Genomic DNA, 115343 nt, shown 5'->3' with positions numbered 1-115343 from the left:
GGACTTTGTAGAGTATAGTTTTGGTGATAAAAACGGTTCAACTGCTTATGTGAAAGATGAAGCGGATAATGGTAATCGTCCTGGTATATACCCTGAATTCAAAGAATCTTGGCTTAACCCTAAGGATATTGAAATACGTGTGTACAACATTTTAGATGATTGGGGTTGGAATATTATAACAAAACCTGCAGATGCAAACGAACCTTTTTATGTAAATGGCAAAATAAATGTAGGTAAGACAAATGGAAAGGTTATCCTTCAAACATTCTCTTTTGATGCTCTAAATCGTGCATATAATGTGTTTAAGGGACAAATTCCTATGTGTTTCTTGCTTTGGACGAGTAACCCTCCTTATGCAACAGATTTAGCCGTAACAACACCAACCGGTTATGCTAGTTTTATCAAATATGCTCAGGATCATGGTGCTCATATAATAGGTCCATCTATAGCAGGTGCTCCTAATAATTATCCAGAGCTTAATAACCCTTGGCAAGCTTATTTAATACGTAGAGCTGGTATGTTAAATCATCCATATTCGTTTGACTCAGATGCTCAAATGAAGAAATACATGGGATATTTTGTTAATTTCTGGGGTCAAAATCCAACAGAATTTGATGATTTGCTAAATGTAGTTGTTCAACCTACACAATATACAGAGTTTAAAAAGCCTAGCTCACACCCTGTATATATGGATGGATTTTTTACAAATCGCTCTGAGATTTCTTTAAAGTATATGATTCAGAATGGATTCCGCTGTAATGCCAAACTTGCAAATCCTTTCTATCCAGGCAAATTTTATGACAATTCTCAAGCACCTTCAGATGTACCTAATGCAGATAAAGTTCTTCAAGAGTTAGGGTATTAATTAGAAAAAGTTTATAATAAAAATATCATATTCAAACCTATATTTTAATATGAAAAAATATATAATAATCCCAATATTTGCACTATGTGCAATTAATATAGCTGCTCAAGATTTTGACACAAAACCTTCTGTTACAGTTAATAATGAGAAAGATAAAATGCAATTTACAGTAGGTGCTCGTTTTATGGCAGATGCAGCTTACTATAATACAGATTTTACACCTATGAGAAGCGGAGCTGCTATAAGTGATGCACGAATAAGAACTTCATTTAAATATAAAGATTGGAATTTTTATGCAGACTTTGGTTTTGGTGGAGGTAAATTTAGTCAGAAAAACATTTTCCTTCAGTATACAAGGCACGATAAAAATGGTGCAACTCATGCTATAAGAGGAGGTTATTACGTAGACCCAGCAAGTTCTATGGCTCGTACTACTTCATTAGGCAGCTATCATTTTATTTCTCGTGCAGGCGCAGCAGATGCTTTGGGTGAAGGACGTGAACTTGGTATTACTTATAAATACAATAGTAAAAAGTTCATGGCGCACCAAGGTGTTTTTACAGAAAATCAATATAACACTCAAGAAGCAGGTTTTAATGGTATAGTTGTAGCAGGACGTTATATATATCGTCCTATCGCAACAGAAGATAAAACACTTGCAATAGGAGCAAATGTGCGTTATCAGCATGTAGGTGGTGGCGTTGTAGAGAAAAATGTATTGAAAAAGACAATACGATTGAAGCAATCAATGCAAACTATCGTAGATCATAATGATAATTTTGTATCATGTAGTTTACCTTGGGCAGAAAATGTAATAGATGCAGGAGCAGAAGCATTATATCATAATGATAAGTTGTTTGTACGAGGTGAATATTTATATAAACATGTTACTAAAAAGCGAGATTCTAAGACTCTTTTTGATGCAACAAATAATAATATAGATACATGGGGGACTTTGGGGACTTGGATAGAAGCTAATCCTTTGCGCGCAAATTCTTTTCATGGAGGTTATGTTGAACTTGGTTATCTTATTTTCGGGAATGCATACAAGTATGATAGCGAGAATGGAACTTTAAAGGGTTTATCTGAAAATTCTCTTGAAGTTGTAGCACGCTATAATTATACAGGTTTGAATGATATTATTGCTGGAGAATATTTTTCTGCAGGTCGTAACCAATATTACCCAAGTGGTCAATTGCAAGACTGGCCATTTAAGTCAACAAGTGTTGGTGGAGGAAATATTAGCTCTTTTACTGTTGGTCTAAATTATAGTTTCAATAAGTATACACAAGTTATGCTTGATTATACATATCATCGTTTAAAGAAAGATATGTATCCAAATGATAAGAATTTCCATGCAGTTCAGGCTCGTATTCAATTTGCTTTCTAAGAGTTATTCAGATAAAATTATTTAAAGTTTTAAGTGGGTAATATAGTTAAATGTTATTATTACCCACTAAACTTATTAAAAAGATTAGTATGAAAGAACTTAAAAAATTATTGCTTACTTGTATTGTATATTTTATTCCTGTAGTTTTATTTGGAGAAATATTAACAGAAATAAATGATACGCATCTTTCCTCTAATAATTTTATTTATGGAATAGTACAAGAAAAAAAGATCAACTCAGAAAAGGTAGACTCATGTAAAAAAATAATTTTCAAAGTTCCTAAAATATCAGGTTATTTGCAAACAGGCTGGAATTATACCGCTAATGATAAAACAAAAACTTCTTCTTTTCAGGCTAAACGTTTAAGATTATTAATGGATGGCAAGGTTGGTGATAATATAGATTTTCGTTTGCAGATCGAGGCTTTCAATGGAATATCAGGAACACAAAATGGTAATAATCAGAAGAGCATACATCTGATGGATGCTTTTGCTACTTGGAAAATAGTTCCTGAATTTAAGGTGCGATTAGGACAATTTTATACACCTTTAGGATATGAGAATTATGATATATCTCCTTCTACTTTAGAGTCTATTGACTTTTCCAACATTGTTTATCGTATGGCTTGTCGCAATCCTTATGAATATAATTTTGTAGATTATGGACGAGATCTTGGAATTATGTTTATAGGAGATATTGGTAAATCAAAGCAAGGTTATAGTTATCTTCATTATGATTTTGCAATAACCAATGGTTCTTTACCTTGTACTGATGATAAAAATATGTCTAAAGATATATATGTAAGTACAACAATTCAGCCAATGAAAAATCTTAAGGTTAAAGCGACTTATAATTACGGAGAATATGTTTCTAATACAGTTAAAGGGGGAGAGGGTGTTAAAGTTAAGGACGGTAGTAGATATAATCCTATGAATCGTTTTGTAGCAGGTGTCTGGTATAATGACCCAAATGGTTTAGATTTACGTACGGAGATAGGTTTTGTTAATTCTAAAATTGATAATTTTACGTTCGTTAATGAGGAGTCAGCATATATACTTGCGGCTTATCACTTTCATAAGTTTTTGCCTTTGTTAAGATGGGATATGTATAAAGATAATATCAATAAAACTACAGCTGCAGCAAACTATAATCGTATTTTGTTAGGAGTAACATATAAGTTGATGGAAAATGCTAAAATACAGTTGAATTGGGGACACTTTATATATCCAAAAAATATTGAAGAATTGAATGGATATAAAACAAGTGAGCAAATACAAATAATGGGATTGTTCAGCTTTTAATTACATTTAGAATAAAAATTGTATATTATGAGGAAAATATTAATATTATTAGCTATAAGTTTTATTTGTATAATAGCAAAAGCGCAACATATAGGTAAAGAGTATAGATTAAAAAAGGTAATACGTGTAGCAGGTAGGCAAGGTATTGCCATAGATAAATATTATTATTATGTTAGTGATACTCGTGCATTATATAAGTATGATAAGGATGGTAATATGTTACTAAAAAACGATAATCCTTTTAGGGATCCAGAAAAAGCAAATCATTTTGGAGATATTGATATATATAATGGCGAAATATATACAGGGAATGAAAAGTTTGAATATGGTCGTGGATATAATATATCAATAGATGTATATGACGCAAGAACATTGAAATGGAAACGTTCTATTCCATGGTGTGCAGAGTCAGGGCAGGTAGAGTGTTCTGGGCTTGCAATAGATCGTGAGAAAAATATGGTTTGGATGAGTGATTGGGTAGATAGTCGTTATGTTTATTGTTATAATTTAGAAACTGGCAAGTATTATACGAAAATGCAATGTCGTCCTACCCCATATTGGTGTCAAGGAATATTTATAGCAGATGGTAAAATGATATTTGCAGCTGATGATGGTGAAGCTACTTTTCAAATTGCAGATAATCTTTATATTGCAGATATATCTCAAGTTTCATATACAGGGTTAGTAAATGGAATGGAACCAATTAAGAAAGATCCTTATAGCGTAGAAATAAAAGATGGGAAAGTAGTTACTCGTACGGGATTGATACCTGGTGGTGCTAAAGCTGGTAGGATTATGTTATTAAGGGAGATGGTGGACTTTAAGCGTGCTGGCGAAATAGAGGGTATAGCTATAGATCCGACAAATGACGATTTGGTAGTACTTAATAATAGAGGTACACAAATAGTTTTAGGAATGTCTCAAGGACCATTTTATAATGAGGGTTATAAGGCTGAAATACATGAACTATATATTTATGAAAAAGTAAAATAGAAAAGAGGTATGTGTTTGTAAGTTTTAATAGCTATGGTTTTATAATAATTTTTATATAGCAGTCAAGCTTATTATAGGTTAACTAAGAAAATATAATCCCTTGTAGATAAAATAACATACAAGGGGTTATAGTTTCTATAATGTGGTGTAAAACATTATACTAAATAGAAAATAAAGTGATATCATATAGCTTAGAAAGGAAAAAAGAATGTAGCTTTCTTGCATCAGCTTATTTAGGTAATAGTATCTGTTTAATGTTTTGCTCTCGGTGAATGATATGCACTTCTATGTTAAATTTGTTATGAATATGCTCGGCTAAATGTTGTGCGCTATATACAGAGCGATGTTGTCCACCTGTGCAGCCAAAGCAAAACATAAGATGGGTAAAGTTACGTTCTATATAGCGTTTTACGTGATGATCGGCAAGGGCGTAAACAGGTTTTAGGAAGTTTAGTATCTCACCATCATCTTCAAGGAATCGTATTACTGGCTCTGTTAGTCCGTTAAGGTCTTTATAAAGAGGGTAGCGTCCGGGGTTGTGGGTGCTGCGACAATCAAAGACGTAGCCTCCTCCGTTTCCACTATCATCGTTAGGTATTCCTTTCTTAAAAGAGAAGCTAAACACTTTAACTACCAGTTTGCTTTTATCTTTATGCTGCTGGATATTATCGGAGGTATTTCCCGATTTATCTATATGTAAAAGGCTTAAAAGGTCTTTTTCTTTAGTTGAAGTTTCGTCCTTAGGGCTAAACTGTGGCAGGTTAATGAGCCTTTTAAGTATATCCATAAGGTGTGGATAAGGGAAATGTAAGCCTTCAGTGTTAATCATATCGCGTAGGTTTTGTATCGCGTATGGTATGGAATTGATGAAATACTGTTTATGCTCGAAGTATCCTCTAAAGCCGTAGGCTCCTAATACCTGTAATGTGCGAAATAGTATGAAGAGCGAAAGGCGACTTACGAAATGTCTTACAGATGGCACTTCGGTGTATTGTTTTAGGCTTTCATAGTATTCTGCTATAAGTTGTCGGCGCAATTTAAAGGGATATTTTGCGCTTGCCTGCCATAGAAAAGACGCCAAATCGTAGTAGTAAGGACCTTTTCGTCCTCCTTGAAAATCTATAAAAAAGGGGTTCCCGTAATGATCTAACATTACGTTTCGTGCTTGGAAATCACGATATAAGAAGGCTTGCATGGGTTCTGCGGTAAGGTCTTTGGCAAGCATCTGAAAGTTAGCTTCAAGTTTTAATTCATGAAAATCTAAGCCTGTAGACTTTAAGAAGCAGTATTTAAAGTAGTTAAGATCAAAGAGTACGCTTTCTTTATCGAACTCAGGCTGTGGATAGCAGTTGCTAAAATCAAGCCCATGTGCTCCGTTTATCTGTATGTTGGGCAGTGTGCGTATAGTTTTTTTTAACAGTTCTATTTCTTTAAGATTGTATTTACCGTTAGCCTCACGACCTCCTTTTAAGGCATCGTATAGAGATAATTGCCCCAGATCGCTTTGTAGGTAATATAACTCATCATCGCTCACTGCTAATACCTTTGGTACAGGTATCTGTTTTGTATAAAAGTGTTTAGCAAGATATATGAAAGCATGGTTCTCTTCCTTGCTTACTCCTTTTACACCTATTATAGTTTTTCCCTCTTTATCAGTAAAGCGGTAGTAGCTTCTATTGCTACCTGATAGTGGTATCTTCTGAGTGTTTAGAGGTGTATATCCTAAATATTTTTCATATAGAGCTATTAGTTTGTCCATTTTCAAGAATCCTTTTCAGCGTCGTTTAGCTTTTTTGTAATATCTTTAATTTCTTTTTCTCCTCGTTTACGGTGTTCGTATTGCATAAGTAGTCCGTCTATAAGCAGGAGAATAACCATGATAGCACAGGTTAGCAATATGGAGCGTGTGATGTAATATAGCCCACCTATTACGATGAAAAGTACTAAGAAATGTTTCCAATTGATTTTTGCTTTCATAATGTGGCAGAGGTTATAATTTTAGTTTGAGCTTTTATTATTTATTTTAAAATATTATTCTGTGAGTTTTCATCACTTGTTTTTTATTACTTCTTCATCTTTTGTAACATATCTTTTCCAGTAAGCAATGATTATGGTGGTAAGTGGTAAGGCAATGATTAGCCCTATAAATCCCAGTAGTGCTCCCCAGATGGATAGTGATAGTAGCAGCATGGCAGGGTTTAAGCCCATAGCTTTTCCCATTATCTTAGGTGTTATTATCATATCTGTTATAATCTGCACTATAATAAAAACGAGCAAAGCTCCTCCGAATATCATCCAGAAGTTGTGACCAGTATCGGCAGCTTTCATAAGTGCTAAGATAGCAGTGGGGATAAGTGCCAGGGCGTGTAGATAAGGTACGAGGTCGAGTATGCCTATGAGTATTCCTAAGCCTATGGCCATGGGGAAGTCGATAATAGAAAAACCTATACAAAACATGATAGCCATACATAGAGCTACCATGCCTTGCCCACGAATATAGCTATTGAGTGCTTTTTCTACATCAGATGCCAACACTCGAGAGAAAGAGCGCCACTTTCGTGGTATCATTTTAAAGAAGTTCTCTCCTAACGACTCATAATCGAGTAAGATGAAGAACATATATAATAAGGTGATAAATGAGGCAATTACCGAAAACACCACGTTGGCAGTTTGCCCCAATAGGGCGAATACCTGTGGCATGGCAGTTTTGATGGCATCTGTAAAGTCGCGACTTTTTAAGAAATGGTTTATCTCAAATCTATGAGTGGTAAACCATTGCTTAAGCATGGATGCAATGTTGTTAGAATGGGTGTTGCTTTGTATGTATTTATTTGCCAGCACTTCGAGCTTTTCCATCTCACTTATGAAAGGCGGCACAATGATAAAGACGATACCTGCGATGATGGCTATTATAAGGATAAAGGTAAGAATGATGCTTATAGCGCGCGATGTTACATGCATCTTATATTGTATAAACTTTACTACGGGATAAAGCAGATAAGCCAAAAGCCAAGCAATGAAAAAGGGCAAAAGCACTTCAGAGAGGGCTTTAAGCGTAAAAAACACAGCTGCAAGAATCAGTGTAATGACCGTCCAGCGCAGAAATTTATCTAATGAAATAGTGTGTAACATAAGCTTTTAATGTGGTGGTTATTTCTTTATAGACTCGTCTGCAAGTATTGCTTTGTTGTAGCAATCGCGGCAAAGAGGCTCGTATTCGCCTTGCTCTCCAAGCAGAACACGGTGCTCATTAGCTACAAGCCGATGACTAAGATAAGCTAACGCACCACATTTTACACATATAGCATGCACTTTAGTAACATCGTCGGCTATTGCACATAGGGCAGGTATAGGCCCGAAAGGCACACCTTTATAGTCCATATCCAGCCCTGCTATTATGACACGCATACCGTTTTTTGCAAGCGTGTTGCATACTTCGACAAGGCCTTGGTCAAAAAACTGTGCTTCATCAATGCCCACAACGTCTATGTCTGAGGCTAAAAGGAGAATGCTTTCAGATGAGCCTATAGGCGTAGAGAGTATAGAGTTGTGGTCGTGGCTTACTACTTCTTCTTCAGAATAGCGTACATCTATAGCGGGCTTAAATATTTCTACCCTTTGTTTGGCAAACTTTGCTCGTTTCATTCGTCGAATAAGCTCTTCCGTCTTACCCGAAAACATACTACCACATATTACTTCTATACGACCTTGATGGCGTTTTTCTCCGTTAATATTATCCATTGCTTTTATTTTATATACTGCAAAGATAGCTATTTTACTATTAAAGTAGGGACAAAATTACAAATAAGTTATCCTATTTTTCTTATTGCAAATATATAAAAAAAGGTGTGAATTAAAATGACATAGTTGTAAAAAAATATAATTTCTTTTGTCTTTCTCTTTTATTAATTTACATTTGCGCACAATATGGGGATATTGTATTTAGTGCCAACACCTGTTGGAAACATGGAGGATATTACCTTTAGAGCTATTCGTATCTTAAAGGAGGTAGATCTTATCTTGTGCGAGGATACTCGTACATCGGGTGTGCTTTTAAAGCATTTTGAGATAAAGAATCGGCTTATGGCTCATCATAAATATAATGAGCATGGCACTACTTCAGGCTTAGTAAGTAGGCTTAAGGCAGGACAGAAGATAGCTTGCATCTCTGATGCAGGTACTCCGGGTATTAGCGATCCGGGCTTTTTCTTAGCACGTGAGGCTGCTGCTAATGGCATTACTGTAGAGGCTTTGCCCGGTGCTACAGCATTTGTTCCAGCCTTGGTATCGAGTGGTTTGCCCTGTGATAGGTTTGCTTTTGAGGGTTTTCTTCCACAGAAGAAGGGGCGTAAGACGATGTTGGGAAGTTTGATAGAAGAGTCTCGCACAATGGTTTTTTATGAGTCGCCTTATCGTGTGGTTAAGTCCTTGGAGCAGTTTGCTGAAGTGTTTGGGGCTGATCGCAAAGCGAGTTGTTCTCGTGAGATATCTAAGCTGCATGAAGAGACTCTTAGAGGTACGCTTTCAGAGCTTATAGACCATTTTAAGACCATAGAGCCTCGTGGCGAATTTGTCATTGTTGTGGCAGGGAAAGAAAAGATAAAGCAGAGTAACAAAAAATAAAAAAAAATAGTAATATAAATCATTATAATTATGAAAAAGTTGTTTTTAATGGCAATTTGTGGAGTGATAGCTCTAACATCTTGTAATCAGGGAAAGAAGTCGGCTAATCCTATGGCGTTGCAGAATGATTCTTTGCGTTCTATTATTGATGCTCGTGATAGTGAGATTAACGATATGATGAATACTATGAATGAGATTCAGCAAGGATTTGCAGATATTAATGCTGCTGAGCATCGTGTAACGATAGCTAAAGATGGCGAGCGTGCTGATAAAGCTTCACAGATAAAGGAGAACGTGCAGTTTATTCAGCAACGTATGAAAGAGAATAGAGATCTCATAAAGCGTCTTGAGGAGCAATTGCGTTCAACAGGCTTTAAGGGCGAGGCTATGAAGAAGATGTTATCTCAGCTTACTGCACAATTGCAGCTTAAAGATGCAGAGCTTCGTCAGCTACGTTCAGAATTAGAATCTAAGAATATTCATATAAAAGAGCTTGATGATGCTATTACAGGATTGAATACCGATGTAAGCAATCTTAAAACCGATAAGGAAAACCTTACAAACGAAAAGCATGCTTTGCAGACCGATAAGGAAAACCTTCAGTTAGAGAGCAGTAAGAAGACAGAGACAATAAACACTCAGGATAAGCAACTTAACACGGCATGGTATGTGTTTGGAACAAAGCGTGAGCTTAAGTCGCAGGGAATCCTTGCTGGTGGTCAGGTTCTTAAAGGCAACTTTAACAAGAACTACTTTACAAAGATAGATATTCGTGTAACTAAGGAGGTGAAATTCTATAGTAAGAGTGTTCGTCTGCTTACCGTTCACCCTAATGGTAGTTATACGCTTACTACAGACAGTAATGGTCAGTATATGCTTCGTGTTACTGATCCACAGCTTTTCTGGAGCACAAGTAAGTATCTTGTAGTTCAAGTAAAATAAAATAAAGTGATGTCGTTAAATTAAAATTTTAAGGAAGGTTATATAAAAAATATAGTTTTCTGTAATATATAAAAGAGTATCCCTTATATATAAAAGATGGTGGGGGTACTCTTTTTTTTGTATATAAGTGTTTTTGTAATATATAAAAACGTAGTATTTTTTTATATTCATTTTTTTTTCTATCTTTGCAGGGAGGTATTATATATATAAAATTGTGTAAACGTATGAAAACATTTTTTATCAACGTATTTTCTACTGTTGTAGGTATTTTTGTGGCAGGCTTTGTAGCGATAGCTTTTTTTATTGGTAGTATATTGTTAATGATTATCGGGAGTAGCCATAAAGAGTCGGTTGCTGATAATTCTGTCTTAACAATAAATCTGACAGGTCAGATGGCTGATAACCAGCAAGAGGATAATCCTTTAGATAAGTTTATGGGTAATGCTATAAAGTCTATAAGTTTGAATACTTTTGTAAAAGGGTTAAAGATAGCAAAGGAAGATAAGAAAATAAAGGGTGTGTATTTAGAAGCAGGTTTGTTTCAAGCAGATTCTTATGCTACGTTACAGGAAGCTCGTAAGGCTTTGTTAGACTTTCAGAAGGGAAGTGGTAAATGGGTGATAGCCTATGCCGATAGCTACACACAGCAGTCTTATTATCTTGCATCAGCAGCTACAAAGGTGTATCTTAACCCACAGGGAATGATAGACTGGCACGGATTAGCTGCCCAGCCTTTATTCTTAAAAGATGCAATGGCTAAGTTTGGTGTTAAGATGCATGTAGCAAAAGTAGGTAAGTATAAGAGTGCTACAGAAATGTTTACAGAGGATAAGATGAGCGAAGCTAACCGCGAGCAAACTAAAGCCTTTATATCAGGTATATGGGGTAATGTTGTGAAAGAGGTAGCACAGAGCCGTAATCTTACAGTAGAACAGCTTAACAACTATGCCGATAGTGCTATTACCTTTGCAGCTCCTACCGATTATAAGCGTATGAAGCTGGTAGATGGTTTGCTTTATTCAGATCAGATAAAGCAGCTTGTAAAGAAGAAGATGGGAGTGGAAGACGATTTGCAGCAGACTTCTTTAGAAACCTTGATAGAAGATGAAGATGTAAAAAGCATAAACGATAAAGAAGAGATAGCCGTTTACTATATGGCAGGTGATATAGTAGATGGTACTGTGTCAAATCCGATGGCACGAGGGAGCGTTATAGATGCGCAGAAAGTATGTAAGGATTTGGCTAAAATAGCTGCCGACGATGATGTAAAAGCTGTTGTTATTCGTGTTAATTCTGGAGGAGGATCGGCTTATGCCTCGGAACAGATATGGCATTATATAATGGAGCTAAAGAAAAAGAAGCCTGTAGTGGTTAGTATGGGAGGTATGGCAGCCAGTGGGGCTTATTATCTATCGGCTCCGGCCAATCTTATAGTGGCTGATCCTACTACCTTAACAGGTTCTATAGGTATTTTTGGAATGTTCCCCGACTTTAGCGGACTGTTAAGAGAAAAGTTAGGTGTAAAGTTTGATGAAGTTTCTACTAATAAGCATGCAGCTTTTGGTACGATATCTCGTCCTTTTACCATAGAGGAGATGCGCTTGCTTAGTCAGTATGTAGGTCGTGGATATAAGCTCTTTTGTAATCGTGTGGCAGAGGGAAGAAAGTTATCTTTCCAGCAGGTAAACAATATTGCTCAAGGACATGTGTATACAGGAGAGTATGCTAAGACGATAGGGCTTGTAGACTATTTGGGAGGATTAGATGTAGCAATATCAAAGGCAGCTAATCTTGCTAAGATACGCGATTATTATACGCAGGACTATCCAGAGCCTTTGTCTTGGGTAGAGCAGATATTCGATGAAGATATAGTAGGTAGTTATCTCGATGACAAGGTAAAGGCGCAGCTTGGCGATTTCTATCAACCTTATATAATGCTTAAAAATATTAATATGTTTAGTGCTATTCAAGCACGTATACCGTTCGAACCAAATATCCATTAATAATATTTTGGAAGGTGATTATATCAAAATAAGTTATTGGCTGTTACCCTTCAGTTGGCTTTACGGCATAGGGGTATGGCTTAGGAATTACCTCTTTGATGCAAAGATATTGAAGAGTAAGAGTTATTCTGTGCCTGTTATTTCGGTAGGTAATATCACTGTGGGTGGAGCAGGAAAGACGCCTCATGTGGAGTATCTTATAGGTTTGCTTAAGAATAGCATTCAGGTAGCTGTGTTATCACGAGGTTATAAGCGTAAGAGTAGAGGCTATGTTATAGCAGATGATAGCACATTAATGAGGGATATAGGCGATGAGCCTTATCAGATGAAGATGAAATTTGATGGCATTTATGTTGCAGTAGATAAGAATCGTTGTCATGGTATAGAGCGTTTAATATCCGATGAGGCTACTAAAGATGTCGATGTAATTTTGTTAGATGATGCTTTTCAGCATAGGTACGTAAAAGCAGGGATAAACATTCTGTTAGTGGACTATCATAAGTTTATCATTTACGACAAGCTTCTCCCTGCAGGCAGGCTGCGTGAGCCACATAAAGCTAAGATACGTGCCGATATTGTTATTGTAACTAAATGTCCTAAGACTTTAAATCCTATCGATTATCGTGTGCTTTCTAAGAAGATGGATCTTAAGGCTTTTCAGCATTTATATTTTACTACATTATCTTATTGCGACTTAAAGCCTATCTTTAACAATAAGGGTGATATTCCTCTTAGCGATATTATGGGTGAAAATATCTTGTTGCTAACGGGTATAGCATCTCCGGAGCATCTACAAGCGGATATTATGGAATATACTCGTGGTGCACAACCAGAGGTGATGGCATTTGCCGATCATCATAATTTTACCGCTCATGATATAGAGCGTCTTAACGAGAGATTTGCCTCTATGCCTTCTCCTAAGCGTATTATTACTACTGAGAAGGATCAGGCTCGGCTTGTAGGTCTTAAAGGATTATCAGAAGAAGTAAAACAAAATATATATGCTCTACCCATAAAAGTGGAATTTATGTTAAACGGGGGAGAGCTATTTAATGAAAAAATACAATCTTATGTACGAAAAAATTCAAGAAACAGCATCTTGGCTAAGAGAAAGAATAACAACAAGCCCAAAAACAGCAATAGTTCTGGGAACGGGCTTAGGACAATTAGCTTCAGAGATAACAGAAAGTTATGAGTTTTCATATCGTGATATACCAAACTTTCCTATTTCTACGGTAGAAGGTCATTCTGGCAAGCTTATCTTCGGTAATCTGGGGGGTAAGGATATTATGGCTATGCAAGGTAGGTTTCATTATTATGAGGGCTACGATATGAAGCAGGTAACTTTCCCCGTGCGTGTTATGCATGAGCTTGGCATTAAGACTTTATTTGTTTCTAATGCTGCAGGAGGAATGAATCCGAGCTTTAAGATAGGCGATCTTATGATTATTACTGATCATATTAATTTCTTTCCAGAACACCCTTTGCATGGTAAAAACTTTCCTACAGGTCCTCGTTTCCCTGATATGCATGAGGCTTATGATAAGGCTTTGGTAAATCTTGCCGATGAGATAGCTGCCCAAAAGCATATTGACGTGAAGCATGGCACTTATGTAGGTGTGCAAGGTCCTACGTTTGAAACTCCTTCTGAATATAGAATGTACCATATCTTAGGTGGCGATGCGGTAGGTATGAGTACCGTTCCTGAAGTTATTGTAGCTCGCCATAGTGGTATAAAGGTGTTTGGTATTAGTGTTATTACGGATCTTGGGGGCTTTGATGTGCCTGTAAAAGTAAGCCATGAGGAGGTGCAGCAAGCAGCTAATGCTGCCCAGCCTAATATGACGGAGATATTCCGTGAGATTATTAAGCGTTCTTAAAAGAAAAGAATTATATAAGATGGAAATAAAAGAATTAGGCGAGTTTGGCTTAATTGAGCATTTTACAAAAGATATAAAGGCAAAAAACTCTTCTACTATAGTTTCTCTCACCGATGATGCTGCTGAGTTAAGTTATGAGAATAAGCATACTTTGGTTACTACGCAGATGTTTATGGAAGGTATTCAGTTCGACCTTACCTATATAGATATGGAGCATTTAGCGTATAAGTGTGCTATGGCTACTATGAGCAATATTTTTGCTATGGGTGGAAATCCTCGTCAGATGTTATGCGCCATAGCTATAGGTAAACGTTTTGTCGTGGAAGATCTTGAGAGCTTTTATAGTGGTTTGCGTCGTGCATGTGATAAATGGCATGTAGATATAGTAGGTGGCGACACCTCTTCTTCTTATACAGGATTAGCTATTACTCTTACTTGTTTAGGTGAAGTGTCTAAAGCGGGGGTGCTTACGCGTAAAGGAGCTCACCCTACGGATCTTATCTGTGTCTCAGGAGATCTTGGTGCTGCATATATGGGGCTTCAAATCCTTGAGCGAGAAAAGACGGTATATTATCAGCAAGTGCAGGAATATAATAGTAAGCTGAAGGCTTCTAAGGATAGTAATGACAAGCAAGCCTTGCAGGCTTTGGCTAAGGGCAAAGAGCTTATAGACCATTTTCAGCCCGATTTTGCTGGTAAAGAATATCTTATCGATCGTCAGCTAAAGCCAGAGGCTCGTGGTGATGTAATAGAAAGTCTTTATGCTGCAGGCATTCACCCTACATCTATGATAGATATTTCAGATGGTTTAGCCTCAGAGCTGAAGCATATTTGTAAGCAGAGCGGTTGTGGCTGTAGGGTGTATGAGGACAAAATACCTATCGATTACCAGACAGCAGCTACTTGTGAAGAGTTTAATATGAACCTTACCACAGCAGCTCTCAATGGTGGTGAGGATTACGAGTTGCTCTTTACTTGCCCTATAGGAGACCATGAGAAGTTAGAACATTTAGAGGGTGTGCGCCAGATAGGATATATAACAGATGCAAGTTTGGGTGCTTTCTTAATTACTCGTGATGGTAATGAGTTTGAACTAAAGGCTCAGGGTTGGTCAGAAGATAAAGGCTAAAAGGCATGAGCTTCATAGGAGAATTTATAAGTTTGGCAGTGGCAGTACTATGGACTGTTGCTGCTCTTACGTGTGAGGTATCGAGTAAGCGCGTAGGTGTGGCTGTTACGAATGTGTGGCGTATGCTTTTAGGGCTTGTCTTGTCTATGATGTTATGTTATATTTTTATGGGCAGTGCTCTTCCTCGTTACGCTGACCTTCAGACTTGGGCATGGCTATTGTCATCAGGGGCAGTAGGTTTTGTTGTCGGGGATATGTGTTTGCTTAATAGCTACATGTCTATAGGTTCGCGATATGGACAGCTTTTTATGACTACGGCTCCAATTTTCTCTGCTCTTTCAGCATGGGTGCTCATGGGACAGCGCATGACTTTTATGAGCATTATGGCCATGATAGTAACCCTTTTAGGTATAGCAATATCTGTTTTAGGGCGAGGAGAGGGCAAAAAGAGGATAAGTCTCGACTTGCCTATTAAGGGTGTTCTCTTTGGTTTGGGAGCTGGTATAGGGCAGGGTGTGGGCTATGTGTTGAGCGTTATAGGCTTACATCATTATACAAGCATTGTTCCAAAGGCTTATTTAGATAGGTTTTCCTTAGGACTACCATTCTCTGCTAATATTATTAGGTTAGTAGCGGGATTGTTACTTTTTACTGTAATCTTAGTCTTTAAGGGTAAGGGAGGAAGTTTTAGGCGTAGCTGTCTTGATGCGAAGAGTATGTTTTATATTGTGCTTGCAGTGCTAACAGGTCCTGTTATAGGTGTGGGACTTTCGCTAATGGCGTCGCAATATACTGTGGCAGGTGTGGCAAGTACTATCATGGCCACAACTCCTATAATGATACTTTTACCCACTTATTTCCTTTTCCATCAGCCTATTACGTTAAAAAGCGTATTAGGAGCTGTTATCTCGGTGCTTGGTGTGGCTATGTTTTTTATATAGATTATATCTTCCTTCTTAGTGATGGGAATAGGAAAGATAAAAGTATAGAAATATAAAACAAATGTTAAAACAGACAATTTTTCTTACATAAACCTTGCAGATAAGAAAAAAATCAGTAACTTTGCACTCGCAATTAAGGATATAGAGATATCCTTTCATAACTCAAAAATTAATAATTGGAGGTGCTTTAGCTCAGGTGGTAGAGCATCGGACTGAAAATCCGTGTGTCCTTGGTTCAACTCCAAGAAGCACCACTCCTCCTTTCATCAGGGCGATATCTATTTATAGGTTCGTCCTTTTTTCATGTCTTTTTGTTTGTTGTTATATTTATGTTTCCTCGTATGTAGACAAGCAAAAGTATTATTATTACTTTATTTTTTTTGTTCAGAGGGTTATGGATAGTTTCTTTGATATATCTTTTGTTTAGCATTATTCTATTATAGAAAAGCATGAGTTAGTTTTTCTTATCTTCAAATGATGTATATTATTACTTGAGTCTCTTTTATATAATGAAAAAAAAATAAGGGTGTGCCAGTTTTAGCACACCCTTTATTTATAAAGAGTTTTATTATTGAAAACTTATTTTAGCTTGGTATAGCCATATTTAGCACATGCACCTAATTCTTCTTCAATGCGAATTAATTGGTTATATTTAGCCATACGGTCTGTACGCGACATAGAACCTGTCTTAATCTGACCAGAATTTGTTGCTACGGCAATGTCAGAAATGGTAGTATCTTCTGTTTCACCAGAGCGGTGAGAAGTTACTGTAGTATAGCCATGACGATGAGCCATTTCAATAGCTTCAAGAGTTTCAGTCAAAGAACCTATTTGATTTACTTTAATAAGAATAGAGTTAGCTGCCCCCATCTTAATTCCTTTTTCCAAGAACTTAACGTTGGTAACAAACAAGTCATCACCTACTAACTGGCAACGGCTACCAATCTTAGATGTTAATTTTACCCAGTTTTCCCAATCGTTCTCATCAAGACCGTCTTCGATAGAGTCGATAGGATATTTTGTAATTAATTCCTCGAGGAATGCAATTTGCTCATCAGCAGTTAGCTTCTTGCCGTTAGGATCTTTAGGCATACCATTCTTTAGCTTAGAATAGTCGTAGAACCATTTGCCATCTTCACATGTAGCAAATTCTGATGCAGCGCAGTCCATTGCGATTTTAACATCTTTACCAGGCTCATAACCAGCATCTTTGATAGCTTGCATGATAGAATCGAGAGCGTCTTCAATGCCATCAAACTTAGGAGCGAAGCCACCTTCATCACCTACAGCTGTAGATAAGCCACGTTTTTTAAGAAGTTTTGCCAAAGCGTGGAAAACTTCAGCACCCATACGGATACCTTCTTTTTCGTTAGGAGCACCTACAGGGCGAATCATAAATTCCTGAAAAGCGATAGGAGCATCAGAGTGAGCACCACCATTGATGATGTTCATCATAGGAACAGGAAGGACATAAGTGTTAGCACCACCGATATAACGATATAAAGGTAGGTTTAAGGCTTTTGCAGCGGTATGAGCTACAGCTAAAGAAACGCCAAGAATAGCATTAGCACCAAGCTTACTTTTTGTAGGAGTACCATCAAGAGCTAACATCTTATAGTCAATTGCACGCTGATTAAAAACGCAATCGCCTTTAAGAGCAGGAGCGATAACAGTATTAACGTTCTCTACTGCTTTTAAAACACCTTTACCAGCGAAACGTCCTTTATCGCCATCACGAAGCTCTAATGCTTCATTCTCACCTGTAGAAGCACCAGAAGGAACGCTTGCACGCCCCATAACACCGTTGTCTAAAGTTACCTCTACTTCAACTGTAGGATTGCCACGTGAGTCCATTATCTCGCGAGCATGTACTTTTTCAATCTTCATAACTAATTTTTTATTTTAAAAAATGAAATAATAGCCGTTATTATTTACTGCAAAGATAATAAAAATACCCGATAAAACTATTTATATAAAAAAAGTTATATTAGGTATTTTTACTTAATTAACTTTTATGCTCGTATCAATATAGTAACATCTTTAGCTGCTTGTGCTCCCATCACAAGAGCTTGTTCTATGTCAGCTGTTTTGCTTGGTCCAGATATGAAAGTGCCAAAGCCATAAGAAGGCATTTCTATCTTTTTATAAGCTTCATGCATATTATTAACCACTTTTTCTTTATCTATTATTATGACAAGAGCTTCGGATATGAAGCATACAGCACGTTCTTTCATGGTTTGGGGTATCCATACACACCCGTTTTCTGCAACAGCTATTTCACCTTTTACAATGCCTACGTCTACTCCATCTAAGCAGGCTGCGTCTTTAACAGTGTCAGGATTAATGTTAGCTTTAATACCTTTAACGTTAGAGCAATACACTTTTGCATCTGGGTATATCTTACGAATAGTAGCATTGACATCTTCTGTTTTATCTATTTCTATTACGTTACACCCCACTTCTTTGCTCATTGCAATATATTGCTTTATGACATCGGGATAAGTGATGGCGTTTACTTTTATCTCTGGCAAGTCGAACTCTTGAGATGTATTTTCACGCAACTTCTTTAATAAGTCTTCTTTTTTCATTTTCTTATAAAACCTTTTATACAAACAGCTTATTTATACGTGTTTACTGGTTTTTGCATTTTTCTTCTTTTAGTTCTTTCATAGCCTTTTTAAAAATCACATGAAAAGGCATTTTGGCTACAGTAGGTGTTGTGTGGCCTATGCTCCAAGGGTTTAAAGTCTTGTTGTTTAGCCATTTATCAGGAATGTAATTAGCTAAAGATGCGTTCTTTGTGATAGCATCATAGATAGAAAACCTGCTAAATATAGTCTTCATACCTTCTGCCATGACCATTTTTTCGGTATTTGCCGTACCATACACGCGAAGGCGTTGTCTCCAATCGTATATCTGGCTGCCTGGGTCTACTTTAGCAGGGCATACATGATCACAGCTTAAACATAAAGAGCAAGCAGACACATTACCACTATACTTATGAGGATCGTGTAACATACCAAGGTTTACTCCTATCGGACCTGGTATGAAATAGCTATATGAATAGCCTGTAGAGCGACGATAAACAGGACAGGTGTTCATGCAAGCGCCACATCTAATACATTTCAAACTGTTCCAATGCTCTTTGTCGCGTAGCATATTGCTTCTACCGTTATCAACTAAAATGACGTGCATTTCGCCATCAGGACGAGCTTTCCTGAAATGAGATGTAAAGGCAGTAGAGGGCTGACCAGTCCCTGAACGTGCAAGTAAACGGTGAAAAACAGCCAAAGCGTCATAGTTTGGAATAATTTTCTCAATGCCCATAGCTACTATATGTAGCTTAGGTAAAGAAGTAGACATATCGGCATTACCTTCATTGGTGCACACAACACAATCCCCTGTTGCTGCAATACCAAAATTACAGCCCGTCATTCCTGCTTGAGCCGTTTCAAATTCATGCCTTAGGCTAAGCCGCGCAGCATGGGTAAGATAAGTAGGGTCGTAATTGCCTTTATCATAAGATATTCCTAAATGTTCAAAAGTTTTACCTATATCTTCGCGAGAAATATGTGATGCAGGTACTACGATGTGGGAAGGCTTCATGTGCATTAGCTGTAAAATGCGCTCTCCCAAGTCGCCTTCTACAACATCAATGCCACGTTTTATGAGATATTTGTTCATCTCACACTCTTCTGTCAGCATTGATTTAGATTTTATCAATTTAGAAACTTTCTTAGTTTCTAATATGCCATAAGCTATTTCGTTAAACTCTTGTGCATCATTTGCATAATGGACTGTAACGCCATTCTTCTCTAAGTTTGATACAAACTGCTCTATATAATCGGCAAGATGAGTTATTGTATGTGCTTTTATCTTACTTGACAGCTCTCTTAGCTCTTCCCATTCAGGGAGAGCCATAGCTGCATCATCGCGTTTTTGTCTTAGTTCCCAGAAGGTTTTATCATGGCGTGCTATCTTTTTTTTGTCTTTTAAAAATTCAGCAGCTTTTATAGAATGATATGTAGACATGATATATATGATGTTATTATTATTATAAGTTTGCTGCTAATATTTCAGCAACATGCATAAACTTTATGTTGTAACCTTTCTTTTTAGCTATCCCCTGCATGTGCATTAGGCACGAGCAGTCTGCCCCTGTTATTATCTCGGCACCCGTAGCTATATGGTTATTTACCTTATCTGTACCCATAGCTGTGCTAACATAAGGCTCTTCTGCAGAGAACATACCTCCAAAGCCGCAACACTCATCTTTACGATCAGGCTCACATACCTTGATGCCTTCTTTCAAATTTAATAATTTTACAATCTTATTTTCTACAGGGAGATTATTTTCAGAAGGAGTGCTTAGCCCTAACACACGTACACCATGGCAAGAATTGTGTACCGAAACTTTATGCTCAAACTTACCGGGCAATGCTTTAATATGTAAAATGTCAGATAGAAATTCTACTAATTCGTATGTGTTATGTGGGGTGTTACACTTATGACTCATAAAGGTAGGGTAATTATGGCGTATAAAAGAAGAGCACGACACACTTGGGGTTACAACATAGTCGAATGATTTAAACTTTTCTTCGAAATGATTTGCTAAATCTAATGACATCTCCTCAAAACCTCCATTTGCCATAGGCTGACCACAGCAAGTTTGTTTTTCAGGATAAATAACATCTATTTTTAGCTTTCTAAGAAGTTTGTAAGTAGCTACACCTACCTCAGGAAACAAGGCATCGACGTAGCAAGGAATAAAAAGTCCTACTTTCATAATGTTATTATTTTTCTTAATTCGCATTACAAAATTAAAAAAAAATATTTAAATGAGATAAGATAAGCTACACTATTTTAGCTATTTCTTTTGACAGAGAAAAGAGATTATTTATAACAGTAAAAGTGTAAAAAAAAGATTCAATAAATATCATTATTGAATCTTTTGCGCTCTATCTGCTTAACACTTAAAAATAGAGTTCTGCTTTGATAATATAGATGTTAATTCTGCTTAAAGCAAAGCGCACGAGAACGAGGCTTTTTTTGAGCAAAGAGGCTTAAATGATAATGTATGGTTTGCTGCGTTTTGTAGTTGTTGCTCGTGAACCTTTTTTAGATAAGTAGACTTTCGGGCCAGGAACGGTTGTGCTATAGTATAGGAATCGCCTAATTCGTTTTATCTGATCGGGTGTGAATTTGTTACCAGAGGTATAGAAATAGTCCATTATATTATCCGACCTAAATATGCTACCATCAGAGATGGCTCTACGCAAAAAGAGAGTATCTGTAACTTCTCTATATTCTTTAATATTTCTTGCAGCTTCTATTTTAGGTACAAGTCTATAGAAAGTCCTCATATATTCTTCCCTGTCGTATTCTTTAGTGTCATCACAATAGTCGTTTTTATCGTTAGGAGAGCGAAAGCAGTGGTATAACCCTAAGTAATGACCTAATTCATGTGCAAGGACGTTAGCAGGATTAAAGTCGGAAGATAATCTGTTATTATATTTCAGCCAGTATCCTAAGAGCGATTCTTGTAATGTTATAGACACGTTGTAAGATTTATAATCATTACCCATAGATATTAAATCGCCTTTTTTAGCTACTTCTTTTGGCATTTTGGGTACGGTAGAAACGCCACCTATATCTTTTTCTTTTGTGGTATAAACATAAATGTTAATATATTTAGTTCTATCCCAGCCAATGTCGTGAAATTTATGACCAGCCTCCTCTGCTATAAGCGATTGGTAGCTTATGGAGTCTTCGGTGATATTGTTGCGGGTAATGCCTTTTTCGCTCATTGTTTTGCCCTTAGGGCTTTTGTCGGCAAGTTCGAACTTAACATTAGCATTCGTTTGACTATTATACCCATTATAGAATCTGTTTATAACATCTACTATTTCTTGCATATCGTTAGAATGTACTCTCGATAAGGTAGATCTTTTGTTTTGCAAGAAGTGAAATATAATTTTAAATTTATAGGTAGCCTGTTTAAGGTCTTGCTCCGTTAGGTGTGTTTCTACTGGGGTAGGTGGCTTTGTTGTAGTGGGTTTGACAATCTCCGGATCGGAACATGCGCATAAGGTGGTAATGATAAGACAAAAGAGGAATGATAGTTTTGTGAAGTTCATATTTATAATAATGTCTGAGAGTTTTTATGAAATATAAAATTATAAGCTCTAAGCGTAAAGTAATAAAAGCAACTATGCTCTGTATAGTATACATCGTTTTGTACTACAGAGAAAGGTTTTGCTTGCTTATTACTTACTGAAAGTGTTATTTAGAAAAGATGTTGTTATCTTATAATAGATTGATAATCTTCTTCAAAAAGGCGTGGATGTTTCCCGATAAGAATAAAATTAAGTAAGCAATTTGCTAAAATTTCTTCTTCAGAAAGTTCTACATTAGGTTCACGTTTCAGCTCTTTCCCTAATAGTACGTCCCAAGGACCATTAAAAGCACTATCGTCCGACCCAAAGAACATCTCGTTAGTGTCAGGGTCTTGCATCAATTCGTAGCGTATTTGCTTTTTAGATGTTACTGGCTTTATTTCTAAAAGCATGTTATAAGCATGCTCAAAAGGCTTACGCTGGTGGCGTGCCTTAGGATACATTAAGCCAAGGTAGGGATATATTTCTGTAAAAGCGTAAGTCTTGAAAAGTTCCTTTATCTTCATTTTATTTTATTATTTTTCATACCTATCACATTGTTACAGCTTATAAGGGCAGTGTAAAAAAAGATAGGAGTTAAACATAAGAATGTTATCCGTATAATGTTTTATCTTTATTTTGCAAAGGTACATATAAAAGCTGGTTTATAAGAAAAAACATAGCGATTAGTTATATAGATATACAAAGAATTTATTGAAATGTATAATCAAAGTTTTAAGGAGGGAGAAGGTTTCGGGTTTTAAATGTTAAGATGTTAGGTTTTAATAGAAAAAAAGCCGACAAAAATACGGCAAAAAGGTGAGGTGGAGGAAAGAAAAATAATTTATTTTTAAAGGAAAAATAAATTAAAAATGGTGTAAAAATAATCTATTTTTGTTTGCAACGGTTTATAGTTTATCTTATAGGTGTTATGCTCTTTGTGTGTAAAAAATGGTAGGAGGGCTGATGATGTAGAGTGTTTTTTGTGTGTTTTAGTATAGGTGTTGTATAGAGAAAGGTGGTGAAGATGTGGGTTATAAGTGTAAGGAGGTTGTGGCTGAAGTATTAGGTAATGTGTGCGTGTGTGTTGTAACTTGTTGATATAGAGTGGCAGTAAGTGTGAGATGGCTTTAAAAGTTATACTTAACAATATTTATTAGCATAGTTAGAACGTAAATAGCTATTTTTTTGTAAATTTGCATTTTATAAAATTAAATATATTGATAGGATAAAAAAAGAAAATAATCATTATAAATAATCATTCATTTTTATGAGTAAGCAAACAGAAAAGATTAAGGCACTCGTTGAAAAGCGCGAGATAGCTCGCCTTGGTGGTGGTCAAAAAGCCATAGATAAGCAGCATGAACGTGGCAAGTATACCGCTCGTGAGCGTATAGAGATGCTTGTAGATGAGAATAGCTTTGAGGAGTATGATATGTTTAAGCTTCACCGTTGTCATAATTTTGGCATGGAGAAGAAACAATATTTTGGTGATGGTATCGTAGCAGGTTCTGCTACCATAGACGGTCGTTTAGTGTATCTTTACGCGCAGGATTTCACTGTAAATGGTGGTTCTCTTTCAGAGACAATGGCTCAAAAGATATGTAAGGTAATGGATATGGCTATGATTAATGGTGCTCCTGTTATATGTATGAACGATTCTGGAGGTGCTCGTATCCAAGAGGGTATTTCAGCTTTAGCTGGCTATGGTGAGATCTTTGAGCGTAACATATTAGCTTCAGGTGTTATACCTCAGATATCAAGTATTCTTGGTCCATGTGCTGGTGGAGCGGTTTATTCTCCTGCTTTGACGGACTTTATAGTTATGAAGGAGCAGACCAGTTATATGTTTTTAACAGGTCCTAAGGTGGTTAAGACTGTAACGGGCGAGGATATTGACGCCGAGCATCTTGGCGGTGCAAGTGTTCATGCTACTAAGAGTGGTGTTACAAGTTTTACAGCAAAGACAGAGGAAGATGCTATTGACATTATCAAAAAGCTCCTTTCTTATATTCCTTCTAACAATCGTGAAGAGGCTCCACGCGTAGAGTGTACCGATCCTATCGACCGTAAGGAGGATATTTTAAACGAAATTATACCAGACGATCCTAATCAGGCTTATGATATGTATAAAGTAATAAAAGCCGTTACGGATAATGGAGAGTTTTTTGAGGTACAACCTAAGTTCGCAAAAAATCTTATTACAGGTTTTGCACGTTTTAATGGTCAGAGTGTAGGTGTTGTAGCTAATCAGCCAAATGCTTATGCCGGTGTGTTAGATGCAAATGCGAGCCGTAAGGGTGCTCGTTTTGTACGCTTCTGTGATGCGTTTAATATTCCAATAGTATCGCTTGTAGATGTTCCTGGCTTCTTACCGGGTACAGGTCAAGAATATAATGCAGTTATTCTTCATGGTGCTCAGTTGCTTTATGCTTATGGAGAAGCTACGGTGCCAAAGATTACAATAACCTTACGTAAGAGCTATGGTGGCTCGCATATCGTAATGGGTTGTAAGCAGTTGCGTGCAGATCTAAACTTTGCATGGCCAAGTTCAGAGATAGCTGTAATGGGAGGTTCAGGAGCTGTTGCAGTGTTATATGGTCGCGAGGCAAAGAAGGTAAAAGAAGAAGGCGGCGATGCTAAGCAGTTCTTGGCAGAAAAGGAAGAGGAGTATGCAGATATGTTTGCTAATCCTTATCAGGCAGCGCAATATGGTTATATAGATGATGTTATAGAGCCTCGTAACACACGTTTTCGTATATGTCGTGGCTTAGCGCAGCTTGCACATAAAAAGCAAGATTTGCCAGCTAAGAAGCACGGCTGTATGCCTATGTAATAAATGGAGGATTAAGAATATGGATAAAAATGTATTCGCAGCCATAGCAATGGCACTCTATGAATATGCGGGAAATAATATTCACGATAATGAGCCTGGCATCATAACCATTCGTCCTAAGCAGACGATGTGGGATGCTAAGTTTGAGATTATGACCAAGAAACCATAAATAAGAGAATCTTAAATGAAAGAGTTTAAATATACCATAGAAGGTAAAGAGTATAAGGTAACGATCGGTGAGATCGACAGCGAGAACGTTGCAGACATTACTGTAAACGGAGAGGAGTATAAAGTGCAAATGGAAAAGGAAGCTGCTCCAGAGAAAAAAAAGGTAGAGCTGGGCAAGCCTTCTGAAAGCGCAGAGGAAGAAACCTCAAGTGCTGTTACTGTCAATGCAGCTAACGCTGTAAAGGCTCCACTACCTGGCACTATTACTTCTGTAGAGGTAACAGTAGGTCAGGAGGTGAAAGCTGGTGATACTGTAGTAGTATTAGAAGCTATGAAGATGCAAAATGCTATTGAAGCAGAAAAAGACGGTAAAGTAACAGCTATTGCTGTGAAAGTGGGGCAGGCAGTGCTCGAAGACGATCCGTTGGTAGTAATAGAATAATTTTCTAACATATATAACATAAAATAAGGGCTGCAATTGTGATATATTGCAACCCTTTGTTTTTTTTATTTAAACTTAAATGTTCTGGAAAAGAATCTTCTTTCTACGCTATAGTTTGTTTCCTTGTTTAGGAAATATTACTGTAGGCTTAAAGGTTAAGGCTTCTTCTGGCGTCATTTGCGCATAAGAAATAATAATAACTACATCGCCCACAACGGCGCGTCTTGCCGCTGCACCATTAAGACAAATGCAGCCACTGCCTCGTTCGCCTTTTATAATATAAGTTTCTATACGTTCTCCATTATTATTATTTACGATCTGTACTTTCTCGCCAGCAATAAGATTAGCAGCGTCCATCAGATCTTCATCTATGGTTATGCTACCCATATAATGTAAGTTTGCCTCTGTTATTGTAGCACAATGTATCTTACTTTTTAATACTTCTATAAACATTTTACCCTTTATATTTTATATGATCTATCAAACGAATGGGAGTTTCACCGCAATATACCGTGATACAGCCCACGATATTATCACTATCGTCCCAGCTATGTACATCAAGGAGCGTGTTGCCATCTACTATTTGAAAATATTCTACCTCTAATCCTTCTATCGCATTTATCTTATTAACGACATAATCATGAGTTTCTTCTACGCTATGTGTTTTACTATAAACAACGCTCTCACTCAATGCTTTATAGATATTTGGAGCAATAGCACGTTCTTTCTTGTTTAATAGCATGTTGCGTGAGCTTTTTGCCAAGCCATCTTCGTTGCGGATAATAGCACATTCCACTATCTGAATGTCCATTCCTATGTAATCTACAAGACGTTTAATAACAGCTATTTGCTGCCAATCCTTCTCACCGAAATAGGCTCTGTCAGGCTTTACAATAAAAAACAGTTTACTTACTATTTGGCATACGCCATTAAAGTGTCCTGGGCGCTTAGCCCCTTCCATAACAGTAGTTTGGGGAGGGAAATCAAATTTGCGCTCATCTTTAGTAGGATAAATCTCTTTTTCAGTAGGTGCAAACACGATATTAGCCCCACTATCTTCTAATAGCTTGCAATCAGCCTCAAGCGTTCGCGGATAACGGTCAAAGTCTCCTTTATCATTAAACTGTGTAGGATTTAAAAAAACGGAAACAATGGTGATATTGTTTTCTTTTACACAACGTTTTACTAATGAAGTATGCCCCTCGTGCAATGCACCCATCGTGGGAACTAAACCTATTGATTTACCTTCTTTACGAGCCTTGAAAATCTCGTTTTGAAGCTCTACAATCTTTTTAATTACTTTCATCAAACTTTTTATTTTCTCTGAAAAACTCCATTTTTTACTAATGCAAAGTAACAACAAAATACTTAAAACAACAAAGGAAAAAAGAAAAATATCCATTCTTGTAAACTTATTTACTATGAATTTGTGTGAAATACACATCTTTATTAATAAAAAGTAGTACCTTTGCAAAAATATTAATTAATATAGAATGGGAAAGAGAATATTATTTATTAATCAGGAAATCACTCCTTATGTTCCTAAGACAGAGCTATCAATCTATGGAGCTAATATGCCCAGCTTGATGCAAGAGAGTGGGTTTGAGATTAGAACTTTTATGCCAAAGTGGGGAGGAATAAATGAACGTCGCGGGCAGTTACACGAGGTAATTCGCCTCTCTGGCATGAACTTAATAATCGATGACACCGATCACCCATTAATTATTAAAGTTGCAAGTATCCCTCAAACACGTATACAGGTATATTTTATAGATAATGAAGATTATTTTCAGAAACGCTCAACAATGACGGCTGATGAGAATGGCAAAGAGTTTTCAGATAATGGAGAACGTACTATATTTTTTGCAAGAGGTGTGCTTGAAACAGTAAAAAAATTAAGATGGGCTCCTGATATAATACACTGCCAAGGCTGGATGGCTTCAGTTATACCTCTATATGTGAAAACTGCTTACAGGGACGAGCCACAGTTTGCTAATTCAAAAATTGTTACTTCTTTATTTAATAGCCAACCTTCAAACTTAGGAGATAATTTTAAAAGATGCTTGGAGTTTAGAAGTGCAGATGCTGAAAAGTTAGCTAAATATAAAGAAAAGTTTGATGCTACAGAGTTAGGTAAATTAGCTATAGATTATTCTGACGGCATAATAGGTGTAGGAAATGAGGCGAATAAATCTTTAATAGATTATGCAATGTCTTCTTCTAAAGAATTGTTGTTGCATGATAATGAAGATGAAGAAATAAAGACAAAGTATGCCAACTTCTATAATAAGATAATTGGATAATTTTTGAAGAGAGTATTATTTATGAAAAGAGTGCTTTTTTTCTTAGCCGTATCATTAGTTTTTTTAATATCATGTGATGATACAACAGGTAATTTGGGGGTGTCGCTTATTACAGAAAATGATAAGTTGGAAGTTTCTGCAGATAGCTTTGATGTTTCATCAGAATCGGTTCTTGCGGGCAATATAGCAGCATATTCGGCTACTGGGTATCTGGGAAGAATGATAGATAATGAGTCAAAAGTTAATGTAACAGCTAATTTTATGACTCAGTTTCATGTGCTTGATAATTATGAAATGCCTGTAAAAGATAGTATTGCAAGCCTTGACAAAGATGGTAGTGTTATAGCCGACTCTTGTGAAATACGTTTGTTTTACAAGAAAATATATGGTGATAAATTGTCTCAAATGAAGCTTACCGTTTATGAGCTTGATAAACCAATAGAAGAAGGCATTGATTATAATACCGATTTCGACCCTATTGCAAAAGGATATATACGCAAAGGTGGGCTTAGAGTAAATAGAAGCTATACTTTAGAAGACCTGTCAGAGCCTGATAGCGTGAGAAATTCTTCTAAATATGAGAAGAATATTAATATACGCTTACATGATAAGTATACAGATAAAGACGGCAAAACATATAATAACTTTGGTACTTACCTTATGCGTAAATATCAAGAGAAGCCAGAATGTTTTAGAAATTCATACCGTTTCTTGCATGATATTTGTGCTGGTTTTTATTTTAAGATTACTGACGGTGAAGGTTCTATGGCAAATATAGAGCAGGCTCAAATAAATATTTATTATAGAAAAAAGGAAGGGAAAAAAGAAAAAGTATCATTTACTAAGTTAGTAGGTACAGAAGAAGTATTACAGCTGACCAATTTTGATGATAACAAAGAGCAGCTTAAGTCGTTAATGGGCGAAACAGGGCATACTTATTTGAGCTCTCCGGCAGGAATATTTACACAGATAACTTTGCCTGATGATATTGTAAATGGTAAGTATCAAGACTATGTTATAAACTCGGCAAAGATAGAAGTAAGATGTGTTAATAACAAAAACTCTTCAGTTTACAATTTTGGAGTACCTCAACATATATTAATGTTGCCTGCTGACAGCGTGAAAGCTTTCTTTACTCATACTCGCTTAAATGATAATAAAACATCTTTTTTGGCAACATATAACCCTGTGAGGAACTCATATATATTTAATAATATATCTGGAATAATAAATTTATTTAAGCAGGCAAGGTCGTCTTCTGTAACGGGCAATTTAGGAAAAGTGTTATTAATACCTGTAGACTTACAGACAATTACCACAGGAAGTGGGGCAGAGAAAAAGACTACTGTTACGATGATTTCCAATAAGATGGGTTTATCAAGCACAAAGCTCTTAGGTAATACCACAAAAGGTAATGGCTTGAGGATAACGGTAGTTTATAGCAAGTTTAAGGATAAATAAAAAACATATAATTTTAAATGGCTGATAATTTCTTAGAACGTCATAGAGAAGACTACGAACAACGTAAAGCAGAGTGGTTGCTAAAGAAGAAAAATATAAAAAAAAACAAGAAATTAAGTATAGAGCGTCCTGAAAACGAATCTTTGTAATAATATTTTATAGTCGGATACTTTATAAAGTATAACGACTATTTTTTACTTTTAACACTAATAAGATAAACAATATAAATGATATAATATTAGTTTGGCATATCATTTGCAAATATGTTTATATAGATATATTTCAGAGACAAATAAAGAAAAAAGGAAGTTTTAAGGATATGATGAATCAGTTTTCACCCAAAGTGTCAGAAGTTCTTTCTTTTAGTAGAGAAGAGGCTGAACGATTAGCAAATAGTGCTATCGCTCCTGAGCATATACTGTTAGCTATTTTACGCGAACAAACGGGGGCGGTATGGGATCTTTTTCAGGAGCAGGAGCTTGACATTAACAACATAAAACAAGCTCTTGAAGAACGCCTTCGTCGAGGCAATAATGATCGTATAGCCATAACTTCAGACATTAATCTGAATGAGCAAGCTAATAATATATTACGTTTAGCTGTGTTGGAGGCAAGATTGCAACATGTACATACTGTAGATGTTCCTCATTTATTTCTTGCTATCTTACATGATGCTACTTTAAATGGGGCTAAAGAAGTATTGGAAGAAAATAATATTAATTACAACTCAGCATTATCCTCTATGCACATGAAAGCTAATACACCTCAAAATGGATTGGGAATGGCTGAAGATGAAGAAGGCGAGGAAGATGTACCTATGGGTAGCTCTTCGTTGAATAGTAATACGGAAGCTATTTCAAAATCTAATAATAAGTCGAGTACACCCATTTTAGATGGCTTTGGTACCGATCTAACACGAGCAGCAATAGATGGGAAACTTGACCCGGTAGTAGGAAGAGAGAAAGAAATATTACGAGTAAGCGAGATATTAGGCAGACGCAAAAAGAATAATCCAATATTAATTGGTGAGCCAGGTGTAGGTAAAAGCGCAATAGTAGAAGGATTAGCTTTGCTTATAGTAAAGCGTATGACCTCTCCTATATTATTCGGAAAGAGAGTGATAGCTCTTGATATGACAGCCATTATTGCAGGAACAAAGTATCGAGGACAGTTTGAAGAGCGTATTCGTGCATTGATAAAAGAGATAGAAAAGAATCCTAATGTTATCATTTTTATAGATGAAATACATACGCTTATTGGAGCAGGTTCTACTCCCGGATCAATGGATGCTGCTAATATTCTCAAACCAGCTTTAGCTCGTGGTACCATACAATGTATTGGTGCAACAACATTAGAAGAGTATAGCAAGTCAATAGAGAAAGATGGAGCCTTAGAACGTCGTTTCCAAAAGGTTTTAGTAGAACCTACTACACAGGAAGAAACTATTCAGATACTTCAAAACATAAAAGATCGTTATGAGGATCATCATCATGTATCTTATACGCAAGATGCTATTTTAGCGTGTGTGAAATATTCTGATCGTTATATTACAGATCGTTTTTTCCCAGATAAGGCTATTGATGCGTTAGATGAGGTAGGCTCACGTATACATATGAGAAGCGTAAAGGTACCACAAGCACTTATAGATCTTCAAAGAGATGTTGAGAATGTTATACAGAAAAAGCAAGCTGCTGTTAAAAATCAAAACTTCGAATTAGCAGCAAGTTTTCGTGATAAGCAAAAAGAATTAGAACATCTTCTTAAGGAAAAGCAGGAACAATGGCAGCAAGGTGATGTAGGAGAGCGACCTAACGTAACAGAAGACGAGGTGGCAGATGTAGTTGCAATGATGAGTGGTGTACCTGTTCAGAAGATAAAAGAGGCTGAAGGCGTAAAGCTTAAAAACATGGACAAAGAGCTTAAAGAGGTTGTAGTAGCTCAAGACAATGCAATAGAAAAGATGGTAAAGGCTATCCAACGCAACCGAGTAGGTTTGCGAGATCCTAATCATCCCATAGGTGCTTTTATGTTTTTAGGCCCTACCGGTGTAGGAAAGACTTACCTTGCGAAGAAATTAGCTGAAATAATGTTTGGTTCTAAAGATGCTATAATACGTGTTGATATGAGTGAATATACAGAAAGTTTCAACACTTCGCGTTTGATAGGTGCTCCTCCAGGATATGTAGGATATGATGAAGGTGGACAATTAACAGAGCGTGTGCGTCGCCATCCTTATTCTATTGTCTTGCTTGACGAGATAGAGAAGGCTCATGGTAACGTCTTTAATATATTATTACAAGTATTAGATGAAGGACGTCTTACTGATGGTAACGGGCGTTTAATAGACTTTCGTAATACTATTATCATAATGACGTCAAATGCAGGTACTCGCCAATTGAAAGAGTTTGGGCAAGGAATAGGGTTTAATGCAGCTAATATTAACGGATTATCACAAAATGAAAGTGATAAGGAACGTGCTCGCGCTATTGTGCAAAAGAGTCTAAGCAAGCAGTTTGCGCCAGAGTTTTTAAATCGATTAGATGAAATAATAACTTTTGATCAATTAGATCTTAAAGCTATAAAGCGGATAATAGATATCGAATTAATAGGTCTTTATAAGCGTATTAGTGATATTGGTTATGCTGTTCAGATATCAGATGTGGCAAAAGAATATGTTGCTACAAAGGGATATGATGTACAATTTGGGGCTCGTCCGTTAAAACGGGCTATCCAAACTTATATAGAAGATGGTATTAGTGAGCTTATCCTATCTGACAAATTAAAGTTAGGAGATACTATTAATATTGATAAAAAACAAGATGAAGACAAACTGTCGTTTGAAATAAAGAGCACAGAATAAGTATTATAAAAGAAGACCTCTGCTAAGCCTTTCTATTTAATAGGTTTTATATAAAATATTTTCTTACCTTTATGGAATGAAATATAATTTTATATTATTATAGCTTAGTAGAGGTCTTTTAGTTTAGAACAAAGTATTATGACATTGATATGTCTTTAGTTTTATTGCTGTTATAATATTGAAAAATCTTTGGAAATCCATTCTTTTTGAGTATTTTTGCATGAAAATAGATGTTTAGTAAATAACAATGCAAAAGTCAGATACACTGCAAGAATTTAAAGAAGTACTTAGGAACTGTAGAGAATTGTTTAAGAAGAAGCTTTATGACTACCAAGCATCATGGCGTATTTTACGCCCCTCTTCGCTTACTGATCAGCTTTTTATTAAAGCTAAACGTATTCGCTCTATAGAGATTACAGGAGAGAACTTAGTTGGCGAAGATGTTTTGTCTGAGTTTGTTGCGCTTATTAACTATGGCATTATAGGTTTAATACAGCTTGATAAGGGATTTGTTGATACGATAGATGTTGATAATGATGAAGCTTTAGCATTGTATGATAAATATGCTAACGTGGCTTTTGAGCTTATGTTAAAGAAAAATCACGATTATGGAGAGGCTTGGCGAGATATGCGCGTAAGTAGTTTTACCGATATTATTCTTACTAAGCTTCAGCGTATAAAGGAAATAGAGGATCATAAAGGTAAAACTTTAGTAAGTGAAGGCGTTGATGCTAACTATATAGATATTATAAATTATGCTATTTTTAGTGTTATAAAGCTCAATGAGGAAGACTAAGATTATTATAGTAAATATAGCTAGAGTAATTCTTGCTTTAACTTTTATCTTTTCTGGATTTGTTAAAGCAATAGATCCTTTAGGCTCTCAATATAAGATAAAAGAATATATTGAAGTGCTACATATGTCGAGCTATGTGCCTGATTGGGTGCAATTATTGCTTTCAATAGGGTTATCTGCAGTGGAGTTTACTTTGGGAGTCCTTCTTTTGCTTGCTATTCAGCGGCGTAAGGTTAGTAGAATAGTGTTAGTGTTTGCCTTTATAATGACTATTATTACTTTATGGCTTACCATTAGTAATCCTATTCAGGACTGTGGCTGCTTTGGAGATGCATTAAAGCTTACAAATATACAAACTTTTTCTAAGAATATTATATTGTTTCTTGCTTCATTGGCTTTAGTGAAGTGGCCGCTTTATCAGCCTCGTTTTATTTCAAAGAATAATCAATGGATAGCATCTAACTTTACTATAATATTTATTCTTGTCGTTTCTGCTTTGAGTCTTTACCATTTGCCTATATTTGATTTCCGCCCTTATTTCATTGGTCAAAACATAAAGAAGGCTATGGAGATACCTAAAGGTGCAAAGCAAACAAAATTTAAGACTACGTTTATTTGTGAGAAAAATGGTATTACAAAGGAGTTTGATGAGAAAAACTATCCTTATAATGATACTACGTGGGTATTTAAAGACTCGCGTCAGCAAATAATAGAGAAAGGTTATGAGCCTCCTATACACGATTTCTCTATTACAAATGATAGAACGGGGGAAGATATTACCGACTCTGTGCTTACGCATGATGGATATGTCTTTTTACTTATTATCCCATTTATAGAACAAGCCGACGAGGCTAATTTCAGTGATATAGATGCTATTTATAAATATGCAAAGGAAAATAATTATCCTTTTATGGCTATAACGGCAAGCACAGATACTTCTATTAAGCATTGGAGGAATATAACGGGAGCAGAATATCCTTTCTATTCTGCTGATGGTACTACGTTAAAAACTATTATTCGTAGTAATCCAGGTTTAGTCTTATTGTATAAGGGGACAATTATAAACAAATGGAATCATAATGATATACCAAAGGCAGAAAAGCTTAACGCTCCGTTAAGTTTGCTTACTATTGGTCATGAGCCTGAAGATAACACATTGGGAAAAATAGTTTTAATACTTTTGTGTTATGTTTTACCTCTTATCTTACTTATTGTAGCTGATAGGTTTTGGGCATGGTCTGTATGGATAAAAAAGAAAGAGAGATGGATAAAGATGAAGGAGAAATGGCTTATTAATCAAGAGAAAGGGCAAACAGCAAAGATGTTACATAAGGCAGAAAAGGTAATGGGGCAAGCTGAAAAGGTAATGGGTAATGCTGGTAAGGCTGTTTCAAATGCAAGTAAAAGTATGGTTGATAAGCTCAAAAATGACAAAAAAGATACTCCAGATCAAGATAAGACAAGTATTTAATAACATATATAAACTTAATTAAAAATAATAGATAATGAGAAAGAAAATTGTTGCAGGTAACTGGAAGATGAACGAGAACCTGCAGGAGGGTATAGCTTTAGCTAAGGAGATTAATGAAGTGTTGACAGCAGAAAAGCCAAACTGTGATGTTATTATTTGTACTCCTTTTATTCATTTAGCAAGTGTTGCTAATGTATTAGATTCTTCTGTAGTGGGATTAGGTGCAGAAAATTGTGCTGACAAGGTTAGTGGAGCTTATACAGGTGAGGTTTCTGCTGCTATGGTAAAGAGTACAGGTGCACAATATGTTATTTTGGGACATTCTGAGCGTCGTGAATATTATGGTGAAACAGCAGAGATTTTAAAGGAAAAGGTACAGTTAGCATTAGCAAATGGGCTGAAAGTTATCTTCTGTTGTGGTGAAACTTTAGCAGAGCGTGAGGCTGAGAAGCAAAATGAAGTAGTAAAAGCAGAGCTTGCAGGGTCTGTTTTTCATCTTTCAGAGGAGGAATGGAAGAATATAATTTTAGCTTATGAGCCTATTTGGGCTATTGGTACAGGTAAGACAGCTACATCAGAGCAAGCAGAAGAGATGTGTGCTTATATTAGACAGATTGTAGCTGAAAACTATAATAAGGAAGTAGCAGATGAAACATCTGTGCTTTATGGTGGTAGCTGTAAGGCTAGTAATGCTCCAGAACTATTCTCTAAGCCAAATATAGATGGTGGCTTAATAGGTGGTGCTTCTTTGAAGTGTGCTGATTTCAAGGGTATTATTGATGCTTGGAAGAAGTAATATTTTAGATAAAGAATTTATATAAATCCCGTTTAAAGGAGGAGTTTTTTGCTCCTTTAGCGGGATATTTTCTCATATATAAGTAAAGAAGATGAAAAAACTTCTTGTAATATTATATCTTATACTATGTTATATTAATTCTATTTCTGCACAAGGCGTTGTTACTGTAACGCAGAGTTCAGATATTGAAGCCATTGTGAATGGTAAGAAAGCTAAAACAAAAAAGCAACTAAAAACAGAAAAGAAAACTACAAGGGAGGATAAAAAACAGTCTTATGTGCCAGTAGTGCCACCTTCTTCTCACTCTCGGCTGCAAGAACCTGTAATGGAACGTGTGCAAACACCTGTAATATCTTCAGGTAAGCCACAATCGTCTAATGATATAGTTTCTGCTCCAAGGACAAAGCTTGTAAGAAAACTTGTGAAGAAACCTCATGTTTCGATGTCTGATGGAGAGGACGGTGAAAGTCAGATAGTAACTAAACGTCTTAAGCATACGTTTAAAAAGGTAAGAGGTTTTAGAGTACAAGTGTATAGTGGAGGAAATACTCGCATAGCTCATCAAGATGCAAATAAAGCAGGAAAGAAGGTTAAATCTCTTTTTCCTTCGCAGCCTGTATATGTTCATTTTTATACACCGCGCTGGATGTGCTTAGTTGGAAATTTCACTAACTATCATGTTGCTCGAAAGATTGCTCTTAAAATGCGTAAGGCAGGGTATCCTAATGCTAATGTTATTCGCACAATTATTTCTGTAAAAACTACACAAGTAGTAGAAGAAACACCATATATTGGTATTCCTAAAGAATCTTATTCACCTTATTAATATATATAATAGATACAAAATACTTAATGGCAAAAGGTAACGAGTTTCGTGAAGGTTTAGAAGAATTAGCCTTTCATTATGAAAAAATATTATCTCTTCTTGGTGAAGATCCTTCTCGTGAAGGTTTAGAGAAAACTCCTATGCGTGTAGCAAAAGCTATGCAAGTACTTACTCGTGGTTACACGCAGGATCCTCACAAAGTGCTTACTGATGCGCTTTTTGAAGAGAAATATAACCAGATGGTAATAGTTAAGGATATAGACTTTTTCTCTATGTGTGAACATCACATGTTACCTTTCTATGGAAAGGCTCATGTTGCTTATATTCCTAATGGTAAGATAACAGGATTAAGTAAGGTGGCGCGTGTTATAGACATATTTAGTCATCGTCTTCAGGTGCAAGAACGATTAACAGAGCAGATAAAAGATTGCATACAAGACACTCTTTGTCCGCTTGGTGTTATGGTAGTGCTTGAAGCAAAACATATGTGTATGCAGATGCGTGGTGTAGAGAAGCAAAATGCAATAACTACAACAAGCTCTTTTAGTGGTGCTTTTAATCAGGCAAAAACCAGAGAAGAGTTTATGACTCTTCTTCATGGAAAGAATATATAAATTAAGGAAATTACAAAATAAAGAAAAGTTTTATGAAGTTTAATTTAAGAGCATTAGTGTTATCATCTTTAGGCGTTATAGTATTGTTTACAGTAAGTTCGTGTTTAGGTGATAGCGATAATAAAAGCAATACTGATAATGAGTTTTTAAAGAAAGCTGTAAAGAGCTCGTTAGGTTCTTGGAATGGGACATTAAAGTTTGCAAATAGTCTTGGAGTAAAGGAAGATGTTAATAATGTTTCGTGGATAGCTTCACAAGAAAAGAACAATTATTATATAACGATTCCTAAGTTTCCTATTAGTAAGATAGCTAATAGTATACAAATGCCAAAGAGTGCTTCTTTAGTGGAAAAAGCTCTTTATGACAGCTTGAGTCTTGTAAAAAATGGCATCAGCAGTCTGCCAGATGTAAGCTATAAAGCTATTGTTGGCTCTGTGGGAGTGAATGATCCAGCGTGGAGCTTTATACCGATAGGAAATATAAAGTTTAAGCTTAATTATCTAAAAAAAGATCATTATTATATGTTGATGCAGACCAATGGCACTGAAAACGATAAGAAAATATATGCGTATAAATATAGTAGCTGTTATATAACATCTCCTGAGAGTATGGCTATTAATGGAGTTTTTCAATATTTGGCGGAAACAAATGAAAAAGGAGAAGTGTTGAAACTTGTAAAAGAATATAGTCCTTCACAGTTTTTTTACAAGTCGGTTAGTCATAAAAAATAATTTTTAATGAAGTTTATATCATGGAATGTCAACGGGCTTCGTGCTTGTGTTGGCAAGAATTTTAAGGAAGAATTTTTGGCATTAGATGCCGATTTCTTTTGCTTACAAGAAACTAAAATGCAGGAAGGGCAGCTTGATTTGTCTTTCCCGGGTTATGAATCTTATTGGAATTATGCTGACAAGAAGGGATATTCTGGTACAGCTATTTTTACTAAACATACCCCATTGTCTGTATCAAGAGGTATTGGTATAGAGGAGCATGATCATGAGGGTAGGGTTATAACTTTAGAAATGGCAGATTTTTATCTGGTTACTGTTTATACTCCTAATTCTCAAGATCAGCTTAAACGTTTACCTTATCGTATGCAATGGGAAACTGACTTTCAGTCATATCTACATAGTTTAGACAAGCATAAGCCTGTTATTGTTTGTGGCGACATGAATGTAGCACATGAAGAGATAGATCTAAAGAACCCTAAGAGTAATCATTTCAATGCAGGATTTTCAGATGAAGAGCGCGAAAAGATGACCACTCTTCTAAGCAATGGCTTTACTGATACTTTTCGTTTCCTTTACCCCGAGCAGGTTACTTACTCATGGTGGTCATATCGTTTTAAGGCACGAGAAAAGAACATAGGGTGGCGTATAGATTATTTTCTCATCTCAGATCGTTTGCGCGAGAGCCTTGAAGAGGCTAAGATTCATACAGAAATACTTGGTAGCGACCATTGTCCTGTAGAGATTATTTTAAAGTAAAAGGGGCTTTATAACAGGATCTATGAAGGTGCAAGCGAAAGTACTTTTGTTAATGATAGTATCTTTAGTAGTTATTTTTTGCTATGCTTTGATACCTAAAGATATAGTTTTAGGTACCTTTCTACTAAAGAAGCTGCATCTTCCTATGCCCTTTTCTAATGTTATATCTAAGCCCATAGAGGTAAAGAAGCATAAGCGGTATGTATATAGACATCAGAGAATACTCTTCTTTGGCGATTCTATGGTAGAGGGTTTATCACGTCGCTTTGGTGATTATTGCGGAGAGAGTGGTCATATTCTTTATAGTATTATATGGTATAGTTCCACTACAGAGCGATGGGCAAAGAGCAATGTGATAGAACATTTTATTAAAAAGTACAGACCTACATATCTTATAATATGTATAGGAAGTAACGAGCTTTTTGTAAACGACCTTGAAGAGCGAAGACAGTATATAGCTCAGATATTAAAAAAGGTAGGAAATCTACCTCTGGTATGGATAAGTCCTAACGACTGGAATGGAGATACAGGCATTGTCGATTTGATAAAAAATTATTCTGGCAAGGGGCTTTTCTATGATAGTCGTCCGTTAAAGCTTTATCGCGGTAGCGATCATTATCACCCTACATGGGAATCGGCAGCTTATTGGATGGACGAAGTAGCCAAATTTCTTAATAGTAAAAAGTGTTCGGCTCAACTTTTTTTAAACGTTCCTAAAGGACATCATAAGCCAACTAAAACAAAAACGCTATCTCCATCATTTGAAAATTTTTAAGAATGAGTGTATGTATATATGATATAGCCTGTAAGAAGATTTAAAGATATTAATGTCTTAATAAGTGTGATACCTGCTTTTTATTGTCAATTTATTAAGTAAGCAGTGATGAATATAAACGATGAAAAGGTAAAATGATATGATAACAACACAATGGCAGTCGCTCCTTGATACAGCAGATTGGTCGCTGTGTACGATACCTTTCATGGTGTTGTTTATCTTTTTTATGGTTATCTTTGTTTTTTTATCTAAACAAAGCTACATCGTACAAAAGCTATGGGTAATAGCTTTTAATATTCTCTTTGCTATATTAGTAGGTAAGTGGGCAGTGTTGTTATTGTTATTAAACACCTTTTTGTCATGGTTTCTTACAAAGAAGATGGATAATATTAAAGGCACACATACAAAGAAATGGGCGTTGGCAATTATCATTTTTATAGAACTTCTTCCTCTTTTCTTCTTAAAATATGCTGGCTTTACTCTCGATATCATACATAATATTATTTCTACTAATATTTCCTTTAAAGCTTTCTTGCTTCCTGTAGGTATTTCTTTTTATACGTTTCAAGCTGTTAGCTATACCATAGATGTGTATCGTAAGCGTATAGATAGCAAGTGCTCGCTATTTAATTATACTTTTTATCTAACATTTTTCCCTTTGCTTATTGCCGGACCAATAACGCGTGCTAAAGATTTTCTTCCACAGCTTTACTCCTATAGGAAAGTTAGCTCTACTATGGTTTATCGTGGCTTGTGGCTTATTCTTTGTGGAATAGTTAAGAAGTGTGTCATTGCCGACTATCTATCCCAGTATAACAACTTTGTTTTTGCAGATCCGTTAGCCTATACTGGTTTTGAGAATCTTATAGCTGTAATAGGTTTCTCATTACAGATATATTATGATTTTGCAGGATATAGTGATCTTGCCATAGGCATTGCTGCCATAATGGGATTTCATATAAAGGATAATTTTTACTTCCCTTACCAAAGTGTTAACCTTACAGAGTTTTGGCATCGTTGGCATATATCTCTTTCTACATGGTTTCGCGATTATCTTTATATACCGTTAGGAGGAAATCGTCATGGAGCCATACGCACTTACTATAATGTTTTTATAGTAATGGTTATAGCTGGGTTATGGCATGGAGCTTCATGGATGTTTGCTATATGGGGGGTAATGCACGGTGTAGGATTAGTTCTTCACAAGCTGTTTTATAATATTGCTCTGAAAAAAGTTAGAGATACTGTCTTTGTGCATAGCCTTAGTTGGCTTGTTACTTTTTCTTATATCACAGTGGCATGGATATTTTTTCGTGCTCAAGACATGAGTGTAGTAACAGATATGTTATTACAGATATTTCACCATTTCGATATATCTTCAGCTAAATCTTTTATATATTTTCGCCCTCTTTGGACTTTTGTTTTTATTGTGGCTGTTAATTTTCTATATCTTAAAGCAGAGGATTATAATTGGCTTCAGGCATATTTTGTACGATTACACTGGGTGATAAAACTTGTATTATTTATTATTGTACTTCAGTTAGTCATTAATATGAGCCAAGATAGTGTGCAGCCTTTTATATATATGAAATATTGACGTTCTATTTATAAGAAATAGTGCAGTGTGTGGCTGTATCCCTTTTTTATTGTAGTATATGGCTCATGGTAGAAGAGAGAAGATAAAATATGAGAAAAATATGAGCTGCATTATAATGTAGAACACTGTTTTTTAGAAATAGAAAACTAATGGTTTTAGAGAATAAAGAAAATCTCTTATTTACAAAAATAGATTATTTTTGCATCAAAATTAATTTATTTTTGTATTAAAAATAGATTAAAATAATAAGTTAAACATACTGTTTTGCCCTGTAAACTTTTGCCATTATATATCATAAAAATATTCTTTTTATATGAATATATCCTTATATGCAGGTTAATAATATGTTTACAATGAATTAATATAAAGATTGGAAAATATTTTTCCTTGTGTTCGATAACAATGTTAAAACCTATCGTTTGTTATAATTTTATTTGGATATATAATTGATTTATTTTATATTTGCAATATGTTTTTCAAGTGATTTTGACTTTCTTTTAAAATCACGCTGAGGTTGGTAGCGTCCTGCACCAACCTCTTTTTTTTGTGTTTTATAAATATAATTATTGCCAATCTATAAAAAAACTTTTTGTATTTTTGTTTCTAAATATGTTATATATGAGAAAGATAGCTTGTTTACTTCTTTTTATAGGTTGTTTAGCGTTATATTCTTGTGAAAAACCTATTATAGAAGAAGATGATATAAAAAAAGAAGAGCCTGCAGAGCCCAAGCCTCCTGCAAACAATGTTCCGCCCCAAAAAGGTAAAGGCGGTTCGTCTAATAACGGTAATGGTACAGGCAAGTCGCCTAACAACGGTGAAGGTACAGGTAAGGGAGGGGCATCAGAAAATTATGATATGGAGCACCCTATGAGTGTATATAAATTTCTTACTACTGTGCCGAATAATGAAAAAATGTATGTGGTAGGATATATAATAGGTGCTTTTAAGAGAAATCTAAAAGATGTAGAATGGAACGCTCCTTTTACTTCTGGTTTATATATATTATTGGCTGATAATAAAGACGAAAGAGATCTTAGAAAAGTTATGGTCCTATGCTTGAGTAATGTTTCTAATAAAAATAAATATAATTTGAAGAAGCATTCAGATAATATAGGTCGTAAATTGTTGTTATTTGGTAGGAAGCAAGCCTTTTCGGGTGTTATTGGCATGAAGGATTATGTTGGTATATGTGCGTTTTGGGAAGAGATATAATAGCAAACAAGAAGCAAAATGCTTATAGCTAAGTATTTACTTCTTGTTTTTAGGATTCTTTTATATAAGTTTTTGCTTTTATAATGCTTTTAGCGATTTGATAGTAGAATAAGGATTTTTACTTCCAAAAATATAGCTACCACTAACAAGAATATCAGTCCCTGCATCTATTAGTAAAGGTGCAGTTTCTCCATTTACTCCTCCATCTACCTCGATAAGAGTATTGCAATGTTCGTTTTCTATAAGAGCTTTGAGCTTTCGTACCTTCTTTAGAGAACTTTTTATAAACGATTGTCCTCCAAATCCTGGGTTGACGCTCATAATCTGTACTATGTCTATGTCTCCTATAATATCTTCTAATACATTTACAGGGGTAGACGGGTTTAAGGTTACTCCTGCTTTCATGCCCGTAGCTTTTATGGCTTGTAAAGTTCTGTGTAGATGTACGCAAGCCTCGTAGTGGATATTCATGATAGCAGCACCACAATCTAAAGTTTGCTGAATATAGTTTTCGGGGTGTTTTATCATTAGGTGTACGTCCATAGGCTTTTTTAAAACCTTGCTTACTGCTTTCATAACAGGAAATCCAAACGAGATATTAGGCACAAAGCTACCGTCCATTACGTCCATATGAAGCCAATCGGCATCGCTACTATTAATCATCTCTATGTCTTTATAGAGATGAAGGAAATCGGCAGATAGTAATGAGGGTGAAACAATAACTGACATAATTATAATTAAAAGAGATAATTTGTTTCAGCAGAAAGTTCTTTTAAAAGATAGTCTGCTATAAAAATAATATTATTTTATCGTTGTATTTTTTAATATATTCTTTTTGTATATATACTTTTATAAAAGTATTTACCATAATGGAAATCAAAGTTACATAATATTTTTATATTGAGCAATATATTTTATGGAATAATGCTTTTATGTTGTTCCACGTTGTAAATCATTTAAAAAAGTAAATACTTAACCAAATAAAATTATTATCTTTGTGTTATGAACAATATTTTAGATGAAATAGTAAAAGTTAAACGTATAGAGCTTGAGCAGTGGAAGCGTTTCTTGCCTATTAAGCAGCTGTATGCTTATGTAGATAAGAATAATGAATATCTGTTTGAAGGTTCTTCTCTTGTCGAGGCTTTACGAGGTTCTTCTACAGGTGTTATTGCAGAGTTTAAGCGGCATAGCCCTTTGCACGGCTGGATAAATGATGCGGCAAGAGCGGGAGATACAGCTCTTAGTTATCAGAAGGAAGGAGCCTCTGCGATAAGCATAGTTACTGATAGGCAGTTTTTTGGTGGATATGACGAGCATATCCAAGAGGCTCGGCAGAGCGGTGTAACATGTCCTATTTTGTATAATAATATAGTTATAGACGATTATCAGCTTCTTCAAGCTAAATATTGTGGTGCATCAGCAGTATTGCTTATGGCTTCTTGTATTAGCAAAGAAGAGTGTAAGCACCTCATAGAGTCGGCTCATTATTTGGGGTTAGAGGTTTTGCTTACAATCAATTCAGAAAAGGAATTAGATTATCTCTCTTTTCAGCCAGATATTGTAGGTGTGAATAATATGAGTATAACAACTTTCCATGCAGACGTGCATAACTCTTTTCATTTAGCACCTTGTTTACCTAAAGATAAGGTGTTAGTGAGTATGGGCGGCATTAGTAGTGTTCAAATGGTGAAGGAACTTCGTAAAGAAGGTTTTAAAGGCTTTATAATAGGTGAAGTTTTTATGAAAGAGAAAGCTCCGGGTGATGCGTTATGTAAATTTATTAAAGACTTAAAAGAGTAGCTTATGATGTTTAGTAAATTATTTAATAAGGACAGCAATGTTTTTATACCTAAAAAGATAAAAGTTTGTGGTATGTGTGATGCACAAAACATAAGTGATGCTATTTTTGCAGGTGCAAATATTATAGGTTTAAGTTTTTGTCCAAATAGTGTGAGGTATGTTAAGCAGCTGTCTACAAAGACCGGTATTATGCCTGATATATGCTCTTTAGATTGTAACAAAAAAGTTAATTTAGCACAAATAATAAAGGATAAAGAAATAGAGCTTTGTGGAGTGTTTGCCGATGATATGCCACAAACAATAGTTAGCAGAGTAGTAAATTTCAATTTGGACATCGTTCAGCTCTCAGGCTCTGAAAGTCCTGTTATGATAGATAACTTTCGTCGTACGATATGTACTGATATACGTCCAAACATTAAAATAATAAAAACCATAAGAGTGGCTTCAAAATCCGATTTTAAGCAATGTGCAGATTATGAAGGGCATGTTGATTATTTCCTTTTTGATGCTAAAAGTAATAAGGCAGATGATGATAAAAAGCGTTTTTCTTGGAATTTGCTAAATTCGTATAATGGTAGTACACCTTTCTTTCTTAGTGGCTCTATAGGTGAGCATGATGTAAAGGCGATACATTCTTTAAAACATTCTTTGTGTATAGGTATTAATGTTAATAGCCAGTTTGAGACGGCTCCAGCTTTAAAGGATATAGTTAAGTTGCGAGGATTTATAAATAAGCTTTGTAGGTTGGAGTAGTTTTTTTGGTTTTTTATTAAGAGTGGTGTTGTCTTGTGATAGGTTGTGCTTTTGTTTTCATTGTAGATTATGGTAGATCTTTCAAGTTCTTCAACAGAGGTTATTGCTAATGATGGTTTTCCTTGGTATGCTATTCGTCTTTTTACTAAGTCGTTGCAAGATGTTAAAGCATACTTTGAGTCGTTTGGTTACGAGTGTTTTGTACCAATGGAATATGTTGAAATAATGAAGCCAGAGGGTGGAGTGGGGCATATTCTTAAGCCTGTTATACGTAATTTTTTGTTTGTTAAGCAAACAATGGATAATGATACTTTTAAGAAGTCGGTTTTAAATGCTAAGTTTAAGATAAGTGTTATTCGTAAGATAGATGATAATAGTCAGTTTGCTCTCATTCCTTCTAAGCAGATGTACGACTTTCGTTTAATGTGTAATCCAGAGATAACGCTTCGTAAATTTCTAACAGAAAAGGAGGCACAGCTAAAGGTAGGTAATAAGGTTTTTGTGAAATATGGTCCTATGAAAGGCATGACAGGAAGGTTAGTAAGGTCGAATAAGAAATATTATCTTCTTAAAGAAGTGCCGGGAATGGGAGTAATGTTAAAGGTATCTCGCTGGTGTTGTGTTGCTATTGAGGGGGTAGAATAGATTAAAAGGAAGTGGAATAAACATCATCTTCTTTCTTTAAAAAATCTAAGCATAAGCTCTTTACATTCATTTTCCATAATTCCACCTATAATATTTGCTTTAGGGTGTAAGGCCTTAGGTGCATACGTATGATATCCGCGCTTATCGTCTATACAGCCAAAGACTATGCGTTTCATCTGCGACCACCCTAAAGCACCGGCGCACATGATGCATGGCTCTACAGTAACATAAAGGGTACAACCCTCAAGATATTTACCTCCTAACTCATTAGCAGCAATAGTAATGGCTTGCATCTCAGCATGAGCGGTAACATCGTGTAATCTTTCAGTAAGATTGTGTGCACGTGCTATTATTCTATCTTTACATACAATGATAGCTCCTATGGGGATCTCTTTTTCTTTATATGCCTGCTTAGCTTCTTCTAAGGCAAATTGCATATAGTGGAGGTCTTTTTTTATATCTTCTTCAGCACTCATATATTTGCAAAAATACAAGTTTTATTTTGAATATACATTAAAAAAACATATCTTTGTAACATAAAAAAAAGATTAAACAGTTTTGGCTTATCATAATGATTTAGGAATGTGGGGAGAAAACACTGCTGCCGATTATCTGCAACAGCAGGGTTATACCATACTTTATCGAAACTGGCGTTGTGGTCATCGTGATATAGATATAATAGCAGCGATGGGAGATGTCTTAGTAATGGTAGAGGTGAAAACACGTCGTAATGAGGATTTTACCGACGCAAGTGCAGCCGTTAATGCGTCTAAGATAAAGTCTTTGTCCGTAGCTGCTAATGCTTTTATAAAAAAGTATGGAGGAGGCTATGATGTAAGGTTTGATGTTGTAACTGTAGTAGGCACTCCAGAGGAGGAACCGCAGATAAATCATATAACAGACGCTTTCTTACCTTTTATATAAATATGAAGAATTAGAAATGGAATTGTTTAAAAATATCAAGAATATATTCTCTGCAAAGCAGAAAGTGCCAGTCGATTATAAGATAGTGAGTCTACATTCGGTAGATAGTACTAATACATATTTACGTACTTACTTGCCCGAAGAAGGTGAAAAGATAACACTTGTTGTGGCAGATTATCAAACAGCAGGGCGTGGTCAAGGGGTTAATAAGTGGGAAAGCGAAGCTGGAAAGAACTTGCTTTTTTCTGTATTGGTACACCCATCACGTGTTCCTCTTCGTCAACAGTTTCTTTTAGCAGAAGCAGGAGCTTTAGCATTGAAAGAGGTTATTAATAAATATGTTCCAGAAAATATTTCTCTTAAATGGCCTAATGATATTTATTGGAAAGATTATAAGCTAAGCGGAACATTAATAGAAACTAAGATAGTAAGCGGACATATTAAGGATTTCATATTCGGAGTAGGGCTAAATGTTAATCAAACTTATTTCTCGTCAGATATACCTAATCCTATATCGTTAGCACAGATTATAGGACACGATATAGATAAGGCACATCTTTTAAAGGAAATATTACAATCTTTTCAGCGATATTTTGCATATATTGAGGGCGGGGAGTATGATGGTATCAGTGGCTTGTATCATGAAAGCCTTTACCATTCTAAAGGTTTTCATTGGTATAGAGATGCTCAAGGTAAATTTGAAGGAGCTATAGTAGAAGTGGAAGATGATGGGCATCTTATAATGCGAACACGTGAAGGTGTTGTTAAGTCGTATTTATTTAAAGAAATAGAGTTTGTTTTATAAAAAAAAGAATTATAATAAAAGAAGATATATGGCAAGGTTTAAACGTATTTTATTAAAGCTCTCAGGTGAAAGCTTGATGGGGAAACAGGGGTATGGCATTGATCCTGAAAGGTTAAATGACTATGCTCAACAGATAAAAGAAGTGCATGATATGGGTGTTCAGATAGGAATAGTAATAGGTGGAGGCAATATCTTTAGAGGGCTAAGTGGCAGTCAGAAAGGCTTTGATCGTGTGAAAGGAGACCAAATGGGTATGTGTGCTACTGTAATCAATTCGCTTGCGCTTAGCTCTGCACTTGAGGCTATTGGCACAAAGGCTAAAGTGTTTACTGCTATTCGTATGGAGCCTATAGGAGAGTTTTATAGTAAGTGGAAAGCTATAGAGGCTATGGAGCATGGCGCTGTAGCAATAATGTCTGCAGGGACAGGCAATCCTTATTTTACAACAGATACAGGGTCGAGCCTTCGAGGTATAGAGATAGAGGCAGATGTAATGCTTAAAGGAACTCGTGTAGATGGTATTTATACTGCTGATCCGGAAAAAGAGCCTACAGCAACGAAGTTCTCTGAAATAACTTACGATGATATTTATAAAAAAGGACTTAAAGTAATGGATCTTACAGCCACTACTATGTGTAAAGAAAACAATCTACCTATTTATGTTTTTAATATGGACGTCTTAGGTAATCTCAGAAAGGTTATACTGGGAGAAGATATTGGCACTTTGGTGCATAACTAAATTATGTTTATAAACTAATAATTATTTTATATAATAAAGAAGATTATAATAAAAATACTTATAGAGCTATAGATAGATGAAAATAGGACTTTTTAAATATTTTAAAATTGATAATAATATAAAAGATTAAGGGAAAAGCATTTTTCCTTTAATCTTTTCGTTTTTATTAACAGTTCTGTTTCGGACAATCTTATCATTCTTTTTGTATATTTGTAATGCAAACGATTATTTTCCAATAATATGAAGATAACTAAAATTTTATTATTTTTTATACTACTATTTGTTTCTACTTTTACTTTCGCTCAAGGACAGCCAGTGCATTTTAGTGTTCAGCAGAAAAAAGTATCTCCAACAGAGCTGCATATTATGTTTAAAGGCATTATTAATGATGGTTGGCATGTTTATTCTACTGACTTACCTGCAGGTGGCCCAATATCTACCAGCTTAACAATAGAGAAGGCTATAGGTGTAAAGCCTATAGGCAAACTTATAGCAAAGGGAAGAGAAATAAATTTAAATGATCCTGTGTTCTCAATGAAACTACGTTATTTTGAGAAACAAGTTACTTTTATTCAGAAGTATAAGATAACAGGCAAGGTTTATAATATCAAAGGTTATTTAGAGTATGGCTCGTGTAATGATGAGTCGTGTATGCCTCCTACTGATGTTGAGTTCGATTTTAAGGGTAATGGCCCTGCAACTTTACCTGATAAAGAAGAGGCTATAGAGACAGAACTTACAAAGAAAGAATCTCCCCAAACATCTACTATAGATAATGTAGGTTTGCAAGCTTCAGAAAAAAAAGATAGCAGTTTCACCCCTGAAGCTATTTCCGATTCTGCAAAGGCGCTTATAGTAGCACCAGCACAACCTATGTCTGTAGAAAAACAATGGTGGACTCCTGTTATAAAAGAGCTTAAGTCTTTTAATCAAATACCAGATGGTCAAAGTCAGTCGCTTTGGTATATTTTTGTAATGGGTGTTGTTGGGGGATTAGTAGCATTGCTCACTCCATGTGTTTGGCCTATTATACCAATGACGGTAAGCTTTTTTCTTAAAAGGGCTAAGAATGATCGTAAGAAAGGCATACGCGATGCTATTACTTATGGTATATCTATTATTGTCATTTATATGGGATTGGCTTTATTTATAACAGCTATCTTTGGACCACAACGTCTTAATGCTTTAGCTACCAATGCACCTTTTAATATATTTTTCTTTTTAATGTTAGTGGTGTTTGCGTTTAGTTTCTTTGGGTGGTTTGAGCTGTCATTACCATCATCATGGGGAAATGCGGTGGATAATAAAGCATCTGCTACGACAGGATTGTTATCAATCTTTCTTATGGCTTTTACCCTATCATTAGTAAGTTTCTCATGTACAGCTCCTGTGGTAGGCTTACTTTTAGTACAGGCTGTTACCAGTGGAGATTATATAGCTCCTGCTATAGGTATGCTTGGGTTTGCTTTAGCATTAGCTTTACCCTTCACTCTTTTTGCTTTATTTCCCACATGGCTTAAGCAAGCACCAAAGTCAGGGTCTTGGATGAATATGATAAAGGTAGTATTAGGGTTCGTAGAACTGGCTTTTGCTTTGAAATTCTTCTCTGTAGCCGACCTTGCTTATGGTTGGCATTTGCTTGATCGTGAAGTGTTCTTATCACTTTGGATAGCAATTTTTGGTCTGTTGGGATTATATCTTATAGGAGTCTTTAAGTTTCCTCATGATGATTCTGATAAGAAATATATGCCAGTACCTGCTATAATGTTAGGATTGCTCTCTATAGCTTTTACCGTATATATGATACCAGGCTTATGGGGAGCACCGTGTAAGGCTATTAGCGCTTTTGCTCCTCCTATCAATACGCAGGACTTTAATTTAGCTCCTAAAACAGTACATGCCGCTTATACCGACTATGATGAAGGCATGCGTGCGGCTGCTGCAGCAGGTAAACCTGTATTATTAGACTTTACTGGCTTTGGCTGTGTTAATTGTCGTAAGATGGAATCTTCAGTGTGGAGTGATAATCGTGTGGCAGATAAGCTTATGAAAGATTATGTTCTAATATCTCTTTATGTAGATGATAAAACACCTTTAAAGGAACCTATTAAGGTAAAACGTTCAGATGGTACAGAACGTACTCTGCACACTGTGGGAGATAAGTGGAGTCATTTAGAAGAAACAAAGTTTGGTTATCTTGCACAGCCTTTCTACGTTCCTTTAGATAATATGGGTAAACCTCTTAATAATAGTTATGCTTTTAAGGAAGATGTTTCGGCTTACTTAGATTTTCTTGATAAAGGATTAGATAATTATACAAAAAAGAAAAACAAATAAAAAGATATGAGATTATTAAAGTTAGTATTAATATTAGTTTTTATAGTAGGATTTACGTCGTTGTCTAAAGCTAAAGGTTATCTACCTGCTAAGATATATATGTTTGGCTTTGCTGCTTCTTTCAATGATTCTACGGTATATTTTACAGATATTCAGGAAGTGAATGCTTATGTAAATAATGATCGTAATCATTTCTTAGTGGGTAGAAGTGCTTATTCTTTCCAATTACGTAATTACTTACAAACATCGAAAAGGTCTTTATATCCCACATGTGTAACAGTGTATGCTACGACAAAAGCAGAGATAAACAAAAAATATTTAGCAATAAAAAAGAAATATTTGCCTATATCTAAAGGTAAGGCAAAGGGTACTAATAGGTATTTTATAGAAACTATTCCTATAAGCGAATTTGCATATTCTATCAGCAAACCTATAGAATAAAGATAGCAATGACCTGTATATAAAAAAAGGAAAACTACTTAAAAGATAAAGATATGAGTATCAATAATTTTTGTATAGCAGAACTAACTGTTCGCATAATTTTTGAGAAAAGTGGGCGTGATGATATGCATTTATTGCCGTCTTTAGAGCCATTTAGAGTAGATAACATTGATGGAGATGCAGTGTTAGAGGTTATTGTTAAAGAAAAGCTGTCTCCGCTTTCAGCTAATCAGCTCCAGCGTATAAGAGATTTTGATACAGGTAATGGTGATATTATAGTAGACCATATAAAAGGGGGCGGTTATCAATTTTCTTTTTTAGATATAGATAACGTTAAATGTTGTCTTTTACATGTAGATAAGACTTTTTCTAAGTGTGTATGTGCTGTAGAAGGTAACAGTGTAAGGCGTGCTTTTGGTCTAAATAATGCGTTGATGCTATCATTTTCTTTGGCAGCAGCATCACATGAAACATTATTAATACATGCGTCTTTAGTGCGTAATAATGGGTATGGATATGCGTTTATAGCAAAGAGTGGAACAGGAAAATCTACACAAGTAAGTATGTGGCTGCGTTATATTCCTGATTGTGATTTGATGAACGATGATAATCCTATAGTGCGAATTATAAATGATGAGGTGTTTATATATGGAAGTCCGTGGAGTGGTAAGACGCCTTGTTATCGTAATGTGAAAGCAAGGCTTGGATCTATTACGCGTATAGCTCGTGATACTTGTAATTGGATAGAGGAGCTTACTCCGACACAAGGTTTTGTTTCTTTATTACCATCGTGTTCTTCTATGAAGTGGGATCATGAGATACATGAATTTGTTTGTAATACTATTACGAAAGTAGTAGAGAAGAGTAAGTTATATATTTTGCATTGTTTGCCAAATAAAGAAGCTGCCGAGGTGTGTTATAATACTATTGCAAAAAAGTAAACGTTTATGAATAAACAAAATGTAGAAAGAGAAAATTTACATATTTCGAATGGCTTGTTTTTCCCAGAGGTAGTTAGACTCTTAAAAGAAGGATATTCTGTAACCATACCTTTAAAAGGATATTCTATGCGGCCTTTCCTTGAAAGTGGTCGGGATAAAGCCATTTTAAAAAAGCCTTCTTCAATATCTGTTGGTGAGCCAGTGCTATGTGAAATATTTCCCAATCATTTTGTTTTACATAGGATAATATCTATACAGGGAGATGATATTACATTGCTTGGCGATGGCAATATTGTTACAGAGACTTGTAAGAGAGATAATGTTGTAGGTGCTGTGGTAGGATTTTACCGAAAAGGTAGAGAAAGCTTAGATAAAACCACAGGAAGAAAGTGGAAGATATATAGTGCTTTGTGGATGTTTCTTCGTCCAATAAGGCGTTATCTGTTAGGTGTTTATAGTCATGTATGGATACCTTTGTTTGGAACAATTTAAAAGGCATATAATAAAAGAAAAGTAACTATGAAAGTAAAGAGCGGATTTAATCTTCGCAATGTATGTGGTGAAGATCTTATTGTGGCTGAAGGTGAAGAGAATATCGACTTTAGTGATGTTATTTCTATGAATAAAAGTTCTGTAATATTATGGAAAGAAGCACAACGCTTGGGAACTTTTACCATAGAAGATCTTGTAAAGCGTCTTTGTAGCATTTATGATATTGACGAAGATACAGCAAAAGCAGATGTAAAAGAATTAGTATATCATTGGGGTGAAATGGGTATTATAGAAGGAGATGACATTCCTGTGGTAACTATTAAAAGAAATACTGAGGATAAGAAAGATAATTTTTCTAAGGAAAAAGAAAAACAATCTCCTAAAAAAGGCTTTTTTAGAAGATTGTTTAAGCTATAAGGTTAGAACATAATCTTTACTACATTACATAATAAGTCTTTATAGTTACTTGTTATAGTATATAAATATTACATTGTAAGGAGTAATTATAAAGATTTATTTTATATATGTTTTTACAGGTTATTAACAAACCATTCTGCTATTTGTCTTAGCAAGAAGTGGCGTGTGTTACCTCCATGAATGCCATGGTTACGGTTAGTAAAAATGTTTTCCTTAAAGTCTTTATCTGCTTGTACTAACGCTTCTGAATATTCAAAAACGTTTTGTGGGTGTACATTATCATCAGCAAGGCCGTGGCATAACAGAAGTTTTGTGTTCATGTTGTGTACACGCTTTATAGGATTTATATCGTATCCAGCTTCGTTTTCTTGAGGGGTGCGCATGTATCTTTCGGTGTAAACAGAGTCGTAAAACCTCCAATCAGTAGGAGGAGCTATAGCTACTGCTGCTTTAAAAACGCGGTTAGCACTTTGGCTAATACTCATTAGCGTGTTAAATCCTCCAAAGCTCCAGCCCCAAATGCCTATGCGATTAGCGTCAATATATGATAGTTTGCCTAACCATTTAGCTGCTTCTACCTGATCTTTTGACTCTAACTCGCCTAACTTCAGATAAGTGCATTTCTCAAAATCTGCTCCTCTTGCACCGGTACCTCTACCATCTACACACACTACTATAAAGCCTTTTTGCGATAAATAATAATCGAATAGTCCACCGTTCCCCATAGATCCGATGCTCCAGTTGTCAGTAACTTGCTGACTTCCAGGTCCACTATACTGAAACATTATTACGGGATACTTTTTTGTTTCATCAAAGTTAGCAGGTTTTATCATCCACCCATTGAGTTTTATACCTTCGCTTGTGGTTAGTGAGAATAGCTCTTTTGGGGCGTTTTCAAATGTTTTTAGTTTGTTTTTCAGTTCTTCGTTGTTAAGGACTTCGCGTACCATTTTCCCCTTTTTGTCGTAAATGGTGTAGACGTAGGGATTGTTGCGATTGCTCCATGTGTTAAGAAAATATTTATAATCACCAGAGAAATGAGCGACATTCCAGCCCGTTTTAGGTGATAGGCAAGTAACTTTGCCCTGCTTATCTGCAACAAACACATCGCGTGTCATCGGACTTTTTTTTGCTGCTTGATAGTATGTGTTGCCTGTAGCTTCATCGTAGCCATATATAGCGGTAACATCATAGTTGCCTTTTTCTATTTGGCGAATGAGTTTACCATCTTTACTGTATAGATATAGATGCATGTAACCATCTCTATCAGATGGTATTAATATATAGTTTCTCATAATACAGACCCCTGCCATAGCCTCTTCTTTTACATATTTAGGTACACTCTCTTTTATTATTAGAGCACATTTCCCCGTAGTAGGGTTAGCTGCATAAAGATTAAGCTCGTCTTGATGACGGTTCATGGTGTATATTATGATACGTGAGGCATCGCTTGTTGTTTTTATGCGAGGTATATAGCTGTCTATAGTTAGTGGGAGATTATACTGTAGGGTTTTACCATTTGTTAAGGAATACGTCCACGCAGTAACTATAGAGTTGTCTTCGCCTGCTTTCGGATATTTATATGTGTATAGGCTGGGATATGTTCTACATTTGCTTAAAGCAGGGTATGCTCCTTGAAAAAGCTGTAAAGAGTATGTCTTTACTTTGCTTTCATCGTATTTTATCCAGCTAAGTGTTTTGCTGTCTGCGCTCCACGCTAAGGCGTTATTAAATCCAAACTCTTCCTCATTGACCCAGTCAGGTAAGCCGTTGATAATCTTGTTAAACTCTCCATCAGATGTTATTTGTTTTTCTTTCTCTCCATCGGTAATAAAGATGTTGTTTTTTCTCACAAAGGCTATGTATTTGCTGTTTGGTGAGAAAGTAGGTATTTGTTGTGCACCGTTTGTAGATAGCTTACTAAGGCTTTTTGTATTAACGTTATATAGATAGAATTCGGCAGTAAACGACCGCCTGTATATAGGCTTCGTGTTGGTTTGAATGAGCAGTTTTAAGCCATCTTCTGATATTTTATAGTTATCAAATTCTTTTATATTTTCCCCTTTTGTGTTATTTATATCAAAGATAACACCCGTTTGTTTTCCTGTTTTAAACGAGTATTTTATTATTTTTTTATGGTCTTCTGATATTTGGGCATATTCAGAAGAGCCTTTCAGGGGGTTAATACCTTGGATGTATTTCGGAGCAAAAGAGCCGTTAGTACAATCCTTTAGCTCAATGGGTTCTCCTGCAAAGGAGTGGAGTGTGGTTAATACTGTTGCACACATAAGTAGAAAACGTTTCATATTTTATTTTATTTTATCTATCGCAAAATTACGAATTTATCTCTATAAACTTTTGTATTTAGCATCGAAACAGCTAATTTTGTTCATTAAAAAAATAAATAATAGTTTGGATATGAATTTTGATAAGATAGAAGCTGATAGCCGAAAGATGGAGTTGATACGTGTTTTAGAACATTCTATAGAGCGTCTTTCTTTAGCCGAATTAGAGGCGTTGTATTATGATTTAGTGGCTAAAGATTATATCCGCAAATAAAATAAAGTAAGTTTTTCTTATGTTTAATAGTCGTAGCAAGGAGATTCTCCGTTTAGCTATACCTTCTATAACAAGTAATATTACTATTCCTTTGTTAGGTCTTATAGATCTTGCTATAGTGGGTCATATAGGAGATCAGACGTATATTAGTGCGATAGCAGTAGGAACGATGGCTTTTAATATTATGTATTGGCTATTAGGCTTTCTTAGAATGGGAACGAGTGGCTTAACCTCACAGGCTTATGGCAGGAGCGATAGGCTTGAGTGTCTTGCTTTGTTGCTTCGTTCTTTGACTATAGGTTTAGGTATGGGGTGTGTGTTTGTGTTAATGCAAGTGCCGTTATGTAAGGGTCTTTTCTTTGTTTTAGATGTCCCATTAGAGTCGGTTTCTTTAGCAAGCACTTATTTTGGAGTAGTCATTTTTGGTGCGCCTGCCATGTTAGGGCTATATGGTCTTATGGGTTGGTTTATAGGAATGCAAGATACTCGCACACCAATGCTTATAGCTATATTACAAAATGTAGTTAATATCATTAGTTCGCTTTTTTGTGTTTACTTGCTAAATTGGCACATGGAGGGCGTTGCTACTGGCACGTTGCTTGCCCAATGGTTTGGCTTTCTTTTATCTCTTTATATGGCATATCGTAAGGTTAGGGGCTTACATCTTAAGGCTTTTAGTGTTTCTTATTACAAGAAAGTGTATATTAAGACTATTAAGGGTAAGGCGGCTTGGTTTGATTTCTTTGCAGTAAATAGGAATATCTTTTTACGTACGTTATGTCTTGTTATAGTTAATATGTTTTTTACTAAGGCAGGCGGCTTGCAAGGCACTATGATTTTAGCTGTAAACACTCTCTTAATGACGCTTTTTACTATCTTTTCTTATTTCATGGACGGCTTTGCTTATGCCGCCGAAGCTCTTTCGGGTAAGTATTATGGAGCAAAAGATCTGTCTACTTTACGTTTGTTAATAAAGCAGCTTTTTATCTTTGGAGGTGTTGTTGCCTTGCTTTTTACGGCTCTTTATGCTTTTGGAGGTTTGCGTTTTCTTCATTTGCTTACAAGCGATGATAAGGTAGTATGCTCTGCTTTACCTTATTTATATTGGGCTTGTTTTATACCTATTGCCGGTGTAACAGCTTTTATTATGGACGGTATCTTTGTGGGATTAACCGAAACTAAGGGAATGCTTTGGTCGTGTTTTATAGCTGCTGCTATGTTTTTCTTAGTTTATTTCATGCTTCGTGGTAAGCTTTATAACGATGCTTTATGGTTGGGCTTTTTATCTTTTCTGCTTACTCGGGGTGTTGTAGAGCTTTGGTGGATAAGGCATAATACTGCTATTTGCTCATAGCTAAAAGGCTGCTGTGTTATGGGTATTAGTATGGATAATGTTGTAAAGATGTTAGTTTTATGATTATATGCACGGTAGAGGCTTATGTTGGCTTGCTTATTTCTCAAAGCAATAGCCAAATCCTTGCCGTGTAACTAAGTTTTTTGCCATAGAGCCTAACTTCTTTCTGATGCGAGTAATGTTTACATCTATTACCCTATCCACTACCATAACATCATTGCTACGTATTGTTTTAAGCAGCTCTTTGCGCGAGAACACTCTTCCGGGGTGTTTTAAAAGGTAGCTAAGCAAGTCGAATTCGGTCTTTGTAAGGTTAATGTTCTTGCCGTCTATAAGCAGAAGCTTTGTGGTGAGGTTTAGCGATAGCGATTTGTATGTTATCAGATTAGCACTATCTGTATTAATATTGCTGTTTCGTCGCAAAACAGCCTTTACCCTTAATATCAATTCGCGCACAGAGAAAGGTTTTGATATATAGTCGTCTGCTCCAAGTGTAAGCCCCGTTATAGTGTCGTTTTCAGTGTCGCGAGCTGTTACAAAGATTATTGAGGCGTTAGAGGTAGTAGGGGTTTCTTTAAGCTTTTGTGATAGCTTAAATCCAGACATCTGCCCCATCATCACATCTAATATAAATAATTGGAACGAAGAGAGGTCGTTGCGAGCTAATACCTCTTCTGCTGAATGGGCTGTTTCTACATCGTATCCTTCCGTTTCAAGATTGAATTGTATTATCTCACATAAGTCTTGCTCATCGTCTACCACTAATATCTTACTTTTTTCCATGAGGGTTATACTTTGTTTTTTTGTGTTACAAATTTATTAAAAATAATCAGATAACAGAAAACATCATAAAAAATACCTTTCCAAAACTGTTTTATATATATATATAAATGTTAGAAAAGTTTTCCCTAAGATACGTAAAAAGGATAACTTTGTAGAGTGAAAAGTCTGCCAAAATTGCAGAATATTAAAAATAAAGATGTAATTTTGTCATTACAATGAATACAACTGAACTTCAGAAAATAAAGCAGCGATATAATATTGTAGGTAACAATAAAGAGCTTAATCGTGCCTTAGATGTAGCCTTGCAGGTAGCACCTACCGATTTGTCTGTGCTCATCTTTGGCGAAAGTGGTGTAGGTAAGGAGATTATTCCTCGTGTTATTCATGACAACTCTCCTCGCAAGCGTGAGAAATATTTAGCTATCAACTGTGGTTCCATTCCCGAAGGCACTATAGACAGCGAGCTTTTTGGGCATGAGAAAGGCTCTTTTACAGGAGCTATAGGCGATAGTGAGGGCTATTTTGGCATAGCTAATAAAGGCACTATCTTTCTCGATGAGGTGGGAGAGCTGCCAATGGCTACTCAGGCTCGTTTGTTACGCGTATTAGAAACTGGTGAGTATATACGTGTAGGAGGCACAGACATACGTAAGACCGATGTCCGTATTGTTGCTGCTACTAATGTAAATGTGCGTAAAGCTGTTAGCGAGGGTAAGTTTAGAGAAGACTTGTTTTATCGTTTAAACACTATTCCTATACAGATGCCACCACTGCGCGACCGTGGAAATGATATTTTGTTACTGTTTCGCCTTTTTGCTATGCAGATGTCAGAGAAATACCATTTACCAAAGGTTGTGCTTTCTGATGAGGCTAAGCAGATAATGTTACAATATAAGTGGCCGGGCAATGTGCGTCAGCTAAAGAACATAACAGAGCAGATTTCCATATTGAGCGAAGATGCAGATATTACCGCTGAGAAGTTATTACAGTTTATCCCGCGCGACCAAGAGAGCACTCAGTTAGCTACTATAGGCACAGGTAGCTCTCATTCATACGAGAATGAGCGTGAGATGTTGTATAAGATACTCTATGAGCTGCGAGGTAATGTAAGCGATTTGAGGCGCGATCTTAACTCTATGCGTAAGCAGTTAGAGGAAGGTGCTGTCCACACTACAGCCCATTCTTTTGCCTCTACACACACGCCCAATGTCCCAGCAGTGGCAAGTAAGGCTCCCCTTGCCAGCGAAACAGCTAATGAAGAGGCAGTAGAAGAGGCAGATGCTGAAGAAATATCAGAGCCTTCATCTCTTAACCTAAGCGATATAGGCAGGCAAATGGTAGAGAAAGCTCTTATTCGTAATAATGGTAATCGTAAGAAAGCCGCGCAGGAGTTAGGTATTAGCGATAGGACCTTATATCGCCGTATTAAGCAATATGGCTTAGAGAAATTAGCAAAATAATAAATTAGGGGAAACCAAGAAGCTATGATGAGAATATTTAAGTATATATATAAGGTAAAGGGAAAAGACCTGTTAGCGGCTTTTCTATGGTGTGTTATGGTAATAACATTGCTTGCGGCGTGTAAGATAAGTTATAAGTTTAATGGTGCAAGTGTAGATTATGCCAAGGTGCATACTATCCAGATAGCCGATTTTCCTATCCGTTCTGCTTATGTGTGGGGTCCGATGGGTCCGATGTTTAATAATGCTTTAAAAGATATTTATGCTAATCATACTAAGCTGCAGCAAGTAAAACGTGGTGGCGACTTGAGGGTAGAGGGCGAGATAGTGAGCTATCAGCAGCGTAATAAGAGCATCTCAAGTGAGGGACGTTCCTCTCAAACAGAGCTTTCCATTACGGTGAATGTGAGGTTTACTAACACTACTAACCATAAAGAGGACTTTGAGCGTCAGTTTACAGCCACATCTACGTATGAGTCTACAAAGAGCCTTCAGGCCGTTCAGCAGCAGTTGGTAGAGGAAATGATAAAAAATATTACCGATCAGATTTTTAATGCTACATTAGCTAACTGGTAATAGGAAAAGTTATTTATAATGAACATTACATCTTTAATATCTCATCCAGAGCTTCTTGATAAGGCTACGCTTTATGAGCTACGTAACCTAATAGCCTTATATCCTTATTATCAGCCTGCGAGAGTGTTGCTTTTAAAGAACTTGTTTCTTCTCCATGAGCCTACTTTCGATGAAGAGCTGCGTCGTGCTGCTGTGTATATTACCGATAGAAGGGTGTTGTTTGATATTGTAGAAGGTGTTCATTATCAGTTAATACAAAAAAAGAATGATGCTCATAAAAGTCAAGACGCAGCCCTTAAGAAAGACGATGCAGCCCCTGAAGACCGCACAACGTCGCTCATTGATAGCTTCTTAGACCAGATACCTGAAGATTATGACAATGCTTCAGGCGGCTCCTCTTCAAGCGAAAAGCCCACTGTGGCTGATGCTACGGTAGACTATGTGGCATATTTGCTAAAGGCAGAAAGCAGCACACCTTCTTCTGAAGAGCAGCAGCTTAAGGGACAAGAGCTGATAGACAATTTTATTAATAACGACGGTGGTAAGATAACCTTGCATAGAGAAGAGGACGACGCTTTAGATAAGGAAGAGGAAAATGTGCCGCAAGAGGACGAAAGCAATGATGCAGAAGATGCTGGTTACTTCACCGAAACTTTGGCACGCATCTATATCAAACAAGGTAGATATTCTAAAGCACTGGAAATTATTACACGGTTAAATTTGGATTATCCAAAAAAAAATCGTTACTTTGCAGACCAAATACGTTTCTTAGAGAAACTTATCATTAATAATAATAAAAAATAATACAGTAGCAGATGTACACTTTATTCATTGTTTTAATTGTAGTTGTAGCTCTTTTAATGATTTGTATTGTATTGATACAAGAGTCGAAAGGTGGCGGTTTGTCGTCTAATTTCTCTTCTTCTAATGCTATTATGGGCGTCCGTAAGACTACCGACTTTGTAGAGAAAGCCACTTGGACTTTTGCTGCCTTAATGGTAATAATTAGTATAGCAAGTGCCTACGTTGCTCCTACGGCAAGCACTGATGAAAGCGTTATAGAGAAAGCTGCTACAAGCGATCAGCCTACTAACCCTAACAACTTGCCTAACTTTGGTGCAAGTCAGCAGAAGCAGGCTACTCCTACGAAGCAAGCTGCTCCAATAGCTCCTGCAAAGAAATAAAAAGGATAAGACGTTTTTTTTTCATATTTATTTTGAGTATTCAAATAAAGTTTGTATCTTTGCACTCGCTTTAGATAAGTACTCAATACGGTGGACGTAGTTCAGTTGGTTAGAGCGTCAGATTGTGGTTCTGAATGTCGTGGGTTCGAGTCCCACCTTCCACCCTGTGAAAAGCAAGTGAATACCTAATATTTAGGTATTCACTTTTTTTTTGTTTGCTACCAAGCGTCCTTTCTTAGCTTAGTGTATATAAAAAATAGAGCAGCGGTTTTAGTTTTTTTATGGATTAAATCGAAAAAACAGCACCTGTGATATTTTCTTAAAAGAAGAAATATAATGTATAAACAGGTAAAAGATATTTTTATTATAAAAAAAGGCTTATTGATGGTGATTAAAAATAATCTATTTTTATACTAAAAATAGATTAAAAACACTACAAAAATAACCTATTTTTATTATCTATACCTCCCTTATTCTTCTTCTATATGTGCCTTAAAGCGTGGTAAAACATGGGGTTTACCACTTTTGTGGTTGTAAAGAAAAATATAAATCTTTTTTATCCTCATTTATTAGGATAGCTATTTTGTAAAAATACCTACTTTTGGTGATAGCTCTTTTTAAACAGATAGAAAAAAGAACTATACCTTTGCATCAAATTATATTATCAACTAAATAAAAATGTTAAGAAATTTTCGACATCCACAGGTGTGCGGGTTAAGTTTGCGAAAGATTGTGAAGGAAACATTGTTGTTAGTATCCTTATTGTTTTTTAGCAATATGACCTATGCCGGAATTGTGGTTAATCAAGAAAAGTCCGTAATGGCTGCGTCAGATAAGGCGAGTGTCGTTATTACTGTTGTGGACTCACAATCCGGCGATCCTATTCCCGGAGCGGTGATACGTAGTAGCGATTTAGATAATCCTTGTGTAACTGACCAAGCTGGACGTAGTACTTTAGTGTTTAAGCAAAGTACGGGTAAATCAAAAGTTACTGTGTCTTACATTGGCTACAAAAACAGTGTTATTTTTGTAAACATGCAAGACGGTGCTAAGGTTACTGTAAGGTTAAAGGAAGATGCACAGACGTTGAAAGGTGTTACCGTTACTACTCAGCGCAGGCACACTAACACTTTGCAGCAAGCTGCTGCCATAGATCAGAGCGTTTTGGAAAAGGGAGGTGCCACTTCGCTTGCTAAGATGCTGGAAACTATACCTGGTGTTAGCTCTATTAGTGCAGGTAGCACCGTTGCAAAGCCTGTTATACAAGGTATGCACAGTAGCCGTATTTTGCTTATGAATAATGGTGTGAAGCTCGAAAGCCAAAGCTGGGGTAACGACCATGCACCTGAGATAGACTATACTGGTGCCAGTATGGTAGAGGTAGTAAAGGGTGCAGAGTGTATACGTTATGGTTTTGGTGCTATGGGTGGTGTTGTTTTGCTTAACGACGCTCCTTTACCTTATGGGCATAAGAAGCCTATAGTAAAGGGAGTAGCTAATATAGGTTACGATACTAACGCACGCGGTGTGAGCGGTTCAGGAAGTATTGAAGCAGGCTGGAAAAATTTTGGTGTGCGTTTCCATGGCAATTATACCAAAGGTGGCGATTATCATACTCCGGAATATATAATGAATAACACTGGCTATAATAATATAAGCATGTCTGCCTTAGGAGGCTTTGAGAATAAGCATATTACAGCAACAGTGCTTGCGAGCTTGTTTTATCAGCGCGAAGGAATATATTTTGGTAGCCAGATATCAGACCTTACACAGCTTCAGGAGCGTTTCCGCATAGGGCGTCCGTTAGAGTCGTCATTGCAGCCTTTCTCTTATAATATAGGTATACCTTTCCAGCAGTCGCAACACTTTACGTTAAAAGGTGAGGTAAAATATCGTATAGACCCGACTCAGACGTTAGATCTTACGGTGTCTTTCCAAGAGAATTTGCGTCAGGAATATGAAAACCGTATGAAGAAAGAGTGGAGCGTTATACCTATGCAAGACCTTATCTTAAAGACTTATAAGGGCGACCTTTCTTATAAAAAGACGTGGAAGCCTTTCAAGATGTCTACTTTTGCGGGTTTAGCTAACACATATCAGTCTAATTATAATTTCCCTGGTACAAGAAATCCTGCCTTTGTGCCAAACTTTGCTGCCCTTACCATGGGTGCATTCTTGCTGCAAAAGGCTACATTCTTAGAAAAGCTGCAATGTGAGCTGGGTTTGCGTTACGACTTCCGTGTTATGAGTGTAAGTGGTTACACTACGCTAAACGCTTACAACTATTATGACGACTTTAAGGTATATAGTAATTTTACCTCAAGTTTCGCAGCTCATTACCAGTTTAATGACAATTGGGATATGCGTGCTAACATAGGTTGGTCATGGCGTCCACCAGATATTAATGAGCTTTATGCCATTGGTCTTCAGGAAGGTTCTTACTGGGTAGTGGGAAACAGAAACCTAAAGAGTGAGCGTGGCTGGAAGTCTATTTTGGGCGCAAGATATCGTAACACATGGATATCTGTAGAGCCAAGTATGTTTTATCAGCGCATTAATAGCTACATATACGACCATATAGGTTATGGTGTGGATCGTTTTCATAACAGTCCGAGCGGAAAGTATGCTAAGTTTATGTACGACCAAGACGATGTTAGGTTGTGTGGTGGCGATGTAGAGGCTACTGTAAAGCCTGTTAAAGGTTTGAGCGTAGTGGCTAAAGGTGAATGGATTTTTGCTCGTAACGTTACCCGCGACGACTGGTTACCATTCATGCCTTCAGATAAGTACGGCTTGTCTGCAAGCTATGACATGGCTTTTGGTAAACAGAAAAAGACTGTTGCTTCTTTCTCTTTATCAGGCGATTATGTTACAAAGCAAAACCGTTTCGATCCTAATAAAGATTTGGTTCCCGTATCTCCAGACCCTTATTTCTTGCTTGGAGCATCGGCTGATGTTACATTTAAGCTGCCTGGCAAGAGAGAGGTGAAGTTTATGTTGATAGGAGACAATATCCTTAATACATTATATAAAGAATATACCGACCGCTTTAGATATTATGCACACGAGCGTGGTATGAACTATTCTTTGCGTACACTAATTAAATTTTAAAGACAATGTTACGATATAAAATATTTATATACTCTATTATTTTAGCATGTGGCAGCTTGTTAACATCTTGCTCTACAGATAAAGTAGACGACTTCTTAAGGAGTGTAGTAAAGGCACCACCTGCTTCTATCGAGTATAATGGTAAAGGCCACTCACAGATATATTCCGTAAGTGCTGTTCTTAGAATGGGCTTTAAGGGCGGTAATATAAAGGTGGGTAACTTTGGTGCCGACAACAGTATAGATAACACTTACAATCAGGATTCGTATAACATGATAAGTGTTAATACCGATGCCGTAGGCAACTATCCTTTAATGCAACAGATAGAGATTAGCAAGGGCGATGATGGCCAGATGCAGATAACCAGCGAGCGCGACCACTTCGACGTTGTAGCTTCAAACGATGTTTATTATGGTCTTGAGCTTACCTATTACGGGGCTAATCACCAGATTATAAACGGTGAGTTTATCCAGTTTTATTATAATAAAAATGGTACTCCAGACTATGACAACTCTACCTTGGTGCAGCACCAGCATTTCTTTACCATTGGTAACGAGGTGTTAAGACATCGTTACAGTATAGATGGTAAAACCATAAAGAGCGACAGCAAGCAAGGTTTTTATCCACATACCTTAGGTAAAGATCCTGTTTTCTATACAGACTTTACCTTTGAAAAAGATGGCGATAAGCTAAAGCAATGTGATATTACTACTACTAACGCCGTGCCAGGTCCTTTAGATGGAGATGCTTTAAAGCCAGTTCCATACGATACCACCTTAATGGCAAAGGCAGTTAACGACTTTTCTTCTTTGAAAGATAACACTGCAGAGTGGAATGGTCATAGGTTTTATCAGGCTATCAGTGTGCCTCATGCAGCCGAAAAAGCAAGCGAACTCTTTACATACGAGTATCGTGATACCGACCCATTTGAGCATCAGTTAGGCTATGAATACCAAGAGGGTAGTGGCGATGGTGGTGTTGTAACAGATGGTACAAACACTCTTAGACAGCGTCAGGGCGACTTTGTGGAGCTTTTACATCAGATGCGTAAGATAGGTACAGGCAATTCTAACTTCTTAGACCGTATGGGCTTTAAAGGCGTTATGCAGTTTAAGCAGGCTAATACAGAGTTTGCCTTACAGGTTAGCCTGTGTAATATAGTTTCGCAGCAGGCAGCAGAGGGTAAGAATAGTAAGATTACTATTTGGCCTAAATATGGTAATGAAGATCCTGAAGCTAATGTGAAAGCCCCAGAGATAGCAGGCAGTATTCACCAAGGAGCAGAAACAGGTCTTTACAGGTTTAATCAGATAAAATCAGAGTGGAGCAATCACGACATCGACATTCCTTTAACATTCCGTGTTATAGCCGACATGAATGACGGTGAAGACAAGTTTGTGCAAGATTTCTCTAAGTATTACCCTAAGATGGGGTCTGACCTTATAAAGAAATATTTCTTCTCTAAAGATTATTTAATCTCGAGAAATAGAAAGAATATATTTGTCATGTAAAAAATAGTGCTTATCTATGAGAAGCCTATAAGATATAGACAATTTTAAAGAAGACTTATATATACATATATAAAAAAAACAAAATGAAGAAATATAGTTTTTCGCTCGTTCTCTTGTTGATATTATGCTGCACTTCATGCGATGATTTCGTTTTTGGAAATATGCATATCAACTATACCGAGAACCCGTTGGAACAAAAAGAAGTGCCACATAGTGGTGCTGACGCTATGGTAGATAGCTTGCAAAGGAAAGCTCCATTTACCGAAGATATGAAAGATCCTGATAAGGACGGAGCCTTTCACAACTGGGCACGCTGTGTAGTAATGTTTAAGGAAGGCCACTCACATGGTGATGAGAAGTTCCATGGCAACTATGTTTACCCAGCAGCTCCTTGGCGTCAAGAGGAGTTTGTAGTTGTCGAAAACAACAATACAGATTTTCCTACAGTAAAGGTAGAATGGGAAAAGAGCATACAGACGGTCTTTGAGAAGAAGTTGGGCAAGCCTACCCCCAAGCAACCTTACATTCGCCTTATAGGTGGAGATAAAAACCTTTGGGGTATATGCTTATATTTCTTAGATAAAGACGGTAAGCTGCTTAACGACGAGATATACAAGCATTCTGATGAGTATCAGATATTCTTTACCATTAGCGATGTAGACGATAAGGGCAAAGATTATAAGGTAATGGACTGTAGAGGTACATGGCAGTTAGATAAAAACGGAGAAAATGGCAAAGTAGATCCAACGCCTCTTGAGTCGCCTTATTTTAAGAAAGTAGATGACGATACGAACTTAGGTGATACTAAATTCGAGCGTAGGCAGAACGCTACTAAAAACTTGTTTGAGTATTTTTATCGCGACACATGGCACCAGAATGCTATGGCAGATGGTATGCGCGAGTTTTATAACATTCGTTTGTTACCTCCTCTCGACGCTTCCGATGCTAATTCGTGTGCTACATACGATAAAGACTGTGTAGGCTTAAAAGGGCATATCAACTTTTACTATGAGGCTAATGAGCCTTCTTCTAACTTTAGACCATATATAGATGAGAGAGTAGGGGCAAGTTATACAAACGACACATGGCCTTTTAAGGTAAAAGGTTTTACAAGCGATCACGAAAAGTATTCTCGTCCTTCATACATCTTACCTTATTTTTATCTTTCTGTAAGGGTTATGAAGATAAAGAAAGGTAAAAAGGCTTACATTCCTAAGGCTACCATTGCTAATAAAGAGTTAGACTATGCTGGTTATTGGGACTGGATGAAGAGCGTAAAAGCATGCGCGCCTTTCTATGATCCTTACTGGGACTCTAAGGTAACATCACTCGAAAAGCCAGAATGGAAAGAGCTTACACGCTTTAATATTCCTATAAAGGTGTATTGTAACAGGTTCGATTCCGACCCTACTAACGTTTCTCCTACAGAGCCTTATTATTATTATCTTGGCAAGGAGATAGGTTTAACAGGCGAAGAGGCATACGGGGCAAGCCAAAATGTTAAGACACATGGCTTTGGAGCCTTCGGTAACTGGTTCTTATAAACGAGAGCAGATATAATTAACTATAAAAGATCAAAGATATGAAAAAAATCAATTGCATGTTAGCGTTGGCGTGCATGTCGTTGTCAACGCTTTTCGTTGGGTGTCAGAGAAATGGGGATATGCCCAATAAAACTGATGCTAATTCTAAAGTAAACCACCTTATCTTTAAAGAGGTGTTTTATACAGGGTATCTTACTTGGAAAGATTTATCAATGTATAAAATGGATAGCCAATATGCGAGATATACCGATGCTAACTATTTAGTGATAGCTAATCCTACCGATAAGCCTATATCGCTTGCTAATATGGCTATAGCTGTGCATGCTGCAGACCCAAGCATGCAATATTCTTTGCAAGCAGAAGGTAATGGTACTTTTGTTAATCGTTATTATGGCATTAGCGGAATGTCTTATTTCCCTAACGACCCTGTAACAAAAAAGCCACATATTATTCAGCCTGGCGACAGCGTAATAATAGTAAAATACGCTTGCGATCATAAAAAGAAGTTCTTTGAAGAGAACGAAATAGAAACAGGAAGCGAATACGCATCTAAGTCATCGGACTATATGGGTTGGGAGGCTTTACCAGATTATAGCAAGCTGCCTAAGGATAAAACCTTTGAGCTATGTAACCAACGTGAACCTAACCCTGATGATAAATATGATAATAAGGATATTCCTAACATGAAGGATTTGGTTTTATGGGACGATTTACCTTTTAGTGGTGTAGACCAGAGCATGCGTATAGCTTTAGTTAAGCTGCCTGACGGCGACGCTACAAAGCCTCATGTAAAAGATGCAGAGGGCTTTTTCCCTGATGAGTCTCCACGCTCTCGTAATAACTGGTATGCGTTATACGAACATTATGCTACAGAGAGAGATGCTATAAATGATGAATCTGATCCTGCTAAGAAAAAGGCGTTAGAAGATAAGAGCAAATATCCTACAGCTTACTATCAAGAGATATATGTTAAAGGTGGCACCAGTCTTCCTGCAACAATAGAGCTTGACTACAACTGGGTGGTAGACTTCTTAACTATATGCCCTTCTTCAAATAAGAAGTTTGACCTTCTTACTGCTCCAAGTGAGGTTACTATGTATGATGCTAAGGGGCGTCCAATAATGGAGAATGGCAATGAGAAGAAAGAAAAGGTATGGTGGTATGATGCTGGTACTGCAAGCGTATGTAAAAGAATTTATGGTAGTGCCGATTTTGCTAACACATCTTTCAACCCTCTCGATATGCAAGGAGCTTTGATACGTAGAACAGATGGCAAGGGCTTTGTGGCACAGATGAACTCAAGCCTTAACTTCGCTAAGGGCATTCCTTCTCTTTGTAAGCGCGATGAGAAAGGAAAACCAACGTTTAATGCAGAAGCTTATTGGAAAGTAAATTCTATACAAGCTCGCACAAAGAAAAAGTAAGCATTAGAATAAAAAAAAAGATAGATTATTTTTTTTATTAACAAAGGTGTAAGTTCGTAGATATGCGTAGAACCTTTTCCCACATACCTTTGGACTTACACCTATTTTGTATACATATATATTAATATAACTAACAAATAAAACAATGAAGAAAACTATTTTATGCGCTTTGGCTATAATAGCGCTGTTTGCTAACTGTACCCGTAATGGTGACATAATTGAAGACAAAAACAATGCAGAGGCAAAATCTCCAGACTTGATAATAAAAGATATTTATTACGCTGGTAACTATATGATTACACCTAATGGTGATAAGTCAGAAGAAACTGACGATAAGTTTATTTCTATTTATAATCCTACCGACCATGATATAAGTCTTGAGAATACAGTATTGGCATTATGTTTGTATGATGCGGCAGAACCTGTTGCGTTTACAAACCCTAAAGACGATTATACTCAAAAAGGTTTTGGAGTATCAAATATGATAGGTTTCCCATTGAATAAAGACAATAAGCCTTATGTTGTAAAGAAGGGAGAAACTATTGTTATTGCCATGAACGCTGTTAACCATGCAGAGCATCAAAAGAAATATTTGGAAGATTCTGAGGCAGATCCTAAGCAATATAAAGGCTGGGATAAGTTTATAGATCTTTCAAAGGCTAATTTTGAGTGGGGACAGAATGGTAATGATGAAGTGCCACATATGACTTTCCTTTACTGTGTAGATGACAATAAGGATCAGCAACTTAATATGAAAGATGATAAAACAAAAGTAGGAATTTGGAACGAAGAAGATGCAAGTGATTTTAGCTTTGAGCGAAACTTTACAATAGCACTTATACGCTTGGCAGAGCCTATAAAAAAGATAAAAGCAGATATGACTAATGCTACTACTAATGAAAAGCTACTTAAAGAAGTTGAAAATTCAGGAAGTAAATATGGGCGTTTTGTAAATTGGACAAGCGATGGTCATTCTAAGCATCAAATATTAATGTTTTTACCTAATGAATGGGTAGTAGATGCAGTAAATGTAAGGTATAAGGGGACAACAACCAAGACTTCATATGCACCTATTTCACGAAAATTAGATAAAGCATGGAATGGTGTTTACACTAAAGCTGACGATGATTTAGAGGTAGGCGCAGGAAAAATGCTAACAAGACGTTTTGATGGTAAGAAATTCTCTGATATTGACGACTCTTCAGTCGACTTTGAGGTGAAGCCTGTTGTAGTGCCTAATAAGTAAAGGCATATTTATAAAAACCCTATAGCTTTTGTTTTATAGGGCTGCTATAAATAAAACATAAGTCCACTCATTCTAAAAAAGGTATATATTACCCTATAGAGAATGAGTGGACTTATAATATAAAGAGGTGTAGCCTTAGTAAAAGGCGTGTTTTTTATTGTTTTATTTTGCACCGCCTCCTAAGGCATAATATAGATTTACTATAGCTTGTAGCTTGGCAAACTGTTCTTGCACCTGTACTATTTGAGCGTTTAACAGCCCCTGTTGTGCGGTAATAACCTCTATATACGAGCTTGAGCTTTGCTTATAAAGTAGCTGTGTTTGCTCTACATTCTTTTTTAACACATCTATTTGTCGTTGAATAAGTTTGGTCTTTTCGTTAGCAGAGCTATATCCTACAAGGGCATTGCTAACCTCTGCTCCAGCTGTGAGAATACTGTTTTGCCATTTGTTATAAGCCTGCTTATATTGATCTTGAGTAACACGAAGTCCTGCTTTTAGTTTTCCTTGTGCAAAGATGGGCTGGGTAAGGCTTCCTGCTATGCTAAGAAGTAGTTTTCCAGGGTTTATTAATCCATTACCATTCGACCACGCTGCTGTTGGCGATATGTTTAAAGCAGGATAAAATCTGCTTCGAGCTTCTTGCACGTTATAAAAGCATTGTGCAAGAGCCATCTCGTTAGCATGGACATCGGCGCGATTGCTTAGCTGCTCTATACCAATGCCACCAGAGAAGGTTACAGGAAGAGTTTGATAGTAGAAGTTCCCACGATTAATTTTATGTGCGGGTTCACCTAATAGCAGGCTTAAAGAGTTTTCTGCTTTACGAATATTGTTTCTTATAGTAACTCCTTGTGTTAGAATATTATAATATGCAGCCTCTGCACTTTGCACACTTGTAGAGCGAGCGCGTCCAAACTTTATTTGTAGCTTCATCATATCCCATGTGTCTTTGGCAAGTTTAGCCATGTTTTCCACTATCTCTTTCTGGCTATCAAGCATTAAGAGTGTGTAATACAGGTTAGCAACATTACAAATAAGCGATGTTTGGGCAGCTACTTTATAATCTTTAGCTTGCATGAGCATGGCCTGTGCCGACTTCTTCTGTGCACGGAGTTGACCGAAAAGGCTAACATTCCAGCTTGCAGCAATGGGGAAGGTATAGGCTTTAGTAGGCTCTGGTTGGTTACTAAATTGAGATATTGTCCCTGTAGGGTTTAATATCACATTAGGTAAAAAGGCTAACTTTGCTGCTCTAAGCTGTTGCTCTGCAATGTCTATATTGAGAATTGCATTGATAAGGTTAGGGTTATTGTCAAGCGATCGTTCTATGATTTTCTGTAATAGGGTATCAGTAAAGACGCTGCGCCATGGCAAATTGCCAAAATCGTTAGTACCATCAAGCTGTGCATGGTCGTCTATGGGGTGGCGAACAACGCCTGTCATCTTTGCTTTAGGACGTTTATAGTTGCCATAAAGGCTTTTACAGCCTGTCAAAGACAAGGCTGCAAACGCTATTATAAATATGTGTAATTTCTTCATTTTATAATCTATATGAAAAGTTATAACCTGTTATCTTCTTGCTTTTTACAATTAGCTTTCTAAGCATATTACTCTGGTTTTTCTAAGTTGTCTTTGTTTTTCTCATCATTGAAGCGTATAGGAGAAAAGCGTTCCTGTATGTGTTGGAATATTGTAAACAACGTAGGAACAAAGAATACTTGGCAAAGTGTGCCTATAAGCATTCCACCTACAGCCGCTGCTCCTAAAGTTTGGTTTCCGTTACGTCCCACACCACTTGCAAACATTAGTGGTATTAAGCCCACTATCATAGCTAATGCTGTCATTAACACAGGTCTAAGACGAGCTTTAGCTCCAAGAATGGCAGCATGGCGTATATCCATACCTGTGCGGCGACGGTCTAAAGCAAATTCTACTATTAAGATAGCGTTCTTTGCTAATAAGCCAATAAGCATGATAAGAGATATTTGCATATAAATATCGTTATTATGTCCAAACAAAAGTGTAAAGAGAAAGGCTCCTGCTAAGCCAAAAGGAATAGAAAGTACCACAGCTAAAGGCAAGAGATAGCTCTCATATAGCGCACTTAAAATTAAATAAACGAAAACTATACATAATGCAAATATAATAACAGTAGTGTTACTTTGCTCGCTCTCCGATCGTGTTAAGCCCGAATACTCATACCCATATCCAGCAGGAAGATGGTCTTTAGAGACTTCTTTTATGGCTTTTAGCACATCTCCAGAAGAATATCCTTCTTGTGGAGTTATATTAACATCTATGGAAGTAAACAAGTTGAAACGATTCATTACTTGTGGTCCATAAATGCGCTGTAAAGTAATAAAGCTATTTATAGGAGCCATACCTTTTGGAGTACGCACGTATATGTTTTGTAAGCTTTCTTTTGTTAGTCTGCTTTCTGCTGTTCCTTGTATCATTACTCTGTATAGCTTACCATAAGTATTGAAGTTAGAAGCATACATACCACCATAATATCCTTGTAAAGTAGAAAGAACAGTTTTAGGCGAAATGCCAGCCTGTTTAGTTTTGGTAACATCTACATCTACCATATATTGAGGATATTGTGTGTCATAGGTAGTCATAGCTTTTGAAACTTCAGGACGTTTTTGCAATTCTTCTAAGAAGCTGCGTGTAACGCTTAAGAACTTATTTATGTCGCCACCTGTTTTGTCTTGCATGGTCATAGTAATACCGTTTACCATAGAGAAGCCTGGTATCATAGGAGGTCCAAAAGCTAATATTTGAGCACCTTTTATGCTTGCCACTTGCTTATATATCATACCTAAAACCATGTTCGACTCCATAGGGTTTAAGAACAGCGGAATGAGGCTACCTTGCTTAAAACATTCTGCTATACGTAAGAAGATATTTTTAGAAGCACGTTTATCAAACGACTTAAGTTTTATAAAGAAAGCTGCCTGATTAGAGCCTTGTCCACCTATTAAGCTGAATCCAACAAGGTTTTGACGTGTTTCTATGGCAGGATTATTAGCTAACATCTTATCAACGTCGTTTACTATTTGCCTCGTTACCGATTTAGAGGTACCAGGAGGAGTAGATATGGATATCATAATATTACCAGTATCTTCATTAGGTACTAACCCCGTACTTGTAGTGCTCATAGTGATTATTAGCACTAATATGCCAAAAACAACTGCTATTGCTGTGATAATAGGTTTCTTTATAATACGTTCAACACCTTTTTTATATTTATTTGTTATCTTATCGAATGCGGTATTAAAAGACGTATTAAAGCGATTAATAAAAGTAGAGTTTGCTTTATTTTCTTTTTTATTATGTGGTTTTAATAATAAAGCGCAAAGAGCAGGGGACAGTGTTAGGGCATTGATGGCTGAAATAACTATAGAAATAGCCATAGTTACACCAAACTCACGATAGAAAGTACCTGATGTACCACTTAAAAACGAAACAGGTACGAAGACGGCAGCCATAACAAGAGTGATAGAGATGATAGCACTTGAGAGTTCGTTCATGGCATCAATAGAAGCCGTTAAGCTACTTTTATACCCTATATCCAGCTTAGCATGTACGGCTTCCACTACTACAATAGCATCGTCTACCACTATTGCAATAGCAAGTAATAAAGCAGATAGAGTGAGCAGGTTAATAGAGAAGCCAAACATCCATAAGAATAAGAAAGTACCTATTAATGAGACAGGGACAGCAATCAATGGGATAAGTGTGGAACGTAAGTCTTGTAAGAAGATATATACTACAAGAAATACTAAAGCCAAGGTTAAGAATAGTGTAAAAAACACTTCTTCGATAGAGGCAAATAAGAAGTCGGTAACATCAACAACGACATTCATCTTCATGCCGGGAGGGAAATTTTTTGCTTGGTTTTCAAATTCTTTTTTTACGCCATTAGCCACTTCGGTTGCATTCGATCCAGATACTTGTTGTACCGCACCAATAACGGCAGGCTTACCATCGCTTTCCATACTAACAGCATAAGATAATCCTCCTAATTCTATCTTTGCCACATCGCGAAGATATAAAGTATGTCCGTCGGTATTGCTGCTAATAATAATGTTGTTATATTCTTGTGGATTTTTCAAACGTCCTTTATAGCGCATAGTATATTCGTAAGCCATATTGCTCTGTTCTCCAAACTTTCCCGGAGCAGCTTCTATGTTTTGTTCGGCAAGAGCAGCAACTATGTCTTGTGGCATTAAGTTATATTGCTTCATCTTATCAGGTTGTAACCAAATGCGCATACTATAAGTTAATGCACCAAAAATCTGCACATTACCTACTCCCTTTACACGTTTTAGAGCAGGAACGATGTTTATATCACTATAATTGGTTAAGAACTTTTCGTCATAACGTCCGTTATCGCTTGTTAGGGCAAATATTATAACATTACTACTCTGACGTTTAGAGGTTGTTACTCCTACTTGTGTTACCTCCGAAGGTAATAGTGCCTGTGCTTGAGTTACTCTGTTTTGTACATTAACGGAAGCCATATCAGGGTCTGTACCTTGTTTAAAGTAGATGGTGATTTGAGCTTTACCTTCGTTAGTAGCTTGAGAGGTCATGTAAGTCATGTTCTCTACACCATTTATGCTCTCTTCTAAAGGAACAATTACAGAGTTTAATACGGTTTGAGCGTCAGCACCTGCATAGCTTGTCGATACTTGTATGGTGGGAGGAGCTATGTCAGGATACTGCTCAACGGGTAAAGCTATTAATCCGATTATACCTAATAGAACAAAAAAGATAGATATTACTGTTGATAATACCGGTCGCTTAATAAAATTAGAAAAAGTCATATTTGTTTATCCTATGTGAGAATATTAATATTATTTATTGTCATTACTTTGCATAGCTTTTACAAAGGCAGAAGCTGAAGATTGACTCTTACTTAGCTCTTGTGCCTTCTTAATGGCTTTAGCATATTCGGCTTCTGTTAAAGCCTTTATCTTTTCACCATCAGTAAGAGCAGATACTCCTTTGACAACAATTCTCTCACCCATCTTTAGTCCATGAGTAACAATGTAGTTTTTGCCATCGTTCTCTGTAGCAACGATAATTTCGGTATAATGCACTTTATTATATTTATCTACTTTATAAACAAACATTTTGTCTTGAACCTGCACTACTGCCTCTTGTGGGATAACTATAGCATGGTTGTCAGTCTTTGCTATTATGATCTGACCACTACCACCACTCTTTAATAATCTTTCTGGATTAGGAAAACGAGCTATAACACTGATAGTCCCTGTTGCGGCATCTACTATACCACTTGTTTTCACTATAGTACCCTCATGGTTATAGATAGACCCATCTATGAGCTGTAAGCTAACAGCAGGGAAAGTCCTAATAGCTTTAGTTAATCCTTTTTCTGTGCGTGATAGCTTTAGCATATCCGATTCTGTTAAGGAGAAATAAACCTCCATAGTAGAAACATTGCTCACTGTAGTAACAGCCTGTATAGAAGAAGGGCTTACCAGTGCTCCCTCCTTATATGGCAAACTTCCGATATATCCGGAAGTAGGACTCTTCACATAGCAGAAGCTTAGGTTGTTCTTAGCTGTTGATAATCCTGCTTGAGCTTGTTTTACTTGTGCTTGAGCTTGACGTACAGATGCTTCTGCCTGTGATATTCCGCTTTGTGCTTGGCGCACAGATGCTTCTGCTGTGGTATATGAATTTTTTGAAGATTGTAGCTCATATTCCCCAATAACCTTGTTAGCATAAAGATTTTTACTGTTACTATAAGTTAAATAGGCAGTGGCTTTCTGTGCAGTAGCCGAATTTAAATTAGCTTTTGCAGTAACAACTCCTGCTTGAGCTTGCATTACAGCACTTTGTGCTGCTGCTACTTGTGCTTGTGCTTGACGCACAGCTTCTTGGTAGGTAGAGTTGTCTATAACGAATAATACTTGCCCTGTTTTAACATATTGACCTTCATGTACATTAAGTTGAGTAATAAATCCACTAACCTTTGGTCTTATCTCTACATCTTGAATACCTTTTATAGTGGCAGGATATGTTGTCTTTGATTGTGCATTTGATGCTCCTATAGTAATTACAGGATATTCATCACTTGTAGGCAGGGTATGCTGGCTCTTATTGCAACCAACTAAAATTATAGACAAAGTGATTGCAACTAATAATAATTTGTTTATTTTCATATATTGTTTTATTATAATATTATTTCAGTTGGGAGATATTTAACAACTCATTTTTAGATGTTCCTAATAACTATTAAATTAATAAAGTACTAAAAGAAATGATAACTTGAGTTGTTAAAATGCTTATCCTTTTAATGCAAAAGTACTCAATTTCTTTCGTAAGTATATAATAGGGTATGCTCTTTTTAACAATATTTACTTTGTAAAAATAAAAGAGTTAAAACTTATATTAAGCCTAACTCTTTTGCAGTTTCGTTTAGTAATTTTAGTAAAGGCTCGCGTTCGTTTGGCACTTTGTTGTCTAAGATAGCTTCTTTTAATGATTTTTTAAGTAAGCCTACTTCATAGCTTGGTTTTAAATGGAATATTTCCATAATTTCATTTCCATCAATACATGGTTGTAAGAGGCGTTTGTAATCTTGTTCTTTAAGTGCTTCTATCTTTTCCCTTACTATTTTAAAATTATTTAAAAAGCGTTGTTTGCGTACCTCGTTTTTGCTTGTTATATCTGCTTCACACAGTGTCATAAGGTCGTCAATATCATTTCCAGCGTCATTTATAAGTCGTCTTACAGCAGAGTCGGTTACCTCTTTATCAGCAATAGCAATAGGACGCATGTGCATATCTACAAGTTTGCGTACATATTTCATTTTCATATCCATGGGCAATTTCATTCTCCTAAATAGTTTAGGTACCATGTTTGCACCTACTATGTTGTGGTTATGAAATGTCCAACCTATAATGTTATCCCAGCGTTTACATTTAGGTTTCCCAATATCATGTAATAGAGCTGCCCATCTTAGCCAAATGTTATTTGTTTTTTTACAAATATTATCAAGCACCTCAAGTGTGTGATAAAAGTTGTTTTTATGTGCCCTACCATTTTTTATGTCTACAACGTCCATAGATGTAAGCTCTGGCATAATGATTTGTAATAGCCCACAACGTTGCAAGTCTACAAATCCTTTACTGGGCGTTTTAGTCATAATTATCTTATTTAGCTCTTCTATAATGCGCTCATTGCTAATTATTTTTATGCGTTCCGCATTACGTTCAAGTGCGGCAAAAGTGTCGTCCTCTATGAAAAAGTTGAGCTGGGTAGCAAAACGTATACAACGCATCATGCGCAATGGATCATCAGAAAAGGTAACATCAGGGTCGAGAGGTGTGCGTATTATACCGTCCCAAAGGTCATCAATGCCTCCAAAGGGATCTATTAGCTTTCCAAAAAGATGGCTGTTTAGGCATATTGCCATGGCATTAATAGTAAAGTCGCGACGATTTTGGTCGTCTTCTAAGGTGCCATTTTCCACTAAAGGCTTTCTGCTATCATGGCTATAGCTTTCTTTACGAGCACCAACAAACTCTACTTCTATGTTTTTATATTTTACCTGAGCAGTGCCAAAATTCTTAAAAATAGATATATGTGCTTGCTTTCCTAAGATATTTTTCAGCTCATGAGCTACCTTAATGCCGCTTCCTACTACCACTACATCTATATCATTAGATGGGCGTTCTAAAAACAAATCGCGAACATAACCACCTACAACATAGCATTCTAATCCTAATTTATCGGCAGCTTTGGAAATATTATGAAATATATCTTTATTTAATAAATGTGCTAATTGTGCATCTGAGAGATCTTGCATAATAATAGTTTAATTCTAAATATGCAAAGGTAGTTAAAAAGAATGATATTTCAAAGTCTTATATATCTTGATAATAAAAGAAAGAACATCTACAAGGTTTTATACCTTATAGATGTTCTTTACATTATATATATACTAAGTATTATATTTATGTGTTTTTTATTTATATATTTCAGACAAGACTTTTTGCAGCTCTTCTCCCATTAGGTCTATCTTTACTATCTTTCCTTGTGGGTCTATTAGTATGTTAGAAGGAATGGTCGTGATGCCATAAGTCTTAGCAGCAGCACATTGCCAACCCTTTAAGTCGGACATTTGTGGCCATGTCATGCCTAAGCTCTTTACTGCAGCTGCCCATGACTCTTTCTTTTGATCAAAGCTAACGCCTACTATTTCAAATCCTTTAGGGTGAAATTGTTTGTATGCTTTTACGACATTAGGCATTTCCATACGACAAGGACCACACCATGAAGCCCAAAAGTCTACGAGGACATATTTGCCTTTACCTGCATAATCGCTAAGGGTAACAGCTTTACCATTGAGGTCTGCCATTTTTAGTTCATGGAATTTTATTCCCGGCTGACGAAGTTGTAATGATTCCCATCTTTTCTTTACCAATTCCATGCTTTTGTCATTGTAATAGCCAGAAGAAGGGTCGCACACCTCTTTCATCTCGTCAAAGTCGAAGCTATATACTAAGTCAGAAACATATTTGGCAGGGAAAGTAGTGTTTTTAAATTTACGTACTATCTCTAAAGTTGTTGCTTTCTGTAAGGAGTCTAAGCGTTCAGCTTTAGCTTTTATCTCTTCTATCTTATTAGCATCTTCTGTTGTGATAGATGTTTTAGATCTTTTCTTAATAGCTTGATATTCATTGAGCAATACTTTGTATTGAGCTTCAATACTATTCATTTTCTCCTCATAAGGCTTAGTATCTTGAGCATGTAAAGCAAAAGTGCACACTGCAAGCGTAGCCATTATTAAAAACTTTTTCATAATCCTGTATTTGTAGTTAGTTTCAATGCGTACAAATGTAGTAATATTTATTTATATAGGGCGCAGATTTTATAATAAAAACACTACTTTTACTTTTTATTCATATCTTAAAATATATATGTTACTAAAAGTTACAATATTTTTTGTAACTTTGCACCACTTTAATTATTACAGGGGTACTTGCTAAACCCTCTTTAAAAAAACAAGATATGCAAAAAACAAAACAACAGGTAAGCGTACTGTTCCTGCTTTTCAGTGTGCTTTTTTGTGTTTGCCTTATTGCGGCAAACCTATTGGAAACAAAGCAGATTTCAGTGTTAGGTATTAGTTTGACAGGTGGTTTGATAGTGTTTCCTGTGTCTTACATTATTAATGACTGTGTATGTGAGGTATGGGGGTATAAGAAAGCTCGTCTGTTAATATGGTTAGGCTTTGCCATGAATTTCTTTTTTGTAACAATGGGTGCTATATGTGATTGGATTCCGGGTGCTCCTTATTGGAAAAATGATGCAGGTTTTCATGCTGTCTTTGGCTTAGCCCCTCGTGTAGCAGTAGCTTCTTTTATAGCTTTTGTGTTAGGCTCGTTTGCAAATGCTTACGTTATGAGTAAGATGAAGTTGCGTGATGGAGGTAAGCGTTTCTCTGCTCGTGCTATTCTTAGTACTATAGCAGGTGAGAGTGTAGACTCTATAATATTTTTTCCTCTTGCTTTATCAGGAGTTGTTCCTACGGAAGAACTACCCAAGCTGATGCTTTGGCAGGTGTTCCTTAAAACATTTTATGAGGTGTTAGCCTTACCTATAACGATAAGAGTAGTTAAGGCTTTGAAGGCGCATGAAGGTGAAGATGTCTACGATACAGGTATTAATTATAGTATTTGGAAGGTATTTAGTCTTAATTAAACACAACTAATTTTCCCCCCAAGCATATTAAAAATGCTTGGGTATATATTTTAAAAGATGGATAGAGAAGAAGATAAACTACAGTTATTAGGTAAAAAAACTGAATATAAGAGCGATTATGCTCCAGAGGTTTTAGAGTCTTTTGAGAATAAACATCAAGGTAATGATTATTGGGTGCAGTTTAATTGTCCAGAGTTTACCAGCTTGTGCCCTATTACAGGTCAACCAGATTTTGCTGAAATAAGAATATCATATGTTCCTGATGTGCGTATGGTGGAAAGTAAGAGCTTGAAGCTCTATTTGTTTAGTTTTCGTAATCATGGCGACTTTCATGAAGATTGTGTAAATATTATCATGAAAGACCTTATAAAGCTGATGAGTCCTAAGTATATAGAGGTAATAGGAATATTTACTCCACGTGGCGGTATAAGTATATATCCATATGCTAATTATGGTAAGCCAGGCACAAAGTATGAGAAATTAGCAGAATATAGGTTTATGAATCATAAGATGTAGCATATCTTTTAAAGAGTAAAATTATTAATAAAGATGTAGCCTTTCTTTAGAAGATTCTTTTTATAGCGTATTAGAATGATAAAGAAAGGCTTTTTAGTAGTAATTATACCGTGCAAGAAAACTGTTCTTTTATTTGTTTAAAATAGCTCCTATTTGCTTCTTTCCATCCATCATTATTGTTAATGGGTGTGTAAAGCGTATATGACGAATATGCTCTGTTTCATATATAGCAGGCATAGCATCGAGCATATTTTTATTGAATAGGCTCCCTTCTTCAGGGTTATTAGTGTCTACCATGAAATATCCTACTCCGAAAGAAGTGAGGTTTTGAAAGAAGTGTGTACCTTGACTAGGGTCTATATTATAGTTTTTCAGAGCTACTTCCACTATTACTCGTGCGGCAGATATATGTGCCCATTTTACAGGTATTCCAAGCCATGGCTCGCTACTTCCCCAGCGTCCCGGCCCTACAAGCACATAGCTTTTGCCATTGGCAAGGAATTGGTCGTTAATTTTTTCTATTTCTAAAGCTATTTGTGAGTTGTAGCGAGCATCATATTTATCATCATATTTCACATAAACAACATCGTAAACATCATTTGATATACCATGTCCTAAAGAGTTGTTGCTACGTAAGATACATTTTTCATCAGGTATTTGTTCTATATCTTCATCTAAAATCTGTTTAGAGTCGACTATTGGTCGTATTTGTAAAAGATAGAATTCTGCTGTGCGGTCTGGGTTAATATTACAAGCAAACTCTATTTCTACGGGGCGACGCATAGCTTCTTCACCATAACGCATCGACATACGTAGTAGTTCGGGTAATGGTATAACATCATATTGTAACACGCCTGCAAAGGAAATAATTTTAGGACCTTTACCTATATGTGTGTCGCGAATGCGTCGATCGTTTATGTCATAAGTAGAGGCTATGAAATTAAGAGAGTTGTCATCGATAGCTGTTTGTATATCAAACTTTTTTATGTTAAAGCCATCATCTACCTTAAAGTCAGTGCCAGCGAGAGTCATATCTATAGCATAGAAATAATTTTGTGTGTCTCGCATAGCGAAGTCGTTGCGTGAAAGCTGAATAATATGATTAGGGTGATAGGGTGATACACGCAGAGTTTGTCCTCCATCTACAATATATTTACCCAGCCCTAAAGCTAACGAGGCTATACCTTCTTCTGCTTTTTCGTTATTAACGGGGTAATAATTAATGCTACGCAGCACCCCAGAGATGTTAGGATAGTAGTGGTCGCCATAAGTTTTTCCTACTACTTCTTGAAGAATGACAGCCATTTTTTCCTGATCTATAACATTGCTTGTTGCAGTCATATATGCTTTTGACTCTTTATAAAATACCGAAGCATATACACTTTTTATAGCGGCAGCCATCATGTGTAACATCTGTTCGTGGTTACCTAAGTAAGGTATCATATAAGTGGAATAAACACCTGCAAAAGGTTGGTAATGGCTATCTTCTAAAAGAGAGGACGACCTGATAGCTATAGGCGAGCGAGTGGCATCTATAAAGGTTAGAAAGTCGTCATGATAGCTGTCGGGTAATTGCGCTTTAAGGAAAGCTTTAAGTATCTCTTCATCGTTAGCATTGCTTAAAGCAAGCTCGTATAGGTTATTATTTTCCATGAACTGATCGAACACATCAGTGCAAAGAACTACTGTTTTGGGTATCTGTACTTTAACATTGTCATACTTGTTAAAGTCGGTTTGTCGCTTAATGACATTATCCAAGAAAGCCAGCCCACGCCCTTTGCCTCCTAAAGAGCCGTCGCCAATGCGTGCAAAATGTGCATAACGGTCGAAACGTACACGGTCGAATTCTGCAACAACGCCAATATTTTTCATTTGTCTATATTGCACTATAGCATCGAAGATAATCTGCCTATGTGCATTAATATCTTTAAGCTCATGCCATGTAACGTGTTTTAAGAAGCTACTTACAGGAAATATAGCACGTGCACAGAGCCAGCGGCTCATGTGATTGCGTGATACATGATAAAGCATAGAGTCGTTAGGAATAGTAAAGATATTGTCTTGTAGCTCTTTTAGGTTATGAATGCGCATTATCTCTTTGTGTGTCTTAGGGTCTCGAAAGATAAAATCGCCAAAGCCCATACGCTCTTCCATAAGGTGGCGAAGGTCTACGCTAAGCATTTTAGAGTTTTTGTCTACAAAATTAAATCCTTCTTTTTCTGCACGTTCACGGTTACTTGTTTCGGTGCTTTCCATGATAAGAGGTAGATATTCATCTTGAGCACGGATAGTTTCTAATAGTTTAAATCCAGCTTCTTCATCTTTCTCTTTTAGTGTATATCCAGCCATGGCTATTTCCGACTCTTCTATTGTTGACATAGGGAAACGCACATCGCTAATTACTCCTAAGCAGTTTTCTTTATATTTTTCATATATCTCTATGGCTTCTTTATATGTACGTGCTAAAACTACTTTAGGGCGTCCTCTCATACGCATAGTAGCTGCATGCCTGTTAAGAGCTTCTGTAGCAAAGTTTTTGCTTTGTTTTAAGACATAGCTATATAGATTGGGCAGGATAGAGCTGTAATAACGTATGCTATCCTCTACGAGTAGCAGCATTTGTACCCCTGCTTGTGCTATGTCGTGCTCAATATTCATTTTATCTTCTATGAGCTTTATTATAGAGAGAATGAGATTAGTGTTTCCAAGCCAACAGAAGACATAGTCGAAGATACTTAGGTCTTCGTTTTTCATACGGCGTGTTATACCATGGGAGAAAGGTGTAAGAACCACACAGGGCATTTGTGGAAACTTTTCTTTTATACCATGTGCTATAGTAAAGGCATCGTTGTCAGCATTGCCAGGCATACATATAACAAGGTCTATCTGTGTGGAAGCAAGTATGTCTTCGGCTTCTTCTGTCGTAGAAACTTGGGTAAACATAGGGGGATAGCGTAACCCCAACTCCATATATTCATTATATATTTTTTCCTCTATGCGTCCATCGTCCTCTAACATAAAGGCATCATAGGGATTTGCCACAATGAGAACGTTAGTTATTCGTCGTAACATAAGATCTACAAAGTTGGCATCTTTTAATATAAATTTAGTCCATGATTGTGGTATGTTAGTTAGTTTTCCCTCGTTTTCCATACATATAAAAAGTGTATATAGTTATTTTGCGAAGTTACAAAAGAATTTTAAAAGGCAAGATAATTTACTGTGTTTTATTTTATAGTTATTTTATAATAAAACTTATTGGGCTAAAAACGAAGTAATATCTTTTCGGAATTAAGATTCAAAAATGCTCTTATAATGTTAGTGTAGATGATGTACACTGTCGGTGTAGGTGATATACACAAGTAGTGTAGGTGATGTACACTACTTATGTATGTGTGTTACATTTATGATTAGATAATGTTTTTTAGTTATGCTTTATCCCAGTCGATAGACTTAATATACTCATCAAAGGTAGGTGGCGTTATTTTATAACTATTAAAGATATTAATAATTTCAGCTTGCTGTGTAGGGTGTAAAAGGCGTTCGCCATTGCGATAGTAGAAAAAGACGCGTTTACTTTCAAAAACAGATATGACGGCTTTGCGTATTTGAGGGTATATAGCCATAGGCACTTTGTCAAAGATATGTGTCATACCTTTTGCAAAAAGTAGTTCTTCCTTAGAGTTATAATATTCGCATTCACCCTCTTTTTGTACATGAGCAAGATATGATGGCGACACGGTTAGCTCTATTTTGTTGTTTATAGCGTCTTGGTTACGAAGTTTTGCAACATGCTGATGTATGCAGTCGTTAATGTGTTTGCACTGGCTATTGTTAGCATAGCATGAGATGGAATAGGTTGTAAGGTCTTGTTTGTTCATTGTTATGGTTTGTGTTATTTAGTTGTTATTTTTTTATTAGCAGTTATTGGTATAGTTTTTTGAGCTTCTTGTGCTCTTTTATTAGCTTCTATTGCACTTGCTTTGCGATGATATTGCATTATTTTTTTCCCAAATTTAGCAGCCATCGAGTCGGCTGAAAGAAATATCATTGTACCGTCATCATGCCCAACGGAGTCGTTAGGTATACGTTTCCCATGGTTATCAATAGTATCTTTATATAGGTATAACTTTCCGTTATAAATGTGCCATGAAGTGTATACAGTTACTTTAGGATATTCTACCGGGCTTTCGTCCTCTAAAGTGTTATTTTTCTTAACATATCCCACGGGTGAAGCTTGGTTAAAACTTTTTAGAGTAAATCCATATTCGCGTGGTATAAAGAGTGCTTGTTTTAGAGAGTCGCTCATTTCTGCCATTATTTGGCTTTCTGTTTTTAAGGGATTTGGCTTTAAAGTGGGTATTACTTGGAAAGTCCATGTGCCTTTCATTTGTTCTAAGTCTATAACAAGTATGGCTTCTTTTTTGTTGTGTGGGTTAAGTAATATTGCTATTTCGTCGCCTATATTAAGTGTTCCAAACACCTTATTGTTCTTGCGTGCGTTGACAATGTTTAATCGAATGGGGTTACCACCATCGTTAGGCAGGAATACAACGATAGAATCGGAACACCCATCACAGGCTAAGCCATATAATGTTTTGTCGCCTTTTAGCTTCGTGCTATTATTTATAGCTCCATAATCGTATGTAGCTTTTTTATTATAGCAAGATACTACACAAAGTAAGGTGATAATTAGTATGTATATATTCTTCATATTAGTGTGTTAAAATCTATTTGCAAAGATAGTCAATTATTGCAAAAAGTAGGTCGTTAGCACTTGTTTTTGGTATTTTTTATCTACTTTTGCACTACTTATTGCGTATGTGCAAGAGGTATACATTAGCAAATTATAGCATTAAATATGGCAAAACAAATAAAATTTAGTCTCATTTATAGAGATATGTGGCAGAGCTCAGGAAAGTTTCAGCCACGCAAAGATCAGTTAGTAAAGATAGCTCCGGTGTTTATAGAAATGGGTTGTTTCGCACGTGTGGAAACAAACGGTGGAGCTTTTGAGCAAGTTAATTTGCTGGCTGGTGAGAATCCTAACGAGTCTGTCCGTGCTTATACAAAGATACTTCATGAAGCAGGTATTCAGACACATATGCTTGATCGTGGATTAAATGCTTTACGTATGTACACTGTTCCTGATGATGTTCGTGCTATGATGTATCGTGTAAAGAAAGCACAGGGTGTAGATATTCCTCGAATATTTGATGGTTTGAATGATATCCGTAATATAGCACCTTCAATAAAGTGGGCTAAGGAAGCAGGTATGATACCACAGGCAGCTCTTTGTATTACTACTTCTCCTATCCATACAATAGATTATTACACTAATCTTGCAGAAGAGTTGATAGCTGCAGGTGCAGAAGAGATATGCTTGAAGGATATGGCAGGTATTGGACAGCCAGCTTTATTAGGACAGCTAACTAAGAACATAAAGGATAAGCACCCTAACATTGTTATAGAATATCATGGCCACTCTGGTCCGGGTCTTTCTATGGCATCTATGCTTGAGGTAGCAAAGAATGGTTGTGATATTCTTGATGTTGCTATAGAGCCTTTGTCATGGGGTATGGTACACCCTGATGTTATTTCTGTTCAAAGCATGTTAAAGCATGCAGGCTTTGATGTGCCAGAAATAAATATGGACGCTTATATGAAGGCGCGTGCTATGACTCAAGAGTTTATAGATGAATGGTTGGGATATTTTATTAATCCTAAAAACAAAATATCCAGTTCTTTACTTCTTGGCTGCGGCTTACCCGGAGGTATGATGGGTTCTATGATGGCAGATTTAGGTGGTATTCATGCCACTATAAATAATCTTCGTAGAAAGAAAGGAGAGCCAGAGCTTTCTACAGACGACCTTTTAATTAAGCTCTTTGATGAAGTAGCTTATGTTTGGCCTCGTATAGGTTATCCTCCATTGGTAACACCTTTCTCACAGTATACTAAGAATATAGCTTTAATGAATTTGTTAACGCTTGAGCAAGGTAAAGGACGCTTTGTTATGATGGACGATTCTATGTGGGGAATGATATTAGGTAAGAGTGGTAAGGTACCGGGCAAGATTGCTCCAGAGATAGTAGCTTTAGCCAAAGAGAAAGGATTAGAATTTACTACAGCCGACCCTCATACCCTTATACCTTTATCATTAGACGATTTCCGAAAAGAGATGGACGAGAATGGTTGGGATTATGGACAAGATGATGAAGAGCTATTTGAGCTTGCTATGCACCCTGAGCAGTATCGTAACTATAAGAGTGGTCAGGCAAAGAAAAATTTCCTTGCCGACTTGCAAAAAGCTAAAGATGCAAAGTTGGGCGCAAGTGTTAGCATAGAAGAGGCTACTGCTTTCAAACATGCTAAAGCCGATGCATTAGTAGCTCCTGTTAAGGGACAATTGTTCTGGGAGTTCCAAGGAGATGGCGAGGCAGCACCTGCTATAGAGCCATTTATAGGTAAGGAATATAAGGAAGGAGATGTCTTCTGTTATATCGTAGCTACTTGGGGCGAGATAGTTACAGTACCAGCAGCTCTTGGTGGTAAACTTGTAGAGATTAATGCAAAGCAAGGAGCTAAGGTAAATAAAGGAGATGTTATTGCTTATATAGAGCGAGAGCACGAAGATTGATAACTTTTTATAATAAATAAAAATGGCAATCCATACGATAGAACACTTCTTACGTATGGATTGTTTTATTTTATAAAATCATTTTATTAATGGATTATATTGCTATAATAGATAAATATTATTCTGATAATGATAAGTTGAGACATCTTTTGTTAGAACATAGTATGGATGTTGCAGATAAAGCTCTTGCTATAGTAGACTCTCATTCAGAATTAAAGGTAAACAGAGCCTTTATAAAAGAGGCGGCAATGTTACATGACATAGGGATTTTTCTTTGCGATGCTCCAGGCATATTTTGCTTTGGAAGTGAGCCTTATATTTGTCATGGGCGTTTAGGAGCTGACCTGTTGCGTAAAGAAGGTTATCCGTTACATGCTCGAGTTTGTGAGCGACATACAGGTGCAGGTATAACAAAGCAGCAGATAATAGATTGTAATTTGCCTCTTCCCAAGCAAGACTTTTTACCAGAAACGGTTGAAGAAGAAATTATTTGTTATGCTGATAAGTTTTTCTCAAAAAGCAAACCTAATGTTACTAAAACGTATGAGCAGGCTATAAAGAGTCTTTCTAAGTTTGGTGAAGAAGGTATAATACGTTTTAAAAACTGGGCGGCGAGGTTTGAATAACATTTAGCTGTAGTGTTTTTATGTTATAAGGTATATGCGTTTTCTTATGGTGCGATATAAGGATAGATATAAAAGAAAACCGTGTATTATGATAGCATAAAACTATTAATACACGGTGGATAATATTATTAGAGACAAAACAAGTAAAACGTTCTCTATTTATTTAGCTCTATAGTTTTTTCTACATCTAAAGCATCTGCAATAATAGATATAGGATTAAGCACCTTATAGCCTGAAGACATTTCTATTTGCCATTTGCAAGTTTCACAATCTGTAGTAACATAGTCGGGATTAACGTCCTTAATCTGCTTGAAAAGGTCATTACCTATTGCTTGAGAATTGGCATAGTTTTCTTTTTTGAAGCCATAAGTTCCTGCTATACCACAGCATTGAGAGTTGAGTATAGTGAGTTTTAACCCAGGTATCATACGTAAAAGCTCTGTACTATAAATAACCCAGCCCATACGTTCCATGTGGCAAGCCGAATGATATGCAGCATGCATCTTGAAATCTTTGCGGAAAGCGAGTTTTATTTTCCCCTCTTCTATAAGGCGATATAAGAAACGAGTAGCTAAAGTTATGCCTTCGCGTATATCATCATTATCTATATTGAGAAGATGTTTATATTCGTCTCGCATGGTAAACGTACAAGTAGAACTTGTTGTAAGGACTATACGATTATCATTCTTGTATGATTTTCGTATGCTTTCCATATTTATTTCTCCCTGTCTGCGCGCTTGCTTTGATAGTCCATTAGCTATTAAAGCTACTCCGCAACATTTTTCTTTTTCCAACAAGTGGACACCATAGCCACAAGCATTCATGATTTTTACAAGATCCTTTCCAAGTTGTGGGAAGTTATAATTTACATAGCAACCATGAAAATAGCTGACATGCTTATCATAATCATTTTGTTTAGATGCAGCATACTTCTTATACCATGTTTCAAATTTTTGAGTAGTATATGCAGGGAATTGTCTGTGTTTGTCTATTCCCATGACATTATGAAGTATAATCTTTGTTGGTTTTAAGGATAAAGAAAAATTGACAAGTGGTGCTACCATGTTCGACATTGTTCCGACAAAGTCAGTATTTGCCAACATTACATCGCGCAACTTAGGAGTTTTTTTACTATATTTAATACGCGAACTTTGTATGATGTCTGCAATTCGTACATTATGTGGGCAAGCTACTTCACATCTTTTACAGTTAAGACACAGCTTGAGTATCTCTTCAAAATATTTTTCGTTCTTTAAGCGATAACGTTCTACATCAGGACCTGAATGTTTAGGACCAGGATACTTAGGTTCAACAGCTGATACAGGGCAATATGCTGTACAGATAGAACATTTTAAGCATTGTTCTAAGTTGTTTTTACTTATGTTTTTTAATTGAATACCTTCCATAGTCATTAGCTTATTACTTTAATATATCCTTTGTTACTTGCAAAGCTGTTAATAGTGAAACACCAGTACCATCAGCTTGCTTGATATGGTTATGCCCTTCGAGCACAGAGCCTATGGCATACATATTAGTAATGGTAATATCTTTTTTAAAAGGATGAAACTTTGAGTCGGTTGCAACTCCATAGTTCATATAGGCTTGAGGCTCGAAAACCGATTCTTCCGACCATTCTTCACGATTAGAAGAGGCATGTACGTCGAGGTTAAGAATAGGCTCAAAGATATGTTCATAATCACTTACCAATCCTTGACTCATAAATGATCCTGTTGCAAGAATATAATTGTCAGCTTTTAATTTCTCTTCAGGAAGATGGTCGGCAGTAAGGTATTGTACCTCACCATCATTTATTTTACCACCATTTATCCTGTTGCTTACAAGCTCAACTCCACCATGTGCCTTAAAACTATTCATCATTGTCATAGCAACGCGTACTCCCATCACAGAAGGGGGCATAGGCATTATATAATATAAAGGTGTAGTTACCAGTTTGCGTAGCATTTCATCTTCGGTAGAATTGCGTAATCCTGCTACTGCAGGGAAAAGAATAGTATCATATCCTGATAACTTATTTATTTCTATAGCTATACGTTCTATTAGATTTTTGTCGTGGATTACCTTAGCTATATTTGTAGCTCGCATTTCTGTAGGGTTGCGACGTATATAATCGAACTCTTTTAAATGAATGCTTTTTAATTCTATATTTAAGCCATAGTTGGAAAGTCCGGCTAAAATAAAGTTAGTAGGAAGATCCAAAAAACCAGCAATATTTACTAAAGCAACCTTTTTGTGTGCAAGTTTTTCTCCCATTTTACATGTAGCCATTCCCTTAATACTTATCCATGTTGGCTTTAATGTTCCCATTGGGGTAATACGATAGTGGTTTCTTTCAGCACTTCCTATGGTTTGGATACCACATGAATTTAATAATACTTGTGCTTCATTAGCTAACAAAGCTATCTTTTCTGCCCCTATTTTAGTATATGGATGTTTCGTATTTAGATACTTAATAGCCTCTAAAGGTTTTTCTATTTCTTTGCCATTAGCATCATATCCTAACAAATCGAACGAACCAGACGCGAAATGTAAGCTGCTTTGCCCATTAGTAATAATAGCTACCCGTTGTCCTTTTGTAGCTAACACATTAGCTGCAGTTAAGCCACTTAGTCCACCTCCTATAATAATAGTATCAAATTTCATTATTTTTCCTCCAAAGATGCTTTAAGTTTGTCTAATCCACATAAATCTTGATAGATATGTGCTGATAGCTGCGCCTCGCTAAGCGATTGTCCCCATGCTACAGGGCGCATACCTTTCCATCGTTCATTAATAAATTCTAATAAATCTTCTTCTGACTTTTTTACATTATTTCCACAAATAAAATTAGCCGCACGACAAGTACAAAGCTCTCCTTGGCAAGTACCCATACCTACACGAGTGCGTCGACGAAGATTTAATAGGTTATGTACATGTAATTTCTCTATTGCAAATTTTGCTTCTGCAATACTGACTTCTTCACATTCACATATAAGAGCAGAATCTTCAACGGTGTCTAATTTTAGGTCTTTCGCAAACTGTCCATGTCTGCCTTCAGCAGCATTTATTGACGTGCTGTATCGTTTGCCATGTGAATCTTTTACGATTTCTTCTGATCCTGGTAATGGTATGGTTGCAGTTTGGCAAGGCTTATTAATGTTAAGTTTTTTACAAGCAAGGTTAGTTGCTTCTTCTGCCATTAAGCGATAAGTCATCATCTTGCCGCCAGTGATGGTGATAAATCCCTCCATTCCATCTCGTGAGGCATGATCTAAGCATACAATACCTCGGCTAATATTCCTTCCTGATGGATCGTTATCTGCTGCAACTAATGGGCGTACACCAGCATATGCACGTAAAACACGTGTAGTAGCAAGGCTTGGAGCTAATTTTTCGCCTTCTCTTATTAATAAATCTACCTCGGCGTTTGTAACCTTTAGATTGTCTATAGTATCGAAAGGAACACGATCGCTCGTAGTACCAATAACACAAACGGTATCATCTGGCACTAATATGTCGGCATTAGCAGGCTTACGACAACGATTTATAACCATATTGTTAACACGATGTCCAAATATAAGCAATGTTCCTTTGGCAGGAAACATATTAACAGTTATTCCTGCACGTTTAGCTACAAGATGCCCCCATATTCCTGCTGCATTTATTGTTAATGAGGAGTGTATATCATAAACGTCTCCTGTTAAGTTGTTACGAAGAGTTACACCTACCACTTTGTCTTGTCTTACAATAAGATTTGTTACTTCATGGTAAGTTAGAATATCAGCTCCATGATTTCGTGCGTCAAGAATGTTAGCTGCAGTTAAGCGGAAAGGGTCGATAGAAGCATCAGGGATACGTACCGCACCTATTAGATCAGGGTTAACCGCAGGCTCTATGTGGCGTGCTTCTTCGGGATCTATGATCTCTGCGTTAATGCCAGCTTTTTGACAAGCTTCTACAAAAGTAGCCTGATAAGCCAAATCGTCTTCGGGAAGAGTGATGAAAAGTCCATCGGTTTCTTCTACGCAATGGCGTGCTACTTTGCGAAGGATCATGTTCTCTTTAATACATTCTGTAGCCGAGCTTTGATCTGTTACGGCATAACGTGCACCACTATGGAGTAATCCGTGATTACGTCCAGTAGCCCCATTAGTAAGGTCATCTTTCTCTACCAATAGTACTTTCATGCCTCGCATAGCACAATCGCGTGCTGTTCCTGCACCAGTAATACCACCGCCAATGATAATTACATCATAATGTTTAGTTGTAAAATCCTTCATTTTAAATATGTCGGTTGTTTAATAGATTATTGTTTATGTTCAACGAGACTAAGACCAGTTGTTTTTTTTGATACGAAATATAAAACATTTCTTTGCGAAACAAAAATACAATAAGACGTTTTTATATCCAAAGAATAGCTTTATTTTTAACTATTTTTTAAGATAAGAAAGTCTTTCTTCAGTGTTCTTTTTAACTGTTTGCGCAAACATTTCACTAAGTTATAGTAAATGTATATAGTATGTTGTATAAAAATAAGTGTTTGGTAGTGTGTCTTTAAAATGTAAAATAATATGATTTTTACGTAATGAAAGTGTTTTTTGAAGCCGTTAATATCATATAAAAAAGTTATAAAAAAGCACTATTCCCTAAAAAAGTAAATAACTTTGAGAAAAAGTATTATCTTTATTAGTACCTTTGAAAAATATATTTAGTATACTATTAAATAAATAAGAAATAAAAACTTATCTTCATATGACAAAAGAAGAAAGACATTCTATCATTTTAGATCAGCTAATAAAGAAAGATTCTGTTCTTGTTACTGATTTAGCTTCTATACTTAATGTAACCTCGGTAACAATCCGTAAGGATCTAACAGAATTAGAAATACAAGGTAAGCTATATCGTAGTCATGGTAAAGCTATTCTTATAGATCCGTTTACAATTAACCGTTCTGTTAATGATAAAGAGCGTTTATATCAAGAGGAGAAGATGTCTATAGGTTACGAAGCAGCTCAGCTTATTACTCACGACGATTCTATTTTGATAGCATCAGGTACTACGTTGCATAATTTTGCTCGTTGTATTAATCCTAAACATAGGCTAACGGCTATGACCTCTTCTACATCTATTTCGCAAATTCTATCTCAAAAAGAAGATATAGATATTATACAGTTAGGTGGAACACTTCGTCACAGTTCGTTATCAGTAGTGGGTGATTATAGCAAAATGATGTTAAGCGAGTGTTCTTTTAGTAAGCTTTTCCTTGGAGTAGATGGTATAGACTTTGATTTTGGTATTACAACAACCGATATACGTGAAGCCCGCCTTAACAAAGCCATGATGGAAGCATCTCAAAAGATTATAGTTTTGGCCGATTCTTCTAAGTTTGGTAAGCGTGGCTTTGCAAAAATTTCTAATTTAGAAGATATTGATATAATTATTACAGATGAGCATATAAAGAAGGCTGATGTATTACGCATAGAGGAGTTAGGTATAAAGCTGGTTATAGCTCGCGGTAATACACAAGTAAATAGTAAACAATAATTACCTTTTTCTTATACGAAAATTAAACAATAAAATATTTTTTAAATCAATGAAAATTCCAGATATCTTTAATGATATTCGCCCTTTTGAGCCAGAGGAGTTGCCTGCTGTGTACGATAGGTTGCTTGCTAACCAACAGTTTAGGGCTGTTTTAAGTTTTTTATATCCAGATGTACCTTTGGAAGTGATAGCACAACAGATGCGAGCTTGCAAGACTAATTTAGACTTTCAGTTAGCTTTTTGTTATAAGTTTTTGAAAGAATTGCTTGCTAAGCAAAGTACTGGTTGCGATATGGATATATCAGAGATTTCTAATAAGGAGTGTTATACTTTTATGAGTAACCACCGTGATATAGTGCTCGATTCAGCTTTATTAGATATGTTGCTCATAGAAAAGAAATTTTCTACTACTTGCGAAATAGCTATTGGAGATAATTTGCTTAGTATTCCATGGGTACTCGACATAGTACGTGTTAATAAAAGCTTTATAGTAAAGCGTGGGTTATTGGCTCGTGAGCGTTTAGCCTTTAGTCATACGCTGTCTGCCTATATGCATTTTGCTATAAAAGAGAAACATGAAAATTTATGGATAGCACAACGTGAAGGTCGCTCAAAGGACTCTAAAGATAGAACACAACGTTCTATTCTTAAAATGTTAACTCTCGCAGGAGAGGGTAGTGCTTTAGACAGGCTTAAATCTTTACGCATATCGCCATTAGCTATTTCATACGAATATGATCCTTGCGATTATCTTAAAGCTGCAGAGTATCAGGCACGGCGAGATAACATTAATTGGGAAAAAGGTCCTATGGACGATGTTATAAGTATGCGTACTGGTATAATGGGATATAAAGGTAAGATTCATTTGCATGCAGCTTGCTGTATTAACGATTACCTTGATTCTTTAAAAAAGGTAGAAATGAACAATTCTGAGCTACTTGACACTGTAGCATTGCATATAGACAAAGAGATATATCGTAATTATAAATTGTTTCCAAATAACTATATTGCCTTAGACCTGCTAAATGGTAGCGAGGATTATAAGGATTATTATACCTTAGAAGAGGAGCGTAAGTTTGAGCAATACCTTAATAACCAGCTTAATAAGATAGAGATACCTAATCGCGATGAGGAGTTTTTAACTAAACGTATGCTTGAGATGTATGCTAACCCGGCTAAGAACTATTTAGACTCTATTTAGTAAACTGCTTTTTATTACTTCTGTTTTTTTATTTTATATATAAAAGTTGTTGTGCTATTTATGTTACAAAACAACATTTATAAGTAAAAAACGAGGGTGTGCCAAAAATGGTATACCCTCTTTCTTTATAAGCTATAATCTTGTTAATGTATGTTTTTTTATATACTACAACTTACCTGTTGTTTTTTTCTTAGTAGTATTTTATACTAAGCATCTGTTACTTTTTATAATACTTCTTTTAAGTATTTACCCGTCAAACTTGCATTACATTTTACGATTTCTTCAGGTGTTCCTTCTGCAATGATACTTCCCCCGTTATCACCTCCTTCAGGTCCCATGTCTATAATGTGGTCAGCACATTTTATTACGTCTAAATTGTGTTCTATAACGATTATGGAATGGCCACGTTCTATTAGTGCATAAAAAGCCGAAAGTAAGCGTTTAATATCATGGAAGTGTAAGCCTGTAGTAGGTTCATCAAAAATAAATAAGGTAGGCTCTATTTGTTCTTGTCCTATGAAATAAGCTAATTTCACGCGTTGGTTCTCTCCACCGGATAATGTAGAGGAACTTTGTCCCATTTTTATATATCCTAATCCGACATCTTCTAAAGGTTTTAATCGTTTAACAACCGACTTATTTTTATTTTTTGTAAAAAAGGAAATAGCCTCCGATACGGTCATTTCTAAGATATCGTATATGTTTTTTCCATTATATTTTATTTCTAAAATTTCTTTTTTGAAGCGTTTGCCGTGGCATGTTTCACATTTTAGTGTTAAGTCTGCCATGAATTGCATCTCTACTGTTGTTACTCCTGCTCCTTTACACTCTTCACATCTTCCTCCTTCAGCATTAAAAGAAAAGAATTGTGGCGTATAACCCATCTGTTTTGATAGTTTCTGATCTGCATATATTTTACGAATTTCATCGTAAGCTTTCACATATGTAGCAGGATTAGAGCGAGTGCTTTTCCCTATAGGGTTTTGGTCGACGAGCTCTACATGCTTTATTTTTTTCCAATCTCCTTCCATGCTTGAGTATTCGCCAGGCATATCAGCAACTTCGTCTAACTTACGTTTTAGCGCAGGGTAAAGAATTCCTTTTATAAGTGAAGATTTTCCGCTACCACTTACTCCGGTAATAGCTGTAAAAATGTTAAGAGGAATCTTTACGTCAACGCCTTTAAGATTGTTCATACGCGCACCTTTTATGTTTATGTATAAATTCCATGGGCGTCGTGTAGATGGAACTTCTATCTTCTCATTATGAGTAAGATATTCAATGGTATGCGATAGTGGATATTTCTTTAAAAGTTTGTTTATAGCATCTTTGTCATTTAGCTTACTGTCTAACGCTTTCATGTTGCCTTCAAACACTATTTTTCCTCCCAAGTTGCCTGCATCAGGTCCCATGTCTATCAGATAATCGGCTGCTCTCATTATTTCTTCATCATGTTCTACTACTATTACCGTGTTACCACTTTTTTGTAATTCTTTAAGAACATAGATAAGGCGTTCGGTGTCTCTGCTATGAAGTCCGATAGAGGGTTCATCTAAAATATAAAGAGAGCCTACTAAAGGCGAGCCTAATGAGGTGGCAAGATTAATGCGCTGACTTTCCCCTCCGCTTAATGTGTTAGATTGCCTGTTAAGGGTAAGGTATCCCAACCCTACGTCTATGAGAAATTGTAGCCTATTAATTATTTCCACCAACAGACGTTTACTTATATTTTTCTCATTATTAGGCAGCTCTAAATTGTCAAACCACTTTTTTAGTTTTATAATGGGCATGTTTATTAAGTCGGTTATGGCTTTATCTGCTATTTTCACCCATGATGCTTCTTTTTTTAAGCGGTTTCCGTTGCAGTCAGGGCAAGTAGTTCTCCCTCTATACCTACTCAACATTACACGATACTGTATCTTGTACTGATTTTCTTTCAGCATTTGAAAAAAGGCATTAATGCAAAATTTGTCATGAATGTCCATGTTTTTTTCGCAAGGTAGTCCTTTCCAAAGCTGGTCTTTCTGCTTTTGTGTTAGCTTATGATACGGCTTAAATATAGGGAAATCGTCTTTTGCAGCACGGCGGCAAAATTCTTCTTTCCATTGTTTCATCTTATCGCCATGCCAGCATTGCACGCAGCCATCGTATACAGAGAGTGTGGAGTCAGGAACCACTAACCTTTCGTCTATTCCGATAACACTACCAAACCCTTCACATGTAGGGCAAGCTCCTATAGGCGAGTTAAAAGAAAACATATTATCATTAGGCTCATCGAAAATAATGCCATCTGCTTCAAAGCGTATAGAGAAATTGTAAATGGTTTTTGAAGGTAAAAAGAGTAATAATAGCTCTCCGTGCCCTTCAAAAAATGCTGTTTCGCAAGAGTCTGTAAGTCGAGAGATATTATCTTTTGTACCATCTAAAGAGAGGCGATCTATTACAAGATAAACATCTTTTTCATTTATATTCTTATCGTGAGACTTTTCTAAATAGTCATCTATTCTTATAAAGTCGCCATCTATATAAATGCGGTTATAGCCTTCTTGCATATTCATTTCTAACTGTTGTGTAAAAGTCCTATCTTCGGCTATATGTATAGGTGTTAAAATGCAGAATTTAGTCCCTTCTGGATATTCTTTTACCTTTTCTATTACATCTTCTATAGAGTTGTGTTTTACCTCTTTTCCGCTAATAGGACTATATGTGTGCCCTATCCTTGAAAAAAGCAAGCGTAAGTATTCATATATCTCGGTAGAGGTCCCTACAGTAGACCGAGTATTCCTTGAGATAACCTTCTGCTCTATAGCTATAGCAGGAGGTAATCCTTTAATAAAATCGACATTAGGTTTTGCCATTCTGCCAAGAAACTGCCTCGCGTATGCTGATAAGCTTTCTACGTATCTGCGTTGTCCTTCTGCATATAATGTATCAAAAGCTAAAGACGATTTTCCTGAACCTGATACTCCTGTGATAACTATAAATTTTTCTTGTGGTAATTTTACATTTATGTTTTTTAGGTTGTTTACCTTTGCACCCTTTACCTCTATATATTTCTGCATAAAAAGATTTTGAAATCCTGTATTTAGCCCACTGTTTTTTTGTGTGAGTGATATGAATATTGTTTATGAAAAACAAAAGTACAAAAAAAGCGCAACATGACAAAATAGTTATTATGTCCTTGCAATATATTAAAAATCATTATTTTATAGTTTTACTAATGTTGTTTGCTTTTAGGTTTTTAAGGTATGAGATATTTGTTTTTCATTATAGCTCTATACTTTAAAAGGGAAATTTGTTAGCACTTTACAGAAAATATGTACCTTTGTTAGTGGATAAACTATGCAATATGTTTTAAGCATTAAGTATGCTTACTGTGTTTGTGCTATATCATAAAAATATAATAAAAGGCAATGAAAGCAAACTTTTTATATAAGGATCTCTCTATAAAAGAACACAATGGGCGACGTTATGTTTTAGATATACTTCGTCGGAAATATATAGCATTAACACCTGAGGAATGGGTACGACAAAGTTTTATACGTTTTGTCGTTGAAAAGAAAAATTATCCTCAAGCACTTTTAGCTAATGAAATTAGCCTTAGCTTAGGTAATAAAAAGTTGAGAGCCGATAGTGTTTTATACGATAAAATGTTAAAGCCCCGTATGATAATAGAGTATAAAGCTCCTAAAATATCTATCACTCAAAGGGTTTTTGATCAGATTTTTAGTTATAATATCCTTCTTTCTGTGCCATATATTATAGTGACTAATGGAATAGAAATATATGTTTGCAAGCTTAATGAAAAGGAGAAAAGATATATGTTTTTAGATGATATACCATATTATGAAGAGTTGTAGAGAAATTATATTAAAACATTATTGGCACATTTATTGCAAAAGACTTATTTTAAAAACAATAAATATATAGATAATGGCTAAGAGAAAATGGATAGGTGCAGCACTTGGCTGGATACTTTCAGGTGGTAATATATTAGGAGCTTTGGCAGGTTACTGTATCGGTAGCCTGTTAGCAGATGCAGCAAAAGGGGCAGACGGCAAAGTTAATAATAGCGGTTATGACGGAGAATCGTCGGCAGAAAATTATAGAGAAACATCTTTTGAAGAGATGCGTAACTCTTTTCTCTTTTCCCTGCTTGTGTTATCTTCTTATGTCATTAAGGCAGATTCTAAGGTTATGCATTCTGAAATGGAATATGTTCGTAAGTTCCTTCGTTATAATTTTGGTGATGAAGCTGTTTTGCAAGGCGAGATTATTCTTAAACGTCTTTTAAAAAAAATGGATAATGAAGGTATGCTTGCTTTTAAGAATGTTATTCATAGAAGTTGCATGGAAATATCTTTTAACATGAGTGAAGAGCAGCGTCTTCAGCTTCTCGATTATCTTATAATGATAGCTAAAGCAGACGGAACGGTGTCTTTTCAAGAAGTAGAGGTATTAAAGGATATAGCCCTTCATCTTCATCTTAGCGTGCAAGATGTTGAATCTATGCTAAATATGGGGTATTCATACGAGGGAAAGCAAAAATATTCATCTTCGAAAGCGGATCTTAATGTATATTATAAGATATTAGGAATATCACCTTCGGCAACGGATAAAGAGGTAAAAGACGCTTACCGCAAAATGGCTCTTAGGCATCACCCAGACCGTGTGGCATCGCTTGGTGAGGATATAAGGAAAGCCGCAGAAGCTAAATTTCAAGAGATAAACGCAGCTAAAGAAGCTATATATAAAGCAAGAAATATATAGTATATGGGCGTCTTTTATGTTTAGGAAGGGGAAAAGATGTCTATACACCGGAAAACTTATGCGTCTTTGTAAGAAAAAGGTTTGCTTTCTTTATGGTAAAAATCATGTATAGAAAAGAAAAATAATCTATTTTTAACTCAAAAATAGGTTAAAAATGGATTAAAAATAACTTATTTTTAATCTTTAAGTATGTTTCTCTTTTCTGAAAAATCTTATTTTTAAGAATGTAGAAGATGGCTTTTTTAATAGTCTTTTTTGTTAGTTAATTTGGTAACAGCTATATTGTCAATAGACTTTATATAGTTGTCGAAGTGTTTGTTAAGTAATGTTTCTTCGTTATCATTGATATGTAAGCTTGTGTTACTTTTGCGTTGGCGTGCCTTTGCTCCAAGTAGCGAACGAATGATAAAGCCCATTGTAAGTTTGGAAGAGTCGTGGTTAAGCGTAAATACTTCTATATTGTTTTCACTAAGGGTTTTGGTTATTAGTTTTGCTTTTATAAGGTCGTTAATAGAGCGCATAATCTGTGTATAAGTATAGCTTGTTAGTTGTTGTAGCAATTGAGCGTCAGTAGGTCCTTCCGCGTTCATTTGTCTACGCCCCATAATGCTCATTATAACGCAGGCTTTACGTAGCTTTTCTCGTGGGCTATCCTTACGCATCTCGCCGATATATCTTCCGTCTGTAAGCTCCTGATTAGCTCGTCCTAACTCAGCAAAGCCTATACAGATATACCATGAAAGCTGTAGCCATAACATAAGTAGTGGTAAGGCAGCTAAAGAGCCATAAATGAGATTGTAACTTGCAAAAAACACTTGGCAATGTATATAGATACTTTGTATAATAATAATGCTGAATGCAGCCATTAAAGCAGGAATAAATATCATAGATACACGCACTTTAGTGTTAGGTAAGAGCGTGTACATAGATATGAAGAGAAGGGTTAGTATAGATAGAGGTAGCATAAAGCTGATAAGCTCTTGCAAGATAGGCGTGAGAAGTTGGAACTCTGGAAGATGTCCTATTACAGATTGAAAGAAAATGCTAAGCCCGGAAAGTAAGATTAATGTAAGAGGCAGGAATATCAGTATAGACACATAATCGGTAATAGCCCTACCCATGCTACGTTCTTTCTTTACTCCCCAAATGCCATTAAAGACAGCTTCTATGTTGTTAAAGAGCGATATTACAGAATATAGCATCCATACTAAGCTAATGCCAAGGATAACACCAGTATGGGTATAGTTGATATACGATTTTGCTAAGTTTAATACTACTTTAGCAGTATTAGGCTGATTAGCAAAGAGCTGTCTACACCATTCTACGATATAGTCCTCAAATCCGAACCCACGTGCGATAGCTAAGATAGCAGCAAACATAGGTACAAGTGCCATCAGGGTGTTGTATGTTAATTGTGCAGCATATCCCCAATGGCGTTCTACGAAAAGTCCGTTAAACACAAGATATAGCCTTTGAGCTATATATATTAAAGGATTATCCTTAAAACGTACATAGGAATGTCTCCATATTTGGCGTTTAAAGAAGAAGATTAGTTTATTGATAGTTATAGCTTTTTTTGCCATTATATATTTGTATGTCTTGTGGTTATTTTACTGATTGATTAAAAGTTATATTGAAATCCGATGGAAGCATATTCCTTAAACTGCCAAAAGCCATGATTATTATCACGAGCCACACCGTCGTCGAAGCGCGGATATATAAATAGCTGTGTAGAAATATATCTGTTGAATTTGAATGAAATGAGGTTTTCCCATTCTATTTCTGTACGTGAATAAGTGGTATATCCGTAAAGGCGAGTACGCCATAAAAGCATTTCGAGTATTTTCCAGTCTAACTGTATATTAAATTCAGAACCTATATCGTTAAGAACATGTTTGTTTGTCCCTATTCCTAAACGTGATGAGAGGTCTAAAAGTCTGGTATATTTCATGTTGTATGCCAAAGGCGCTATATGTATGTTTCCTTTTAAATGATGATTAGCCCAGTCTATGGAATAGTCCATACCGAGAGATAAATTTAAGTTGAATGGTGCAAGAAAGTCTGAATATACTTTAGGGTCGTTGGCTTTATATGAGTGTGCAAACTGCGTGTTGGCAATGATCTGCACAGAGTAATACCAACGCTTTGTAGCTTGTAATCCGAATTTTGATGTAAGACGTATAAGGTCGTTTGTAGTTTTTACTCTGTGTAAGGAGTCTGACCGTGTGCTTTGAATGCCGAAACGCATTTCAAGAAAATTATCCCACTTTATTTTTTGTTTGTTATTATAGTTGGCTTGCATACTTATAGCTCCCAAGGCAGAATAGTTGCTTTCACCTCCTTGAAACCAATTGTCGGTAACAATGTTCTGCATCATCTGTAAAGAATAATCGCCTTTGAAAGCCCAGAAATTAGGCTTCTTTATCATGACTTTTATGGGGGCTGCTATAGGCTCTGGAGTTTTCTCCTCTGCTTTTTTTACTATTTCAGCATCATGATGAATAGTAACCCTAAGATTGTCAATAGTGTTAATATCTTTTGTTAGCTTAGTAGAGGAGTTTTCTACGAGATAAGGGCGTTGTAAGTAAATATTAAGCAGTGTGTTGTCAAAGCTGGAGAGTGTGTTATTTGGTGCAAACGACTTATGTATAATGTCGTGGTAAAAAGTAGTAGGCATAAATAGCCTCACTTCTTTATATTTTATTTTATCTTTAGGCGATAAGCTAAAGTTTTTACTATATAATATTGTGTCCCTTTTTGCTTGTAGAGAGTCGATGTATTGTAGGTAAATGTCTTTAGTAGGGGTTTTTATAGGTGCAGTAGTAGTGGCTTGTGCGAAGCCATATAATAAGATTAAGAAAAGGAAAGTTATAGCTGTTAGAAAACGTTTCATGTTGACTTTGAAATATTTTGATTAAAATAAAAAGAATCTCTTGTTTGCAAAATTACAATTCTTTTTTAATCTATGCTATATAAAAGGCATGTAAAAAGATATAATTTATATAGGTAGTAATGACTGTTTAGAAGTTATTTTCTTGTGAAATAGCTTTATTTGTTTTGTTGTAATGTTTTCTTTTGTGAGAAAAATATAGATATGAAACGATTAATACACATATTTTTGTATCTTTGCACTTTAGTTTGGGGCAATTATGCCTTTATACTTATAAACTTAAAAAATATCTATCGTGGCTGAAACAAAGTATATTTTCGTAACAGGTGGTGTTGTTTCTTCTTTAGGGAAGGGAATTATATCTTCGTCAATAGGTAAGCTCCTACAGGCAAGAGGCTATAATATTACAATTCAAAAGTTTGATCCATATATCAATATCGATCCCGGAACATTAAATCCTTATGAGCATGGAGAGTGTTATGTAACCGTTGATGGTATGGAGACAGATCTTGACTTAGGGCACTATGAGAGATTTACCGATATTAAAACGACTAAGGCTAACTCGATGACAACGGGTAGAATCTATAAAAGTGTTATAGATAAGGAGCGTCGTGGCGATTATTTAGGTAAGACCATTCAGGTGGTACCTCATATCACAGATGAGATAAAGCGTAACATAAAGATGTTAGGCAAGAAGAAGCATTACGATTTTGTTATTACAGAGATAGGAGGTACTATTGGCGATATAGAGTCGGCACCTTTCTTAGAAGCTATTAGGCAGATGAAATGGGAGCTTGGTAAGAGAGCCATAAACCTACATTTAACATACGTACCTTATCTTAAAGCAGCAGGAGAGCTTAAAACAAAGCCTACACAGCATAGTGTAAAAGAGCTGCAAAGTGTAGGTATACAGCCTGATATACTTATTCTTCGCACCGAGTTACACCTTGACGAGTCTCTTAGAAAGAAGGTGGCAGCTTTTTGTAATGTCGATTTAGACTGTGTCGTTCAGAGCGAAGATTTGCCAAGTATATATGAAGTGCCTTTAAAGATGTTAGAGGAAGGGCTTGATGTGGCTATATTACGTAAGTGTGGTGAGCCTATAGGACCTACACCAGAGTTAGGTCCATGGAAAGCCTTTCTTGAGCGTAGGCGTAAGGCAAAGAAAGAAGTACATATAGGGTTGGTAGGCAAATACGATTTACAAGATGCTTATAAGAGCATTCGTGAAGGGCTTTTGCAAGCAGGTACTTATAATGATTATAAGACTGTGCTTACTTTTATCAATTCCGAAGAGCTTACCCAAGATAATGTAGCAGAGCATCTGAAGGGGCAAGATGGTATAGTGATATGTCCTGGTTTTGGGCAGCGAGGAGTTGAAGGAAAGATAGTTGCAGCTCATTATACCCGTACTCATGATATTCCTACTTTTGGTATATGTTTAGGTATGCAGATGATGGTTATAGAGTTTGCACGTAATGTTTTAGGTTATAAGGACGCTAACTCACGTGAGATGGACGAGAAGACCAAGCATAATGTAATAGACATTATGGAAGAGCAAAAGAACATAACCAGTATGGGAGGTACAATGCGTTTAGGGGCTTATGAATGTGTTTTGAAACAAGGTTCGCGTACATTTAATATATATAAGCAAGAATACATACAGGAACGTCATCGCCATCGTTACGAATTTAATAGCGATTATATAAAGGAATATGAGCGTAACGGCATGAACTGTGTAGGAAAAAATCCTGAGAGCGAATTAGTGGAAATAGTGGAAATACCAAGTTTGAAGTGGTATATAGGTACACAGTTTCACCCAGAATATCAGTCTACAGTGCTAAACCCGCACCCTCTTTTTGTAGATTTTGTAAAAACAGCAATTGAAAATAAGAAATAAGAATAATGGATAAAAACACTATTACAGGCTTTGTCCTAATGGCGTTAGTGCTTTTTGGCTTTGCTTGGTGGCAACAGCCTTCAAAAGAACAGATAGCACAACAGAGAAAACAATTTGTAGCCGACTCTATAGCTACTGCTAAAAAAGCACAAAAGGATAAAGAAGATAGCTTTAAGGCAGAGCAAGTAAAGCAAGCTGTAGCTTTAGACACAACAAAGCTTTTTTATGAAGCGTTGAAAGGAAAAAAGCAGGATATAGTCTTAAAAAATAACAATGTGGCTCTTACGTTAAGCAGCAAGGGAGGTGTTGTTACAAAGGCTATTATAAAAAACTATGTAGGGCATAATATAGCTGTTAAGGATGGATCAAAGGATTTGCCGTATGTAACCCTTTTTGATAGTAATGATCAGAGTCTTAACTTTGCTTTAGCAGCAAAGGCTAATAATATAGAGACAAAAGATCTTTATTTTACTCCTACTAATCAGACCGATTCTACTGTAACTTTTACAGCAAATGCAGCACAGGGAAAATCATTGACATTAACTTATAAGTTAGGTAAAGACTATCTGTTGCATCTTAGCGTTAAGGCGCAGGGCGTAGAAGGGTTATTTAGTCCTACTAATAATCAGATGGAGGTAGAGTGGCTTGATAAGGTGCGGCAGCAGGAGCGTGGCTTTTCTTTTGAAAATCGCTATGCAACGCTTACGTATAAGAAGAGCGAAGGAGGTACAAGTTACCTAAGTGAGGGGGCTGAAAAAGAAGAAACTACAGAGGAAGCTACAGACTGGGTAGCTTTTAAAAATCAGTTCTTTTCGGCTGTTATGATTTCTAAAGACAACTTCTCTTCAGGTGCTAAGCTAAAGAGTGTGCCACAAGATAAATCTTCTGGCTATCTAAAGCAGTATGAAGCTAATATGAAAACAGCTTTCGATCCCAGTGGAAAGAAGCCTTCAGAGTTTGAGTTTTATTTTGGACCAAACGACTTTCGTAAGCTGCAAGCAGTAGAGGCAGAGAGCACTTTTGGTAAAAATCTTGAGATGCAACGTTTGGTTTACTTAGGCTGGCCACTATTCCGTATCATTAATCGTTGGTTTACTATATACGTGTTCGATTTTCTGAGCAAGCTGTTCCCTATGGGTATAGTATTAATACTAATTACTTTGCTGCTTAAGGCCATTACTTATCCTATGGTAAAAAAGAGCTATATGAGCTCTGCAAAGATGCGCGTATTAAAGCCAAAACTCGATGAGGCTACTAAGCAGTATAATGGTAAAGAAGATCAGATGAAGAAGCAGCAGGCTATGATGCAGATGTATTCAGAGTATGGTGTTAGCCCGCTCTCGGGCTGTTTGCCAATGCTTATACAAGCACCTATATGGATAGCTATGTTCAACTTTGTTCCTAATGCTATACAGCTGCGTGGTGAAAGCTTCTTATGGATGAAGGACTTAAGCACGTATGACCCAATTGTAGAGTGGGGGCATAATGTTTGGTTGATAGGCGATCATATCTCGCTTACTTGTATTTTATTCTGTGCAGCTAACTTGCTTTATTCTTGGTTTACTATGCAGCAACAGAAAGACCAGATGGTAGGCTCGCAAGGCGATCAGATGAAGATGATGCAATATATGATGCTATTTATGCCACTGTTCTTCTTCTTTGTTTTTAATGATTACTCTTCAGGATTAAATTTCTATTATTTTGTTTCACTATTCTTCTCTGCAGCTATTATGTGGGCTCTTCGTAAGACTACAAATGAAGAAAAGCTGTTAGCTTATTTGGAAAACAGAAGGAAAGAGAACAAAAATAATCCTAAGAAGAAGATGGGCGGCTTAGCTGCTCGTATGCAAGCCTTGCAGGAGCTTCAGGCAAAAAAGCAGGAAGATATTAGGCGTAGGCAAGAGGAACTTAATAAAAGAAAAAAATATTAATATCTAATCTGATATTTTTCTATGTTATGAATAAAGGAGTAATAATTGCTATGACTGCGGCTTTATTATCAGGAGGAAGTATGGCTAAAGCGCAAAATGTTAATATAGGAAGGAGCGAAATATCTCTTTCGAGTAATGTGATGACACCAGAAGTGTTATGGGCAATGGGCAGGATTACCTCTGCCCAGTCGTCGCCAAATGGTAGACAAGTGGTGTATCAGGTAGGTTATTATAGTGTGAAGGAAAATAAGGGGCATCAAGTTATCCGTGTAATGGATGCCGATGGAAAGAATGACCGCTTATTAACAAAGTTGTCAAGCAACGAGACTGACCCTATATGGATAGATAATAACACTATAGCTTATCTTTCTAAAGGGCAGTTGTGGGTGATGAGTGCTAATGGTGATAATAGGAAGCAGTTGTCCCATTCTTCTATTGATATAGAAGGTTTTAAGTTTTCACCTGACCGAAAGCATGTAGTTCTTCTAAAAAGCATACCCTATTATGGTACGATAAAAAAGAATCCTGCTGACCTTCCTAAAGCCTCTGGTATGGTAATAACAGATATGAACTATCGACACTGGGACCATTATGTGCAGACTAATACACACCCTTTCTTATCTGAAGTAAGTGATAAGGGAGTATCTGAGGGTATAGATATTATGGAAGGTGAGCCTTTTGAGAGCCCTTTAGCACCTTTTGGAGGCATAGAGCAGATAGCTTGGAGCAAGGACTCAAAGAAGATAGCTTATACTTCTCGCAAGCGTGAAGGTGTTAAGTATGCAATATCTACAGATGCGGATATATATTTATATGATATTGCTACTAAAAACACTGTAAATCTTTGCAAGCCAGTAGGGTATAAAGAGCCGGAGATAGATGCTACAAAGAGTATGCGCGCCCAAAAAGTAAACAGCCAAAGTGGCGATATGCAGGTGGGTTATGATGTTAATCCTCAGTTTTCGCCAGATGGTAGATATATTGCTTGGCAGAGCATGAAGAATAATGGTTATGAGAGCGATCGTAATCGTCTTTGCGTAATGGAGTTGGCTACAGGAAAGAAAGTTTATGTTACAGAGAAGTTCGATTCTAATGTAGATGGTTTTACATGGGCTGCTAATTCTAAAGACTTGTACTTTTATGGTTGCTGGCATGCATGTGTAAACCTTTATCAAACCAATTTGAAAGGTGAAGTTAAGCAGCTTACCACAGGTCAGCACGATTATACAAGTGTGGCTCTTTTAGGTGATGCTGGAAAGAAGCTTTTGGCAATAAGGCAGAGTATGTCTGCACCAGCAGATATATATGTAGTAACTCCTTCTAAAAAGGAAAAGGCAAGTGTGCAAACACAGATAAGTTTTGAAAACAAACATATCCTTGATCAGCTTGCAAAAGCTAATGTAACTGATCGTTGGGTTAAAACTTCTGACGGTAAGGATATGCAGGTATGGGTAATCACTCCTCCTAATTTTGATGCAAGTAAAAAGTATCCTACATTATTATATTGTGAGGGGGGACCGCAGAGCCCTGTATCTCAGTTTTGGAGCTATCGTTGGAATTTTCAGATGATGGCAGCAAATGGGTATGTTATAATTGCGCCTAACAGGCGTGGCTTGCCGGGATATGGCAGCAAATGGAATGAAGAGATTTCAGGCGATTGGACAGGTCAGTGTATGAGCGACTATTTATCTGCCATAGACGATGCCGCAGCACATTTGCCTTATGTGGATAAAGATCGTCTTGGAGCTGTAGGTGCTTCTTTTGGAGGCTTCTCCGTTTATTATTTAGCGGGTCATCATAATAAACGCTTTAAGTGTTTTATCTCGCATGATGGTGCTTTTAATCTTGAGAGTATGTATACCGATACAGAGGAAGTCTGGTTTAGCAATTGGGAGTATGATGATGCTTATTGGAATAAGGATCGTACAGAAGCTGCAAGAAGAACATACGAGAACAGTCCTCACCTAAGTGTGGATAAGTGGGATACACCTATACTTTGCATTCATGGAGAAAAGGATTATCGTATAAATGCTAATCAGGGTATGGGGGCTTTTAATGCTGCCCGCTTGCGTGGTATACCAGCCGAATTACTACTTTTCCCTGATGAAAATCATTGGGTGTTGAAGCCACAGAACGGCATATTATGGCAACGTACTTTTAAGAATTGGCTTGATAGATGGTTAAAGAAGTAAAAAGAGAAACAAAACAGAATATTAATATAGACAACTAATAAAAAGATAAATATGTCAGATCCAAACCAAAAAACAACACTTAGAGATTCTGCTGGAATCCGTTGGACAGCACTTCTTCTTTTAGCACTTGCTATGTTTTGTGCTTATATTTTTGTAGACATCTTGTCGCCTATAAAAGACTTAATGGAGAGCCAGCGCGGCTGGAGCTCTAAAGCATTTGGAACTATGCAGGGGTCAGAAACTTTTCTTAATGTTTTTGTGTTTTTCCTTATTTTTGCAGGTATTATACTTGATAAGATGGGGGTACGTTTCACTGCATTGCTTTCAGGCTTGGTAATGCTTTGTGGTGCATGTATAAAATATTATGCTATAAGTGAAGGGTTTAAAGGTAGTGGCTTAGACCACTGGTTTACAGCTAATCTTAACTATATACCTGTTTTCGACCAACTTGGAGTGTCGCCTTTTTATGAAGGAATGCCCGCATCGGCAAAGGTTTCTTCTATAGGTTTTATGCTTTTCGGTTGTGGAACAGAGATGGCAGGTATTACAGTTTCACGAGGTATAGTGAAATGGTTTAAAGGTAGAGAAATGGCTTTAGCCATGGGTTCAGAAATGGCATTGGCTCGTTTAGGCGTTGCTACTTGTATGATCTTTTCTCCTTTCTTTGCAAAGTTTGGTGGAAACATTGATGTATCTCGTTCGGTAGCCTTTGGTGTAGTGCTTATTTGCATTGCTTTGATGATGTTTGTTGTTTACTTCTTTATGGATAAGAAGCTCGATAGTCAGACTGGTGAGGCAGAAGAACAAGACGATCCCTTTAAGCTCAGCGATCTTGGTAAGATATTAAGCTCTATGGGCTTTTGGTTAGTATCATTACTTTGTGTGCTTTACTATTCTGCTATCTTCCCATTCCAGAAGTATGCTGTAAATATGCTTCAGTGTAATCTTACTTTTAAGCCAGTGCCAGCAGACTCGTTTTGGGCTTCCAGTACGGTAACCTTTGTGCAATATGGCTTGATGTTAGTTATTGCTGCTACAGCTTTTATGTTCAATTTTATGAAAAATAAGAGTGTGAAGTATGGTGTTCTTTGTCTTTCTGTATGCTCTTTAGTGGCATATTGCTATATGGGGTATATGCGACAGTCTGCAGAAACAATATTTGCCGTGTTCCCATTGTTAGCAGTTGGTATAACTCCTATACTTGGTAGCTATGTAGACCATAAGGGTAAGGCTGCCTCTATGCTTGTGTTAGGCTCTGTATTGTTAATAGCTTGTCATCTTACATTTGCTTTTGTGCTTCCTATGTTTAGGGGTAATGATGTAGGTGGCGTTATAGTAGCTTATCTGACAATACTTGTTCTTGGAGCTTCTTTCTCACTTGTACCTGCTTCTTTATGGCCATCTGTTCCTAAGCTGGTAGATGCTAAGATTATAGGTTCGGCATATGCTTTGATCTTTTGGATACAGAACATAGGTTTATGGTTAATACCTTTGCTCATAGGTAATGTTCTCGATGCTACTAACGTGGGCATTACAGATCCTACAAAGCTCAATTATACTGCTCCTTTACTTATGTTAGCCGGGCTTGGAGTAGCAGCTTTAGTTATTGGATTGTTCTTAAAAGTGGTAGACAAGAAGAAGCATTTAGGTCTTGAAGAACCAAATATAAAAGCGTAAGCGCGCTTTTAAGTGTATAAAAAGTTAAGGGTATTTCCTTTGAGAGGAGATACCCTTTTAATGTTTTAAAAAGGCATTAGTATAACTGAAAGATTGCTTTTTAGCTGTTATTATGCTTGATATTAATATATAAATAAATATTGAAAACTTTGGACATCTAATTATTAATTGTTACATTTGCATATATAAGTTGGGACGGCAGATGATGGTCTTTAGGCTTATATTTACAAGCATTTATTATATAAAGAGATACTTCTAAAAACATAAAACGTATGCAAAACATATTTCGAGGATTAGGTATAGCTCTTATTACACCTTTTAAGAAAGATGGAAGTGTGGATTATAAAACTTTAAAAAGTTTGGTAGATTACCAGATAGGTAACGGAGCCGACTTTATAGTTATCCTTGCAACAACAGGTGAAACGCCATGCTTGGAAAAGGAAGAGAAAGACGAAATTACTAAAACAGTCATAGACGTAGTAAAAGGGCGTGTACCTATATTGAAATATTGTGGAGGAAACAATACCGCGGCAGTTGTACGTGAAATAAAAGAGTCTGATTGGTCAGGGGTAGATGGCATATTAAGTATTTGTCCTTATTATAATAAGCCGAGTCAGAGAGGAATGTATGAACATTTTAAAGAAATAGCAAATGCAAGCAAATTGCCCATAGTGCTTTATAATGTACCAGGAAGAACAGGTATTAATATGACGGCAGAAACAACTATAAGGATAGCTAATAGCTTCTCTAATGTGGTAGCTATCAAGGAGGCTTCAGGTAGCTTAGAGCAAGTAGATGAAATTATAAAATATAAGCCAGATAACTTTGAAGTTCTCAGTGGCGATGATGCTCTTACTTTCCCTATGATAGTGAGCGGAGCAGTGGGGGTTATATCTGTTATAGGTAATGCTTTGCCTAAGGAGTTTTCGCGTATGATACGTTTAGAGCTTAATGGTGAGTTTGAGGCAGCTCGTGCTATACATCATAAGTTTACCGAGCTTTATAAGCTACTTTTCGTAGATGGAAATCCTGCAGGTTGTAAAGCTTTATTAAACGATATGGGAATGATAGAGAATATACTTCGTTTACCATTAGTACCTACCCGTATAGAGACAAAGCAAAAGATGAATGACATTTTAAAAGGTCTGAGGCTGTAAGTGATGTACGGGCAATATTGTTTTTATGGGTGATAAAAAGCGATAAAAAGGCTAACTCTTTGAAATATATTTAATACCTTTGTGAACAGTTAAAATAGAAATCTAACTAAAAGTATTCTGCGGGGCATTGTATATATAGCCTCAAAAGTGGAGTTTTTTATTGAATAGGGATATGCTTTTTATATATACTTTCTTTGTTTAATACATAAGAAAGAAGGGAAGATGTGCCTATAAGTCAATAAGAAAAACCATTTTAAGTTATCTCCCTGCGTTTAGTTATGAATAAAGCTTAATTTATAAAAGGTCTTATAATATAATATTTAGTTTTCTTATAATAAAAATATAATGGATAACCGTTTTCAGTTTTTTGATGTTATAAAAGGAATAGCTATTTTAGGTGTAGTCTTATTTCATATAGGTTTGCTTAATTATGGTTACTTAGGAGTGGATGTGTTTTTAGTTATTAGCGGCTATTTAACAACTATAAGTCTTCTAAAATATAAGTCAATGAATGGGTCGAACTATTCTAATTTTATAAAGAGAAGGATAACAAGACTTGCCCCTATGTCATTAATAGCAATAGCAATATCATTATTTATTTGCTATTTTGTTATGGTACCTGCCGACTTTAAGCTATGTAGTGAAATGGTTGTAGGTAGTAGTATCTTTATGGGTAATGTAGTGCAATATATTACAAGTAGAGATTATTGGGACTCAATAAATGATTTTAAGCCATTAATGCACCTTTGGTATGTTGGATTAATCTTCCAGTTTTATATTTTATTTCCTATAATATTTATAGTTAAAAATAGTAAAAATCGGGGGGGGCGAATGCTGGAGTTATTTCTTTGGATAATATTTATAGCCTCTATAGCTTTTTATCTTATACCTATAGGAGAAGATGAGATAGATACTTCTGTAAAATTTTATTTATTACCAGCAAGGTTATTTGAGTTTGTAGCAGGGAGCATAGTGGCTTTTAATTATAGAAGGGATAAGGCTTGTAATAGTTTAACAAAATATGTTTTATTGATATTAATAGCGTTAATATTAATAATATCGATTAATTTTGAAATAGATGCAAAGAAAATACGCCTTATAATAGCAGTGGCCTTAACTACAGGTTTATTGATATTAAAGGAAAGAGATAAAAGGTTATTAGAAAGCTATAAGCTGCCTGCAATAGCAAAATTAGGAGTTGCCAGTTATAGTATATATATTTTTCATCAAGTTATTATAGCATTATATAGATATATAGTAAATTACGATTTTAGCATAACAGAATATTTCGGACTATTCTTTATGTCCATCATAATAGGATTGGTATGTTATAAGTATATAGAGAAGCCATTATCTGACATTGCGCACACTAAAAAGGGAAGTAATTATGTCATCATTTTTTCTATAGTGTTAGCAATAATGTTGATAGCAGCAGGAGCTTATGTGTATAATAAGAAAGGTGTGATGAGAGATGTTCCTCAGCTTAACATATATAAAAATGATCCTTCAAGCTGGGAGCAACAAGGATATAACGAACGTATAAATAAGTTTAATAAAGATTTCCCAGTTAATGGTAGGAAAAATATTTTAGTTTTTGGCGATTCTTATGGACGCGATTGGATTAATATAATGTTAGAAAGCAATATAGATACCACAAAATATAATATATCTTATCATGGAATAGATGTAGATAGTAGTGCTATAGCAAGAGCTAAAAAGGCTAATGTTATTTTTGTAGCAAACTCTAATGAGCTAAAAGTGTTTTATTATATGTTGCCATATTTCTATGATAAAAAGTTTTGGCGCGTTGGTTATAAAAAGTATTATTCGTCTATTGGTCCAATGTATAATAATATATTTAGAGATAAAAATTATTATAAGAGGCATGTTGTAGAGCCTGAAAGAAGTAGGGAAATAAATGATATAGAAAGAAAATTATATAGAAGTAGATATATAGATATGATGGGTGTGTTAAAAAACAAAGATGGCGAAATAACCGTATTTACACCAAATCATAAGTTTATATCCCACGATGGCTTACATCTTACAAAAGAAGGTGCCAAATATTATGCAAAAAAGCTCAATGTTAAGAAATATTTGTGAGAAGATTAGTAAAAAGATAATATAAAAGACGGTTTAATTAAATGAAAGTGCAAGTACCCCCCCCAGTTCTGTTACAGATAGTTATGTAAAACATGAGAGAAGTTCTAATTTGGAGCTATATAGGATAATAGTGATGTTGCTTATAGTAATGCATCATTATGTTGTAAATTCTGGCTTAGTACACGTTATGGAGGAGTATCCAACAGCTATAAAAAGTATATATTTATATATCACTGGAGCATGGGGCAAAACAGGTATAAACTGTTTCGTACTTATAACAGGCTATTTTATGTGTAAATCGCATATAACGTTACATAAGTTTTTAAAGCTAATACTACAAATAGAGTTTTATAGTATTATAATAGGAGGTATCTTTCTGATTACGGGATATTCTACTTTTTCTTTGCGAGGATTAATAGATATTGTAAACCCTATCGGTAGTATAAGTAAGGATTTCTCTGCTTGCTTTATAATATTTTTTCTTTTCATTCCTTTTCTAAATGCATGTATTAATAATATAAGCCAGCGACAACATTTAGCTTTATTATCATTATGTATTTTTACATATACTATATTAGGAACAGTGCCTTTTATAAATGTGGAATTCAACTATATTACATGGTTTTCAGTATTATATGTAATAGCTTCATATATAAGAAAATATAAGATGCCGTATAGTGATAATTTTAGGGTATGGACTATAGCAACAATGGCTTTAATAGTGATTTCTGTTGTGAGCATGCTTTTTATTCTTTATTTATATAGCACATTGGGTAAGTCTGCAACTATGGGGTTTGTAATTTTCTTTGTTTCTGAAACTAATAAGGCTTTAGCTCTTGCAGTAAGTATATGTTCCTTTATGATGTTTAAAAATTTACCATTAAAACATAGTCGTGTCATAAACACTATAGCTTCTTGTACGTTTGGTGTGTTGCTAATACACGCCGCTTCTCGTGATATGCGTCGTTGGCTATGGCATGATGTATGTAATAATGTAGGAATGTATCATCAAAGCGGCATTTATATTCATGCTATAGTAATACCTATTATAGTGTTTTGTTCTTGTGCTTTAATAGATTATATCAGACAAAAGACAATAGAGAAAGCTTTGATTAATATTGTTTTTAATATAATATCACATAACAGGATTTTGACAAAATATTTAAAAATAAATGGATGAAAAATTGATTACAGTAACGTCACCACTATTACCAAAACTTGAAGATTTTAATCTTATGCTTAAAGATATTTGGGATAGTAAGTGGATAACTAATAACGGCTTGTTTCATCAACGTTTAGAGGACGCTTTATGCGAATATCTGAAAGTGCCTTATATTAGCTTGTTTACCAATGGTACGTTGCCGCTTATTACAGCTTTACAAGCATTGCATATTACAGGCGAGGTAATTACCACTCCTTATAGTTTTGTAGCCACTACCCATGCTTTATGGTGGAATGGTATTAAGCCGGTGTTTGTAGATATAGACCCACATACAGGCAACATTGATCCTAACAAGATAGAAGCTGCCATTACTCCACGTACTACAGCCATATTACCAGTGCATGTTTATGGAAAGCCTTGCGATGTAGAAGCCATTCAGAGTATAGCCGACAAGTATGGCTTAAAAGTGATTTATGATGCTGCACATGCCTTTGGTGTAGAGGTGAATGGTGAGAGTCTTATAAATGCAGGAGATGTTGCAACACTCAGCTTTCATGCCACAAAAGTATATAATACTATAGAGGGAGGAGCTATGGTAATGCATGATGCCAAGCTGAAAAAACGCATTGATTATCTAAAGAATTTTGGTTTTGCAGGCGAAACGGAGGTTGTGGCTCCGGGCATTAATAGTAAGATGGACGAGATGCGCTCTGCTTATGGCTTGCTTAATCTGCAACAGGTAGATGCAGCCATTGCTGCTCGCAGAGAGGTAGCAGTAGCTTATCGCGAAGCGTTAAGAGACGTAGAAGGAATAACGTTTTGGGACGATATGCCAAAGGTGAAGCACAACTATTCTTATTTCCCCATTTTTATAGATGCTGCGCTGTATGGTATGACTCGAGATGAGCTATACCTTAAACTAAAGCAACATAATATTCTTGCCCGTCGCTACTTTTATCCGCTAATAAGCAGTTTTTCTACCTATCGAGGTTTAGAGAGTGCCTCTGCAGACAACTTACCAATAGCTACTCATCTTGCAAACACTGTTATATGTTTGCCTATGCATCATGCATTATCACAAGAAGATGTACAAAGGGTTATTCGGGTTATTAAAACCTTTTAAAGGAAATTGTAAAAAAATGAAGTAAAATAGTTGATAGAATATTAACAAGATATTGTAACAAAAAGCAGGAATAATAAATATCTGGCTGCTAAAAAGTAAAATAATATCTATGTAATATTCTTATTTGTGAAATATTTAATAAAAAATAATATGAAATTGGGAATTATGCAGCCTTATTTTATGCCTTACATAGGGTATTGGCAGTTAATAAAAGCGGTAGATAAATATGTTATTTTTGATGATGTTAATTATATAAAAAAAGGATGGATTAATCGTAATAACATTTTAGTTAATGGTAATAAAAAGTTATTTACCATATCTTTGCACAATGCAAGCCAAAATAAACTGATTAAAGAGATTTCTATTGCTGACGATTTCAAAAGGTTAGACAAAACTATAATAATGGCATATTCTAAGGCACCTTATTTTATACCTGTTAATGAATTGCTTCATGAAATTTATGCTTATCCAAAAGATAATCTTGCCTTGTTTGTAGCAAATAGTATAAAAAGGGTTGTTGAATACTTAGAAATAAAAACAGAGCTTATATTATCATCTAAATTAAAAAAAGATATTTTTTTGAAAGGGCAAGATAAAATTTTAGCAATCTGTAGAGAGTTAAAAGCTGATACATATATTAATGCAATTGGTGGAAAAGAACTTTACGAAAAACAAAAATTTAAAGAAAAAGGTTTGAATTTGTTTTTTTTGGAACCTATAATTACTGAATATAAGCAGTTAAATTGTGAGTTTGTGAGAGGACTTTCAATGATAGATATCATGATGTTTAATTCTCCAGAACAAATTAGGGAAATGTTATCAAGTTTTGAATTATTATGAAATTAGCTATTATAGGTGCTTCTATAGGATAATATCCTTTATGCTTGAAAGCAAGGGAATTGGGTGTAGAAAGGGTTATAGAAGTAGTAAAAGGTAGATGGAGTATAAGAATTATTTAAGACATAGTTATAAAAAAAAAAGGAATGAAACAAAAAAGACTGATGCTGTTGGGTGGATCAATCTACCTGCTCCCTGTTATAAAAGAAGCTCATAATATGGGTATATATGTTATAACAGCCGATTATTTACCCAATAATATAGCTCATAAATATTCTGATGAATATTGTAATGTTAGTATTATAGATAAAGAAGAAACCCGTTGGCGGAATTAAAATAATAGATAAATTTATATGAAAGAAAAGTTGTACATACAAGAATTTATTTGTAACTTAGTATTGCTCAATACATT

96 protein-coding genes, 2 tRNA genes and 2 pseudogenes (1 of these 100 running past the window's edge) are annotated in these 115343 nt (G+C 36.1%); 70 read left to right on the top strand and 30 right to left on the bottom strand.

The genetic code is table 11. The features are described 5' to 3' along the window. The 4 genes from F596_RS0102375 to F596_RS0102360 all read left to right on the top strand — a co-directional run. A protein-coding gene (locus tag F596_RS0102375) for a glycerophosphodiester phosphodiesterase family protein (RefSeq protein WP_019035724.1) crosses the window boundary here: on the top strand, positions 1–865 show its 3' portion. 848 nt of this gene lie to the left of the window's left edge; the window shows 865 of its 1713 coding nt (coding positions 849–1713); its start codon lies beyond the left edge, outside the window; it ends in the stop codon at positions 863–865. Positions 866–914: 49 nt separating this feature from the next. Beyond that, positions 915–2255, top strand: a complete 1341-nt coding sequence (locus F596_RS0102370) for a porin family protein (protein ID WP_019035723.1) — start codon at positions 915–917, stop codon at positions 2253–2255. Between the two features lie 89 nt (positions 2256–2344). After that, on the top strand, positions 2345–3556 hold the full coding sequence (locus F596_RS0102365; RefSeq protein WP_154648162.1) for a porin: 1212 nt from the start codon (positions 2345–2347) through the stop codon (positions 3554–3556). 27 nt (positions 3557–3583) lie between these two features. After that, on the top strand, positions 3584–4549 hold the full coding sequence (locus F596_RS0102360; RefSeq protein WP_019035721.1) for a YncE family protein: 966 nt from the start codon (positions 3584–3586) through the stop codon (positions 4547–4549). Between the two features lie 229 nt (positions 4550–4778). On the opposite strand, the gene F596_RS0102355 is transcribed toward F596_RS0102360, so the two are convergent. The 4 genes from F596_RS0102355 to F596_RS0102340 form a co-directional block, all read right to left on the bottom strand. Continuing rightward, a complete protein-coding gene (locus F596_RS0102355; protein ID WP_019035720.1) occupies positions 4779–6308 on the bottom strand; it encodes a RapZ C-terminal domain-containing protein in 1530 nt (509 codons plus the stop codon). A gap of 2 nt (positions 6309–6310) precedes the next feature. Then, on the bottom strand, positions 6311–6526 hold the full coding sequence (locus tag F596_RS0102350) for a hypothetical protein (RefSeq protein ID WP_019035719.1): 216 nt from the start codon (positions 6524–6526) through the stop codon (positions 6311–6313). Positions 6527–6598: 72 nt separating this feature from the next. Next, positions 6599–7681, bottom strand: coding sequence for an AI-2E family transporter (locus F596_RS0102345; RefSeq protein ID WP_024992586.1), 1083 nt, complete (start codon positions 7679–7681; stop codon positions 6599–6601). A gap of 18 nt (positions 7682–7699) precedes the next feature. Beyond that, positions 7700–8290: a thymidine kinase gene (locus F596_RS0102340; protein WP_008450415.1), complete on the bottom strand. Its 591-nt coding sequence runs from the start codon at positions 8288–8290 to the stop codon at positions 7700–7702. Positions 8291–8476: 186 nt separating this feature from the next. On the opposite strand from F596_RS0102340, the gene rsmI reads away from it, so the two are divergent. From rsmI to F596_RS0102300, 8 genes are all read left to right on the top strand, one after another. Beyond that, positions 8477–9172 (top strand): 16S rRNA (cytidine(1402)-2'-O)-methyltransferase, encoded by a 696-nt coding sequence (gene rsmI / locus F596_RS0102335; RefSeq protein ID WP_019035717.1) that lies wholly within the window; start codon positions 8477–8479, stop codon positions 9170–9172. Positions 9173–9202: 30 nt separating this feature from the next. Then, positions 9203–10114 carry a Cbp1 family collagen-binding glycoprotein adhesin gene (locus F596_RS0102330; RefSeq protein WP_019035716.1) on the top strand — a complete coding sequence of 304 codons (912 nt, stop codon included), beginning with the start codon at positions 9203–9205 and terminating at the stop codon, positions 10112–10114. 224 nt (positions 10115–10338) lie between these two features. Beyond that, positions 10339–12117 carry a signal peptide peptidase SppA gene (gene sppA, locus F596_RS0102325; RefSeq protein WP_019035715.1) on the top strand — a complete coding sequence of 593 codons (1779 nt, stop codon included), beginning with the start codon at positions 10339–10341 and terminating at the stop codon, positions 12115–12117. A 7-nt stretch (positions 12118–12124) separates the two neighbouring features. Beyond that, entirely contained in the window at positions 12125–13312 is a 1188-nt protein-coding gene (gene lpxK / locus F596_RS0102320; RefSeq protein WP_019035714.1) for a tetraacyldisaccharide 4'-kinase, read from the top strand. Next, positions 13200–13997 (top strand): purine-nucleoside phosphorylase, encoded by a 798-nt coding sequence (locus tag F596_RS0102315; RefSeq protein WP_487042725.1) that lies wholly within the window; start codon positions 13200–13202, stop codon positions 13995–13997. Before lpxK ends, F596_RS0102315 begins: the two co-directional genes overlap by 113 nt. Before the next feature lie 19 nt (positions 13998–14016). Next, positions 14017–15126, top strand: coding sequence for a thiamine-phosphate kinase (locus F596_RS0102310; RefSeq protein WP_019035712.1), 1110 nt, complete (start codon positions 14017–14019; stop codon positions 15124–15126). Positions 15127–15131: 5 nt separating this feature from the next. Beyond that, positions 15132–16067 (top strand): DMT family transporter, encoded by a 936-nt coding sequence (locus F596_RS0102305; RefSeq protein ID WP_019035711.1) that lies wholly within the window; start codon positions 15132–15134, stop codon positions 16065–16067. Between the two features lie 181 nt (positions 16068–16248). Next, a tRNA-Phe gene (locus F596_RS0102300) sits at positions 16249–16321 on the top strand. Between the two features lie 325 nt (positions 16322–16646). Here the strand turns inward: F596_RS0102300 and eno are convergent. The 6 genes from eno to F596_RS0102270 all read right to left on the bottom strand — a co-directional run bounded on the left by eno (position 16647) and on the right by F596_RS0102270 (position 22749). Continuing rightward, a complete protein-coding gene (gene eno, locus F596_RS0102295) occupies positions 16647–17954 on the bottom strand; it encodes a phosphopyruvate hydratase (protein ID WP_008450344.1) in 1308 nt (435 codons plus the stop codon). A gap of 125 nt (positions 17955–18079) precedes the next feature. After that, the gene (locus F596_RS0102290; protein ID WP_019035710.1) at positions 18080–18655 is read right to left on the bottom strand and encodes a LutC/YkgG family protein; all 576 of its coding nucleotides are present in this window, start codon (positions 18653–18655) and stop codon (positions 18080–18082) included. Positions 18656–18698: 43 nt separating this feature from the next. Next, the gene (locus F596_RS0102285) at positions 18699–20099 is read right to left on the bottom strand and encodes a lactate utilization protein B (RefSeq protein ID WP_019035709.1); all 1401 of its coding nucleotides are present in this window, start codon (positions 20097–20099) and stop codon (positions 18699–18701) included. 22 nt (positions 20100–20121) lie between these two features. Then, positions 20122–20853, bottom strand: coding sequence for a (Fe-S)-binding protein (locus F596_RS0102280; RefSeq protein ID WP_008450375.1), 732 nt, complete (start codon positions 20851–20853; stop codon positions 20122–20124). Positions 20854–21130: 277 nt separating this feature from the next. Beyond that, positions 21131–22204, bottom strand: coding sequence for a zinc-dependent metalloproteinase lipoprotein (locus F596_RS0102275; protein ID WP_019035708.1), 1074 nt, complete (start codon positions 22202–22204; stop codon positions 21131–21133). A 164-nt stretch (positions 22205–22368) separates the two neighbouring features. After that, positions 22369–22749, bottom strand: a complete 381-nt coding sequence (locus F596_RS0102270) for a hypothetical protein (protein WP_019035707.1) — start codon at positions 22747–22749, stop codon at positions 22369–22371. Positions 22750–23492: 743 nt separating this feature from the next. Here F596_RS0102270 and F596_RS0102265 point away from each other — a divergent pair. Genes F596_RS0102265 through F596_RS0102255 form a run of 3 tightly spaced genes read left to right on the top strand, consistent with a single transcriptional unit; the run spans position 23493 to position 25668 of the window. Next, positions 23493–25058: an acyl-CoA carboxylase subunit beta gene (locus F596_RS0102265; RefSeq protein WP_019035706.1), complete on the top strand. Its 1566-nt coding sequence runs from the start codon at positions 23493–23495 to the stop codon at positions 25056–25058. 19 nt (positions 25059–25077) lie between these two features. After that, positions 25078–25227: a hypothetical protein gene (locus F596_RS11980; protein ID WP_008450278.1), complete on the top strand. Its 150-nt coding sequence runs from the start codon at positions 25078–25080 to the stop codon at positions 25225–25227. A 15-nt stretch (positions 25228–25242) separates the two neighbouring features. Next, positions 25243–25668 carry a biotin/lipoyl-containing protein gene (locus F596_RS0102255; RefSeq protein WP_019035705.1) on the top strand — a complete coding sequence of 142 codons (426 nt, stop codon included), beginning with the start codon at positions 25243–25245 and terminating at the stop codon, positions 25666–25668. A 108-nt stretch (positions 25669–25776) separates the two neighbouring features. Here F596_RS0102255 and panD read toward each other — a convergent pair whose 3' ends face one another. Beyond that, a complete protein-coding gene (gene panD / locus F596_RS0102250) occupies positions 25777–26121 on the bottom strand; it encodes an aspartate 1-decarboxylase (protein ID WP_008451176.1) in 345 nt (114 codons plus the stop codon). 1 nt (position 26122) lies between these two features. Then, complete coding sequence (panC, locus tag F596_RS0102245) at positions 26123–26974, bottom strand: pantoate--beta-alanine ligase (protein WP_024992589.1); 852 nt, start codon at positions 26972–26974, stop codon at positions 26123–26125. A 187-nt stretch (positions 26975–27161) separates the two neighbouring features. On the opposite strand from panC, the gene F596_RS0102240 reads away from it, so the two are divergent. The 14 genes and pseudogenes from F596_RS0102240 to F596_RS0102175 all read left to right on the top strand — a co-directional run bounded on the left by F596_RS0102240 (position 27162) and on the right by F596_RS0102175 (position 41869). Continuing rightward, positions 27162–27971, top strand: coding sequence for a glycogen/starch synthase (locus F596_RS0102240; RefSeq protein ID WP_008451191.1), 810 nt, complete (start codon positions 27162–27164; stop codon positions 27969–27971). Between the two features lie 21 nt (positions 27972–27992). Continuing rightward, positions 27993–29432 carry a DUF4270 domain-containing protein gene (locus tag F596_RS0102235; protein WP_019035703.1) on the top strand — a complete coding sequence of 480 codons (1440 nt, stop codon included), beginning with the start codon at positions 27993–27995 and terminating at the stop codon, positions 29430–29432. 17 nt (positions 29433–29449) lie between these two features. Beyond that, complete coding sequence (locus tag F596_RS0102230) at positions 29450–29581, top strand: hypothetical protein (RefSeq protein ID WP_008451197.1); 132 nt, start codon at positions 29450–29452, stop codon at positions 29579–29581. Between the two features lie 170 nt (positions 29582–29751). After that, entirely contained in the window at positions 29752–32292 is a 2541-nt protein-coding gene (locus F596_RS0102225) for an ATP-dependent Clp protease ATP-binding subunit (RefSeq protein ID WP_019035702.1), read from the top strand. A gap of 247 nt (positions 32293–32539) precedes the next feature. Beyond that, complete coding sequence (locus F596_RS0102220; protein ID WP_008451187.1) at positions 32540–33088, top strand: DUF1599 domain-containing protein; 549 nt, start codon at positions 32540–32542, stop codon at positions 33086–33088. Continuing rightward, the gene (locus F596_RS0102215) at positions 33075–34559 is read left to right on the top strand and encodes a BT_3928 family protein (protein ID WP_019035701.1); all 1485 of its coding nucleotides are present in this window, start codon (positions 33075–33077) and stop codon (positions 34557–34559) included. The genes F596_RS0102220 and F596_RS0102215 overlap by 14 nt, the downstream gene beginning before the upstream one ends. Before the next feature lie 20 nt (positions 34560–34579). Then, positions 34580–35355 (top strand): annotated as a pseudogene (gene tpiA / locus F596_RS0102210) (triose-phosphate isomerase); the annotation flags it as partial. Positions 35356–35446: 91 nt separating this feature from the next. Next, positions 35447–36181: an SPOR domain-containing protein gene (locus tag F596_RS0102205; RefSeq protein ID WP_019035699.1), complete on the top strand. Its 735-nt coding sequence runs from the start codon at positions 35447–35449 to the stop codon at positions 36179–36181. 26 nt (positions 36182–36207) lie between these two features. After that, a complete protein-coding gene (gene folE, locus F596_RS0102200) occupies positions 36208–36795 on the top strand; it encodes a GTP cyclohydrolase I FolE (RefSeq protein ID WP_008451199.1) in 588 nt (195 codons plus the stop codon). A gap of 32 nt (positions 36796–36827) precedes the next feature. Then, positions 36828–37526 (top strand): DUF4840 domain-containing protein, encoded by a 699-nt coding sequence (locus tag F596_RS0102195; protein WP_019035698.1) that lies wholly within the window; start codon positions 36828–36830, stop codon positions 37524–37526. Between the two features lie 6 nt (positions 37527–37532). Continuing rightward, on the top strand, positions 37533–38282 hold the full coding sequence (locus tag F596_RS0102190) for an exodeoxyribonuclease III (protein ID WP_008451189.1): 750 nt from the start codon (positions 37533–37535) through the stop codon (positions 38280–38282). 22 nt (positions 38283–38304) lie between these two features. Beyond that, positions 38305–39057 (top strand): SGNH/GDSL hydrolase family protein, encoded by a 753-nt coding sequence (locus F596_RS0102185; protein WP_019035697.1) that lies wholly within the window; start codon positions 38305–38307, stop codon positions 39055–39057. Positions 39058–39196: 139 nt separating this feature from the next. Continuing rightward, positions 39197–40654 carry an MBOAT family O-acyltransferase gene (locus F596_RS0102180; RefSeq protein WP_019035696.1) on the top strand — a complete coding sequence of 486 codons (1458 nt, stop codon included), beginning with the start codon at positions 39197–39199 and terminating at the stop codon, positions 40652–40654. 618 nt (positions 40655–41272) lie between these two features. Then, positions 41273–41869: a DUF6359 domain-containing protein gene (locus tag F596_RS0102175; RefSeq protein WP_154648161.1), complete on the top strand. Its 597-nt coding sequence runs from the start codon at positions 41273–41275 to the stop codon at positions 41867–41869. A 78-nt stretch (positions 41870–41947) separates the two neighbouring features. Here F596_RS0102175 and rpe read toward each other — a convergent pair whose 3' ends face one another. Beyond that, positions 41948–42598 (bottom strand): ribulose-phosphate 3-epimerase, encoded by a 651-nt coding sequence (gene rpe, locus F596_RS0102170; protein ID WP_019035694.1) that lies wholly within the window; start codon positions 42596–42598, stop codon positions 41948–41950. Between the two features lie 273 nt (positions 42599–42871). On the opposite strand from rpe, the gene F596_RS0102165 reads away from it, so the two are divergent. From F596_RS0102165 to F596_RS0102155, 3 genes are all read left to right on the top strand, one after another. Continuing rightward, complete coding sequence (locus F596_RS0102165) at positions 42872–43672, top strand: indole-3-glycerol phosphate synthase TrpC (RefSeq protein ID WP_019035693.1); 801 nt, start codon at positions 42872–42874, stop codon at positions 43670–43672. 3 nt (positions 43673–43675) lie between these two features. Next, positions 43676–44425, top strand: coding sequence for a phosphoribosylanthranilate isomerase (locus F596_RS0102160; protein ID WP_008450156.1), 750 nt, complete (start codon positions 43676–43678; stop codon positions 44423–44425). Positions 44426–44494: 69 nt separating this feature from the next. Further along, positions 44495–45070 carry a UpxY family transcription antiterminator gene (locus F596_RS0102155; protein ID WP_008450086.1) on the top strand — a complete coding sequence of 192 codons (576 nt, stop codon included), beginning with the start codon at positions 44495–44497 and terminating at the stop codon, positions 45068–45070. Positions 45071–45093: 23 nt separating this feature from the next. On the opposite strand, the gene F596_RS0102150 is transcribed toward F596_RS0102155, so the two are convergent. Continuing rightward, positions 45094–45546 (bottom strand): nucleoside deaminase, encoded by a 453-nt coding sequence (locus F596_RS0102150; protein WP_019035692.1) that lies wholly within the window; start codon positions 45544–45546, stop codon positions 45094–45096. An 82-nt stretch (positions 45547–45628) separates the two neighbouring features. On the opposite strand from F596_RS0102150, the gene F596_RS0102145 reads away from it, so the two are divergent. The 8 genes from F596_RS0102145 (at position 45629) to F596_RS0102110 (ending at position 52166) form a co-directional block, all read left to right on the top strand. After that, positions 45629–45994, top strand: a complete 366-nt coding sequence (locus F596_RS0102145; RefSeq protein WP_019035691.1) for a YraN family protein — start codon at positions 45629–45631, stop codon at positions 45992–45994. Between the two features lie 16 nt (positions 45995–46010). Then, positions 46011–46799, top strand: a complete 789-nt coding sequence (locus F596_RS0102140; protein ID WP_019035690.1) for a biotin--[acetyl-CoA-carboxylase] ligase — start codon at positions 46011–46013, stop codon at positions 46797–46799. A gap of 28 nt (positions 46800–46827) precedes the next feature. Then, positions 46828–47538: a UMP kinase gene (pyrH, locus tag F596_RS0102135; protein ID WP_026302353.1), complete on the top strand. Its 711-nt coding sequence runs from the start codon at positions 46828–46830 to the stop codon at positions 47536–47538. Positions 47539–47778: 240 nt separating this feature from the next. Beyond that, entirely contained in the window at positions 47779–49875 is a 2097-nt protein-coding gene (locus F596_RS0102130) for a protein-disulfide reductase DsbD family protein (RefSeq protein WP_019035688.1), read from the top strand. Between the two features lie 6 nt (positions 49876–49881). Then, positions 49882–50316, top strand: coding sequence for a hypothetical protein (locus tag F596_RS0102125; protein WP_008450176.1), 435 nt, complete (start codon positions 49882–49884; stop codon positions 50314–50316). Between the two features lie 53 nt (positions 50317–50369). Further along, positions 50370–51257: a hypothetical protein gene (locus tag F596_RS0102120; RefSeq protein ID WP_019035687.1), complete on the top strand. Its 888-nt coding sequence runs from the start codon at positions 50370–50372 to the stop codon at positions 51255–51257. 6 nt (positions 51258–51263) lie between these two features. Next, positions 51264–51749 carry a peptidase S41 gene (locus F596_RS0102115; protein WP_019035686.1) on the top strand — a complete coding sequence of 162 codons (486 nt, stop codon included), beginning with the start codon at positions 51264–51266 and terminating at the stop codon, positions 51747–51749. A gap of 27 nt (positions 51750–51776) precedes the next feature. Beyond that, positions 51777–52166 carry a PqqD family protein gene (locus tag F596_RS0102110; protein WP_019035685.1) on the top strand — a complete coding sequence of 130 codons (390 nt, stop codon included), beginning with the start codon at positions 51777–51779 and terminating at the stop codon, positions 52164–52166. A gap of 113 nt (positions 52167–52279) precedes the next feature. Here the strand turns inward: F596_RS0102110 and F596_RS0102105 are convergent, their stop codons facing one another. After that, positions 52280–54472 (bottom strand): S9 family peptidase, encoded by a 2193-nt coding sequence (locus tag F596_RS0102105; RefSeq protein WP_019035684.1) that lies wholly within the window; start codon positions 54470–54472, stop codon positions 52280–52282. A gap of 112 nt (positions 54473–54584) precedes the next feature. Between F596_RS0102105 and F596_RS11975 the strand changes: the two genes are divergently transcribed. Together F596_RS11975 and F596_RS0102095 are read left to right on the top strand one after the other, a co-directional pair. Then, positions 54585–54725: a hypothetical protein gene (locus F596_RS11975; protein ID WP_008450196.1), complete on the top strand. Its 141-nt coding sequence runs from the start codon at positions 54585–54587 to the stop codon at positions 54723–54725. 19 nt (positions 54726–54744) lie between these two features. After that, positions 54745–56079, top strand: coding sequence for an MATE family efflux transporter (locus F596_RS0102095; RefSeq protein WP_019035683.1), 1335 nt, complete (start codon positions 54745–54747; stop codon positions 56077–56079). Between the two features lie 96 nt (positions 56080–56175). Here the strand turns inward: F596_RS0102095 and phoB are convergent, their stop codons facing one another. Continuing rightward, positions 56176–56862 (bottom strand): two-component system response regulator PhoB, encoded by a 687-nt coding sequence (phoB, locus tag F596_RS0102090; protein ID WP_019035682.1) that lies wholly within the window; start codon positions 56860–56862, stop codon positions 56176–56178. A gap of 215 nt (positions 56863–57077) precedes the next feature. Between phoB and F596_RS0102085 the strand changes: the two genes are divergently transcribed. From F596_RS0102085 to F596_RS0102040, 10 genes are all read left to right on the top strand, one after another. Continuing rightward, positions 57078–58322, top strand: a complete 1245-nt coding sequence (locus tag F596_RS0102085; protein ID WP_019035681.1) for a sigma-54 interaction domain-containing protein — start codon at positions 57078–57080, stop codon at positions 58320–58322. Between the two features lie 27 nt (positions 58323–58349). Beyond that, positions 58350–58898, top strand: a complete 549-nt coding sequence (locus F596_RS0102080) for an LptE family protein (RefSeq protein WP_019035680.1) — start codon at positions 58350–58352, stop codon at positions 58896–58898. An 18-nt stretch (positions 58899–58916) separates the two neighbouring features. Further along, positions 58917–59702: a hypothetical protein gene (locus F596_RS0102075; RefSeq protein ID WP_008450073.1), complete on the top strand. Its 786-nt coding sequence runs from the start codon at positions 58917–58919 to the stop codon at positions 59700–59702. Between the two features lie 11 nt (positions 59703–59713). Then, positions 59714–60082 carry a preprotein translocase subunit SecG gene (gene secG, locus F596_RS0102070; protein ID WP_024992591.1) on the top strand — a complete coding sequence of 123 codons (369 nt, stop codon included), beginning with the start codon at positions 59714–59716 and terminating at the stop codon, positions 60080–60082. Positions 60083–60171: 89 nt separating this feature from the next. Beyond that, a tRNA-His gene (locus tag F596_RS0102065) sits at positions 60172–60247 on the top strand. Positions 60248–60859: 612 nt separating this feature from the next. Further along, positions 60860–63193, top strand: a complete 2334-nt coding sequence (locus F596_RS0102060) for a TonB-dependent receptor (RefSeq protein ID WP_019035678.1) — start codon at positions 60860–60862, stop codon at positions 63191–63193. Between the two features lie 5 nt (positions 63194–63198). Then, positions 63199–64704 (top strand): hypothetical protein, encoded by a 1506-nt coding sequence (locus F596_RS0102055; protein ID WP_019035677.1) that lies wholly within the window; start codon positions 63199–63201, stop codon positions 64702–64704. Positions 64705–64787: 83 nt separating this feature from the next. Next, entirely contained in the window at positions 64788–66248 is a 1461-nt protein-coding gene (locus F596_RS0102050; RefSeq protein WP_024992594.1) for a hypothetical protein, read from the top strand. A 38-nt stretch (positions 66249–66286) separates the two neighbouring features. Continuing rightward, on the top strand, positions 66287–67672 hold the full coding sequence (locus F596_RS0102045) for a DUF4876 domain-containing protein (RefSeq protein WP_024992595.1): 1386 nt from the start codon (positions 66287–66289) through the stop codon (positions 67670–67672). A gap of 145 nt (positions 67673–67817) precedes the next feature. Further along, positions 67818–68918 carry a DUF4876 domain-containing protein gene (locus tag F596_RS0102040; RefSeq protein WP_019035674.1) on the top strand — a complete coding sequence of 367 codons (1101 nt, stop codon included), beginning with the start codon at positions 67818–67820 and terminating at the stop codon, positions 68916–68918. Between the two features lie 162 nt (positions 68919–69080). Here F596_RS0102040 and F596_RS0102035 read toward each other — a convergent pair whose 3' ends face one another. The 5 genes from F596_RS0102035 to F596_RS0102015 form a co-directional block, all read right to left on the bottom strand. Next, positions 69081–70460, bottom strand: a complete 1380-nt coding sequence (locus F596_RS0102035; RefSeq protein WP_019035673.1) for a TolC family protein — start codon at positions 70458–70460, stop codon at positions 69081–69083. Between the two features lie 68 nt (positions 70461–70528). Then, positions 70529–73753: an efflux RND transporter permease subunit gene (locus F596_RS10755; protein ID WP_019035672.1), complete on the bottom strand. Its 3225-nt coding sequence runs from the start codon at positions 73751–73753 to the stop codon at positions 70529–70531. A 30-nt stretch (positions 73754–73783) separates the two neighbouring features. After that, positions 73784–75118, bottom strand: a complete 1335-nt coding sequence (locus tag F596_RS0102025) for an efflux RND transporter periplasmic adaptor subunit (RefSeq protein WP_019035671.1) — start codon at positions 75116–75118, stop codon at positions 73784–73786. Positions 75119–75342: 224 nt separating this feature from the next. Further along, entirely contained in the window at positions 75343–76767 is a 1425-nt protein-coding gene (locus tag F596_RS0102020; protein ID WP_019035670.1) for a CCA tRNA nucleotidyltransferase, read from the bottom strand. 159 nt (positions 76768–76926) lie between these two features. Then, a complete protein-coding gene (locus F596_RS0102015) occupies positions 76927–77763 on the bottom strand; it encodes a peroxiredoxin family protein (RefSeq protein ID WP_019035669.1) in 837 nt (278 codons plus the stop codon). Between the two features lie 209 nt (positions 77764–77972). Here F596_RS0102015 and F596_RS0102010 point away from each other — a divergent pair, with 209 nt between their 5' ends. Continuing rightward, complete coding sequence (locus F596_RS0102010) at positions 77973–78665, top strand: queuosine precursor transporter (protein WP_008450087.1); 693 nt, start codon at positions 77973–77975, stop codon at positions 78663–78665. Between the two features lie 57 nt (positions 78666–78722). After that, positions 78723–79181, top strand: coding sequence for a preQ(1) synthase (gene queF, locus F596_RS0102005; RefSeq protein ID WP_019035668.1), 459 nt, complete (start codon positions 78723–78725; stop codon positions 79179–79181). A gap of 129 nt (positions 79182–79310) precedes the next feature. On the opposite strand, the gene F596_RS0102000 is transcribed toward queF, so the two are convergent. The 3 genes from F596_RS0102000 to F596_RS0101990 all read right to left on the bottom strand — a co-directional run bounded on the left by F596_RS0102000 (position 79311) and on the right by F596_RS0101990 (position 83895). Next, the gene (locus F596_RS0102000; protein ID WP_019035667.1) at positions 79311–82334 is read right to left on the bottom strand and encodes a PEP/pyruvate-binding domain-containing protein; all 3024 of its coding nucleotides are present in this window, start codon (positions 82332–82334) and stop codon (positions 79311–79313) included. Between the two features lie 275 nt (positions 82335–82609). Then, positions 82610–83062, bottom strand: coding sequence for a DUF6078 family protein (locus F596_RS0101995; protein WP_019035666.1), 453 nt, complete (start codon positions 83060–83062; stop codon positions 82610–82612). A 14-nt stretch (positions 83063–83076) separates the two neighbouring features. Continuing rightward, on the bottom strand, positions 83077–83895 hold the full coding sequence (locus F596_RS0101990; protein WP_008450131.1) for a hypothetical protein: 819 nt from the start codon (positions 83893–83895) through the stop codon (positions 83077–83079). A 147-nt stretch (positions 83896–84042) separates the two neighbouring features. On the opposite strand from F596_RS0101990, the gene F596_RS0101985 reads away from it, so the two are divergent. Both F596_RS0101985 and F596_RS0101980 read left to right on the top strand, forming a co-directional pair. Next, positions 84043–85821: a biotin/lipoyl-binding protein gene (locus F596_RS0101985; protein WP_019035665.1), complete on the top strand. Its 1779-nt coding sequence runs from the start codon at positions 84043–84045 to the stop codon at positions 85819–85821. Positions 85822–85910: 89 nt separating this feature from the next. Next, the gene (locus tag F596_RS0101980) at positions 85911–86447 is read left to right on the top strand and encodes an HDIG domain-containing metalloprotein (protein ID WP_019035664.1); all 537 of its coding nucleotides are present in this window, start codon (positions 85911–85913) and stop codon (positions 86445–86447) included. Between the two features lie 155 nt (positions 86448–86602). On the opposite strand, the gene glpC is transcribed toward F596_RS0101980, so the two are convergent. The 3 genes from glpC to glpA are packed head-to-tail and all read right to left on the bottom strand — an operon-like array spanning position 86603 to position 90724. Then, positions 86603–87853 (bottom strand): anaerobic glycerol-3-phosphate dehydrogenase subunit GlpC, encoded by a 1251-nt coding sequence (gene glpC, locus F596_RS0101975; RefSeq protein ID WP_008450147.1) that lies wholly within the window; start codon positions 87851–87853, stop codon positions 86603–86605. A 13-nt stretch (positions 87854–87866) separates the two neighbouring features. Next, the gene (gene glpB, locus F596_RS0101970; protein ID WP_019035662.1) at positions 87867–89108 is read right to left on the bottom strand and encodes an anaerobic glycerol-3-phosphate dehydrogenase subunit GlpB; all 1242 of its coding nucleotides are present in this window, start codon (positions 89106–89108) and stop codon (positions 87867–87869) included. Beyond that, positions 89108–90724 carry an anaerobic glycerol-3-phosphate dehydrogenase subunit A gene (glpA, locus tag F596_RS0101965; RefSeq protein ID WP_019035661.1) on the bottom strand — a complete coding sequence of 539 codons (1617 nt, stop codon included), beginning with the start codon at positions 90722–90724 and terminating at the stop codon, positions 89108–89110. The genes glpB and glpA overlap by 1 nt, the downstream gene beginning before the upstream one ends. Positions 90725–91196: 472 nt before the next feature. Between glpA and F596_RS0101960 the strand changes: the two genes are divergently transcribed. Together F596_RS0101960 and F596_RS0101955 are read left to right on the top strand one after the other, a co-directional pair. Beyond that, positions 91197–91988: a DeoR/GlpR family DNA-binding transcription regulator gene (locus tag F596_RS0101960; protein WP_019035660.1), complete on the top strand. Its 792-nt coding sequence runs from the start codon at positions 91197–91199 to the stop codon at positions 91986–91988. A 49-nt stretch (positions 91989–92037) separates the two neighbouring features. After that, positions 92038–93189, top strand: coding sequence for a hypothetical protein (locus F596_RS0101955; protein WP_019035659.1), 1152 nt, complete (start codon positions 92038–92040; stop codon positions 93187–93189). 224 nt (positions 93190–93413) lie between these two features. Here F596_RS0101955 and uvrA read toward each other — a convergent pair whose 3' ends face one another. After that, positions 93414–96251: an excinuclease ABC subunit UvrA gene (gene uvrA, locus F596_RS0101950; RefSeq protein WP_019035658.1), complete on the bottom strand. Its 2838-nt coding sequence runs from the start codon at positions 96249–96251 to the stop codon at positions 93414–93416. 351 nt (positions 96252–96602) lie between these two features. Here uvrA and F596_RS0101945 point away from each other — a divergent pair, with 351 nt between their 5' ends. Together F596_RS0101945 and F596_RS0101940 are read left to right on the top strand one after the other, a co-directional pair. Further along, the gene (locus F596_RS0101945; RefSeq protein ID WP_019035657.1) at positions 96603–97049 is read left to right on the top strand and encodes a type I restriction enzyme HsdR N-terminal domain-containing protein; all 447 of its coding nucleotides are present in this window, start codon (positions 96603–96605) and stop codon (positions 97047–97049) included. Positions 97050–97122: 73 nt separating this feature from the next. Further along, entirely contained in the window at positions 97123–97959 is an 837-nt protein-coding gene (locus F596_RS0101940; RefSeq protein ID WP_019035656.1) for a DnaJ domain-containing protein, read from the top strand. Between the two features lie 242 nt (positions 97960–98201). On the opposite strand, the gene F596_RS0101935 is transcribed toward F596_RS0101940, so the two are convergent. Then, the gene (locus F596_RS0101935; RefSeq protein ID WP_019035655.1) at positions 98202–99542 is read right to left on the bottom strand and encodes a YihY/virulence factor BrkB family protein; all 1341 of its coding nucleotides are present in this window, start codon (positions 99540–99542) and stop codon (positions 98202–98204) included. 38 nt (positions 99543–99580) lie between these two features. Further along, a complete protein-coding gene (locus F596_RS0101930) occupies positions 99581–100852 on the bottom strand; it encodes a DUF3078 domain-containing protein (RefSeq protein WP_008450149.1) in 1272 nt (423 codons plus the stop codon). A gap of 292 nt (positions 100853–101144) precedes the next feature. Here F596_RS0101930 and pyrG point away from each other — a divergent pair, with 292 nt between their 5' ends. The 10 genes and pseudogenes from pyrG to F596_RS0101880 all read left to right on the top strand — a co-directional run. Beyond that, positions 101145–102749, top strand: coding sequence for a CTP synthase (pyrG, locus tag F596_RS0101925; RefSeq protein ID WP_008450146.1), 1605 nt, complete (start codon positions 101145–101147; stop codon positions 102747–102749). Between the two features lie 5 nt (positions 102750–102754). Continuing rightward, entirely contained in the window at positions 102755–104680 is a 1926-nt protein-coding gene (gene yidC / locus F596_RS0101920) for a membrane protein insertase YidC (protein WP_019035654.1), read from the top strand. A 26-nt stretch (positions 104681–104706) separates the two neighbouring features. After that, on the top strand, positions 104707–106872 hold the full coding sequence (gene dpp5 / locus F596_RS0101915; RefSeq protein WP_019035653.1) for a dipeptidyl-peptidase Dpp5: 2166 nt from the start codon (positions 104707–104709) through the stop codon (positions 106870–106872). 51 nt (positions 106873–106923) lie between these two features. Further along, positions 106924–108549: an MFS transporter gene (locus F596_RS0101910; protein WP_019035652.1), complete on the top strand. Its 1626-nt coding sequence runs from the start codon at positions 106924–106926 to the stop codon at positions 108547–108549. 272 nt (positions 108550–108821) lie between these two features. Beyond that, positions 108822–109706, top strand: coding sequence for a 4-hydroxy-tetrahydrodipicolinate synthase (gene dapA, locus F596_RS0101905; RefSeq protein ID WP_019035651.1), 885 nt, complete (start codon positions 108822–108824; stop codon positions 109704–109706). A gap of 345 nt (positions 109707–110051) precedes the next feature. After that, on the top strand, positions 110052–111809 hold the full coding sequence (locus tag F596_RS0101900) for an acyltransferase family protein (RefSeq protein ID WP_019035650.1): 1758 nt from the start codon (positions 110052–110054) through the stop codon (positions 111807–111809). Positions 111810–111942: 133 nt separating this feature from the next. Next, complete coding sequence (locus tag F596_RS10750) at positions 111943–112989, top strand: acyltransferase family protein (RefSeq protein WP_019035649.1); 1047 nt, start codon at positions 111943–111945, stop codon at positions 112987–112989. After that, positions 112982–114094, top strand: a complete 1113-nt coding sequence (locus F596_RS0101890) for a DegT/DnrJ/EryC1/StrS family aminotransferase (protein WP_019035648.1) — start codon at positions 112982–112984, stop codon at positions 114092–114094. The genes F596_RS10750 and F596_RS0101890 overlap by 8 nt, the downstream gene beginning before the upstream one ends. A gap of 150 nt (positions 114095–114244) precedes the next feature. Further along, positions 114245–114934: a WbqC family protein gene (locus F596_RS0101885; RefSeq protein WP_019035647.1), complete on the top strand. Its 690-nt coding sequence runs from the start codon at positions 114245–114247 to the stop codon at positions 114932–114934. Positions 114935–115077: 143 nt separating this feature from the next. Then, positions 115078–115245: pseudogene (locus tag F596_RS0101880) on the top strand (ATP-grasp domain-containing protein); the annotation flags it as partial. Positions 115246–115343: the final 98 nt, after the last annotated feature.

The organism is Prevotella amnii DSM 23384 = JCM 14753, from assembly GCF_000378745.1.
Taxonomy (GTDB): Bacteria; Bacteroidota; Bacteroidia; order Bacteroidales; family Bacteroidaceae; genus Prevotella; species Prevotella amnii.
The sequence above is the reverse complement of the archived record's forward strand: the minus strand, read 5'-3'. Positions and strand labels throughout refer to the sequence as shown.

Bases quoted from the DNA above. Each gene is read 5' to 3' on its own strand.
- F596_RS0102370 (WP_019035723.1), top strand. From the start codon at position 915: ATGAAAAAATATATAATAATCCCAATATTTGCACTATGTGCAATTAAT.
- F596_RS0102365 (WP_154648162.1), top strand. From the start codon at position 2,345: ATGAAAGAACTTAAAAAATTATTGCTTACTTGTATTGTATATTTTATT.
- F596_RS0102360 (WP_019035721.1), top strand. From the start codon at position 3,584: ATGAGGAAAATATTAATATTATTAGCTATAAGTTTTATTTGTATAATA.
- F596_RS0102355 (WP_019035720.1), bottom strand. From the start codon at position 6,308: ATGGACAAACTAATAGCTCTATATGAAAAATATTTAGGATATACACCT.
- F596_RS0102350 (WP_019035719.1), bottom strand. From the start codon at position 6,526: ATGAAAGCAAAAATCAATTGGAAACATTTCTTAGTACTTTTCATCGTA.
- F596_RS0102345 (WP_024992586.1), bottom strand. From the start codon at position 7,681: ATGTTACACACTATTTCATTAGATAAATTTCTGCGCTGGACGGTCATT.
- F596_RS0102340 (WP_008450415.1), bottom strand. From the start codon at position 8,290: ATGGATAATATTAACGGAGAAAAACGCCATCAAGGTCGTATAGAAGTA.
- rsmI (WP_019035717.1), top strand. From the start codon at position 8,477: ATGGGGATATTGTATTTAGTGCCAACACCTGTTGGAAACATGGAGGAT.
- F596_RS0102330 (WP_019035716.1), top strand. From the start codon at position 9,203: ATGAAAAAGTTGTTTTTAATGGCAATTTGTGGAGTGATAGCTCTAACA.
- sppA (WP_019035715.1), top strand. From the start codon at position 10,339: ATGAAAACATTTTTTATCAACGTATTTTCTACTGTTGTAGGTATTTTT.
- F596_RS0102310 (WP_019035712.1), top strand. From the start codon at position 14,017: ATGGAAATAAAAGAATTAGGCGAGTTTGGCTTAATTGAGCATTTTACA.
- F596_RS0102305 (WP_019035711.1), top strand. From the start codon at position 15,132: ATGAGCTTCATAGGAGAATTTATAAGTTTGGCAGTGGCAGTACTATGG.
- eno (WP_008450344.1), bottom strand. From the start codon at position 17,954: ATGAAGATTGAAAAAGTACATGCTCGCGAGATAATGGACTCACGTGGC.
- F596_RS0102290 (WP_019035710.1), bottom strand. From the start codon at position 18,655: ATGAAAAAAGAAGACTTATTAAAGAAGTTGCGTGAAAATACATCTCAA.
- F596_RS0102285 (WP_019035709.1), bottom strand. From the start codon at position 20,099: ATGTCTACATATCATTCTATAAAAGCTGCTGAATTTTTAAAAGACAAA.
- F596_RS0102280 (WP_008450375.1), bottom strand. From the start codon at position 20,853: ATGAAAGTAGGACTTTTTATTCCTTGCTACGTCGATGCCTTGTTTCCT.
- F596_RS0102275 (WP_019035708.1), bottom strand. From the start codon at position 22,204: ATGAACTTCACAAAACTATCATTCCTCTTTTGTCTTATCATTACCACC.
- F596_RS0102270 (WP_019035707.1), bottom strand. From the start codon at position 22,749: ATGAAGATAAAGGAACTTTTCAAGACTTACGCTTTTACAGAAATATAT.
- F596_RS0102265 (WP_019035706.1), top strand. From the start codon at position 23,493: ATGAGTAAGCAAACAGAAAAGATTAAGGCACTCGTTGAAAAGCGCGAG.
- F596_RS11980 (WP_008450278.1), top strand. From the start codon at position 25,078: ATGGATAAAAATGTATTCGCAGCCATAGCAATGGCACTCTATGAATAT.
- F596_RS0102255 (WP_019035705.1), top strand. From the start codon at position 25,243: ATGAAAGAGTTTAAATATACCATAGAAGGTAAAGAGTATAAGGTAACG.
- panD (WP_008451176.1), bottom strand. From the start codon at position 26,121: ATGTTTATAGAAGTATTAAAAAGTAAGATACATTGTGCTACAATAACA.
- panC (WP_024992589.1), bottom strand. From the start codon at position 26,974: ATGAAAGTAATTAAAAAGATTGTAGAGCTTCAAAACGAGATTTTCAAG.
- F596_RS0102240 (WP_008451191.1), top strand. From the start codon at position 27,162: ATGGGAAAGAGAATATTATTTATTAATCAGGAAATCACTCCTTATGTT.
- F596_RS0102235 (WP_019035703.1), top strand. From the start codon at position 27,993: ATGAAAAGAGTGCTTTTTTTCTTAGCCGTATCATTAGTTTTTTTAATA.
- F596_RS0102230 (WP_008451197.1), top strand. From the start codon at position 29,450: ATGGCTGATAATTTCTTAGAACGTCATAGAGAAGACTACGAACAACGT.
- F596_RS0102225 (WP_019035702.1), top strand. From the start codon at position 29,752: ATGATGAATCAGTTTTCACCCAAAGTGTCAGAAGTTCTTTCTTTTAGT.
- F596_RS0102220 (WP_008451187.1), top strand. From the start codon at position 32,540: ATGCAAAAGTCAGATACACTGCAAGAATTTAAAGAAGTACTTAGGAAC.
- F596_RS0102215 (WP_019035701.1), top strand. From the start codon at position 33,075: ATGAGGAAGACTAAGATTATTATAGTAAATATAGCTAGAGTAATTCTT.
- F596_RS0102205 (WP_019035699.1), top strand. From the start codon at position 35,447: ATGAAAAAACTTCTTGTAATATTATATCTTATACTATGTTATATTAAT.
- folE (WP_008451199.1), top strand. From the start codon at position 36,208: ATGGCAAAAGGTAACGAGTTTCGTGAAGGTTTAGAAGAATTAGCCTTT.
- F596_RS0102195 (WP_019035698.1), top strand. From the start codon at position 36,828: ATGAAGTTTAATTTAAGAGCATTAGTGTTATCATCTTTAGGCGTTATA.
- F596_RS0102190 (WP_008451189.1), top strand. From the start codon at position 37,533: ATGAAGTTTATATCATGGAATGTCAACGGGCTTCGTGCTTGTGTTGGC.
- F596_RS0102185 (WP_019035697.1), top strand. From the start codon at position 38,305: ATGAAGGTGCAAGCGAAAGTACTTTTGTTAATGATAGTATCTTTAGTA.
- F596_RS0102180 (WP_019035696.1), top strand. From the start codon at position 39,197: ATGATAACAACACAATGGCAGTCGCTCCTTGATACAGCAGATTGGTCG.
- F596_RS0102175 (WP_154648161.1), top strand. From the start codon at position 41,273: ATGAGAAAGATAGCTTGTTTACTTCTTTTTATAGGTTGTTTAGCGTTA.
- rpe (WP_019035694.1), bottom strand. From the start codon at position 42,598: ATGTCAGTTATTGTTTCACCCTCATTACTATCTGCCGATTTCCTTCAT.
- F596_RS0102165 (WP_019035693.1), top strand. From the start codon at position 42,872: ATGAACAATATTTTAGATGAAATAGTAAAAGTTAAACGTATAGAGCTT.
- F596_RS0102160 (WP_008450156.1), top strand. From the start codon at position 43,676: ATGATGTTTAGTAAATTATTTAATAAGGACAGCAATGTTTTTATACCT.
- F596_RS0102155 (WP_008450086.1), top strand. From the start codon at position 44,495: ATGGTAGATCTTTCAAGTTCTTCAACAGAGGTTATTGCTAATGATGGT.
- F596_RS0102150 (WP_019035692.1), bottom strand. From the start codon at position 45,546: ATGAGTGCTGAAGAAGATATAAAAAAAGACCTCCACTATATGCAATTT.
- F596_RS0102140 (WP_019035690.1), top strand. From the start codon at position 46,011: ATGGAATTGTTTAAAAATATCAAGAATATATTCTCTGCAAAGCAGAAA.
- pyrH (WP_026302353.1), top strand. From the start codon at position 46,828: ATGGCAAGGTTTAAACGTATTTTATTAAAGCTCTCAGGTGAAAGCTTG.
- F596_RS0102130 (WP_019035688.1), top strand. From the start codon at position 47,779: ATGAAGATAACTAAAATTTTATTATTTTTTATACTACTATTTGTTTCT.
- F596_RS0102125 (WP_008450176.1), top strand. From the start codon at position 49,882: ATGAGATTATTAAAGTTAGTATTAATATTAGTTTTTATAGTAGGATTT.
- F596_RS0102120 (WP_019035687.1), top strand. From the start codon at position 50,370: ATGAGTATCAATAATTTTTGTATAGCAGAACTAACTGTTCGCATAATT.
- F596_RS0102115 (WP_019035686.1), top strand. From the start codon at position 51,264: ATGAATAAACAAAATGTAGAAAGAGAAAATTTACATATTTCGAATGGC.
- F596_RS0102110 (WP_019035685.1), top strand. From the start codon at position 51,777: ATGAAAGTAAAGAGCGGATTTAATCTTCGCAATGTATGTGGTGAAGAT.
- F596_RS0102105 (WP_019035684.1), bottom strand. From the start codon at position 54,472: ATGAAACGTTTTCTACTTATGTGTGCAACAGTATTAACCACACTCCAC.
- F596_RS11975 (WP_008450196.1), top strand. From the start codon at position 54,585: ATGAATTTTGATAAGATAGAAGCTGATAGCCGAAAGATGGAGTTGATA.
- F596_RS0102095 (WP_019035683.1), top strand. From the start codon at position 54,745: ATGTTTAATAGTCGTAGCAAGGAGATTCTCCGTTTAGCTATACCTTCT.
- phoB (WP_019035682.1), bottom strand. From the start codon at position 56,862: ATGGAAAAAAGTAAGATATTAGTGGTAGACGATGAGCAAGACTTATGT.
- F596_RS0102085 (WP_019035681.1), top strand. From the start codon at position 57,078: ATGAATACAACTGAACTTCAGAAAATAAAGCAGCGATATAATATTGTA.
- F596_RS0102080 (WP_019035680.1), top strand. From the start codon at position 58,350: ATGAGAATATTTAAGTATATATATAAGGTAAAGGGAAAAGACCTGTTA.
- F596_RS0102075 (WP_008450073.1), top strand. From the start codon at position 58,917: ATGAACATTACATCTTTAATATCTCATCCAGAGCTTCTTGATAAGGCT.
- secG (WP_024992591.1), top strand. From the start codon at position 59,714: ATGTACACTTTATTCATTGTTTTAATTGTAGTTGTAGCTCTTTTAATG.
- F596_RS0102060 (WP_019035678.1), top strand. From the start codon at position 60,860: ATGACCTATGCCGGAATTGTGGTTAATCAAGAAAAGTCCGTAATGGCT.
- F596_RS0102055 (WP_019035677.1), top strand. From the start codon at position 63,199: ATGTTACGATATAAAATATTTATATACTCTATTATTTTAGCATGTGGC.
- F596_RS0102050 (WP_024992594.1), top strand. From the start codon at position 64,788: ATGAAGAAATATAGTTTTTCGCTCGTTCTCTTGTTGATATTATGCTGC.
- F596_RS0102045 (WP_024992595.1), top strand. From the start codon at position 66,287: ATGAAAAAAATCAATTGCATGTTAGCGTTGGCGTGCATGTCGTTGTCA.
- F596_RS0102040 (WP_019035674.1), top strand. From the start codon at position 67,818: ATGAAGAAAACTATTTTATGCGCTTTGGCTATAATAGCGCTGTTTGCT.
- F596_RS0102035 (WP_019035673.1), bottom strand. From the start codon at position 70,460: ATGAAGAAATTACACATATTTATAATAGCGTTTGCAGCCTTGTCTTTG.
- F596_RS10755 (WP_019035672.1), bottom strand. From the start codon at position 73,753: ATGACTTTTTCTAATTTTATTAAGCGACCGGTATTATCAACAGTAATA.
- F596_RS0102025 (WP_019035671.1), bottom strand. From the start codon at position 75,118: ATGAAAATAAACAAATTATTATTAGTTGCAATCACTTTGTCTATAATT.
- F596_RS0102020 (WP_019035670.1), bottom strand. From the start codon at position 76,767: ATGCAAGATCTCTCAGATGCACAATTAGCACATTTATTAAATAAAGAT.
- F596_RS0102015 (WP_019035669.1), bottom strand. From the start codon at position 77,763: ATGAAAAAGTTTTTAATAATGGCTACGCTTGCAGTGTGCACTTTTGCT.
- F596_RS0102010 (WP_008450087.1), top strand. From the start codon at position 77,973: ATGCAAAAAACAAAACAACAGGTAAGCGTACTGTTCCTGCTTTTCAGT.
- queF (WP_019035668.1), top strand. From the start codon at position 78,723: ATGGATAGAGAAGAAGATAAACTACAGTTATTAGGTAAAAAAACTGAA.
- F596_RS0102000 (WP_019035667.1), bottom strand. From the start codon at position 82,334: ATGGAAAACGAGGGAAAACTAACTAACATACCACAATCATGGACTAAA.
- F596_RS0101995 (WP_019035666.1), bottom strand. From the start codon at position 83,062: ATGAACAAACAAGACCTTACAACCTATTCCATCTCATGCTATGCTAAC.
- F596_RS0101990 (WP_008450131.1), bottom strand. From the start codon at position 83,895: ATGAAGAATATATACATACTAATTATCACCTTACTTTGTGTAGTATCT.
- F596_RS0101985 (WP_019035665.1), top strand. From the start codon at position 84,043: ATGGCAAAACAAATAAAATTTAGTCTCATTTATAGAGATATGTGGCAG.
- F596_RS0101980 (WP_019035664.1), top strand. From the start codon at position 85,911: ATGGATTATATTGCTATAATAGATAAATATTATTCTGATAATGATAAG.
- glpC (WP_008450147.1), bottom strand. From the start codon at position 87,853: ATGGAAGGTATTCAATTAAAAAACATAAGTAAAAACAACTTAGAACAA.
- glpB (WP_019035662.1), bottom strand. From the start codon at position 89,108: ATGAAATTTGATACTATTATTATAGGAGGTGGACTAAGTGGCTTAACT.
- glpA (WP_019035661.1), bottom strand. From the start codon at position 90,724: ATGAAGGATTTTACAACTAAACATTATGATGTAATTATCATTGGCGGT.
- F596_RS0101960 (WP_019035660.1), top strand. From the start codon at position 91,197: ATGACAAAAGAAGAAAGACATTCTATCATTTTAGATCAGCTAATAAAG.
- F596_RS0101955 (WP_019035659.1), top strand. From the start codon at position 92,038: ATGAAAATTCCAGATATCTTTAATGATATTCGCCCTTTTGAGCCAGAG.
- uvrA (WP_019035658.1), bottom strand. From the start codon at position 96,251: ATGCAGAAATATATAGAGGTAAAGGGTGCAAAGGTAAACAACCTAAAA.
- F596_RS0101945 (WP_019035657.1), top strand. From the start codon at position 96,603: ATGAAAGCAAACTTTTTATATAAGGATCTCTCTATAAAAGAACACAAT.
- F596_RS0101940 (WP_019035656.1), top strand. From the start codon at position 97,123: ATGGCTAAGAGAAAATGGATAGGTGCAGCACTTGGCTGGATACTTTCA.
- F596_RS0101935 (WP_019035655.1), bottom strand. From the start codon at position 99,542: ATGGCAAAAAAAGCTATAACTATCAATAAACTAATCTTCTTCTTTAAA.
- F596_RS0101930 (WP_008450149.1), bottom strand. From the start codon at position 100,852: ATGAAACGTTTTCTAACAGCTATAACTTTCCTTTTCTTAATCTTATTA.
- yidC (WP_019035654.1), top strand. From the start codon at position 102,755: ATGGATAAAAACACTATTACAGGCTTTGTCCTAATGGCGTTAGTGCTT.
- dpp5 (WP_019035653.1), top strand. From the start codon at position 104,707: ATGAATAAAGGAGTAATAATTGCTATGACTGCGGCTTTATTATCAGGA.
- F596_RS0101910 (WP_019035652.1), top strand. From the start codon at position 106,924: ATGTCAGATCCAAACCAAAAAACAACACTTAGAGATTCTGCTGGAATC.
- dapA (WP_019035651.1), top strand. From the start codon at position 108,822: ATGCAAAACATATTTCGAGGATTAGGTATAGCTCTTATTACACCTTTT.
- F596_RS0101900 (WP_019035650.1), top strand. From the start codon at position 110,052: ATGGATAACCGTTTTCAGTTTTTTGATGTTATAAAAGGAATAGCTATT.
- F596_RS10750 (WP_019035649.1), top strand. From the start codon at position 111,943: ATGTTGCTTATAGTAATGCATCATTATGTTGTAAATTCTGGCTTAGTA.
- F596_RS0101890 (WP_019035648.1), top strand. From the start codon at position 112,982: ATGGATGAAAAATTGATTACAGTAACGTCACCACTATTACCAAAACTT.
- F596_RS0101885 (WP_019035647.1), top strand. From the start codon at position 114,245: ATGAAATTGGGAATTATGCAGCCTTATTTTATGCCTTACATAGGGTAT.